Below are 115343 nucleotides of genomic sequence, written 5' to 3' on the forward strand. Positions count from 1 at the left end.
GGACATGGGCGGCTTGCCCGACCTCATCTTCGTGATCGACACCAACAAGGAAGACATCGCGATCCAGGAAGCCCAGCGTCTCGGCATTCCGGTGGCGGCGATCGTCGACACCAATTCGGATCCGAAGGGCATCACCTACGTCGTTCCGGGCAATGACGACGCCGGCCGCGCGCTGTCGCTGTATTGCGATCTCGTCGCCCGTGCTGTCATCGATGGCATTTCGCGCAACCAGGGTGAAGCGGGCTACGATGTCGGCGCCTCGGCTGCTCCGGTTGCGGAAGAGCTTCCGGCTTCGGGCTTCCAGGGCCTTGCCGGTCCGCGCGGCACCGCCGACGACCTCAAGAAGCTCACCGGCGTGTCGGGCGCCATCGAGAAGAAGCTGAACGACCTCGGCGTGTTCCACTACTGGCAGCTCGCCGAGCTCGACCATGACACCGCTCACAAGATCGGCGAAGAAGTCGGACTGCCGGCCCGCGCGGACGCTTGGGTTGCCCAGGCCAAGTCGCTGACCGCGGAAGCCGAGTAAGCGCAAGGCGCGATCCCGCGAGCTGTCCGGCTTGCGGGCATTGTGCCTGTGTTGAAGAAAAACGTGCGGCCGTCATGTCGGCCGCACGTTCCGTATCTACAATTCTCTTGATGTTAGTTCCTGTGGTGAACCCGGCACCGGCCGCGGCGTTTCACCCCGACAGGCAGAGGGCTCTACGATGGCAACGATTACCGCAGCGATGGTCAAGGACCTCCGTGAAACCACGGGTGTCGGCATGATGGATTGCAAGAACGCACTGGCCGCCACCGATGGCGACATGCAGGCTGCGATCGACTGGCTGCGCGCCAAGGGCCTCTCCAAGGCCGCCAAGAAGGCCGACCGCGTCGCCGCCGAAGGTCTGATCGGCGTGCTGACCGAAGGCGCCAAGGGCGTTGTCGTCGAGGTCAATTCGGAAACCGATTTCGTGGCCCGTAACGACCAGTTCCAGGGCCTCGTCAAGATGATCGCCCAGGTCGCTCTGAAGGTCGGCGCCGACGTGGACGCCATCAAGGCTCACAAGATCGGCGAGTCCTCGGTCGAGGCCGCGATCACCGAAGCCATTGCCACCATCGGCGAGAACATGTCGCTGCGCCGCGCGGCCAAGCTGGAAGTCTCTGCCGGCGTGGTGTCGAGCTATGTGCATAACGCCGTGATCGACGGTCTCGGCAAGATGGGCATCATCGTTGCGCTGGAATCCACCGGCAAGGCCGACGAACTCGCCGTCCTCGGCAAGCAGATCGCCATGCATGTCGCTGCCGCCAATCCGCAGGCGCTCGACTCCGCCGGTCTCGATCCCGCCGTGGTCGCCCGCGAGAAGGAAGTGATGGCGGACAAGTATCGTCAGCAGGGCAAGCCGGAAGCGATGATCGAAAAGATCGTCGAGAATGGCCTGAAGACCTATTACAAGGAAGTCTGCCTGCTCGATCAGGCCTTCATCCACGACACCGGCAAGTCGGTGGCGCAGGCGGTCAAGGAAGCCGAAGGCAAGGTCGGTGCCCCGATCGCCGTGAAGGGTTTCGTCCGCTACGCGCTGGGTGAGGGCATTGAGAAGGCGACGTCGGACTTCGCGGCGGAAGTCGCTGCGGCCTCCGGCCAGAAGTAAGAAGTTACGCTTCGAATGAAGACCTCCCGGCAGATTGCTGCCGGGAGCTGCCGCCTCGAAAGGAAGCGATCGCATCATGGCTGAGCCGCTCTATCGTCGCGTCGTCGTGAAAGTGTCGGGCGAGTCCTTCGCCGGCGGACAGCCATTCGGCATCGATCAGCCCACCATCGACCGTATTGCCGGCGATCTCATCGCGGCCCAGAAGCTTGGTGTCGAGATTGCCGTCGTCGTCGGCGGCGGCAATATCTTTCGCGGTGTCGAGGTCTCGTCCCGGGGCGTGTCGCGTCCAACCGGCGACACCATGGGCATGCTCGCCACCGTGATGAACTGCCTCGCGCTGGAGGCCGCTATCGAGCGCCAGGCCGTGCCGGCGCGTACGCTGTCCGCCATGGTGATGCCGCAGGTATGCGAACTGTTCACCCGCGCCACCGCGCATAAATATCTCTCGGAAGGCCGTATCGTGCTGCTCGCCGGCGGCACCGGCAATCCGTTCTTCACTACGGACACCACGGCCGTGCTCCGCGGCGCCGAGATCGGCGCGGCAGCGGTGCTGAAGGCCACGAATGTCGACGGCGTCTACAGCGCCGATCCGAAGAAGGACAAGACCGCGAAGCGCTTCGAGCGTCTCAGCCATTCGCAGGCGGTGGAAGGCAATTACAAGGTTATGGATGCGACGGCCTTTGCGCTGGCGCGCGAGGCTTCCCTGCCTATTATCGTCTTTTCCATCGCCGAGCCTGGTTCGATCGGCGCCATTTTGACAGGTACGGGTCGCGGCACCATCGTCGCGGGTTGATCGTCAACGAGGGCAGGGGCCTCTTCGTACCCCTGCCGACAGTTATCAAGGAGAGCTTCCATGGCCGCTCTGGCCCCATTCGACCTCGCCGATCTGAAGCGCCGCATGCAGGGTGCGATCGCGTCCCTGAAGCACGATCTCGGCGGCCTGCGCACCGGACGTGCGGCATCCTCGATGCTAGAACCGGTGCAGGTCGACGCCTATGGCAGCCTGATGCCGCTCAATCAGGTCGCCACCATCAGCGTGCCGGAGCCGCGCATGCTGTCGGTGCAGGTATGGGACAAGTCGATGGTCAAGGCTGTCGAGAAGGCCATCGTCGATTCCAATCTCGGCCTCAGCCCGGCCACCGAAGGTACCACGCTGCGTCTGCGTGTTCCTGAGCTCAACGAGGAACGCCGCAAGGAACTCGTCAAGGTCGCGCATAAATATGCGGAAGCGGCGAAGGTTGCCGTTCGCCATGTACGTCGTGATGGTCTCGACATCATCAAGAAGCTCGAAAAGGCTCACGAGATTTCCGAAGACGACCAGAAGCGCCATGATGCCGAGGTGCAGAAGGCGACCGACGCCGTGATCGCCGAAGTCGACCAGTTGCTGGCCGCCAAGGAAAAGGAAATCATGACGGTCTAGGTTGCGGCTGTTCGCGCCTGAACCAAATACAAAACGTTTGGTCCGCAAATCAGCCATAGATCTGTCGGACCAGACGCTCGGGGATTTCAATCGATGCCGAATGCCGCCGCGCCAGCCACTGACGGATCTGACCGATCCTCGCCGGCGCATGTCGCGATCATTATGGACGGCAACGGGCGCTGGGCGGCAGCGCGCGGGTTGCCGCGTGCCGAAGGCCATCGCCGCGGCGTCGAGGCGCTGCGGCGGGTCGTGCGCGCCTCCAGCGAACTCGGCATTCAGTATCTGACCATCTTCTCGTTCTCATCGGAGAACTGGTCGCGGCCGGCCTCGGAGATCAGCGATCTGTTCGGACTGCTGCGCCGTTTCATCCGCAACGATCTCGCCACGCTGCACCGCGACGGCGTGCGCGTGCGGGTCATCGGGGAGCGGCAGGGGCTCGAAGGCGATATCGCCTCGCTGCTGCGCGAAGCCGAAGATCTCACCCGAAACAACACCAAACTGACGCTGGTTGTCGCTTTCAATTACGGCTCGCGTCATGAGATCGCGATGGCCGCGCAACGCCTCGCGCGCGAAGTGGCCGAGGGCAAGCGTTCGGTGGAGAGCATCACCGCCGATACGCTCAATCAATCGCTGGACACGGTGGGGCTTCCCGATCCGGATCTGATCATCCGCACCTCCGGCGAACAGCGACTGTCGAATTTCCTGATGTGGCAGGCCGCCTATAGCGAATTCGTGTTTGTGCCGATCCATTGGCCGGACTTCGACAAGGCGGCGCTAGAAAGTGCCATTGCGGAATACGCGAGGCGTGAGCGGCGCTTCGGCGGTCTGGTCGCGAAAACCGCTTCGTGACGAACATTACTCCAGACGGTGCGCCGCAACAGGCGGAAGATCGCGGTGTGCGCAATCTCGTGCTGCGCGTGCTGGCGGCACTCGTCCTGATCCCGCTGGCGCTCGGTGCGGCCTATGCTGGCGGCTGGCTATGGGGCGGCCTCGTGACCTTGGTGTCGGCCGGTCTGTTCCTCGAATGGCGCGGCATCGTCGGCCAGCGACCGGGGTGGATTGCCATCGGCCTCGTTTACGCGCTCGCTGCGCTTGCGGCTTCCATTTTGGTGCGCCGGGATGCGGAGTGGGGATTTGCGGCGCTGATCTTCATCCTGCTGGTGGTCTGGGTGACCGATATCGGTGGTTACGCTTTCGGTCGCACGATCGGTGGGCCAAAGCTGTGGCCGCGTGTCAGCCCGAAGAAGACCTGGGCCGGTGCTGTTGGCGGTACGGTCCTCAGCATCGCCGTCGCGATCGGCTTCGCCTCGTCAGGCCTCGGCGGGACGGTGCCGCTGGCGTTGCTCGCCGTCGTTCTCACGGTGTTGTCCCAGATCGGAGACCTGTTCGAATCCGCAGTGAAGCGCCGCTTCGGCGTCAAGGATTCCGGCCAGATCATTCCGGGCCATGGTGGCCTGCTGGATCGACTCGATGGTTACGTTTTCGCGGTGGTTACTGCCGCTGTGATTGGTCTTTTACGGGGCGGCGCCGATGGCGTCGGCCGCGGTCTTATGGTTTGGTGATTGAATGAGCCCAGTTCCTCTGCGTAACGGAAAAGCTGCCGAGGCTGCGGTCCGCAGCGTCACGGTCCTTGGTGCGACCGGATCGATCGGCGACAGCACCATGGATCTCATTCGCTCCGCGCCCGAGCGCTACAAGGTCGAGGCGCTGACGGCGAATGGCAATGTCGAGGGCATCGTCAAGCTCGCCAAGGAATTCAACGCGCGCTTCGTCGCCGTAGCCGATGCGAGCAAGGGCGAGGAGTTGCGCGCGGCGCTGGCCGGCACCGGGATCGAAACCGGGGCAGGCGAGGCCGCCGTTACCGAGGCTGCGGCTCGCCCCGCCGACTGGGTAATGGCTGCGGTTTCCGGCGCCGCCGGCCTGAAGCCGGCGCTCGCCGCCGTCGACCGGGGGGCGACGGTCGCGCTGGCGAACAAGGAATGCCTCGTCTGCGCCGGCGACTTTTTCATGGACCGCGCCGCCAAGGCCGGCGCCTGCATCCTGCCGGCGGATTCCGAGCACAATGCGCTGTTCCAGGCGCTGGCCTCGGGCAGCCGCGATGAACTGACGCGGGTGATCATCACGGCCTCGGGCGGCCCGTTCCGCACCTGGAAGGCCGATGACATCGAGCAGGCGACGCTGGCGCAGGCGCTCAAGCATCCGAACTGGGCGATGGGCCAGAAGATCACCATCGATTCCGCCTCGATGATGAACAAGGGCCTCGAAGTGATCGAGGCGTCGTATCTGTTCGCGCTGTCGCCGGACGAGATCGACGTGCTGGTGCATCCGCAGTCGATCATCCATGGCATGGTGGAGTTCACCGACTACTCGGTGGTCGCCCAGCTCGGCACGCCCGATATGCGGACGCCGATCGCGCATTGTCTCGGCTGGCCGAACCGCATCAGCAAGGGCAGGGCGGCGCCGCTCGATCTTGCCAAGATCGGCTCGCTCACCTTCGAGGCCCCCGATTATGCGCGCTTCCCTGGCCTGAAGCTGGCTTATGACGCCCTGCGCACGGGCAGCGGCGCCACCACGGTCTATAACGCCGCCAACGAGATCGCGGTCGCCGCATTCATCGCCGGGAAAATCCGCTTTGGTGCCATCGCGCGGCTGGTCGAGACCACCATGAACGAGTGGGTGCGCGCCGGTAATCTGGCGCCACTGTCGTCGGCGGACGATGCGATTTCCGTTGACCATAAAGCGCGAAAACTGGCTGCAGACCTCTTGCCTGAAATTGCCGCAAAGGCTTCGTAGACGTTTAGCAGCGAGGCTGTATGGCTTCGTATAGGGGATTGGGATGATTGACTTTTTTCAGAACGGCATCGGCCAGCTGGGCCATGGCCTGATCGGCTATATCGTGCCGTTCCTGTTCGTCCTGACCATCGTCGTGTTCTTTCACGAACTCGGCCACTTCCTGGTCGCGCGCTGGAATGGCGTCAAGGTTCTGACCTTCTCCCTGGGCTTCGGTCCGGAGCTGGCCGGCTTCAACGACCGCCACGGCACCCGCTGGCGGATTTCGGCGATCCCGCTCGGCGGCTACGTCAAGTTCTTCGGCGACGAAAGCGAAGCCTCGACACCGGCTGCCGAAACGCTGCAGAACATGACCGCCGCGGAGCGCAAGGACAGCTTCCATCACAAGCGCGTCGGCCAGCGCGCCGCCATCGTGGCAGCCGGTCCTATCGCGAATTTCCTGCTCGCCATCGTCATCTTCACTGCGCTGTTCACCTTCTTCGGCAAGCCAAGCACGACCGCCAAGGTGGACAGCATTCAGGCCGGCAGCGCGGCCGAAAAGGCCGGTTTCCAGTCGGGCGACGTCATCACGTCGATTAACGGCAAAGCCATTACCAGCTTCTCGGACATGCAGCGTATCGTCGGCATCAGCGCGGGCGAGCAGCTGAGCGTCACCGTCAAGCGCGGCAATGCCAGCGTCGACCTCAAGGCGACGCCGGAGCAGCGCGAGGTGAAGGACAATTTCGGCAATGTCCACCGCCTGGGCGTGCTGGGCATCACCCGCGCGACCACTGCGGGCGAGGCGACCACTGAGCGGGTCGATCCGGCGACGGCTTTCGTTCTGGGCGTCAAGGAGACCTGGTTCGTCGTCGATCGCACCTTCTCCTATATCGGCGGCGTCTTTACCGGCCGCGAGGCGGCCGACCAGATCGGCGGTCCGATGCGAATCGCACAGATCTCGGGGCAGGTGGCCACCATTGGCCTGACCGCGCTGATCCATCTGGCGGCGGTTCTGTCGATCTCCATCGGCCTGTTGAACCTGTTCCCGGTTCCATTGCTCGACGGCGGGCATTTACTGTTCTATGCCGTGGAGGCGGTGCGCGGTCGTCCACTCTCCGAGCGCGCGCAGGAAATGGGGTTCCGGATCGGGCTGGGTTTGGTGCTGATGTTGATGGTTTTCGCGACCTATAACGATATTCTTCATCTTGCCGGGTCATGATGTCAGATCATGTCCAGGGCGGGGATAACGTGGCCGTAAGGCAACGTCTTGGAATGAAATTAGAAAACTTCGGCGAATGGTCGTTTGCCACTCGGGTAAAATTGGCTACAAGCTGGGCAACTCAAGGGATTCTGTCTGTCCGTAGGGGTGCGGGCCGGCGGTACTGGAATGATAAGGGCGCTTGGCGCATGATTTTTGGATTGCGGGGTTTCCGGGGCGGTCTTCTTGCCTCGATCATGGTTGCCATGCCGGTCGCTACTGCAGTGACAGCGACTTTTATTCCCTCGGCTGCCGTGGCGCAGACCGTGGCCTCGATCGCGGTGGAGGGGAACCGTCGCGTCGATGTGGAGACCATCCGCTCCTATTTCCGTCCTGGCCCGAGTGGTCGTCTCGACCAGGGTGTGATCGACGACGGTCTGAAGGCATTGATCGAAACCGGCCTGTTTCAGGACGTGAAGATCAATCAGGCCGGTGGGCGCCTGGTCGTCAGCGTCGTGGAAAACCCGGTGATCGGCCGCGTTGCCTTCGAGGGTAACAAGAAGGTCAAGGACGATCAGCTCAACGCTGAAGTGCAGTCGAAGGCGCGCGGCACCTTGTCGCGTCCGATGGTGCAGTCCGATGCCCAGCGCATCTCCGAAATCTACCGCCGTTCCGGCCGTTACGATGTCAGCGTGGTGCCTGAAATCATCGAGCAGCCGAACAATCGCGTCGATCTGATCTTTACGATCAACGAGGGCGCGAAGACCGGTGTGAAGTCGATCCAGTTCATCGGGAACAACTATTACTCGTCCTACCGCCTCAAGGACGTGATCAAGACACGCGAGTCGAACTTTCTTTCGTTCCTCGGTTCGGGCGACATCTACGATCCCGATCGCGTCGAGGCTGACCGTGACCTGATCCGTCGTTACTACCTGAAGAACGGCTTTGCCGACGTGCAGGTGGTGGCGGCGCTGACCGAATACGATCCGGCCCAGAAGGGCTTCCTGGTCACCTTCAAGATCGAGGAAGGCCAGCAATACCGCGTCGCCAGCGTCGATTTCTCGTCCACGATTCCGAATTTCGATCCCAACTCGCTGCGCTCGTTCTCGCGCGTCGACGTCGGCTCGCTCTACAACGCAGAGGCGCTGGAGAAGTCGGTCGAGGAAATGCAGATCGAAATGTCGCGTCGCGGCTACGCCTTTGCTGTGGTTCGTCCGCGCGGCGATCGCAATTTCGAGCAGCATACCGTTTCGATCGGTTACTCGGTCGACGAAGGTCCGCGCGTCTATATCGAGCGCATCAATGTGCGCGGCAACACCCGTACGCGTGACTATGTCATCCGCCGCGAGTTCGATCTCTCGGAAGGCGATGCCTATAACCGTGCGCTGGTCGATCGTGCCGAGCGCCGTCTGAAGAACCTCGATTTCTTCAAGACCGTGAAGATCACCACCGAGCCGGGCTCCTCCAGTGATCGCGTGATCCTGGTCGTCGATCTGGAAGAAAAGTCGACGGGCGACTTCTCGATCTCGGGCGGCTATTCGACCACCGACGGTGCTTTGGGTGAAGTCAGCGTCTCCGAGCGTAACTTCCTCGGCCGCGGCCTGTTCGCCAAGGCGTCGGTTCAGTACGGCCAGTATGCCCGCGGCTACTCGCTGTCCTTCGTCGAGCCCTATCTGCTCGACTACCGTGTGGCCCTCGGCCTCGACTTCTTCTATCGCGAGCAGTTGTCGAACCAGTACATCTCGTACAACACCAAGACGATGGGCTTCAGCCCGCGCCTCGGCTTCCAGCTGCGTGAAGATCTCGCGCTGCAGCTGCGCTACTCGATCTTCCAGCAGGAAATCTCGCTGCCGGCCCAGCTCGCGAATTGTAACAACAATCTGGGTAGCCCGCAGGCGACCAATACGCCTGGTTACCTGAACCAGCTGAACGGTCTCGGCTTCGTCACCGGCGACGCAAGCACTTGGGGTTGTTACGCCGATGGCGAGTCGTCGCTCCCGGTTCGTCGCGAACTGGCGAACGGCAAGGCGCTGACCTCGATGCTCGGCTATACGCTCAACTACAACACGCTCGATAACAACAAGAACCCGACCGATGGTCTGTTCGTCGAGTTCAAGCAGGATTATGCGGGCGTCGGCGGCGACGTCAGCTACCTCAAGACCACTGTCGATGCGAAGTACTACACCCCGCTGGTCGCAGATATCGTCGGCTTGCTGCGCGTCCAGGGCGGTATGCTGACCAATGTCGGCAAGGACATCCGCATGCTGGATCACTTCCAGATGGGGCCGAACCTGGTGCGTGGTTTCGCCCAGAACGGCATCGGTCCGCGTGACATCAGCTATGTGGCACTCGGTTCCTACGGCGACGCGCTCGGTGGCACCAAGTATTGGGGCGCTTCGGCTGAATTGCAGATGCCGTTCTGGTTCCTGCCGAAGGAAGTTGGCATCAAGGGCGCGATCTATGCCGACGCCGGCGGCCTCTCGGACTATCAGGGTCCGACGAGCTGGGCTGCGACGGGTGAAGTCAATCAGGCGGGTTGCATACCGGCCAGCAAGACCTCGGTCGGCAATTGCATGGGCATGACCTATGACAATTCGAACCCGGTCCGTTCGTCGGTGGGTGTCGGCCTGATCTGGCAGTCGCCGTTCGGTCCGCTGCGCTTTGACTACGCTGTGCCGATCACCAAGGGCGAATATGACCGCGTTCAGCAGTTCAGGTTCGGCGGCGGAACTTCGTTCTAATCTTGCCTGACGGCCGCACCGCGACGGATGGAATGGCGCTGCCGACCTTCTTCAAGCAATCCCCTTCGTTGACGTTGGCTGACATCGCCGCGTCAACGAAGGCGCGTCTGGTCGATGCCGGAAAGGCCGACCATGTGATTACGGGCGTGGCCTCCCTCGACGAGGCTGGCCCGCATCACCTGACTTTCTTTGAAAACCTTCGCTATGCCGACCAGCTCGCACGCACCCATGCCGGCGCCGTGCTGGTCAGCGAGGGCTTCAGAGGAGAGATTCCGGCTCATGTGGCCGTGCTGCGCACCAAGAGACCGTTTGCTGCCTTCGTCGAACTCGCACGGGAGCTTCAGTCCGACACCTTGCGGCCGGCCTCCGGCTTCGGTGTCTCCGGGATTTCCGAACAAGCGATCATCCATCCGACGGCGCTGATCGAGGACGACGTGACCGTTGATCCGCTGGCGGTGATCGGTCCTGACGTGGAAATCGGCTCCGGTACCATTATTGGCTCCGGCGCGGTGATCGCGGCGGGCGTGAAGATCGGCCGCGATTGCAATATCGGCGCCGGCAGCGTGCTCCAGTTCACACTGATCGGGAACAATGTGCTGGTCCATCCCGGCTGCAAATTCGGTCAGGACGGCTTCGGTTTCGTATTCGGTCGCGACAGGCATATCAAAGTACCGCAGACTGGTCGCGTCCTCATCCAGAACGATGTCGAGATCGGCGCGGGTACCACGATCGACCGGGGCAGCCTGCGCGACACGGTGATCGGTGAGGGCACCAAAATCGACAACCAGGTCCAGATCGGCCACAATGTGACGATCGGTCGGCACTGCGTCATCGCTGCCAAGTGCGGCCTTGCGGGCAGCCTGACCATCGGCGACAACGTTGCGCTGGGGGCCATGGTCGGGCTCAACAATCACATTACGATCGGCGACGGTGCGCAGGTCGCAGCCATGGCGGGCGTTAAGGACAGTATCCCGCCGCGCGCACGCTGGGGCGGAATCTTCGCCCGGCCGACCAAGCAATGGTTCCGCGAGATTCTCGCGGTGGAAAAATTGGCCCGTGAAACTGCGCCCGGCGCGGACACAGAGCCGCGGGATGCGAAGGACGAGCAGGAATGAGCGAGGAGTCGCCGATCATCATCGAGGCGGTGGATATCAACACCATCCTCAAGACCTTGCCGCATCGCTATCCGTTCCTGCTGATTGACCGCGTCGTCGGCATCCGCAAGGATTTCAGCGGTATCGGCATCAAGAACGTCACCGTCAACGAGCCGGCCTTTCTCGGTCATTTCCCGGAACGTCCGGTTTATCCCGGTGTGCTGATGATCGAAGGGATGGCGCAGACCGCAGGCGTGATCGGCATCACGTCGGTCGAAGGCACCGAAAAGCCGCGGGCGGTGTATTTCCTCACTATCGACAAGTGCAAGTTCCGCAAGCCGGTGATGCCGGGCGATACGGTCGAGTACCACATGCGTCTGATCAACCGGAAACGCGCCATGTGGTGGTTCCATGGCGATGCCAAGGTCAATGGCGTGACTGTCGCCGAGGCCGATGTCGGCGCCATGCTGACGGATTGACGAGGCGATCATGAGCAAGATCGATCCGATGGCGCGCGTCGCCGACGGCGCCGTGATCGGCGAGGGCGTCGAGATCGGGCCGTTCTGTACGATCGGCCCGCATGTCACCATCGGCGCCGGCACCAGGCTGTTGTCGCATGTGAATGTGACGTCGCAGACGACCATCGGCGAGAACTGCACCATCTATCCGTTCGCGTCGCTTGGTACGCCGCCGCAGATCGTCGGTGTCGGTCCGGAGCTGACGCAGCTCAAGATCGGCAATGGCTGCACCATTCGCGAGTCGGTGACGATGAATGCCGGCAGCGTGCGCGGCGGCGGTGTGACTTCGGTCGGCGACCGCGGCTACTTCATGAATTGCGCCCATGTCGGTCACGACTGCCACGTCGGCAATGACGTGATCTTCGCGACATCGGCGACGCTCGGCGGTCACTGCGAGATCGGCGATTTCGTCTTCATGGGTGGTCTCTCCGCGGTCCATCAGTTCACCCGCATCGGTCCGCAGGCGATGATCGGCGGGGTTTGCGGCGTGCGCGGCGACATCATTCCGTTCGGCCTGGTCAACGGTCAGTATGCGGCGCTCGAAGGTCTGAATTTGATCGGCATGAAGCGCCGCAAATTCACGAAGGAACGTCTCGCGACCGTGCGCTCGTTCTATCAGAAGCTCTTTCATGGGCCCGGCGTGTTCGCCGAGCGTCTGGACCGCGTGCAGCCTTTGGCGAGCGAGGATCCGGCCATCGCCGAGATCCTGGCTTTCATCGCCGGCGGCAAGCATCGCGCATTGTGCCTGCCGGAAACCGGCGGCCAGTCCTGACACGGGAGCGCGAGGCCTGACATGAACGGCCAGCCCCCGCCGCAGCAACTTTCCATCAGCTCGCCGCTCGGCATCATCGCCGGCGGTGGCGCCATGCCGTTTGCCGTCGCGGAGTCGCTACAGGTCCGCGGCATCAAGCCCGTGATCTTCGCGCTCAAAGGCTTTTGCGATCCCTTGCACGCGGCGCGGTTCGAGCATCACTGGATTCCGATCGGCAAGTTTGGCGCGCTGCTGCGGCTGATGCGGAGCGCGCAGTGCCGCGATCTCGTCTTCATCGGCACCCTGGTGCGGCCTGCGATCTCTGAAATCCGCCTCGATTGGGGCACGTTGCGAGTGATGCCGAAGGTGTTTCGCGCCTTTCGTGGCGGTGACGACCATCTGCTCACGAGTGTCAGTCGGCTGTTCGAGCATGAGGGATTTCGCCTGCTCGGCGTGAAGGATGTGGCGCCGGACATTCTTATGCCCGCGGGCAGCATTACGCGGGCGATGCCCGACGCCGATGCCGAAGCGGATATCGCGCGTGGGCGCCAAGTGCTGGCGGCACTCAGCCCGTTCGATATCGGGCAGGCCTGCGTCGTCATCGACGGTCATGTGGTCGGGATCGAGGACATCGGCGGCACCGATGCGCTGCTTGCACGTGTTGCGGAATTGCGTGCCAATGGCCGCATCCGTGCCAAGGCGGGCAGGGGCGTATTGGTGAAAGCACCGAAAAGCAGCCAGGACCTTCGTTTCGATCTGCCAACCACCGGACCGCGCACCGTGGACGGCGCGATCGCCGCGAAGCTCGGTGGCATCGCGATTGTCGCGGGAAACACGATTGTCGCCGAGCCGCAGGCGATGATCGAGGCTGCGGATGCCGCGGCGATATTCGTGACGGGATTGCCGACGTGACGCGAAAGATTCATCTGATCGCCACCGAGGAATCCGGTGATCGGCTGGGCTCGGCGTTGATGCGCGAGTTGAAGCAGCGCTTCGGCGATGACGTGGCCTTTTCCGGTGTCGGCGGCTCGTCGATGGCGCGGGAGGGATTACAGTCACTGTTTCCGATCGAACAACTCTCCATCATCGGTCTTGCGGCCGTGCTGAAGAAGCTGCCGTCGATCCTCAAACTGATAGCGCAGGCCACGGAACACGTGCTGCGGACCAAGCCGGATGTCCTGATCATCATCGACAGTCCCGATTTCACGCAGCGCGTCGCCAGGCGCGTCCACAAGCGCGATGCTTCGATCCCCATCGTCAACTACGTATCGCCGACGGTGTGGGCCTGGCGGCCGGGCCGCGCCAAGGCGATGCGCGCCTATGTCGACCACGTGCTGGCGCTGCTGCCTTTCGAGCCCGAGGCGCATCGCCGGCTCGGCGGTCCGCCGTGCACCTATGTGGGCCATCCCCTGATCGAGCAGATCGATACGCTCAGGCCGAATGCCGGCGAGCAGGCACGGCGCGATGGCAAGCCGCCGGTACTGTTGGTGCTGCCCGGCAGCCGGCGCAGCGAAATCCGCCATCACATGGAAACATTCGGCGCGACGCTCGACCTGTTGCGCAGGCAAGGCACGGAATTTGAGCTGGTCCTGCCGACCATGCCGCATCTCGTCGAAAGCGTGACCGCAGCGTTGAAGCCGTGGCCCGTGCAGCCGCGGGTCGTGATCGGCGAGACAGAGAAGCGCGCGGCTTTCCGTATCGCGCATACAGCATTCGCCAAGTCGGGCACTGTCACACTCGAACTCGCGCTGTCCGGCGTGCCGATGGTGACGGCCTACAAGGCGGGCAGCATCGAGGCCTGGATCATTCGGCGGCGTATCACGTCGTCTTCCGTCATCCTTGCCAATCTTGTCATCGGCGAGAACGTCATTCCCGAATTCATTCAGGAAGACTGTACACCGGACAAGCTGGCGGCCTCGCTGCAGGATGTGCTTGCCGATACGCCGATGCGTCGACGACAGGTGGAGGCGATGGCGAAGCTCGATGACATCATGGGTATTGGGCGTGCATCGCCGAGCAAGGCAGCTGCAGATGTCGTCGCGGACATGCTCGACCGTTCGCGCCGTTAACGCGCGGTTATCCCTGAGGCCATTCGCAGCAGGGAACTCGCAACCAAATCTAAAGAGGCTTTCTCTGATGATAGCCCGACCCGAACACCTCGGTGGATGTGCAACTGCGGCTGATCAGTCGCCATCAGGTGAAGCATGAGCAAAGCGAACGAACACGACTCTCTCGATGCACTCTTCTCCGCGGCGCGTTCGATCGATGGTCGCCATTCTCTGGCTGCGGGCGCAGGCGGTATCGTCGCTGCGTCTTCCAGCGTCGATGCGCCCGCCAAACCGGCGGCTCACAAGCTTACCGACGAAGATCGCAAATATATGGCGCAGGCCATCGACCTGATGCGCAAGGCCGGTGTGGTCGAACGCACCGGCGGTGCCTTCGGAGCAGTGATCGTGCGCAACGGCGAGGTGTTGTCGGCGACCGGCAATAGCGTGCTGCGGGACAATGACCCGTCGGCCCATGCCGAGGTCAATGCCATTCGTGCCGCTTGCAAGAAAGTCGGCGCTCCGAACCTGAAGGGCGCCACCATGTATACCAGCTGTGAGTGCTGCCCGATGTGTTACGCGACCGCCTACTGGGCGCGGCTGGATCGCATCGTCTATGCTGCGGCGTGGACGGACTACGCCGATCTGTTCGACGACTCCAATATTGGCGCGGATATGAAGCAGCCTTATCCGAAGCGGAAAATCAAGGTCTCGCAATTGATGCAGAAGGACGCCCAAGCCGTCTGGCAGGAATTCCGCAAGCTGCCCGATCGCGCGAAGTATTGAAACTCCGCCTCTCATGGTGAGGAGGCGCGAAGCGCCGTCTCGAACCATGAGCTAGAGAGGCTCCGGAGCTCCGCAGCCATCCTTCGAGCCGCGCGCCGTTGGCGCGCTCCTCAGGATGAGAGCGCCCCCAAAACAAAACCGGCGGATCTTGCGATCCGCCGGTTTGTCGTTCTGGCCTTTGCGCAGCTTAGCCGCGCTTGGCGATGTCCGTGTAGTCGCGGCGGGCAGCGCCGGTGAAAAGCTGGCGCGGACGGCCGATTTTCTGCTGCGGGTCGCCGATCATCTCGCTCCACTGGCTGATCCAGCCGACGGTGCGGGCGACGGCGAACAGCACGGTGAACATCGAGGTCGGGAAGCCCATCGCCTTCAGCGTGATGCCCGAATAGAAGTCGACATTCGGGTACAGCTTGCGGTCGATGAAGTACTGGTCCGACAGCGCGATCTTCTCGAGCTCCATGGCAACGGCGAGCATCTCGTCGCCGCCGTGGCCGGTTTCCTTGAGAACTTCGTGGCAGGCCTGCTGCATCAGCTTGGCGCGCGGATCGTAGTTCTTGTAGACGCGGTGACCGAAGCCCATCAGACGAACGCTGGAATTCTTGTCCTTCACCTTGGCGATGAATTCCGGAATCTTGTCCACGGTGCCGATCTCGGCGAGCATCTGCAGCGCGGCTTCGTTGGCGCCGCCATGAGCGGGGCCCCACAGGCAGGCAATGCCGGCGGCGATACAGGCGAACGGGTTGGCGCCCGACGAGCCGGCGATGCGGACGGTCGAGGTCGAAGCGTTCTGCTCGTGGTCAGCGTGAAGCGTGAAGATCTTGTCCAGCGCCTTGGCGAGCACCGGATTGACCTTGTACTCCTCGCAGGGCACGGCGAAGCACATCTTCATGAAGTTCGACGCGAAATCGAGCGTATTGGTCGGATACACGAAGGGCTGGCCGATCGTATATTTGTAGGCCATTGCCGCCAGCGTCGGGATCTTGGCTATCATGCGGATCGAGGCGATCTCGCGCTGCTTGGCGTCGTTGATGTCGGTCGAGTCGTGATAGAAGGCGGCGAGGGCGCCGACCGATGCGACCATCACGGCCATCGGGTGCGCGTCGCGGCGGAAGCCGTTGAAGAAGCGCGTCATCTGGTCGTGAACCATCGTGTGGTTGGTCACCAGGTGATCGAACTTGGCCTTCTGTGCTGCAGTCGGGAGCTCCCCGTAGAGGAGCAAATAGCAGGTCTCGAGGAAGTCACCCTTCTCGGCGAGCTGTTCGATCGGGTAGCCGCGATATTCGAGAATGCCGGCGTCGCCGTCGATATAGGTAATCTTGGACTGGCAGCTCGCGGTCGAGGTGAAGCCGGGATCGTAGGTGAACATGCCCGACTGGCCGTAGAGCTTGCCGATGTCGATCACGTCGGGGCCGACGGTCCCGCTATGGATCGGCAGGTCGAAACTCTTGCCATCGACTGTCAGCGTTGCGGTTTTGGTGTTTGTTTTCGCGTCCATCGCATAGTCCCCGATGAGATCGTTGAGGGGCCGTCAAACCACCGTCATTTAAAGAGAAAATGGCGACGTCAGACGGGAATTCCAGAGCATTCGGCAGAATGCGTAGCGTATTGCCGTGTGCGCTGCAAGGCGGGCAAAAGTAGCCTACAGCTATGCTAAACGGCAGCCTGATCGGCGAGCCGGTCAAGACATTCCTGCCGCCCGAGTACCGCGAGCACATCGAAGATACCGGGGGATGTGGTCTTGCCGGTGAGCGCGACCCGCAGAGGCTGCGCAACGCCGCCAAGTTTCAGGCCGGCTTCTTCCGCAAAGGCGCGGGCCGCAGCCTCGGTGTTGGCGGCCGTCCAGTCCGTCACGGTTTCGAGCGCGCTGCGCAATTTACCAAGCAACACCCGCGTCTCCGGCGTCAGTATGGCAACTGCCTTTGGCTCCGTGATCTCAAGCGGGCGGTCGGCAAAGATGAAATCGGCGCCCTTCACCAGTTCCAGCAGCGTTTTGGCGCGCTCCTTCAGGCCGGGCATGGCGCGCAGCAGTTGCGCGCGGGTGGCGTCGTTGAGCTTGGCCTTGATACCGGCTCCGCCCTCGGCATAGGGCAGAATATCCTCGAACATAGTCACGAGAGCTTGATCGTCGCTGTGGCGGATATAGTGACCGTTGATGCTCTCGAGCTTGGCGAAATCGAAGCGTGCGGCAGAACGTCCGATGCCGGACAGATCGAAGGCGTCGATCATCTCCTGGGTCGTGAAAATCTCCTGGTCGCCATGGCTCCAGCCGAGGCGCACGAGATAATTCCGCAAGGCGGCCGGAACATAGCCCATGGCGCGATAGGCGTCGACGCCGAGGGCGCCGTGGCGCTTCGAGAGCTTGGAGCCGTCCGGGCCGTGGATGAGTGGGATGTGCGACATACTGGGGACGTCCCAGCCGAGCGCATCATAGATCTGCTTCTGCCGTGCGGCATTGATGAGATGATCGTCGCCGCGGATAACGTGGGTGACGCCCATGTCATGGTCGTCGACCACCACCGCCAGCATATAGGTCGGCGTGCCGTCGCCGCGGAGCAAAACGAGGTCGTCGAGATTCTCGTTCTGCCAGACCACACGGCCTTGCACTTGATCCTCGATCACGGTCTCGCCGGTGAGCGGCGCCTTGAGACGAATGGTGGGTTTAATGTCGGGCTTGGGATCGGACGGATCGCGATCACGCCACAGGCCGTTGTAAAGCTTTGAGCGCCCCTCGGCCCGCGCGGCCTCGCGCATCGCCTGCAGTTCCTCGGCGGAGGCGTAGCAGTAATAGGCTTTGCCCTCGGCCAGAAGTTGCTCGGCGACCTCGCGGTGCCGGGCGGCGCGGGCGAACTGGTAGACGGTGTCGCCGTCCCACTCGATTCCGAGCCACTTCAGACCGTCGAGAATGGCGTCGATGGCTGCTTCGGTGGAGCGCTCGCGATCGGTATCCTCGATCCGCAGCAGCATCTTGCCGCCATGCTTCCTGGCATACAGCCAGTTGAACAGCGCGGTACGGCCGCCGCCGATATGGAGGAAGCCGGTCGGCGAGGGCGCGAAGCGGGTAACGACAGGTGCGGTCATCAGGCAAGGTCGATCTGTTCGGATGGGACGATCGCGGCCGTTTAACACACCCCCGTGCCGCTGCCCAATGGGCAAAAATGCCTGCCTTTCCGCCCGGAACCTTTTGGGGCCCCGATCGGCTCCCCTTGGCGGGAGCGCTCGGATTTGGCACATAGGGCGCAATCTGAAAGGCAGCTTATGACAGACGAATCGACCGCGGGCAGCGCCAGTGAGGCCGGCCGCGATTTCATCCGCGACATCGTGGCGGTGGACCTCGAAACCGGCAAGCACACAAGCGTGGTGACGCGCTTTCCGCCGGAACCGAATGGTTACCTGCATCTCGGCCACGCCAAGTCGATCTGCCTGAATTTCGGCGTCGCCGCCGAGTTCGGCGGGCACTGTAACCTGCGTTTCGACGACACCAATCCGACCAAGGAAGAGCAGGAATATATCGACGCCATCCAGCGCGATGTTCGCTGGCTCGGCTTCGACTGGGGTGAGGGCAACCTGCATTTTGCCTCGGACTATTTCGAACAACTCTATGACTGGGCCGTGCACCTCATCCGTGCGGGCAAGGCCTATGTGGATGACCAGTCGCCCGACGAGATGCGCATTGCCCGTGGCACGCTCACCGAGCCCGGCAAGAACAGCCCCTTCCGCGACCGTAGTGTGGAGGAAAATCTGGATCTGTTCGCGCGCATGCGCGCCGGCGAATTCCCGAATGGTGCGCGCGTGCTACGCGCCAAGATCGACATGGCCGCGGGCAACATCAATCTGCGCGATCCCGTGATCTACCGCATCCTGCATGCGCATCACCCGCGCACTGGCGAGGCCTGGAAGATCTATCCGAGCTACGACTTCGCCCACGGCCAGTCGGATGCCATCGAGCATGTGACGCATTCGATCTGTACGCTGGAATTCGAGGATCACCGACCGCTCTACGACTGGTGCCTGGATAATCTGCCGGTGCCATCGCGTCCGCATCAGTATGAATTCGCGCGGCTCAACATGACCTATACGTTGCTGTCGAAGCGCGTGCTCACCGAGCTCGTGCGCGGCGGCCATGTCTCCGGCTGGGACGATCCGCGCATGCCGACTTTGGCTGGCCTGCAGCGCCGCGGCATTCCCGCTGAGGCGTTGCGTGAATTCATCAAGCGCATTGGCGTCGCCAAGGCGAACTCCACCGTCGATCTGTCGATGTTCGATTTCGCCGTGCGCGAGGTGCTGAACCGCGCTGCGCCCCGCCGCATGGCGGTGTTGCGGCCGTTGAAGGTAGTGATCGAAAACTATCCGGAAGGGCAGGTCGAGCAGCTCGAGGCGGTCAATCATCCCGACGATGCCTCACTCGGCACCCGCCAGATTCCGTTCAGCCGCGAGCTCTATATCGAGCACGAGGACTTTATGGAGGATCCGCCGAAGAAGTTCTTCCGCATGGCGCCGGGCCGCGAGGTGCGTCTGCGCTACGGCTACTTTATCACCTGCAGGGATGTCGTGAAGAACGACAAGGGCGAGGTGGTGGAGCTGCGCTGCACCTACGATCCCGAAACGCGGGGCGGCAACGCCCCGGATGGCCGCAAGGTAAAGGCGACGATCCACTGGGTCAGCGCGCAGCATGCGGTGCCGGCCGAAGTGCGTGTCTACGAGCAACTGTTCGCGACGCCGACGCCGGAGGCCGCGAGCTTCGCTTCGCAGCTCAATCCGAATTCGCTCGAAGTGCTGGACAGCGCGATGCTGGAGCCGGCCCTGGCGAGCGACAATTACGACGGTGCGATGCAGTTCGAGCGGCAGGGCTATTTCTGCCGCGACCGGGACAGTGCGCCTGGCAAGCCGGTGTTCAACCGCACCGTCGGCCTGCGCGACAGTTACGCCAAGCTGGCCTGAGCGCGCGAATCCTTCGCGTATTCTGCATCCGTTCCGCTAGCCGCGTGTCGCCCTTGCGATAGCATCGGGGAGGGCGAACGGACGGTTCGATGGCGCAGAGCGGGGGACGGCAGCGCAATCAGGCGAAGGCGGTCACATGGCCGCCGCGCGGGTCTGCCGGCGCACTCGCCTCCGACAATTCCTGGACGTTGCCGTTCGACTGGCTGCGGGCATGGACGCAGGCTGAAACCGGTCCGGGGCGCTTGTTGCCATGGGTGCCGGTGGCCTTTGGAGCCGGGATCGCGCTATACTTTGCGGCCGAGCGTGAGCCGGTGGTTTGGGTGGCAGCAGGCGCCGCTTGCCTATTCGCAATCGCAGCCGTGTTGCTGCGAAGGTCTTTCATATTCTCATACGTTCTGCTGGCGGCTGCAATCGCTTCGGGCTTTGCGACGGCGACATGGAAAAGTGAGCGCGTCGGACATGAAGTGCTCGCGAAGCCATTGTTCGGCGCGGCGCTGACCGGCTTTGTCGAAACCCGTGAGGAGCGCGAGCGTAGCGATCGCTTCGTCCTGCGCGTGACGACGATGGAGACACGACGAGATGCGCCCAAGCTGACCCGTGTCCGGCTGTCGGTGAAGAAGGGCCATGCGCCGGCGGTCGGTAGTTTTATCGAACTCAAGGCGCGGCTGCAGCCACCGCTCGCGCCGCTCAGGCCGGGCGGTTACGACTTCGCACGGGACCTCTATTTCCAGGGGATCGGTGCTTCTGGCTTTGTCACAGGTGCGATCAAGAAGATTGATCCGCCGACCCCGCCGCCGCGTCACTTGCAGTATGCCGCGACCATGCAAGGCATGCGGGACGCTATCGATGCGCGTATCCGTGCATCGCTCGCGGGGGATAACCGTGCCATCGCGACGGCACTCCTGACCGGCCGGCGCGACGCGATTTCGTCTGACGTCAACGACGCGATGTTTATCTCGGGACTCGGCCATGTGTTGTCAATCTCGGGTTATCACATGGCGGTGGTCGCCGGCGTCGTATTTTTCGTGACGCGGGCGCTGCTGGCGCTGGTCCCGTTGCTGACGGTGACATTCCCGATCAAGAAAGCCGCGTCCGCTGCGGCGCTGCTTGCCGCGCTTTTCTATCTGCTGCTGTCCGGTGCCGAGGTCGCGACACAACGTTCCTTTATCATGACGGCGGTGGTGCTGATCGCAATCATGGTCGATCGCCGCGCCATCACCTTTCGCACGTTGGCGATCGCAGCGCTGATCGTGCTCGCCATCACACCGGAAGCGCTGGTACATCCGAGCTTTCAGATGTCTTTTGCTGCGACGCTCGGTCTCGTCGCCTTGGTCCAGATCGGGATGCCCGCGCTGTTTGCGACATCGGAAAGTTCGATCATGGCACGGATCGCGCTGTGGGGCGGGCGCGAACTTGCACTGCTGCTGCTGGCTTCGTTGATCGCCGGTCTCGCGACGATGCCTTACGCGGCCTACCATTTCCATCGCATCACGCCCTACGGGATCGTGGCCAATCTGCTGGCGATGCCGGTGGTGTCGGCGCTCGTGATGCCGGCGGGGCTGCTCGGTCTTCTCGCCATCCCGTTCGGCTTCGACAGCGTGTTCTGGCAGATCATGGAGCTTGGCCTTCAATGGATGATCTTTGTGTCCAAATGGGTGGCCGGATTGCCAGGCGCGATCGGCCGGGTGCCCGCCTTCGGGACAGGACCGTTGGTCCTAGCCAGCTTCGGCATTGTCCTTCTGGCATTGCTGCGGACGCCGCTACGCTATGCGGGCGCGATCGCTCTGGCGATGGCGATGTTCTGGGCCGCATCGACAAAGCAACCCGATGTCCTGATTGCCGCCGACGGTCATAGCGTGGCTGTGCGCGGGCGCGACGGGCGGCTGCATGTGATGCGGAGCGCCAAAGATGCGTTTCAGGTGAAGGAATGGCTGGGCGCGGATGCAGACGCAAGATTGCCGACAGATGCATCGCTCGGCCATGGTGTATCGTGCGACCCGTCGGGCTGCGTCACGGCCCTCGGCGACGGGAGCCTGATCGCGCTGACATTGCAGGCAGACGCATTCAGCGACGATTGCGCGCGAGCCGCGGTGATTGTCACAGCCCGTCAGCCGCCGGCCGATTGCAGGGCGATGGTGATCGATCGCGAGACTCTGCGAGTTCGGGGGGCAACGGGCCTGTATCGCTCCAGCGACGGCTTTGTTATCGAAGCTTCCCGCGCTCGCGGTCTCGATCGCCCCTGGGCACGCGCCCCGCTTGAGGCCATTGGATCAGAAGCACCGACCGACAGTTCGCGATCCCGGCCGGTCGATGCAACGCCGGCGGAGACGGATCTCCAGCCCGACGAGCAGTGAGCGCGCTCAGTAGCGGCGATAGAGGCCGGTGAGCTTACCCTGGATGCGGACACGGTTCGGCGGCAGGATGCGAACCTCATAGGCCGTGTTCGCCGGCTCCAGCGCGATGGACGCGCCGCGGCGGCGGAAGCGTTTCAGTGTGGCTTCCTCGTCGTCGATCAGGGCGACGACAATGTCGCCGGTATCGGCGCTGTCGGACTTCTGGATCAGTGCCATGTCGCCATCGAGAATACCGGCGTCCTGCATGGAATCGCCTCGTACTTCGAGGGCGTAATGTTCGCCGCTGCCGAGCATGTCCTGCGGTACGCTAATGGAGTGGCTGCGGGTCTGCAGCGCCTCGATGGGCGTTCCGGCTGCTATCCGGCCCATGACAGGCACCGAAATGGTGCGACCGCCGTCATCGTCGCTCGCAACAGGGGCGGGGGTGGACCGGTTCTTGCCGAGATTTCCCTCGATCACGCTCGGCGTGAAACCCCGTCGAGCGGCCGGTGCAGCCGTGTTCAATTCTGGCAGCTTGATCACTTCGATCGCGCGGGCGCGGTTGGGCAGGCGGCGGATGAAGCCGCGTTCTTCCAGCGCGGTGATCAGCCGATGGATTCCCGATTTGGAGCGCAGATCCAGCGCATCCTTCATTTCGTCGAAGGAAGGGGGGACGCCGGCTTCCTTTAGCCGCTGGTCGATAAAACGGAGCAGTTCGTATTGTTTGCGCGTGAGCATCTGAAGCCATCCTCAGTTGGCAAGGCCATCAAGTGACGGTGGTCGGGCCGCCGCGTGTGTTTCAGGACCTCGCGATTGGTGGCCGGTGAGGCCATCAGGCGAGGCAGTCACGAGTTTGGGCACTCTCGATTTCACTAAGCCACAGAATCTCGAAACAAATCATGAACGGACCCTATCTGTTCCGTAGATGTTCCGCAATCACTAATTTCGCTTCAAAGATGCGGTTTATCGACCGGATTTTGGCTCAGAGAATTCGTTCGGACAGCGGCATCGGCGGCGGCGGCGTGGTCGCGCCGGCAGCGAGCGAGCGCTGTACCATTACCGTGTCGGCCCAGCGACCGGAGCGATAGGCGACACCGGAAAGAACGCCCGCACGGACGAAGCCGAAGCGGTCGTGCAGACCGAGGGAGGCGACGTTATCGGCGTCGATATAGCCGATGATCTGCCTGAAGCCGGCGGCTGCGCAGACGTCGATCAGTTCGCGCAGCAACCTGGCACCCACGCCTTTGCCGGTGTGTTCGTGATGCACATAGATCGAGTGCTTCACCGCATAGCGATAGGCCGGACGCTTACGAAACTGAACCACATAGGCGTAGCCGACCACTTCGCCGCCGCGCGTCGCCACGATATGGGGGAAGCGCTTGTTCTTCAGGTTCTTGCGGCGATCGCGCAGATCGTCCGGCTGCATCGCGTCGGCATCGCTGACGCCTTCTTCCACACCCTGGCGGATGTGACGGCGATAGATCGCGAGCATGGCGTCCACATCGCTGTCACGCGACGGGCGAACGACGATCGGTGTTTCGGTCTCTGCCTGTAAAGTCACTTCCGTGGATCCCGCTCTTGGGAAACCACGTAAGTATGGAGCCGGATGCGTCCGCTGGCATCCACCTTTCGATAGACGCCCTGGATTTCGACGTCGAAGCCCGGGAAGGTGTTGAAACAGGTCTCGAACATCTTGAGATAATCAATCATCGGCTGCGCGCGCTCGGTGAGGCGCTCGCCCGGCACGATGGTGGCGATGCCGGGCGGATAGACCACGAAGGGCGTGGTGGCGATGCGGCCGGTAATCTCGTCGATAGGCAGATAGTCGACGTCGTTACGCACCAGGAGACGCGCGGCATCGTGCGGTGACATCGCGATCTCCGGCATGTGCTGATCCATGAACTGCTTCGCCTGCAGGCCGCTCACGTCGGCCGCGCGATAAAACTTGTGCATGTCGGCGCAAAGGTCGCGCAGGCGTACGCCGGCATAGCGGGCCGGACGGCGGCGCGCGAATTCCGGAATTACGTCTTCGAGCAGAGCATTGTCGTCATGGAATTTCTTGAAGGCCACGAGGCCCGACACCAGCGTGCCGGCCTTGCTGGCCTCGACGCCGGGCGTGAGCAGGAAAAGGAGCGAGTTGAGATCGTTCTTTTCCGGTACGATCTGGTTTTCGCGCAAATATTGCGCGACGACCGGTGCCGGAATGCCGTGTTCGGCATAGCCGCCGGTGGCACGATCGAAGCCCGGCGTCAGCACCGTCAGCTTGTTCGGATCGGTCATGGTGAAGCCGGCTTCCATATCCGGGAAACCGTGCCATTTCGCATCCGGCGACAGCTGCCAGAAAGCGGGATTGGTGGCGAGCTGGTCGGTGCTGATGCTTTCCCATGGTACGCTGTGGGTAGCGCCGGGCTGCGCGACGTCGGGAATGTCCACGCGCTGCGGCACGAATGGCTCGAAGAACCAGCGCCGCTCGGGTCGCGTCTCCTTTTCCTCGAATTCGCGGCGTACCGCGCGCATCTTCTTGCGCAGCTCGATGCCGAGACGGATCGTATCGTCCCACAGCACTTCGCCCGAGCGGCCCTTCATCATCTGCGCACCTACGTCGAGCGAGGCGAACAGCGGATAGAATGGAGACGTCGATGCGTGCTGCATGAAGCTCTCGTTGAAGCGGCGATGCTCGACGCGGCGCTTCTGACCGCGGATGTGGCGATCCTTCATGTGAATCTGCGAGGCCTGCGAAAAGCTGGCGAGCTGCTTGTGCGTCGACTGGGTCGCGATGATGCCCGGCGAGTCCGGACCCAACTCCTTCAGGCCCATGGCGAAACGGCCGGCATAGAGCGGGTGGAATTTCATGAAGCCCGCCCAGGCTTCGTCGAACAGGATGTAATCGCAGAGATGGCCGATGCGCTTGATGATCATCTCGGCGCTGTAGATGGTGCCGTCATAGGTGCACTGCTCGATGACGGCGACGCGGAACGGACGCTCGCGCTTCCAGGCATCTTTGTCGGTGACCAGCGGATTGGTACGGATACGCTCGCGCAGGGATTCTTCGCTGAAGGCATTCCAGTCCATCGGGCCGATCAGGCCCCAGGGATTGCGCACGGTCGGCACATAGATCGGCGTGCCACCGGAGATCATCAGCGCGCCATGCAGTGCGGCTTTGTGATTATTGCGGTCGAACAGCACGAGATCGCCATCGGTCACCAGCGCAGAGAGCGCGACCTTGTTGGAGGTCGAAGTGCCGTTGAGGACGAAGTAGGTCTTCTCCGCGCCGAAAATCTGCGCGGCTTCTTTCTGGGCCTGAAGGGCGGGACCTTCGTGGGTAAGGAGGTCGCCGAGGTCGAGTACGGAATTGTCGAGGTCGTCGCGGAACACGGCTTCGCCGAGATGCTCCATGAAGACACGGCCGATCGGGCTGCGGCTGTAGAATACGCCGCCATTGTGCCCCGGGCAGGTCCAGAGCTGGTTGCCTTCCTCGGCATAATCGACGAGAGCGCCGAAGAACGGCGTCTTCAGCGTCTCCGCATATTGCTTGAGGCGGCTGATCAGGTTCTTGGCGATGAAGGGCGGGGTTTCCTCCGACAGGAAGATATAGCCGTCGATGAAGTCGAGCACCTCGACCGGGATATCCTCGAAGCGCTGGCGGCGGATCAGGAGCATGATCGGGAAATCGAGGCCGCGACGGCGCATGAGGTTGATCAGCGCGGCGGTCTTGCCCTCGAGGCCCTTCTTGCCCCAGTCGACGACCATGCAGCCGATGGCGGCGTCAGTCTGCACCGCGATGGCGGCGTCTTCCAGCTTGCGCGCTTTCACCACCTCGAAGCCCGATTTCTCGATTTCCTCAACAATCTGATTGAGGCGAACGCCCTCGAGATCGTCGGCGTCAAACGTCGGCATGGCGAAGAGGAAGTTGAAGCGCTTGAAGTAATCCATGAACGGCACCGAATGTGTTGTCTGTGCTCTCTGTCGCCGCGTTACGTGACAACTTGGTGACTGAGGGCAAGCGAAGTTTGCGAAAGGCGATGCGTGATCAGGTCCGCCCGAGGATCGTGTCGGTTCGCGGTATTCCGCTAAGTCGGAAGACGAATGATTTCACAGGGATCGCCAGTCCTGGCAGCCTCGGCATGAGGCGGGCGGACCAGCAAGCCTTCAGCGATAGCGAGATTGCCGAGCAGCGAGGAGTCCTGTTTCGTCACCGGCGTCGCCACCAGCCGGCCATCCCGCCATGCGAGGCGTGTGCGCAGATAATCCTCGCGTTGGTCGTTGGCGGCGAGATCGCGGCCGAGCACGGCAGCCTCACGATGATGCTGGACTTCGCTGCGGCCGGACAGCGCGCGCAGCAGCGGCACCATGAACAGGAAGCCGCAGACATACGACGAAACGGGATTGCCGGGCAGGCCGATCACCCACATGGCACCGCGGCGGCCGTGCATCATTGGCTTGCCCGGCCGCATGGCGATCTTCCAGAACGACATGTCAACGCCGGCCTCGACCAGCGATTGCTGCACGAGATCGTGGTCGCCAACGGACGCGCCGCCGGTGGTGATGAGGACATCCACTTTGAGATCGATCGCACGCTGGATTGCCGCGGTCGTCGCTTCCAGCGTGTCGCGGGCGATGCCGAGATCGACCACCTCGGCGCCTTCCGCCCGTGCCAGCGCGCGCAAGGCGAAGCCATTGGAGAGCACAATCTGGCCGGGGCCAGGCGTGGCGCCCGGCATCACCAATTCGTCGCCGGTGGCGAGCATGGCAACGACGGGACGGCGATGCACGGGCACCGTTGGGTGATTCATGCCGGCAGCGAGGGCCAGATCGCGGTCGGAAAGGCGAGTCCCGGCGCGCAGCAATATATCGCCTTGGCTGAAATCCACCCCGGCGGGGCGGATATGTCTGCCGGCAGTGGCGGCTTCGTTGACGATGACGATGCCACCGTCACGCGTCGTGTCTTCCTGGATGACGATGCCATCGGCGCCGGCGGGGACCACGCCACCCGTGAAGATCCGCGCAGCTTCACCGGCGGCAAGGGCGCGATCGAAGGGCTTGCCGGCGGCAATCTCGCCGATCACTTTCAGCTTGGCGCCGAGTGTCGCATCGGTTGCGCGCACGGCATAGCCGTCCATGGCCGACATGGCCTCCGGCGGCTGCGTGCGCAGCGAGGCGACGTCACGCGCCAGCACGCGGTGAAATGCGTCCTCCAGCGCGACCATCTCCTCGGGTAGCGCGCCGGCGCCTTCCAGGACCGCAGCCATGGCGTCGGTGAAGGGCATCAGGGCCATCGGCGGATCTCCGAGATTCTTGTGGATGCCCGTCTTAGCGAAGCGGGCGGGGGAGGCAAGCGTCGGCTGTCCCGGTGGGGCTTGGGGATCGTAGCTGAAATCGTTACCAAGGGGGCATGACCGATGGATACGACTTGCCCACCGGCAGCTCATTGCGCTGGCGCAGTGACGTGGACGCGTTGTCGTTCCGTCCGGAGGGGCACGATGGCGTCTGCATGGTGCACCGCCATGCTTTCCGGACCCTGCTGAAGCGCATGCCGACGCCGGGCGATTGCGCAGCGTTTTTCCAGGACCAGGAAGCCGCGTTCCATTTGGCGGCTCACGGCAAGATTGCCCATGCGCGGCTCGCGTCCGGCACCAATCTGCATCTGACCAGCCGGGATCTCGCCCGGGCCATGGCAAAATTGGCGGTCGCATCGCCGGAACAAAGTCGTTAAACTGATCGGTAACTGACGAGGAATCCCATGCAGCAGACCCAGACCGCCCAGCTCTCCACTGCCACCACCGACGTTAATGCCGTCGTGCAGGCCGTTCTCGCCATGGCGCTCGGGCTGTTCATTGTCGGCGTGGTCGGCTTCTCGCATATCAGCGCGGTCCACAATGCGGCGCATGACGTGCGCCATGCCAACGCCTTTCCCTGCCATTAATCCCCGCGACTGACAGCGTCCGCTGAAGACCCATGTCCGTTTTTCGTTCGATCGTGTTCTCGGCAGTGCTCGCCGGAGTCGTTGCTGGTGCGGCTACCACGGCCGTGCAGATGGTTGGCACCGTGAGGCTGATCCAGCAGGCCGAGGTCTATGAGAAGAAGGCCGAGGCGCCAGCTGCGACGTCAGCGCCCGCGCCGGTCGCTACGGGACACGATCACGGCGCGCACCAGCACGCTGCCGCAGCCCATGATCACGGCGGCGAGTGGGAGCCAGAGGAAGGTTTTCAGCGCAACGCCTTCACGGCCGGCGCAAATGTCCTGACGGCGATCGGTTTCGCGCTGCTGCTTGCCGGTATTTTCGCATTGCGTGGCCGCCCCGTGGATTGGCGTGAGGGGCTGTTCTGGGGGCTCGGCGGCTTTGTCGTCTTTGTCGCGGCGCCGGGCCTCGGCCTGCCGCCGGAGGTGCCCGGTCAACCCGTGGCCGATCTGACCCTGCGCCAGACCTGGTGGATCGCCACTGCCTGTGCAACTGCAGCCGGCCTCGGCCTTCTGGTGTTTCGGAAAGCTTCCTGGACGGCTCTGCTCGGCCTCGGCCTGATCGTGCTGCCGCATCTGATCGGTGCGCCGCAGGCGCCAGCCGGTCATACCGAGGTGCCGGAGACGCTGGCACGCAGCTTCGTCGTGGCTGCCGTCATCACCGGGCTGATCTTCTGGGCAATGCTGGGTGTTCTCACCAGCATCGCATATCGGCGTCTCTCGCGCGCCTGAGCGGTCGTGCTTCGGTCTGGCGTATCTAAATTCCAAGCGCCTTGAGCGTGTCGGCCACCGTGTGCGGCGAAGTGACGTGCACGGCTTGTAGGCCACGAGCGCGCGCGCCGGCGATGTTGTCGATGAGATCGTCGAAGAACAGGATGCGCCCGGCCGGTACGCCGATTTCCGCAACGACATGATCGAAGCTTTCGGCGTCCGGCTTGCGCATGCCGATCGACGACGACAGGTAAACGTCGCGGAAATGCCCGAGAAGTTCAGCGTGACGCACCGAGAAATGCGCCACATGTGCCGGATTGGTGTTGGAGAAGGCGTAGAGCGGCCAGCGTCTGGCGGCACGAGGCAGCAGTTCCGCGATGCCCGGCATCTCGCCGACGAAGATTGCATTCCAGCCATCGAGGAATTGCGCTGGTGTCAGATCGATGTCCAACGTTTCGCGAAGATGCGTGAAGAAGGCATCGTCCGAAATTTCCCCACGTTCATGACTCATATACATATCGCCACGCGAGAAGCGGGCGACAATGTCTTCCGGCCGGCACCCGGAGTGAGCGGACCACACCTGCAGGACGCGCGTGAAGTCGATGTCGAGCACAACCCGGCCGAGGTCGAACAGCAGGGCATCGATGGCGGACGCGTCGATCACGGAGGATGAATTCATGTGTGTTCGTTTTTGAATGATGGGCGCGAGCAAGCGAAACTAGCACGGCTTCGTGACGATCCACGATGCGCGATCGAATCATTCTATGTGTGTCGCGCATGGGAGCCCATCGAAACTTGAGTTGCCATGAAACGAAATTGGTTTGATATAAAGCTTTATTGAAAATTGATTTTGCAGATGTGGACCCTATTGGCGCTCGCAATCGTCGTATTCGGTGGTCGTTTTCTGGTGAAGCTCTACGAGCGTCATCTCGATACACAGGTCGGCCCGTGGATTGCGGACGAATTGCAGTCGCATCGCACTGAGCGCCGTCGGCTCGGCTGCCGTTAAGGCTATTGCCGTCGAATTCAGCGGTATTGAGGTTATCGACAAAGTTACAATGCGCATGCGTAGTTACGTATGAAGCATTTACGCTTGGCGATACCCGGCTTGGTAGCGCTGGTATCGCCACGCTCGCCGACCCGGATGTCCCCATCCTCCCGTCCGGTCGTTTGACGTGGTGCCGGGACCGCCGCCAACACTCCCCCATGCACGCGCGCGGTCCCGGTCCATTTTCGCGAAGGCGACGAGAGGGATCCCGATGGCGACAGGCTATAATTTCAGTGCGATGTCGATCGATGCGCTCTGGCAGATTCACGAAGAGCTGCGCATCGTCCTGGCCGCCAAAATGGCGGCGCAGCGGCAGGAGATCGACGAAAGACTACGCGATCTCGATCAGTTTTCCGCGTCTTCGCAGCGCGTGGCGACCGCGCTGCGCCCGACGTCCGGGCCATTCTATCGCAATCCCGATCGCCCGACTCAGATCTGGTCGGGCCGCGGTCTGCGTCCGCGTTGGCTGGTGTTTCAGCTCGCGGCCGGGCGAAAACTCGACGAGTTTCGGATCGAGGCGGATAGCAGCGTCCTCGATGCCGACAAGGAACAGACGCAGAGGCTTGCCTGATCAGTCGATGGCGTTGTCGGTCACCAGATAATGACCCGACTTGCCGCCCTTCTTCTCGACGAGGTGAATGCCCTCGATCTGCACGCCACGTTCCACGGCCTTGATCATATCGTAGATGGTGAGACATGCGACCGATACTGCGGTCAGCGCTTCCATCTCGACGCCGGTGGGGCCGGTCACCTTCACCGTCGCGCGCACCCGGCAGCCCGGCAGCTTCTTGTCGGGTGCGACGTCCACGGTGACCTTCGACAACGCCAGCGGATGGCACAGCGGGATCAGGTCGGACGTCCGCTTCGCCGCCATGATGCCGGCGATTCGCGCCGTTCCGAGCACATCGCCTTTCTTGGCGTTGCCCGAGACGATCATGTCGAGGCTGGCCTTGCTCATGATCACCAGGCCTTCGGCAACCGCGATCCTCTCGGTAGCGGGCTTGGTTGAGATATCGACCATACGGGCTTCCCCGGCAGCGTCGATATGGGTGAGGGCTGGACTCTTGGATTTCGTCTTCTCGGCCATGGTCAGCTTGCCTGGGCGCGTTTGAGCAGGATCTTGGTTGCTGCCGTGACGTCCGCTTGCCGCATCAGACTCTCGCCGACCAGGAAGGTCGAGATGCCGACATGTTCCAGCCGCGCCAGATCGTCCGGTGTGAAGATGCCGCTTTCGCCGACCTTGAGACGATCCTTCGGCATCATCGGCGCCAGCTTCTCGCTGGTCGCGAGCGTCACCTCGAAGGTGCGCAGATTGCGGTTGTTGATGCCGATCATGGGCGAGCGCAGGTTCAGCGCGCGCTCCAGCTCGGCCTCGTCATGGACTTCGAGAAGCACGTCCATTCCATGATCGATCGCCGCGTCCTCGATGTCGCGGGCGAGAGCATCGTCGAGCGCAGCCATAATGATCAGGATGCAGTCGGCGCCATGCGCGCGGGCCTCGACCACCTGATAAGTGTCGAACAAGAAATCCTTGCGCAGCACCGGCAACTTGGTAGCGGCGCGGGCTGTCACCATGAAATCGAGATGTCCCTGAAACGACGGCGTGTCGGTGAGCACCGACAGGCACGCAGCGCCGCCATTCTCATAGGCCTTGGCAAGCGTCGGCGGATCGAAGTCGTCGCGGATCAGACCCTTGGAGGGCGATGCCTTCTTCACCTCGGCGATCAGCGCGAAGTCGCCCTTGTCGAGCTTACGGTGGATCGCGGTCATGAAGCCGCGCGGTGCGGGCGCAGACTTGGCCAGCGCCTCCAACGTGCTGAGCGGCTGCTGCTGCTTCGCCCTCGCGATTTCCTCGCGCTTGTAGGCCTCGATCTTGGTGAGGATGTCGGACATGTCGTTCGGCTCCGTCAGGCGTTGGAGACGGCCACGAGTTGCTTGAGCTTGGCGAGCGCTGCGCCGCTGTCGAGCGACTTCTGGCCCATTGCAACGCCTTCCTTGATATCCTTGGCCTTACCGGCGACGAGCAGCGCCGCAGCGGCATTGAACAACGCAACATCGCGGAACGCGCTCGGCTTGCCGTCGAGAACGGCCTGCAGCGAAACCGCATTGGCCTTTGCGTCACCACCCTTCAGCGCTTCGGCAGTCACATAGGGCAAGCCGGCGTCTTCCGGCTTGATCTCGAAATTGGAGATACGGCCGTCCTCCAGCGACGACACGAAAGTCGGGCCGGTTAGGGTGATCTCGTCAAGACCGTCGGAGCCGTGCACGACCCATGCACGGGCGGTGCCGAGATTTTTCAGCACCTGCGCCAGCGGCTGCACCCACTGCCGCGAGAATACCCCCACCATCTGGTATTTAACACCGGCCGGATTGGACAGCGGGCCCAGCAGATTGAAAATCGTGCGTGTCGCAAGTTCGACCCGGGTCGGGCCGACATTCTTCATGGCGGGGTGATGGGCGGGGGCGAACATGAAGCCGATGCCGGCTTCCATGGTGCAGCGGCTGACATCGGCAGGCGTAAGGTCGATGTTGACGCCGAGCGCGGCCAGCACATCGGCCGCGCCGGATTTCGACGACAGCGCGCGATTGCCATGCTTGGCAACCGGCACGCCGCAGCCTGCAACGATGAAGGAGGCGCAGGTCGAAACATTGACGGAACCCGAACCATCGCCGCCGGTGCCGACGATATCGACAGCATCCACCGGTGCGGTGACGCGAAGCATCTTGGCGCGCATCACTTCCACGGCGCCGGTGATCTCATCGACGGTTTCGCCGCGGACGCGCAGGCCCATCAAGAGGGCGCCCATCTGCGAGGGAGTGGCCTCGCCCGACATCATGCTGTCGAAAGCTGCCGAGGATTCCTCACGCGTCAGCGAGGCGCCGGTCGCGACCTTGGCGATAATTGCCCGAAGATTGTCCATGGGATGCTTCCGAAAGTGATGCGATGACGGCTTGTAGGATGGGTAGAGCGTGAGCGAAACCCATCACGTTCATGTTGCGATGCGATGGGTTTCGCCTTCGCTCTACCCATCCTACAGATCATCGACCGGGTTAGTTATTGCTTGTCGCGCCGGTGGCCAGCGCGAAGGCTTCCTGATTGATCTTGGTGCCGACCTGCTGCTCGAGCTTGGTGATGTACTGAGCCACCAGCTCATCGGTCAGCCCTCGCTGCAGGCTTTCCTTCAGTTTCTTGGCATCATCCGAGGCCATGTCGATGGTCGGAGCGGTGATGTCGGTGATCCGGTACACGATCCAGTCCGACGCGCCGGCACCCGGCGCCTGTCCGGTGGCATCCTTGACGCCACGGAACACGGCCTGGATCACGCCCGGCGACAGGTCCGCCACGGTCGCATCGCGCTTGAACGGTGCCGAGGTCGTCACCTTGAGGCCGGCGCTGGCGGCTTCGTCGGCGAGCTTGGTGCCGCCGTCGAGCTTCTTGACCATATCCTCGGCCTTGGCACGCAGGCGTTTGGTGATCTCGTCTTCCCGCCAGCGGGTTTCAACCTGCGCTTTCACTTCGTCGAGGGTGCGGTCACGCGACGGCGTGATGCCGAGCACGTCATACCAGATGTAACCGCCGCCGACCTGGATGGCGTCGTTGTCCACGCCGACGTCGCTGTTGAAGGCCTGCGAGACAAGATCGGTGCTGGTCGGGAGGCCCGCGACCGGCTGACCGTCCGGGCCGCGGCCCGAACGATCCACGGCTTCGATGGTCACAGCGCTGAGATTCAGCTTCTTGGCGGCATCGACGATGTTTGCGCCGCCACCGCGCTCGTCCTCGACCTTGTTATGCATGTCGCTGACGACTGCGCGGGCGCGCTCAATGGCGAGATCGCGCTTGATGGCCGCGGCTACGCTGTCATAGCTCGGCGTGCTGCCGGCCTGGATCTTGCCGACTTTGACGATGGCGGTGCCGAAGCGGCCTGTGACCGGTTGGCTGATCGTATCCGGAGCTAGCGAGAAGGCGGCATCAGCCACGTTCGGATCGAGAATGCCGGCGCGGGCGACCATGCCAAGTTCGATATCGGCGGGTTTAAGGCCACGCTCCTTGGCAAGATCCTCGAAGGAGAAGCTGTCATTCAGCTTGGCGCGAGCGGCCTGCGCGTCCTCAGCATTCGGGAATACGATCTGTGAGATCTGGCGCTGTTCCGGTGTCGAGATGCGGTCCTTGCGTTCGTCATAGATCTTCTTCGCGTCGTCGTCCGAGACGGTGGACCACTTCGCCATTTCTTCCGGGGTCAGCGCGAGGAAGGCGATCTTGCGATATTCAGGGGCACGGAACTGGGTCTTGCGCTCGTCGAAATAGGCGGCGAGGGCCTCGGGCGAGGGGGGCTCGACAGTGCCGGCCTGGGCGGCGTCGAGCTTCACGTAATCGATGGTGCGCTGTTCGTTCTGATATCGGCTGAGCGCCTCAAGCATGGGTTTTGGCGCATCGACGCCGGTGGTGACGGTGGATGCGATCTGGCGTCGCAGGGAGACCCTGCGCTGCTCGGCGATATAGCGCTGTTCGGTATAGCCGAGCGAGCGGATCACCTGCTGGAAACGGGCGCCGTCGAACTGGCCGTTCATACCCTGGAAGTTCGGGTCCGCCATAATCTGGCGCAGCACTTCCTGATCGGACACGCCAAGACCTTTGCGGCGAGCGTCTTCGTCAAGAGCGGCTTCCGCCACCGCCTGCTGCAACACCTGACGGTCGAGGCCGAAGGCGCGGGCCTGGTCCGGCGTCAATGGGCGGCCGAACTGGCGTCCGATCTGTTGCAGCTTGTCGCTGAACAGCTGGCGGAACTGCTCTGTCGATATATCGGTCGAGCCGATCGTTGCGACCTTCGATTGGGCCGAGCCCTTGAAGGCGTCGCCGATGCCCCAGATGCCGAAGCTGACGATCAGGACGCCCATCACGACGGTCATAATCGTCTTGCCAATCCAATTGGATGACGCTTTGCGCATTCCTCGAAGCATGGGGCCAATCTTGTCTGTCAGGAGGGGAACCGGCTTGCGCCAGCGGCTCGAACCGCGTGCAGCCATCGCCGAATAGGACGCGCATCATAAAGTGGCAACCTCCCCCCCGCAACCGGACGGAAAGGGACGGATTGAAGCGGTTTCAGGCGCTTGGACGGGGTCAGGTGCTCAGTGACCGAGACGTGCGCCTCGGCCGTCGGTTCGGGAACCGGACAAGCGCGGCGCCTGGCCAGCTTGAGCCATCCTGCCGGCTCTGTTAGCTCAGGGGCGTCCTCACATCCTCTCGTTACAGGAAGCACCTCATGACCGACGCCGTTCGTCCGTTGATCGCCGGCAATTGGAAGATGAACGGCCTCAAGGCATCTATGAGTGAGTTCGAAGCGATCCTTCGTAATGCGCCGGAAGTATTGGAGAAAGCTGACCTTTTGGTCTGCCCGCCGGTCACGCTGTTGGCTGCTTTTGCAGCCAAGGCGTCGAGTTTCGGGCAGGAGGGCCGCACGGCGGTCACCGTGGGGGCGCAGGATTGCCACCCGAAGGCCTCCGGCGCCCACACGGGCGATGTGGCGGCAGAGATGCTCGCCGATGCTGGCGCGACCGCCGTCATCGTCGGCCATTCCGAGCGCCGTGCCGATCATGGCGAGAGCGATGCCGTGGTCCGCGAGAAGGCCTTGGCCGCCTGGCGCGCCGGGCTGACGGCGATTGTCTGCATCGGCGAAACACAGGCGGAGCGCGACGCCGGCAAGACGTTGGATGTTTGCGGTACCCAGCTTCAGGGCTCGCTGCCGGACGACTGCACCTCTGGCAACCTGATCGTGGCCTATGAGCCGGTCTGGGCGATCGGTACCGGATTAACGCCGACTGTCGGGGATGTCGAGCAGGTTCATAAGTTTATCCGCGAATACCTCAACCAACGCTTCAAGAATGAAGGACCCTCGATCCGCATTCTCTATGGTGGCTCGGTGAAGCCTTCGAACGCCAAGGAACTGATGGCGGTGCCGAACGTGAATGGCGCGTTGGTCGGCGGCGCCAGCCTGAAGGCGGCGGACTTCCTGGCAATCGCGGCTGGCTGCCCCTAGATCCCCGGGGCAAAGTGGCGGGCGTTCCGTTCAACAAGAGAGGTCTGAGGTTCCCGCCCAAAGGGTTGGCAATTTCGGCCTCCGTCGTGTAGACACCTGCAGATTCAAACCCCGCAAGCGCTCAGACTGCAGCCGGCGATCGGCGCGGCGTGCTTGCGATGGAAGGACACGATGCAAAGCGTCATTATCATTATTCATCTCATGATCGTCGCCGCGCTGATCGGTGTCGTGCTGCTGCAGAAGTCGGAAGGCGGCGGTCTCGGCATTGGCGGCGGCGGGGGCGGTGGTTTCATGACCGGCCGCGGTACGGCCAACCTGCTCACCCGCACCACGGCGTTTTTGGCCGTCGGCTTCTTCCTGACCAGCATGTTTCTGTCCTGGCTGGCGACCTATAACCGCGGTCCGACTTCGATCCTGCCGACCGGCGCGCCGGCCGCCCAGCAGGGCGCTCCGTCGCCGCTGACGGCGCCGACCTCGGGTGGCCTGCTCGACACGTTGAAAAAGGCCGACGAACAGCAGGCTCCGAGTGCGCCGCAGGCGCCGCAATCTCGGTAATTCGCGCGCTAACGCATTGGCGCCATGCAGGATGGACGCTTCCATCCCGCACCGGCAGCCCCCATCAAGGGGCTGCAATCATTTCGGAATTCAAGTCACCCACAGCCTCACCGAATATCGGGCGATGGCTGCGATTCGCTTTGGCGAATCGGCATCAAGGCGTTAAAGGTTAGGTCCCATGGCGCGGTACATTTTCATCACCGGCGGCGTGGTCTCCTCGCTCGGTAAAGGTCTGGCATCGGCGGCGTTAGGCGCGCTGCTGCAGGCGCGTGGCTACAAGGTCCGGCTTCGCAAGCTCGACCCCTATCTCAATCTCGATCCTGGCACGATGTCGCCGTATCAGCACGGCGAAGTCTTCGTCACCGACGACGGCGCCGAGACCGATCTCGATCTGGGCCATTACGAGCGCTTCACGGGCCGTCCTGCCACCAAGAAGGACAACATCACCACTGGGCGCATCTACCAGGACATCCTCACCAAGGAGCGGCGTGGCGACTATCTTGGCGCCACCATCCAGGTGATTCCGCATGTCACCAACGCCATCAAGGAATTCGTGCTCTCGGATAACGAGGGCTACGATTTCGTGCTGGTGGAAATCGGCGGCACCGTCGGTGATATCGAGGGCCTGCCGTTCTTCGAGGCAATCCGCCAGCTGCGCAACGACCTGCCGCGCGGCGACACCATCTTCGTCCATTTGACGCTGTTGCCTTACATCCCGAGCGCGGGCGAGCTGAAGACCAAGCCGACCCAGCATTCGGTGAAGGAGCTGCGCTCCATCGGCATCCAGCCGGATATCCTGTTGTGCCGCTGCGACCGTGACATCCCGGCGGAAGAGCGCCGCAAGCTCGGTCTGTTCTGTAACGTCCGCGAGAGTGCCGTGATCGAGGCACGCGACGTCGACAACATCTATGCGGTGCCCGAGGCCTATCACAAGGCCGGCCTTGACGACGAAGTGCTGGCCGCTTTCGGCATCGCCACGAAGAAGGAGCTTGAGCTCAAGTCGTGGCACACGATCAACGAGCGCGTCCGCAATCCGGAAGGCGCCGTCACCATCGCCATCGTCGGCAAATATACCGGCATGAAGGATGCCTATAAGTCGCTGATCGAGGCGCTTTCGCATGGCGGCATTGCCAACAAGGTGAAGGTCAATCTCGATTGGATCGAGAGCGAGGTGTTCGAGAACGAGGACCCGGCACCGTTTCTCGAACACGTCAATGGCATCATGGTGCCCGGCGGCTTCGGCCCGCGCGGTGCCGAAGGCAAAATCCGCGCGGCGCAGTTCGCCCGCGAGCGCAATGTCCCGTATTTCGGCATCTGCTTCGGCATGCAGATGGCGGTCATCGAAGCCGCGCGAAATCTCGCCGGCATCAAGGACGCCAACTCCACCGAATTCGGCGAGACCTCCGAGCCGGTTGTCGGCCTGATGACCGAATGGCTGCGCGGTAACGAGCTCGAGCAGCGCTCGAAGGCAGGCGATCTCGGCGGTACCATGCGTCTCGGCGCCTATCCGGCGGCGCTGACCAAGGGCAGCAAGGTCTCTGATGTGTATGGCGGCGCCCTGGAAATCTCCGAGCGTCATCGCCACCGCTACGAGGTCAACACCGCCTACAAGGAACGGCTGGAGAAGCATGGGCTGAAGTTTTCGGGCCTGTCGCCGGACGGCGTGCTGCCGGAGATCGTCGAATATGAGAACCATCCATGGTTCATCGGCGTCCAGTATCACCCCGAGCTGAAATCCCGCCCGTTCGAACCGCACCCGCTGTTCGCGTCTTTCATCAAGGCGGCGGCGGCGCAGAGCCGACTGGTGTAATTCTCCACCCTCATCCTGAGAGTCTGACTCGTAAAGCGGTCGAGGTGGTTTTCGACCGCTTTTGCTCGGAACAATGCCCGTTCAGGTGAGGATTTCGATTCTCCGTCCCTCATCCAGAGGAGCCGCGCAGCGGCGTCTCGAAGGATGACGATGGAGCTTCGCCATCTCATGGTTCGATACGGCGCTATGCGCCCATCGCCATGAAGGCCAGGGCCTGATGAACAGTCGGGACACTCAACCGCCGATATAATCGCTCACTGCTTCCGCAAAGCGCAGCGTCAGCTCCGTGCGACCAGCGTCGAGCGGCGCGGCCTGCGACGACATCTTCGCGATCACCAGCTCCTTTGCCGGTTCGACAAAAATGTGCTGGCCGTGAATGCCGAGGCCGAGGGCCATCTGGCGATCTCGGAGCACATACCATTTGCTGCGATAGTGCATCGAGCGGTCGCCGAAATAGGGTGCGAGATCGCCGGCCGACCAGGCTGCGGGATTTCCATTCGCGAGGATGTCGTCGATCCAGGCGGACGGGATGATCGACGTGCCGTTGCGGCTGCCGCCCTGCAGGATCAATTGGCCGACGCGCGCGAGATCCAGCACGGTGGTGCAGATGCCGCCGGCGCAGCGCGGCGCACCGAAACGGTCGACGGTGACGTAGGCGGGATATTGCGCGCCCATCGGCTGCCACAGATGCGCGCTCATCAAATCCGAAAAACGGCTGCCGCTCGCGCGCTCAATAATCCAGCCGAGCAGATCGGAATTCGGCGAGACATAGTGGAAGGGGCCGTTGTCCGGACCTTCGCGATCTCTGAGGCTGGTGAGGAAGCTGCGCAGGTCACTTGGGCTCTCGCCGGGGCCGAGCGGATTCCAGCCGGTCGATTTGCGATATTCGACGATCGGGCCGGAGGTCGCGAGATAGTTCTCGTCGAACCGAAGTCCGACCCGCATATCCAGCACATGACGGACGGTGGCATCGGAATAGACGGAGTCACGCAGTTCCGGAACGATCGATACGATCGGCTGTTCCGGGGAGAGGGCACCTTTCTCGACAAGAATGCCGGCCACAAGGGCAGTCATGGACTTCGACACCGACATCAGGATGTGCGGCGTGTTCGTACTCATGCCGTTGGCATAACGCTCGAAGATCACCTTGCCGCGATGCAGGATGGCGATGCCATCGGTATCGGTCGCGTCGAGCAGCTTGTCGATGGAATAACGGACGCCCTCATGTTCGACAGACAGTGATGAGAGATCGCCCGGGCGAGAGTCCAGCTGCCAGACGTCACCGGGCGCGTTCGGAATATCGGCGGAAGGCACGATGTCGCGAACATGATGAAAGGCCCATTTGCTGTACGGACCGGTTCGCCAATTGGCGAGCGTAACCTGATTTGTCGGGACGGACGGAAAACCAGACATCAGCGCAGATGGCATCAGCAATATCTCCAGCGAACGAAGCAGGGCGCAAAGTCTGGCCGATTGCATCGGAGACGTCGAGAGACATTCATCGCGTGCAATAGGTGGCAGGACGCGGAAGCACAACAGGCATGCGCAGCGGTCGCGCGGTTCGAGCGTTGGCGATGGGGCCCCGGTCTGCTAACGCATCGATGGTCCGAAGGAGATTTCCATGCGCGCGTTCTATCACCCTGATCAGGCGATTCATTCGCCGCAGCAGTTCATGCGTTATGGCCGCTTTGTCCCGATCAAGGACTCGCCCGTTCGCACCGAGCGACTGATCGGCGCGCTGGCCAAGCACGGGATCACACCGGAACAGCCGGGCGAATATGGCACCGCGCCGGCGCTGACAGTGCATACGGCTGCCTATGTGCGCTTCCTGGAGACGGCGTGGGAAAACTGGGCAGCGCTACCGGATCACGGTCCGGAAGTGTGGCCGCAATATTTCCCGTATTGGAGCGGGCGTCCCGAAGAGGCGGCGCGTCGCGATTGCCCGGCGACAGGCTTCATCGCCCAGGTGGGATGGTATCTCGGCGATCTATCGGTGCCGATGGGGCCAGATAGCTGGCGTTCGATCCTGCGTTCGTCGGAAACGGCGGTGACGGGTGCCGATGCCATTCTCGGTGGCGACCGCGCCGCTTACGCGCTCTGCCGGCCGTCCGGTCATCACGCCCGCGCGGATCGCGGCACCGGCTTCTGCTATCTCAACAACAGCGCCATCGCCGCGCAGCGGCTGCGCAGCCGGTTCGGCAAGGTGGCGATCATCGATGTGGACGTGCATCACGGCGACGGCACGCAGCAGATTTTCTATAACCGTCCGGACGTGCTGACGATTTCGGTACATGGCGATCCCACGAACTTCGTGCCGTTCTATACGGGCTATGCGAGCGAGACCGGCCATGGCGCCGGCGAGGGCTTTGATTTCAATCTGCCGCTTCAACCCGGTGCGGGCAGTGCCGAGATGAATGCCGCGCTCGACAAGGCGATCGAACGGGTGCGGAATTTTGGCGCCGAAGCGCTGGTGGTGGCGCTCGGCTTCGATGCCCACCGCGACGATCCCATCGGCATCCTGAAACTGGACGCGAAAGACTTCGGCAGCGTCGGACAAAAGATGCAGTCGCTGGGCTTGCCGACGCTCGTCGTGCAGGAGGGCGGCTACGGCATCGACGCGATCCAGGACTGCCTCGATGCGTTTTTGACAGGATTCAAGAGCGCGTAGGGCGGATGAGGCGAAGCCGTAATCCGCCGGCCGAACTCATAACTGAAACGTCTCGGCGGACTACGTTGCGTTCATCCGCCCTACAGTCGAACTACACTTTCGCGATCTTGCGTAGCGCCTCGTCGATCCTGCTTTGCCAGCCCGGTCCGGTGTCCTTGAAGTATTTCAGGACATCGGCGCTGAGGCGCAGTGAGACGGGGACTTTCGTCGGCGCTTTCTGCGGACCGCGTGTGTTCTTGAATTGAGCCAGAATTTCTGGCGGCAAAACTTCTTCCGGCGGACGTGCCCGGGCGAAATCTTCTTTGGTCCATTCCGGGTCGTCGTCGTCGAACACAGGCTCTTTCAATTTACGGGACATAGCGCCGCATCTCCTTCGCGTGTGCACGTCGCAGGCTGATGGGACGAACAAGGCCGTCGCGGATGGTGAACACCAGATAATAGGCGATGCCGTCGACATACGTGATCTTCATGTCGATATCGATCCACCGCTCCAGCGAGATGTGGTGCTTCTCACGGTTCTTCGCTTCCTTCGCCGGATCGAAGTCGGATATTTTATTGTATATACGATCTGAGTGGCGTCATCAAGTGCGTCACTATGCACAATAAATCTAAGATTGTATATTTATCGCAGGATCCTCATAGGATGAGCGGCGCGTCCCGTAACGGTTAACTTTCGAAAAACACGAACGCCGCCCACACCGACGGATCATCCGCGGCCTTGATCTTGCCGTGCATCGCCTCGATGCGCACCTTGCGCAGCGCGCTGGCGTAGTCGAGGCCGTCGTCCGCCAGCACCTGATAGAACCGTGCCATGAAATTGGCGGTGCCTTCATCGGAGACTTCCCACAGCGTCAGCAATGACCGCCGCGCGCCGGCAATGGCAAGAGCGGTGGGGAGACCTCGGACACTGCCGACGCGACTGGGATCGCCGAGTGCGGTCTGGCAAGCGGACAGCACCACGAGATCGGCAGAGGACAGATCCCAGTTCATCAATTCTTGCGCATAGAGCACGCCGTCATTGTCGTCGCGTTGCGGCGGCCTGCTGAGATTGGGGCGCGAGACGACGAGGCCGCTGCGCCAGAGGGCGTCGGTGCGATCCGTGGCAGTCTTGTAGAAGCCGTGGGTGGCGAGATGGATCAGTGATGCGCCGTTGGCGTCGTTGCGCAGGATGGGCTCGCTGACGCCATCGCCGGAGAGCATCGTGACCTTGAGACTGCGCTTCTTCAGATCGGCTTCGACGGTATCGATTTCGGTCCTGGTCGAGGGCAGTTGATTGGCGGCGCCAGCATAATCGAGGCCGCCGACAACCAGCGCCTTTTTGCCTGCCGTGAGTTTCGTGCCGCGTTCGGCAAAGAACAGGGCGTCGGCACGTGTCATGATGCGGGTGTCATAGATTTCGTCGAGATAGCGGCCGCCGGCATCCTGCAACATCGCGAAGGGCAGGCTGTAAAGCTCGCTGTCGGGCACCAGGAACAGACGCTTGATGTCGGCGAGTTGTGGCTTTAGCGGGCCGAGCAGGGTGTCGTAGAGGCGACGGAACGTCTTGGCGCGATCTGCAGAGGTCACATCGGCACCCAGAAAATTATCGAGCGGGCCGAGATCGACCAGCGTCGGCGCTTTGCCGTGGCAATGGATCACCGCCTGCAGGCGCATCTCCGGCTTCGGATCTATGGGCGTGACGCGGTTGCGACGGCCGCTGACGAAGAAATCGACCAGGGCGTCCGTGCGTTCAAGCTTGTCCTCGATGGTCGGCAACTTGAGATCGGTTGGTGCCTTTTCGCCCATACGCGCTGCGAGCGCCCGGCGGGCCTCCTGCAACTGAACAAGCACTTGCCGCGCATCGTCATCGATCTTGCCGGATGAGAGCAGCTCCTGCTGCTGACCTGACAGGCGCAGCACGGTCTGCGCCAGCGTTCTGGTCGCATCATCGGGGAGACGATCGGCGGTGAGGCGGAGCAGTGTGCGGTCGCCATCTTCCATCGTCTTCCAGCGCGTCACCGCTTCGGCATAGGCCTGTGCAGCGGCGGGCTCCTGCAGGGCATAACGGCCGAATTCATACAGAATGTCGTCGGCGAGCTTGCGCATGGTTTCCGCCACATAGCGATTGCCGGCAGTGCCTACCTCGCGCAGCATCCAGCGGAACGATTGCTGCTCGACATCCTTGAAGGTGGCGAGCGTCTCCTTGTCGCCACGCTTCATCCGCGTCATGGCGACGCCGAGTAGCGCATCGAAGGTCATCGGATGCTGTTTGGCGATGGTCTCCTGCGAGCGCTGATAGGCGTCGATGCGCAGCGCCAAGGCGCGCTCGGTATCGCCGCGCAGCTCATACTGGTCGGCGGCGAGCTGCGCGGTCTTGATGCGCAGGATGTCCGGTGCACCGTTCCAGTCCTTGACGCGGGCCATCGCTTCGAGATCGGCGTTGCTGAGACGACGGTCGGGATGGAAATAGGCCTTTGTATAAGCGATCCAGGCATCGGCTTGCGCCACATGTTCGGAGGTCGGATCGGCCAACGCGGCGGCGGCACGTTTCTGCAGTTCGAGCGCCTTCATCGTTTCGGCCTCGTTGCCCATGGCGAGATGATTGAGCGCGAGATTGGAGGCCGATACCAAAGCCTGAATGCTGCCGAGGCCGTAATGGGCGATGCGCCGTTTCAGCAGCGGCTCGTCGATGGTCGCGGCGACATCGGGATGGCCGACCATACGAAGGGCTTCGGCATAATTGTTCTCGGTGCGCCAGGTCAGCGGCACGCGCTCGCCGAGTGCCTTCCTGGCGTTGAGATAAATCTCTTCGGACAGATTGAGGCCGGCGGCGACGGCGCCATTGTTGGTCAGCACGGTTGCAAGAATATCGCCGCCCGCGATGTCCTCTTGCGAGTTCATACCAAAGATCGCACGCATGCGCTTGTGCGCCTCGGTGGCAACCGGGATCGCGGCCTCATATTGATTGGTGCGGTTGAGGAAACGCGCGTATTCGAACCAGAACGTGGCGGCGGCGCTGTTTGGCTCCTGCGTGGCGCGGGTCTTCGACGCATCGGCAAACAATTCGGACGCGGCCGCATTGTCGCGGCGACGTTCGAACAGGGTAACGGCGTTGAGATAGGCGCGGATCGTCAGGTCGGAATAATTACTGTCTGCGAGAGAGCGCAGCGTCGTTTTCAGGCGCAGGCGCCCGCCATCGCTGTCATCCGCCTGCAATCTGCGAAAGGCGTCGTTGATACGGTCGACGAATTCACGCTCGCTCGGCGCCTTGCGGCTTTGGGCTTGCGCGATATGTGGGATGACTGGCAGGGCGGCAGCGCCCGCTGTGACGGCAAGCGCGATACGGCCGGCAAGGCTTGCGCCCGCAGTCCAGCGAGTTCGAAGGAAAGACATCTGCGATTATTTGCAGCCCGATGTGGTGTCGCCGGCACGGGCCATCGGCTTGCCGTTGACAAAGACTCCAGTGGCGCCCGATGTGGTCTTTGCGCCGCATTCGGTGCTGCCGCCGACCACGGCGACTGGCTTGCCATTGATATAGACGCCCTTCGCGCCTTCGATGATCTTGCCGTCGGTGGTGGTATCGCCGACACGTGCCGCCGGCTTGCCATTCACTGTGACACCCGTCGCACCCGACGTGATCTGGCCGGGCTGCTGGGCTGAGGCTGCGGCAATCAGGGCGGCAACGAAAATCAGGGCAAGGGCGGTATGTCGCATCGTTGTTCCGGGTGCAGTTGCGTCGGGGACGGCATGATGTAAGTCTGTACCGGCGCGGGCAAGAGACGATGCCGCAAAGAGCCATGCGCCAAGGCCCTGGAAAGCCGTCAAAAAGGCAAGGAACCAAATGCGATGATCTATGAGTTGCGGGTCTATCGATGTCTTCCCGGGCGGTTGCCGGCGCTGCTCAAGCGTTTCGAAACTGCGACATTGAAGCTTTGGGAGAAGCACGGCATCCGTCCGGCGGGCTTTTTCACCACGGTGATCGGCGAGTCCAATAACGACCTGACCTACATACTGAAGTGGGAGTCGCTCGCAGAGCGCGAGAAGCTCTGGACGGCTTTCATGACCGATCCCGACTGGATTGCGGCCCGCACCAAGTCCGAGGAAGACGGCCAGATCGTCGGCAATATTGCCAGCCAGTTTCTCGCTCCGACGGCGTTCTCGGCGCTGAAATAGATCTGCCGGCAGCGCGGTTGGGCCGGGCGGCGCGTCCGGCGCAACCCTGACATCCGAATAAGCGGGAGCGAGCCGATCGGGCTTGCATCCCGTCCGGTCCTGCGGTTGATGGTTGCGTTCCCTTCAGGAGACCAGACCGTCTTGACCGCACCAGCTGCCGCCGCGCCCGTCGTTGAACTTGGCTCCGTCCGTTTCGGCAACGACCTGCCGATTTCGGTGATTGCGGGACCATGCCAGCTGGAGAGCCGGCAGCACGCGCTGGAAACCGCGCAGGCACTGAAGGAAATCGCTGCGCGGCTGAAGATCGGGCTCGTCTACAAGACCTCCTTCGACAAGGCCAACCGCACCAGCGCGTCTGCCGCCCGTGGCATCGGCCTTGATGATGCGCTGCCTATTTTCGCGGAAATCCGTGAGACGTTCGGTCTCCCTGTTCTGACCGACGTTCACGAGAACGACCAATGTGCGCGGGCTGCGGAAGTCGTCGACGTGCTGCAAATTCCGGCCTTCCTGTGCCGGCAGACCGACTTGCTGCTGGCAGCCGCTGCCACTGGCAAGGCGGTCAATGTGAAGAAGGGCCAGTTCCTTGCCCCGTGGGACATGGCCAATGTCGTCAAGAAGCTGGTCGGCGGCGGCAACGACAAGGTGCTGGTCACCGAGCGTGGCGCATCCTTCGGCTACAACACGCTGGTCTCCGACATGCGCGCGCTGCCGATCCTGGCGCGCACTACCAAGGCGCCGGTGATCTTCGACGCCACGCATTCGGTGCAGCAGCCAGGCGGCAAGGGCGAGTCCTCGGGCGGCGAGCGTGAATTCGTGCCGGTGCTGGCGCGGGCTGCGGTGGCGGTCGGTGTCGCCGGCATTTTCATCGAGACACATCCCGATCCCGACAATGCGCCGTCGGATGGGCCGAATATGGTACCGCTGTGCGAGTTCGAAGCGCTGGTGAAGAACCTGATGGCATTCGACGCTCTTGCCAAGCAGACGGCCAGGACCTGACGATGCAGCATCGGTTCGCGGCGGCGCGTTGATGCTGCCGCCGGTCATCAAGATCATTGCGCTGGCATCTTTCGCGGCTGCGTTGTCGCAGCGTGCGCTCGATCCGGTGCTGCCGCATGTCGCGGACGATATGCTGGTTACGGTTGCGGTCGCTGCGGGTTTGTCTTCGGCGCTCGCATTCACCTTCGCCATCGTACAGCCTGTACTCGGCGCTGCCGCCGATATGTTTGGCAAGGCGCGGCTGATGATCGTCTGCCTGGTGCTGCTCGGCGTCGCCAGCATTCTCGGTGCGTTGACGACCAATTATTCGTTGCTGCTTGCGACGCGCGTGCTGGCTGGCATCGGGGCAGGCGGGGTGTTTCCGGTGACGCTCTCGCTGACCAGCGATCTGGTCGGCCCGCAACTGCGTCAGGTCGCGCTCAGCCGGGTGATGGCGGGCGCAATGACCGGCACCGTGCTCGGCTCCACGGCGGCCGGCGTGATCGGTGATGTCTTCGGCTGGCGCGGCGTGCTGGTGATTCTCGGCGGCCTCGCGATTGCCGCCTCCGTCGCCGTTGCGTTCGGCTTTAAGGGGGCGGCGATCATCGCGCCGGCGGGCAAAGCCGACTTCGGCAAGCTTGCACGTGGCTACAAGGTGATCTTCCGCAATCCCAACACGCTGATCGTCTACAGCGCTGTGTTTGTCGAGGGGTGCTTCATCCTCGGCCTATTCCCCTACGTGTCGTCGTTCCTCATGGACGGCGGTGTCACCAGCCTGTCGATTGCCGGCCTCGTGATCGCCTGCTTCGCCGTGGGCGGCCTCTTTTACACGATGACGGTCAAGCGCATGCTGGCGCGGCTCGGCATCAACGGCATGATGGTCTGGGGCGGCCTCGTGATCGCGATCCCGCTCGCCACCACCGGCTTCAGCCCGAGCTGGCAGATCCAGGCGCTGAGCATGCTGCTGATGGGCTGGGGATTCTACATGCTGCACGGCTCGCTGCAGATCTTCTCGACCGAGCTGTCCCAGGAGGCGCGCGCCAGCGCGATGTCGCTGCATGCCTGCTGCTTCTTCCTCGGCCAGTCGGTCGGGCCGATCGCCTATGGCTTCGGCCTCGCCCATACCGGCAAGATGCCGACCCTGCTGATGGCGGCGGCGGCGGTGGTGGTGCTGGGCCTTGCGAGCGCCCGGCTTTTGAAGCAACGCAAGCCGGCGGATGCGGGCTAGTCTTGCGGGGCTCTAGCGCGCCTGAGCAAGCATGCCGCCCAGGTTCTCCGGCCAGACGGTGTCCGTCGCTGAGAGCAGCTCCGCCTCAGACCACCAGCGCATATCCGCAATGACGTCGTTCTCTATCGCCGTCCATGCGGCATTGGTCAGCGCGAGTTCGTTCGCTCGCACGACAAAATACTTCTCGCAGCAGAGTACATCCTCGCCGTCTGTTCAACCGTGTTGCTATCCCCGCCCGCGATACGGCGCGACGCCTTGCTCGGGCACCCAGACGCCCTTCGGCAGTCGTCCGGTCTGCCAGAATACATCGATGGGGATGCCGCCGCGCGGATACCAGTAGCCGCCAATGCGCAGCCATTTCGGTTTGATGGTCTCGGCGATGCGCTTGCCGATGGCCACGGTGCAGTCCTCATGGAAGGCGCCATGGTTGCGGAACGAGGCGAGATAGAGCTTGAGCGCTTTCGACTCCACCAGCCAGCCGCCGGGCACGTAGTCAATCATCAGATGTGCGAAATCCGGCTGGCCGGTGATCGGGCACAGCGAGGTGAATTCCGGCGCAGTGAAGCGCACGGTGTAATCGGTGCCCTTTTGCGGATTGGGCACCCTGTCGAGCTGGGCGGCTTCGGGTGAAGCGGGCCATTCCACGGCGCGGCCGAGCTGCAGCTCGGGGGCGGCCTTGGGTGATTTGCGAGGATTTTTTGACATTTAGGTCTCCGTTGCCGCGGTTCTTAGCCAATCCGCCGGCTGCCGTCATCCCAAGCGGGGTTTTCCCGCCCGGCACCATGGGCTAGAAGCACGGCCAACCACCCATCCCCAGCACCAAGAGGGCACCCATGACCGCCATCGTCGACATCATCGGCCGCGAAATTCTCGACAGCCGCGGCAATCCTACGGTCGAGGTCGACGTGGTGCTGGAAGACGGCTCCATGGGTCGCGCCGCGGTTCCGTCGGGGGCATCCACCGGCGCCCACGAGGCCGTTGAGCTCCGCGACGGCGACAAGAGCCGTTATCTCGGCAAGGGCGTGCAGAAGGCTATCGACGCCATCAACGGCGAGATTTTCGATGCCATCGGCGGCATGGATGTGGAGAACCAGGTTCAGCTCGACGAAACGATGGTCGCCCTCGACGGCACACCGAACAAGTCGCGCCTCGGTGCCAATGCCATTCTCGGCGTTTCGCTGGCCGCCGCCAAGGCTGCGGCGGAGTCGCTCGACATGCCTCTGTATCGCTATGTCGGCGGCACCTCGGCGCGCACGCTGCCGGTGCCGATGATGAACATTGTCAATGGCGGCGCCCATGCCGACAACCCCATCGACTTCCAGGAATTCATGATCATGCCGGTGGGGGCCGCGACCTTCGCGGAGGGCCTGCGCTGTGGCGCCGAGATTTTCCACACGCTCAAGGGCGAGCTGAAGAAGGCCGGCCACAATACGAATGTGGGTGATGAGGGCGGTTTCGCACCGAATATCGCCTCGGCCGAAGCTGCGCTGGACTTCGTGATGAGCGCCATCTCCAAGGCCGGCTATAAGCCCGGCGACGACGTCATGCTCGCGCTCGACTGCGCCTCGACGGAGTTCTTCAAGGACGGCAAGTATGTCTATGAAGGCGAAGGCAAGACCCGCAGCATCTCCGAACAGGCGAAGTATCTCGCGCAGCTGGTTGCCAACTATCCGATCGTCTCGATCGAGGACGGCATGTCGGAAGACGACATGGACGGCTGGAAGGAAGTCACCGACCTGATCGGCAAGAAGTGCCAGCTGGTCGGCGACGATCTGTTCGTCACCAACGTCAAGCGCCTCGAGGAAGGCATCAAGGCCGGCCGCGCCAATTCGATCCTGGTCAAGGTCAACCAGATCGGCTCGCTCACCGAGACGCTGAGCGCGGTCGAGATGGCATTCAAGGCCGGCTACACCGCCGTCATGTCGCATCGTTCGGGCGAGACCGAGGATGCGACCATCGCTGACCTCGCGGTGGCGACCAATTGCGGGCAGATCAAGACCGGTTCGCTGGCCCGCGCGGATCGTACCGCCAAATACAATCAGCTGCTGCGCATCGAGCAGCAGCTCGGCTCGCAGGCCATCTATGCCGGCCGCAAGGCTCTCAAGGCGCTCGCGTAAGCTGCGGCCTATCGCGGTTACGATCGCCGCCGCTCGCGGGAACGCGGGCGGCGATTTTCGTTTCGCAGAAGCATTCGATCAATGCAAAACGGCCGAGGCATGGGCCTCGGCCGTTTTTATCCGAGGGAGCAATCCTCTTACTGCGGCGCAGCCGAGACCTGGGCGGGTTTCGGTGCGGCTGGCTTGCGGCGGGCGCCGCCACCGGTGACTGCCAGCACACGGGCGATGGCCTGGCGCTGCAGCGTATCGTCCTTGTCGATGGCGAAATGGTTGGTTGTGCTGCTCTCGTTCACATTGGCGAGCTTGCCCTTGAAGCGCGGGTCGGCGGACACGGCGCGGCCCCAGCCGGCGGGTACGTAATAGTTCACGATCTGCTTCACATTGTTCGGAACCGCATCGGGTGCGACCGGATCGAAATTCACGATCAGCGCCACCGGGATATTGTATTGTGCCAGCTTGCGGGCGACCGAGATGGTGGCGTCGGCGCCGGCCGAGTGGCCCATCAGAATGATCGGTTCGCGATTGCCGGCCTGGTAGCGGGCGATCATGTCGTTCGCTTCGCTGCTCCACAGCGTGTGATTGCTGACCGATGTGGCGACGCCGACGGCCTGCAGTTTATAGGCGATCTGATCCATTCCCAGGGAGAACACGTTCATCAGGCCGCGATACAGATAGACGTGGCCGGGACGGCGAGGCGCGGCCTCGGCGCTGCTGGAACCCGCCAGCGTGACCACAAGGAGGGACGACAGAATCAGCAGAATGGCCGCCGGAGACATCCGTGAAAGGCCCCGAGACGGCCGTTGCGAGCCCTGAAGAACGATCGACATCTTGCTTTCTTTCCAAGGAGAAACTCGTGACATGTTCAGACATAAGCCTGTGGCGTCAATCGCACTCCTGCATCGATTCCCGGAATTGTGATAGGCGCTGTTGCGAAACCGGCTCCGTGTGACCCTGGGGCGACAAAATGTTGCCGAAGGTACCCGTTCGGACAGTGATAGGTTTGTGACGCCGGGCTAATTTGCTATGCAGCGGCGATGGCGATGCGTGATGCAATCGGGAGCGAACAAGCGATGATCGCGCGGCGACACGTCTTTCACATTGGCGGCTACGATCCGATTGAGCCGGACACCCAGCTCGAGCGGTTCCGGAAGTCGCTGGCGACGTTTCAGAAGACCTGGGGCGTTACCGCGAGCGCATCCGGCGCTCCCGAGGTGCGTGAGGTCAGTGCGTCGTGGCCGGCGCGGGCGTCCGGCCCGAACTGGACTACGGACATCACTTACGAGATGCTTCGCTGGGATGATCTCATCAATGAGGACCATTCGCGGGGCATGCTGTCGCGGCTCGGCGCGGCCTTCGTCACGCTCGGTAACTGGCTGGTGACGGGAACCCTGTTCCGTTTCTTCTATGCGAGCTGGAAATATGCCGGCTTCTTTCTGTTCTCATATTTGTGGATCGCTGCCTTTGCTGCGGCTGGCGCTCTGGTTGGTCTTGGCCTGACCTGGCTTTTCGGCATGGCCGGAGCAGCGGCATGGATCGCGGGGGGCGTAGCCGCCGCGGCGGTGTTTACGGCGCTGTTGCAGTATTATGGCTGGCGCAAGCCGATCAATCACGTATTCGACGACTGGATCTTTTCGCGACAATACGTCTATGGCGACAGGCCGAAGATGAAGGCGCGTGTCGATGACTTCGCGAAGACGCTGGTCGCCCGCGCGCAAAAGGCCGATGTCGATGAGATCGTCATTGTTGGCCACTGCCTTGGCGCAGCGCTTGTCATGGAGACTGTGGCGCGGGCGCTGAAGCTCGATCCCGATCTGACCGAGCATGGTCCGACCATTTGCGTCCTCACCGTGAGTGCGACCATTCCGAAATTCGCGCTGCATCCGGCCGGTACCAGCGTGCGCGAGGCCTCGCGTCTGGTCGCCGATACGCCGGCGGTGCGCTGGGCCGAATACCACGCCCGCGACGACGTTATCAGTTTCTACCGCTTCGACCCCGTGACGCTGAAGCGCGTCAGCCGCGAGCGCGGCGACGGTCGGCCGAATATTCGCCGGATCCAGATGCACGACATGATGGGCATGGAGCAGTTCAAGCGCTATCGTTTCAGCTTCATGCGCATCCACTATCAGATGGTGATGGGAAACCAGCAGCGCGCGCCTTATGACTACTGCATGGTGTTGTGCGGGCCGCTGCCGTTCGACGAGATTACGGCGGTCGGCGGCGGCGTCACGCGTTTCGGACCGGATGGGACGCTGCTGGACGCGGCGCAGACAAAACCTGTATCGCATGCGGTAGCGGCTGCGTCCATCGGCGCAGCCTGAGGTCCTGAACGGAAGATCATGACGGCATCTCTTCTCGGCAAATATGTCTGGGCGATCGGGCTCGTCGCCTGGTTCATCATTCGCTATCCCTATGCCCGGAAAGCACGCAAGACCGCGACCGTGCGGGCGGTCGGCTGGAGCCGCGAGCGTGTGCTGCTGGCAGTCGCCGCCATCGGCCTGTTCGTCGTGCCGGTGATCTGGCTCGCATCCGGCTGGCCGGCCGTGCTGAACTACGAACTGAACTACGCCGCCGTCGTGGTCGGCGCGCTGGTTTACGTGTTGTCGCTGTGGCTGTTCCGGCGCTCGCACAAGGATCTCGGTCGGCAATGGTCGGCCAGCCTCGAAATTCGTGACAGTCACCAGATCGTGCGCGCCGGCGTCTACCGCCGCATACGGCATCCGATGTATTCGTCGTTCTGGCTGTGGGGACTGGCGCAGGCCTTTCTGTTGCCGAATGTCATGGCTGCGCTGAGCGGACTGATCGCGATCGCTATCCTGTTCTTCACCCGCATCGACCATGAGGAGCGGATGCTGGTCGAGGCATTCGGCGACGACTATAGGGCTTACATGCGCGAGACCAAGCGCATCATTCCGGGCATCTATTGAGGCGGCGACAGTCCGCGACAAGGGAGACGACCATGACTGCGGACATCACCAAAGGCCTTGAACTGCGTTCGTTGATCAAGAGCAGCGGCGAACTGGAAATCTCCCTGCAGCAAGTCACGATCCCGGCGCCTGGTGCCGACGAGATCGTGGTGCGCGTCGAGGCGGCGCCGATCAATCCGTCCGATCTTGGTTTGCTGCTCGGCGCTGCCGATCCGTCGACCGCGAAGGTGTCGGGTGCGGGCGCTTCTACTGTGGTCACCGCAACGGTTGCGCAGGCCAATATGAAGGCGATGGCCGGCCGTCTCGACGAGTCGATGCCCGTTGGCAATGAGGGCGCCGGGACCGTTGTGAAAGCCGGCTCGTCGCCGGAGGCCCAGGCGCTGCTCGGCAAGATGGTCGCGGTGATTGGCGGTGCCATGTATGCACAGTACCGCCTGATCAAGGCGAAGGAAGTATTGCCGCTGCCGGATGGCACGACGGCGGCCGAGGGCGCGTCCTGTTTCGTCAATCCGCTGACCTCGCTCGGCATGACCGAGACCATGAAACGGGAAGGGCACAAGGCGCTGGTTCATACCGCCGCTGCTTCCAATCTGGGACAGATGCTCAACAAGATCTGCCAGAAGGACGGCATCGATCTGGTCAATATCGTTCGCAGCGAGGCGCAGGAAAAACTGCTGCGCGATATCGGCGCCAAATATGTCGTCAACAGTACGGCGCCGACTTTCGTCGACGATCTCGTTGTGGCGCTGGAGGCGACCGGCGCCACCATTGCCTTCGACGCGACCGGCGGCGGCAAGCTGCAGGGCCAGATCCTGCATGCGATGGAAGTCGCGGCGGTGAAGGCGATGAAAGTCTATAGCCGCTACGGCTCCGACACCTTCAAACAGCTTTACATCTACGGCCGGCTCGAACCGCGGCCGGTGGAATTCATGCCGCCGGGCTTTGCCTGGAGCATGGGCGGCTGGCTGCTGTTTCCCTTCCTGCAGAAGATCGGCAGGGAGGACGCGGCGAAGCTGCGCGCGCGCGTGGTCGCCGAACTCAAGACGACTTTCGCCAGTCACTACACCAAGACCATTTCGCTTCAGGGTGTCCTCAACCTCGACAATCTGCGCGCCTATGCCAAGCGTGCGACCGGCGAGAAGTACCTGATCAATCCGAACATGCCGGGATGACACCTGCTGCCTCATCTGCCGAAGCCGTGAGCGATGGCGCGCGCCTGCTGCTGCGCCATCCGCCTTATCTCTACTACATGGTGTCGCGCAGCTTCTCGCGCTTTGCCTCGCAGATCGCGGCCGTGGCGGTCGGCTGGCAGATTTACGATCTGACCGGCAGTGCGTTTCAACTTGGTATGGTCGGTCTTGCGCAGTTCGTGCCGATGCTGGCCCTGGTGTTCGTTGCTGGCCACATCGCGGATCGCTACGACCGTCGCCGTGTCGTGCAAATCTGCCAGATGCTGCAGGGCGCGACGGCCGTGCTCCTCGCCTGGGGCACTTATGCGGGCTGGATCACGGTGCCTCAGATTTTTGTCGCACTCGTCGTGATCGGTGCGGCCACGGCCTTCGAGGCCCCCGCGGGCTCAGCGTTGCTGCCAGGCGTCGTGCCGGAAGGCCATCTGCAGAAGGCGACCGCACTTTCGACCGGCGTGTTTCAGGTGGCGATGATCTGCGGCCCGGCGCTCGGCGGCTTCGCCTATGCACTGTCGCCATCGACGCCCTATGTGCTGATGGCGGCATTCTGGCTGATCGGCGGCGCGCTCAACGGCGCAATCAAACTCGCCCGCGAAGTGGCGGTGAAGGACCCGCCGAGTTTCCGCACCGTGTTCGCTGGCGTCGGCTTCGTGCGCAGCAATCCGAATATTCTCGGCACCATTTCGCTCGACCTGTTCGCCGTGCTGCTCGGCGGTGCAACGGCGCTGCTGCCGATCTATGCGCGCGACATCCTGCAGACCGGCCCGTGGGGTCTCGGCATCATGAGGGCAGCGCCGGCTGTGGGGGCATTGCTCACCACCATTGTGCTGACGCGCTGGTCGATCAGCCGCCGCGTCGGCATGCGAATGTTCCAGGCCGTGATCATCTTCGGGTTGGCGACGGCGGTGTTCGCGGTCTCGCAATGGCTGTGGTTGTCGGTGGCGGCGCTAGCGATCCTCGGCGCGGCGGATACGGTGAGTGTCGTGATCCGCTTCTCGCTCGTGCAGCTTGCGACGCCCGATGAAATGCGCGGCCGTGTCGGCGCCGTGAATTATCTTTTCATTAACACCTCGAACCAGCTCGGTCAGTTCGAAAGCGGCGTTACCGCCGCGCTGTTAGGCACGGTACCGGCGGCTCTCATCGGCGGCCTCGGGACGGTCGTGATCGCGCTGATCTGGATGAGGCTGTTTCCGACGCTGCGCCAGATGGAACGGCTGGAGTAACGCCGACGCATCGTCGGAACCAGCCGGCGGTTCGCTGGACACATAGAAGGGTTAGCAGAGGGCAGGGCGGCTTCGGTCGCGCTGTCACGTAGTTGTGTACCGCAGGTGCTGTACCGGCTTCGTCCAATGGCGCGATGATGATTTCATGCACTTGCATGCTTTGGCCGAATGGGCCAAGGAAACGCGGCGTCCATTCGCCTTCGGGCGGCAGCCATTTCAGGAGATTTTCATGACTACTCACATCGTTGCCGTCATCGTTGGCAGCCTCCGCAAACAATCGTTCTCGCTCCGCATCGCCCAGGCGCTGGCCAAGCTGGCGCCGGCTTCGCTGAAGCTCAATGTGATTACGCTCAACGACCTGTCGTTCTTCAACCAGGACCTCGAAGCCAACCCGCCCGCCGATTGGCTGCGGTTCCGGGAAACGATCCAGGCATCGGACGCTGTGATTTTCGTCACGCCTGAGTACAACCGCTCCGTGTCGGGCGTCCTGAAGAACGCCATCGATGTCGGCTCGCGTCCCTATGGCAAGAGCTCCTTCCTTGGCAAGCCGACCGGCCTCGTGGCCTCTTCGCCGGGCCCGATCGGCGGTCTCGGCGCCGCGCTGGCCTTGCGTCAGACCCTGCCGGGCATTACCGGCCCGATCATGGGCCAGCCGGAGATCTATCTGAACGCCGTGGCCGATGCCTTCGACGACAACGGCGAGATCATCAAAGAGTCGGTCCGCCCGGTGCTGCAATCCTATATCGACGCCTTTGCCGCCTGGGTCGCGCTTCACAAGAAATAAGCGCCCCGTTACACGCACGGCCCGGTTGTTAGCCTCGCTTTAACCGGGCCGTCGCATTTTCAGGCATGGTCAAACACACTCGCCTGAAATCGGTCCTCACCGGCCTCGTGCTCTATGCGGTGGCGGCGCTGCTGATCAGCTATTTCGGCGTAAACGCCTATACCGGCAAATATGGCCTCAATGCGCGGCAGGAGCTTGACCAGGAGATCACCGCGCTGACCTCCGAGCTCGTTCAGCTCAAGAAGGAGCGAGCCAAGGCCGAGCAGCGCGTCGCGCTGCTGCGCTCCGGCAGTCTCGATCCCGATATGCTTGACGAGCGTGTTCGTTGGCAGCTCGACTATGCGCATTCGCGCGATGTCGTCCGTGTCATCAAGCCTGACTGAAGTCGCAGGGCTTACGAGTCGTTGTGGAGAACAACGCAGCTTTGCATGAACCTGATGGTTAGTACTTCGTCGCCACTTATGGCGATGAAATGACAGCGATGCTCATTTCTATTCCGGAAATTACAAGACAGCCCGCGATCTCGTTCGAATGTTTCAAGCTCTCGCTGCAGTGCGAAATGCACTGTGGCATTCCGCGCGACGCAATCCCTTTCACGGCGCAGGCACTTGGAGTAGGAAGGACGCCACTTCCTCTCTCTCGCATCCGGAATTTTCATGGCCGCAACGAAGAAAAGCGCTCCCGCAGGGCAGGCATCGAGCAATGACGGCAAAGCGTCACCGCCAGAGTTCACCCGTGATCAGGAGCTGCACGCGCTGCGCGACATGCTCTTGATCCGGCGCTTCGAGGAGAAGGCCGGCCAGCTCTACGGCATGGGTGCGATCGGCGGCTTCTGCCATCTTTATATCGGTCAGGAAGCCGTTGTCGTCGGTATGCAGATGGCGCTCAAATATGGTGACCAGATCATCACGGGGTACCGCGATCACGGTCACATGCTTGCTTGCGGCATGGACGCCAATGGCGTGATGGCCGAACTTACGGGGCGCCGCGGCGGCTACTCGAAAGGCAAGGGCGGCTCGATGCATATGTTCAGCCGCGAGAAACATTTCTACGGCGGCCACGGTATCGTCGGTGCGCAGGTCTCGCTCGGCACCGGCCTCGCATTCGCCAACCGCTATCGTGAGAACGACAACGTTTCGGTCGCTTACTTCGGCGATGGCGCATCGAACCAGGGACAGGTCTACGAGAGCTTCAACATGGCAGAGCTCTGGAAACTGCCTGTGATCTACGTCATCGAAAACAACCGCTACGCCATGGGCACCTCGGTGGTGCGCTCGTCGGCGCAGACCGATTTCTCCAAGCGCGGTGTGTCGTTCAACATTCCGGGCGAGCAGGTCGACGGCATGGATGTCCGCGCGGTGAAGGCTGCTGCCGACAAGGCCGTCGCCTGGTGCCGCGCCGGCAAGGGGCCGTACATTCTCGAAATGCAAACCTATCGCTATCGCGGCCACTCGATGTCCGATCCCGCGAAGTATCGTACGCGCGAGGAGGTCGAGAAGATCCGCCACGACCAGGATCCGATCGAGCAGGTGCGTAATCGCCTACTGGAGTTGAAGGTCAGCGAGCAGGACCTGAAGGCGATCGACGCGGAAGTGCGCGAGATCGTCAATGCGTCAGCCGACTTCGCACAGAACGATCCCGAGCCGGATGCGTCCGAACTCTACACCGACATCTACCGCTAAGAAGCGCGCAAGCAAGAAGCGATCCGGAGTTACTATGGCAATTCAAGTGCTGATGCCCGCGCTGTCCCCCACGATGGAAAAGGGCAACCTTTCGAAGTGGCTGAAGAAGGAAGGCGACACCATCAAGTCCGGCGACGTAATCGCCGAGATCGAGACCGACAAGGCGACGATGGAAGTCGAAGCGACCGATGAAGGCACGCTCGGCAAGATCTTGGTGCCGGAAGGCACCGCCGATGTTGCGGTGAATACGCCGATCGCGACGATCGTTGCGGAAGGCGAAGATGCGAATGCTGCAGCTGAGCCCGCCAAGCAGCAGAAGGCCGCGGAATCCGCGCCGCCCGCCGATCAGGCCAAGACGCCCGAAGCCAACACCGCCGCAGCGCCGCGCGAGGAACCGAAAGGCACCAAGACGCCCGAAGCGCCGAAGTTCGAGTTGTTGCCCGATCCGGATATTCCAGAGGGCACCGAGATGGTCACCATGACCATCCGCGAAGCGCTGCGTGACGCCATGGCGGAAGAAATGCGCCGCGACGGCGACGTGTTCGTGATGGGCGAGGAAGTCGCCGAATATCAGGGCGCCTACAAGGTCACCCAGGGCCTGCTGCAGGAATTCGGTGCCCGCCGCGTCATCGATACACCGATCACCGAGCACGGCTTTGCCGGCGTCGGCGTCGGTGCGGCCATGGCCGGCCTGAAGCCGATCGTCGAATTCATGACCTTCAACTTCGCGATGCAGGCAATCGACCAGATCATCAACTCCGCCGCCAAGACGCTGTATATGTCCGGCGGCCAGATGACCTGCCAGATGGTGTTCCGCGGCCCCAACGGCGCGGCTGCCCGCGTGGCCGCCCAGCACAGCCAGGACTATTCGGCCTGGTACTCGCAGATCCCCGGCCTCAAGGTGATCGCGCCGTCGAATGCTGCCGATTACAAGGGCCTGCTCAAGGCTGCGATCCGCGATCCCAATCCGGTGATCTTCCTCGAGCACGAAATGCTCTATGGCCAGACCGGCGAGGTGCCGAAGCTCGACGATTACGTGCTGCCGATCGGCAAGGCGAAGGTCGTGCGCGCCGGCAAGGATGTCACGCTGATCTCGTGGTCGCATGGCATGACCTACACGCTGAAGGCCGCCGAAGAACTCGCCAAGGAAGGCATCGAGGCGGAGGTGATCGACCTGCGCACGCTGCGTCCGCTCGACACTGAGACGATTATTGAGTCGGTGAAGAAGACTTCGCGTGCCGTCTGCATCGAGGAAGGCTGGCAGCAGAACGGCGTCGGCGCTGAAATCGCTGCGCGCATCATGGAAAACGCGTTCGACTACCTCGATGCGCCGGTCGCGCGCGTATCGGGCAAGGACGTGCCGATGCCTTACGCCGCCAACCTCGAAAAGCTCGCGCTGCCCTCGGTGGCCGAGGTCGTCGCTGCCGCCAAGGCCGTCTGCTATCGCTAACGCTTGAGGGAGCCGACATGGCCGGTCCGAAGGAACAATCGCTGCCGCCGGATGTCGAGGGACGCGAGGACGCAACCGAAGTGTTGCGTGCCTTCGTCGTCGATGGCGGCTTGTCGATCGCGTTCATGCGCGCCTTCGAGGACCCGGAAATGTGGGGCCTGCTGCTGGTCGATATTGCGCGCCACGCTGCGCGCGCCTATGGGCGCGAGAGCGAATTCACCGAGGACGAGGCGCTGCGCCGCATCGTCGATATGTTCGAAGCCGAGATTGCTCGTCCGACCGACACGGGCGCCACCACGCCGCGGTCGCAACAAGGTCACTGACAATGCCGATTAACATTCTGATGCCTGCGCTGTCGCCCACGATGGAGAAAGGCAATCTTGCCAAGTGGCTCAAGAAGGAGGGCGACGCGGTCAAGTCCGGCGACGTGATTGCGGAGATCGAGACCGACAAGGCGACGATGGAGGTCGAAGCCGTCGACGAAGGCACGATCGCAAAGATCCTGGTTCCGGAAGGAACGGCGGACGTGCCGGTGAACGATGTCATCGCAATCCTCGCTGCCGATGGCGAGGACGTGAAGGCTGCGGCGAGCGGCGGCGGTGCGTCGAAGCCGGAAGCCAAGACTGAGGCCAAGCCGGAGCCCAAGGCGGAAGCGAAATCCGAAGCGAAGCCGGAGCCAAGGGCCGAGGCGAAGCAGGAGGCGCCGAAGCCCGCTGCTGCGCCAGCTCAAACTGCTGCAGCCAGCAACGGTGTGCGCGTATTCTCGTCACCGCTGGCACGTCGCCTCGCCAAGGAGGCCGGCATCGAGCTTGGCCGCATCAACGGCACCGGTCCGCGTGGTCGTGTGGTCGCGGCGGACGTCGAGAAGGCGAAGACAGGCGGCGCGTTGAAGGCGCCGCCTGCAGGCGCCGCTGCTGCGACTGGCGCAGTCGGTGCGCCCGCAATGTCGGATCAGGCGATCCTCGGCCTGTACGAGGAAGGCTCTTACGAGAGCGTGCCGCATGACTCCATGCGCCGCACGATCGCGCAGCGTCTCACCGCTGCCACCAATTCGATGCCGACTTTCTATCTCACCGTGGATTGCGATCTCGGCAAGCTCACCGCCGCGCGCGAGGAGATCAACGCTGCGGCGGGTAAGAATGCCGACGGCAAGCCGCTCTACAAGCTCTCGGTGAACGACTTCGTCATCAAGGCGATGGCACTCGCCCTGCAGAAGATTCCGGAAGCCAATGTGTCGTGGACGGAAGCTGCGATGCTCCGTCACAAGCATTCGGACATCGGCGTCGCCGTGGCGCTGCCGTTTGGCTTGATCACGCCGATCATCCGCCAGGCCGAAATCAAGACGATCTCCCAGATCTCCAACGAGATGAAGGATCTCGCCGCGCGCGCCAAGGCGAAGAAGCTGAAGCCGAACGAATATCAGGGCGGCTCGTCCTCCGTGTCGAACCTCGGCATGTACGGCATCAAGGATTTCACCGCGGTGATCAATCCGCCGCAGTCCTCGATCCTCGCCGTTGGCACGGGCGAGGAGCGGGCGGTGGTGCGCAACGGCCAGATCGTGGCCGCGACCATGATGAGCGTGACGCTCTCCTGCGACCACCGCGCCATCGACGGCGCGCTCGGCGCCGAGCTGATCACGGCTTTCAAGAAGCTGATCGAAAATCCCGTGATGATGGTGGTGTGATCTCAGCCGTCATTGCGAGGAGTGGAGCGACGAAGCAATCCAGAGGGCTGCAAGTAAAGAACTGGATTGCTTCGCTTCGCTCGCAATGACGACCGAAGCGATCATCGAAATACAGACAGGCGAACTCCCATGTCCGACAATTCTTTCGACGTCGTCGTCATCGGCTCCGGTCCCGGCGGCTATGTGACGGCCATTCGTGCCGCGCAGCTCGGCTTCAAGACGGCCATCGTCGAGAAGGCCTATTTCGGCGGCATCTGCAACAACTGGGGCTGCATCCCCACCAAGGCGCTGCTGCGCTCGGCGGAGATGTATCACGCCTTCCAGCATGCCAAGGATTACGGCCTGTCGGCCGACAACGTCTCCTTCGACATCAAGGCCGTGATCGCACGCTCGCGTGGGGTGGTGAAGCGCCTCAATGGCGGCGTCGAGTTCCTGATGAAGAAGAACAAGGTCACCGTGATCTGGGGCGAAGCCACGCTGGACGCGCCCGGCAAATTCTCGGTGAAGAAGTCGCAGGTCGAGGCGCCGAAGGGCGCGCTGGGCGAGGGCAGCTACACCGCCAAGCACATCATCGTCGCCACCGGCGCGCGCCCGCGCGTGCTGCCGGGCCTCGAGCCCGACAAGAAGCTGGTCTGGACCTACTTTGAGGCGATGAACCCGGACAAGATGCCGAAGTCGCTGCTGGTGGTCGGCTCCGGCGCCATCGGCATCGAATTCGCGTCGTTCTATCATTCCTTCGGTGCGGAAGTGACGGTGGTCGAAGTGCTGCCGCAGATCCTGCCGGTGGAAGACGCCGAGATTGCCGCCTTCGCCCGCAAGCAGTTTGAAAAGCAGGGCATCAAGGTCCTCGCTAATACCAAGGTCACGAAACTCGACAAGAAGGCCGACAGCGTCGTCGCCACCATCGATGACGGCAAGAAGCCGGTGACCCAGGAATTCGACCGCGTGATCTCGGCGGTCGGTGTGGTCGGCAATATCGAGGGTATCGGTCTCGAAAAGCTCGGGGTGAAGACCGAGCGCGGCTGCATCGTCATCGACAAATACGGCAAGACCAATGTCCCCGGCATCTATGCCATCGGCGATGTCGCCGGTCCTCCGATGCTGGCCCACAAGGCGGAACATGAAGGCGTGATCTGCGTCGAGGCCATCAAGGGCCTGCATCCGCATCCGATGGATAAGAGCCTGATTCCAGGCTGCACCTATTGCCACCCGCAGATCGCATCCGTCGGCCTTACCGAAGCCAAGGCCAAGGAAGCAGGACGGGATATTCGCGTCGGCCGATTCCCGTTCGTGGCAAACGGCAAGGCCATCGCCCAGGGCGAGGACCAGGGCATGGTGAAGGTGATCTTCGACAAGAAGACCGGCCAGCTGCTCGGCGCCCACATGGTCGGTGCCGAGGTCGTCGAGATGATCCAGGGATTCGTGGTCGCGATGAACCTGGAGACCACGGAAGAAGAGCTCTTCCACACCATCTTCCCGCATCCGACCATCTCGGAGACGATGAAGGAAGCGGTGCTTGACGCCTATGGGCGCGTGCTGAACACCTGAGCCAGCCGCTGTCATTCCGGGGTCGCTGCAGGCACGGACCGGAATGACGCCACTGATCAGGGTTGCCGCTGTGCAACGCCTGTGTCTCCGGTGCAACAGTTCCCCAACATTTAACCCTTTCAGGCGGCGACCCTTGCAACCGCCGCTATTTGGCCACACGCCTTCGTGAGATCATTTCTCATCAGCCAGCAAGGCTGAAGCGCTCCGGATCGGCGGGATGTCAGAGGGATTGTCCCGGATCCTTGGAGCGGCCTGAGAACCAGGTTTGCGATGGACGTCGGGACGAACATCATGTCGCATGTGCCGGGTCGCCAATGGGCGACAGGTGAACAGCGGTCGTTCGTCATCGGGCGCAGTGCGATATCCCGCTCTTTCAAAATCTTCAAAAAGACTCCGTTTATCTCCGGTTTGCACTCAGTCAGCCGTGATGTCGTCAAAGACATACCGGAATTTGTCAGTACCCCGTTGCTGACAACGACAAGACTCGATCAGGACGTCCCGCATGGCCTCGCCGGCGCGGGGCGGGTGATCCCGGAGAGCTCGACGGCCGTGAAGCCATGTCCCCACCAGAGCGTCTTGCGTTCTGCCGACCAATGGGTCGTCGCCCAGGACGATGTCGTCGCAGGGAGTGGAAAGCGGATAACGGTGCTGTCGTTCGTGATGGGGATTTCTAACGAAAAGTTGACTGACGGCGGATTTGATGCGCGCCCGTCCAAACGCGTGGCTTGCGCGACCAACCACGCGTCGGGAACGCATGAGATTTTCACGAAGCGAGCGGCCTTTCCCAGTGCGGGCGCCTCGAGCCTTTCGAGCGGCGACCTTGAGAACCATAGTGATGCGGATATTTGAGCGTATTGTTTTCGTGACATTGGCTTGGAGCGCGGTCGTTGCAACGGGGCCCGCTCTGGCATTCGACGGTTCGCCGGTCGGCGGCAGTGACGCCGCGCCGTCCGCGGTTCCAGTGATGCCTGGCATGTCCGCCCCGATAGCCAGAAAGCCGGCTGCGAAAGCGGACAACTCGCTGACCGCCCTGCAATATGCCGCGGAAGGCGGCCATCCCATCGCCCAATGGAAGCTCGGCCGGATGTATGCCGACGGCAATGGGGTCGCTCAGGACGATCTGCGCGCGTTCGAATATTTTAGCCGCATCGCCAATGCTCATGCCGAGGATTCGCCATCGGCGCCGCAGGCGGCGATCGTTGCGAACGCCTTCGTGGCGCTCGGCCGTTACTATCTCGACGGCATTCCGAATTCGAAGATCAAAGCCGATGCCGAACGCGCGCGCGAGATGTTCTCTTACGCCGCGTCCTATTTCGGCAATGCCGACGCGCAGTACGATCTGGCCCGGCTCTATCTGAAAGGCATCGGAACGCCGCGCGATGCCAAATATGGCGTGCGCTGGCTCGGTCTCGCCGCGCAGAAGGGACAGCATCAGGCGCAGGCGCTGCTCGGCCAGATGCTGTTCAACGGCGATATGCTACCGCGCCAAATGGCCCGCGGCTTGATGTGGCTGACGCTGGCCCGTGACAATGCCGGTCCTGAAGACACCTGGATCCGCGAAAGCTACGCCAAGGCCATCGCCAAGGCCTCCGAAGACGACCGGGCCATGGCCCTGCAGATGCTCGAGCACTGGGTACAGGGCAAGCGGGACTAAACCTCGATTGCAGGCGGCTAAGCTGCTTCCAGATCGAGATCGACCCAGACCGGGACGTGGTCGCTCGGCTTCTCCCAGGCGCGCACATATTTGTCGATACCGACATCGATCAGGCGATCGCTGGCCTGCGGCGACAGCAGCAGGTGGTCGATACGAATGCCCCAGTTCTTCTGCCAAGCGCCAGCCTGGTAGTCCCAGAAGGTGTACTGGCCGCTCTCGTCGGTGACCGCGCGCAGTGCATCGGTCATGCCGAGGCCGAGCAGGGCCTGGAAGCTTTCGCGGGTCTCGGGTTTGAAAAGGGCGTCGTTGATCCAGGCGGCGGGATTGTGGACGTCGCGGGCGGCGGGGATCACATTGAAGTCGCCGGCGAGGATCAGCGGCTCCTCGGTCTTGAGGCGGTGCTTGGTGAATTCGCGCAGCCGCTCCATCCAACGCAGTTTGTACGGGTATTTCTCTGTGTCCACCGGATTGCCGTTCGGCAGATAAAGACAGGCGACACGCACCACCCCGGTTTTCAGCGACACCACGCCCTCGATGAAGCGCGCATGCTCATCCAGATCGTCGCCGGCGAGGCGAGGGGTAGCCTCATCGAGCGGATGTTTCGAGAGCAGGGCGACGCCGTTGAAGGTCTTCTGCCCGTGGGTGACGACGTTGTAGCCGAGGGCTTCAATGGGCTCACGCGGAAACGCGTCGTCCACGCATTTGATCTCTTGCAGGCAGACGATGTCGGGCTGACATTCCTGTAGCCAGGTCACCAGATGATCCAGCCGCTGGCGGATGGAATTCACATTCCAGGTCGCGATTCTCATCTGATGGGATTCCAGTAACAACAATGGCAAAATTGCGTCGGGGTGGCATACCATCACCTGCGGCGTCATGATACGCTTTAAGCTTAAAGTGCACAGGTGCAGAGACACAGCCAGGGACGGAAGCCGGGGAGCGACACCCGAACTTCGGCCAAAAGACTGTTACAGCTGACGAAGGCCATATGAAGAAACAAACGCTGATCGCTCTTCTCTTCATCGGAGGCGCCGCCGTCGCTGGCTATGTCACGCGATCCCAGTGGATGGGTGGCGATAAGGCGCCAACACAGGCGCGAGCACGCGTTGTGGCCGTGGAGCTCGCCAAGGCCGAGCGCAAGCCGGTGCCGGTCGATGTCGATGCCATCGGCATGGTGACACCGATCTCTTCGGTGGCGTTGAAGTCACGGCTCGAGACCACCATCACCTCGGTGCATTTCGAAGATGGCGCCAGGGTAAACGAGGGCGATCTCCTCTTTACCCTCGACTCGCGCCAGATCGACGCCCAGATCGAGCAGGCTGAAGGTACGCTGGCGCGCGATCAGGCCCAGCTCGCCGGAGCCGAGCGTGACGTTCGTCGCTTCGCCGACCTGATCGGGAAGGGCGCGACAACCCAGGTCAGCCTAGATAATGCGAAAACGCAGTCGGACATCCTGGCGGGCACCATCAAGGCCGATCAGTCCGCTCTCGACAATCTCAAGGTCCAGAAGAGCTACACGACAATCCGTGCACCGTTCTCCGGCCGGATCAGCGCTGCCAATGTGAAGATCGGCAATTTTGTGCGCCCGGCCGACACCGCGCCGCTCGCCACCATCAACCAGATGGCGCCGGTCTACGTGACCTTCACCGTGCCGCAGCGTGTGCTCGCCGATCTGCGGGATGCCATGGCCGCCGGGACCACCAGGGTGATCGCGACCATTCCGAACAGCGAGCGGTCCGAAACCGGCACGGTTGCCATGATCGAGAATACCGTGGACTCCACCACGGGCATGGTCACGGTTCGCGGCATCATGAACAACGCCAGCGAGATCCTGTGGCCCGGCATCCTGGTGCAGACCAAGCTGATCATCCGTGTCGAAGAGGGAGTTGTGGTGCCCACGGTTGCAGTGCAGCGCAGTCAGACCGGCAATTTTGTGTTCGTCGTGAGGGATGGCAAAGCCCAAATCCAGCCGGTGGAAGTGGACCGTACTTTCCAGGGACAATCGGTGATCACGACCGGCCTGTCCGGCGGCGAGGATGTGGTTGTGGATGGACAATTGCTGCTGACTCAAGGCACGCAAGTGGAAGCCCGCAACCGCAAGGCCGGGGCTTAGGCCATGACGCTGTCGGAGCTCTGCATCCGCCGGCCGGTGATGACGACGCTCATCACCGCAACCATTATCGTTTTCGGTATTTTCGGTTTCCGCCTGCTGCCGGTCTCGGCGCTGCCGAAAGTCGACTTTCCGACCATCGCGGTGACCGCGACGCTGCCTGGCGCCAGCGCCGATACGATGGCCGCCTCCGTCGCCGGCGTCATCGAACGCCAGCTCTCGACCATTGCTGGCATCTCGTCGATGTCGTCGTCGTCGTCGCAGGGGACAACCCAGATCACCATTCAGTTCGATCTCAACCGCAGCATCGACGCGGCGGCGCTGGATGTGCAGACGGCGCTGACCATCGCGCAGCGGCGATTGCCGATCGAGATGACGATCCCGCCAAGTTTCCGCAAGGTAAATCCTGGCGACTTCCCGATCCTGTTTATTTCACTGAGCTCGTCCACTCTTCCGCTGTCGTCGGTGAACGAATTCGGCGACATCACCATCGGTCAGGCGCTGTCGCAGATTCCAGGCGTCGCGCAGGTGCTGATCTATGGCACGCAGAAATTCGCAATCCGCGTTCAGGCCGATCCGGAAGCCGCCGCCGCCCGTGGCCTGTCGCTGGAGGACATCCGCACCGCCGTGGCGCGTGCCAATTCCTCGACGCCTGTGGGAACACTGAACGGTCCGAAGCAGGACATCTCCCTGCAGGCTTCGGGGCAAATGACCAAGGCGGCCGATTATAGCCAGATCGTCGTCGCCTGGCGCAACGGATCTCCGGTCAAGCTCAACGAAGTCGCCAAGATCTACGACGCGGTCGAGAACGACAAGGTCGCGACCTGGCTGAACGGGCAACGTGCCATCGTGCTCGCGATCCAGAAGCAGCCAGACGCCAACACCGTCGCTGTGGTTGATGCCGTGCGCGAGCGCCTGCCATCGCTGCGTGCGCAGATCCCGGCCTCGGTCGAAGTCAATACGATGATGGATCGCTCGGTCTCGGTCCGCGAGGCCGTTGCCGACGTCGAAGAGACGCTGATGATTGCCGTAGTGCTGGTCATCATCGTGATCTTCCTGTTCCTGCGCTCGGCATCGGCGACCTTCATCCCCGCGCTGGCGGTGCCGATTTCGATCCTCGGCACCTGCGCCGTCATGTATATGCTGGATTACTCCATCAACAACATGACGTTGCTGGCGTTGACGCTGTCGGTCGGCTTCGTGGTCGACGACGCCATCGTCATGCTGGAGAACATCGTGCGCCATATCGAACACGGCATGAAGCCGTTCGAGGCGGCGCTGAAGGGCGCGCGCGAGATCGGCTTCACGATCATCTCGATCACGTTCTCGCTGATCGCTGTGTTTATCCCGGTGCTGCTGATGGGCGGCATCGTCGGCCGCGTGTTCCGCGAATTCGCCGTCACGATCTCTGTGGCTATCATCGTCTCCGGCTTCGTGTCCCTGACCTTGACGCCGATGCTGTGCGCCCGTGTCCTCAAGGCGCACGATCCCGATCACAAGGACAATATCGTCCTGCGCCTGTTCGAGCGCATGTTTGCCGCGTGGCTGCGCGGCTATGAATGGACCCTCGATCGCGTGCTGGCCTACAAGGCGGTCATGCTGATGGTGACCTTCGCCACCCTGGGCGGCACCATCTGGCTTTACATGGTCGTGCCGAAGGGATTCTTCCCGCAGGAAGATACGGGTTTTCTGACCGGCATCACGGAAGCCGCCACCGACACGTCGTTCGAAGCCATGAAGCTGCGCCAGCAGGCACTGGTCGACGTTCTCAAATCCGATCCGGCCGTCGACTATATCAATTCGACTGTCGGTTCCGGCGGCCCCAACGCGACCGCCAATTACGGTCGCCTGTTCGTTGCACTGAAACCAAAGAAGGAGCGCGATGCGGCGCCCGTGGTGATGGCGCGGCTGCGCCAGAAGGCGACGGCGGTGCCTGGCCTGCAGGCCTTCTTCCAGAGTATCCAGAATCTCAATATCGGCGGCCGCCTGTCGAAGAGCCAGTATCAATACGTCCTGCAAAGCAGCGACACCGAGCAGCTGTACCGCCTCGCGCCGGACATGCGGGAGGCGATCTCCAGGGTGCCGGGCCTGCTGGACGTGACGACGGATCTCTATATCAAGAACCCGCAGATGACGGTCGATATCGACCGCGAAAAGGCTGCGGTCTACGGCATCACCGTCGATCAAGTGCGCAACCAACTCTACAATGCCTTTGGCGCGCGTCAGATCGGCACGATCTATACGCCGACCAACGACTATCAGATCATCCTCGAGGCGCAGCCACAGTTCCGCGTCGATCCGAGCGATCTCTCCAAGCTCTATATGAAGACCGCGGCCAACCAGACCATTCCGCTGAGCGCGGTGGCGAAACTGGTGCCCACGGTCGGCCCGTTGCAGATCAACCATCAGGGCCAGCAGCCTGCCGTGACGATCTCCTTCAACCTGCAGCCCGGCTATTCGCTCGGCTATGCGGTCGATCAGATCACGAAGATCGAAAGCGACAGCAAGCTGCCGGTGACGATCGCGACAGGTTTCTCCGGCACCGCGCAGGTGTTCCAGGATAGTTTGCGCGGGCAGGGCGTGCTGATCCTCGCTGCCGTCTTCGCGGCCTTCGTGATCCTCGGCATCCTCTATGAGAGCTTCATCCATCCGATCACCATCATCTCCGGCCTGCCGTCGGCCGGCATCGGCGCCATCCTGACGCTGATGCTGTTCAAGATGGAGATGTCGGTCATCGCCATGATCGGCATCGTCATGCTGGTCGGCATCGTCAAGAAGAACGCCATCATGATGGTTGACTTCGCGCTGGAGCGCCGCCGTGTCGGCCTCTCGGCAGAGCACGCCATCCGCGAAGCCGCGCTGTTGCGTTTCCGCCCCATCATGATGACCACCTTCGCGGCGATCTTCGGCACGCTGCCGATCGCCATCGGCGCGGGCGCCGGTGCCGAACTGCGCCAGCCGCTCGGTGTCGCCGTGGTCGGCGGCCTCTGCCTGTCGCAATTGCTGACGCTGTACATCACCCCGGTGATCTACATCTATCTCGACCGCATCGATCGCAAGCTGAAGCGGAAGCTGCAGCCGCAGATCGAGGACGACGAGGTTGACGGCCGTCCGCACGCCGTCGCGGCGGAGTGATCTCATTTCGTCGGATGGGTTGAGCGCAGCGATACCCATCGCCACTTGCGCAAGTTTCGATGGGTATCGCTTTCGCTCAACCCACCCTACGTACGTCACCCGACCGTACCGGACAGGAGCATCACCATGTCGATCAAGGTCCTCTGCGCCGCAGCCGGCTTTGTGCTGCTGCTCGCCGCTCCCGCGCGCGCCAATGAGCCGATCGAGATCTTCGACGCCCACATGCACTATAACTGGGAGCCGAAGCCGTATTATCAGCCGGACGAGGTGCTTGAAGTCTTCAAGCGCAATCGTGTCACGGGCATCCTCGCCACCAGCCGTCCGAACACCGGCACGCATGTGCTGATGGACAAGCAGACGGAGGGCAAGGCGAGCGGTCTGCAGGTGGTGCCGTTCATCCGGCCCTATCGCATCCGCGCCGATATCGGCTCGTGGTTCAACGATCCCGTGATCTTCGATCTCGTGCAGGAAGAGTACAGGCGCGGCTATTATCGCGGCGTCGGCGAATTCCATCTGACCGGCAAGGCCGCCGATACGGAGATGGTGAAGAAGACCGTCGATTTTGCCGTCGAGAAGAACCTCTATCTGCACGCTCACGCGGATGCCGAAGCCGTCGAAATCCTGATGCGCCACAATCCGAAGGCGCAGATCATCTGGGCCCATACGGGCTTCAGTCTCGGCCCCGATCGCGTCGCTGCGATGCTCGCGAAATATCCGAAGCTGTGGGGGGAACTGTCCTATCGCAGCGGCATCGTCGATGGCGGCGGCAAGCTGACGCCGGAATGGCGCCGCCTGTTCGAGACCTATCCCGATCGCTTCCTCGTCGGCTCCGACACCTGGGTGCCGGAGCGCTGGGCGAGCTATGACGACATCATGGCCGGCTATCGCGCCTGGCTGGCGCAATTGCCGCCGGCGATCGCGAAGAAGATCGCCCACGGCAATGCGCGAGCGCTGTTCGCGGAGAAATAGAGCATGATCCCGAAAAGTGGACACCGGTTTTCGGGATAAGATCATGCTTCACGAGAGAAAAAGTCTTCGCAGTTATCCTTGCACCGAGAAGCCGCCATCCACGGGAATGGCGGCGCCGGTCACGAAGTCCGACGCGCGCGATGCGAGGAAGACGGCGATGCCGGCAAAGTCGCCCGGCGCCCCCCATCGCCCCGACGGCGAGCGCGCCAGCACCTTGTCATGCAGGCCATCGACCTCGCGCCGCGCATTCTGCGTGAGTTCGGTATCGATCCAGCCCGGCAGAACAGCATTGCACTGGATGTTGTCCGGCGCCCAGGCGATGGCGCAGGAGCGGGTGAATTGCACGATGCCGCCTTTGCTGGCGCCATAGGCCGGCGAGAAGCTGGCGCCGAAGATCGACATCATCGATCCGATATTGATGATCTTGCCACCGCCGGCTTCCTTCATGGAGGGATACACCGCCTGCGAAATCACGAACGCACTGGTGAGATTGGTCTTGATGACGCTGTCCCATTCCTCCAGCGCCAGTCTGTCCGGCGTCTTGCGGACATTCATGCCGGCATTGTTGATCAGGATGTCGATGCGGCCGAACGCCTTCAGCGTGTCGGTGACCAGCGCCTTGACGGTAGCGGCATCGTTGACATCGAGCGTCAGTGCGATCGCCCGTGCGCCGCTGGCTGCGAGTTCGGCAACGGCCGCATCCGACTTTGCCTGATTGCGTCCGGCAATGACGATCGATGCGCCGGCCGAGGCGAGGCCGCGCGCCATGCCGAGCCCGATGCCGCCATTGCCACCGGTGACGATGGCCACGCGGCCGGTGAGATCGAACAGTCCTTTGGTCATGGTGTCGTCCTTCGCGAAATCAGCCTTGAATGGAGAAGCCGCCATCGACGGTCAGCGCCGCGCCGTTGACGAAATCGGATGCCGCGCTGGCGAGAAACACGGCGGCGCCGACGAGGTCGTCCGGCCGGCCCCAGCGTGCGGCGGGCACACGCGACACGATGCGGTCGTGCAGTTCAGGCACGCGCTCCTTGGCGCGGCTCGTCAGATCGGTGTCGATCCAGCCGGGCAGGATCGCATTGCTCTGGATGTTGTCCGCGGCCCACGCGGTTGCGAGCGAGCGGGTGAATTGCAGGATGCCGCCTTTGCTGGCGGCGTAGTTCGCAGCGCCGCCCGCGCCGAGCTGTGCCAGCACCGAGGCGATATTGATGATCTTGCCGCGTCCGCCTTGCTTCATCGCGGGATAGACGGCCTGCGCGCAGATGAAGGGCGCGGTCATGTTGACGTCGATCACCGTCTGCCAGTCGGCGAGCGTCATCTCCGCGAGCGGCGCAGCGATGCTGATGCCGGCATTGTTGATCAGGATATCGATCCGGCCGAAGCGTTCGCGCGTCGCTGCAACCATGTCGGCGACCGAAGCGGTGTCGGTGACGTCGGTGACGGCAGCGAGAACCCGGTGGCCGTCACGTTCCAGCGATGCCTTCGCCTGCGCCGAGTTCTCGGCATTGCGGTCGGCGATGGTGACCGCCGCACCGGCCTCAGCCAGCCCGCGCGCCATCGCGAGCCCGATGCCGGCATTGCCGCCTGTGACGATAGCCACCTGGCCTTTAAGATCGAAAAGCTGATTGGTCACGCGATCCACCCCGTTCCTTGCCGGCGCATTCTGCGGCGCGCCTGAAGGGGATCATCGCAAGTGTGGGGGCGGGAGGAAAGGGGGCGTTGCGATCAAGGTCGCGACAGCGCATAGCCGGTTAATCCGAGACCAACAGCAGCAAGTGCAGCGCCGTAATAGGCCCAAGACATCTGGTTGATCATGAAACTCGACTGTGGCCACGGCACGAGGCCCGTGCCGTGGCCGATCCAGAGCAGGCCGACCAGTATCGAAAGTATACCGAGAGTGAGTAGGGGCGCGCGCATAAGTGGGATACGCGCGTCCCCATCGCTTGGTTTCGCGAGGCGATGGCTCAAACGTCCAGCAGGTCTTCGCTTGCAAACTCCGCCTTGTCGGAGATGAACGCGAAGCGTGCCTCAGCCTTGGTGCCCATCAGGCGCTCGACGGAGTCCGCGGTGCCTTCGCGGTCGTCGGGCAGGAGCTGCACGCGCAGCAGCGTGCGGCGCGCCGGGTCCATCGTGGTTTCCTTCAGCTGCGCCGGCATCATTTCGCCGAGGCCTTTGAAGCGGCCGATATCGACCTTGGCATTGGCGTTGAACTCGCTTCGGAGCAGCGCATCGCGATGCGCCTCGTCACGTGCATAGACCGTCTTGCTGCCATGGGTGAGGCGATAGAGCGGGGGCACTGCGAGATAGAGGTGGCCCTCGTCGATCAGCTTCGGCATCTGCCGGTAGAAGAAGGTGATCAGCAGTGATGCGATATGCGCGCCGTCGACGTCGGCGTCGGTCATGATGATGATGCGAGAGTAACGGAGGTCTTCCTCGCGATAATGCGCGCCGGTGCCGCAGCCGATGGCCTGCATGAGATCGGCGAGCTGCTGATTGGCGGTCAGCTTGTCCTTGGTCGCCGAGGCGACGTTCAGGATTTTTCCGCGCAGCGGCAGGATGGCCTGCGTCTTGCGGTCGCGGGCCTGCTTGGCGCTGCCACCGGCCGAGTCGCCCTCGACGATGAACAGTTCCGAGCCCTCGGTCGCGGTGTTGGTGCAATCGGCCAGCTTGCCGGGCAGGCGCAGCTTCTTCACCGCGGTCTTGCGCGAGGTTTCCTTTTCGGCACGGCGGCGCAGGCGTTCATCGGCGCGCTCCATGACGAATTCGAGCAGCTTGTTGGCCTGCACCGGATTGCCGGACAGCCAGTGGTCGAACGGGTCCTTGATGGCCTGTTCGACGATCTTCTGCGCTTCGGCGGTGGCGAGGCGGTCCTTCGTCTGGCCCTGGAATTCGGGCTCACGCACGAACACCGACAACATGACCGCAGCGCCGACCATCACGTCTTCCGAAGTGATGTTGCCTGCGCGCTTGCCCTGGCCGACGCGTTCGGCGTGATCCTTGAGGCCGCGCAGCATGGCGCTGCGCATGCCGGCTTCATGCGTGCCGCCATCGGGCGTCGGCACGGTGTTGGTGTAGGAGGCCATGAAGCCGTCGGCGTCCGCCGTCCAGGCCACCGCCCATTCGCAGGCGCCATGCGAACCGTTGCGGCCGCTCTTACCGGAGAAAATCTCCGGATGTACCAGCGTGTCCGCATGGATCGCCGCGGCGAGATAATCTTTCAGGCCGCCGGGGAAGTGGAAGGTTGCCTCGGCCGGGCAGTCCTCGATGCCCTTCAGCAGTTCGGGATCGCATTTCCAGCGGATCTCGACGCCGCCGAACAGATAGGCTTTCGAGCGCGCCATCTTGAAGAGGCGTTGCGGCTTGAAATGTGCCTTGGCGCCGAAGATGTCGGTATCCGGCTTGAAGCGGACGCGGGTGCCGCGGCGGTTATGGACCTTGCCGAGCTCCTGCAGCTTGCCCTGCGGGATGCCGCGGACAAAGGTCATCTTGTAGAGCTGCTGGTTGCGCGCGACCTCGACCTCGAGCAGCGAGGAGAGGGCGTTCACCACCGAGACACCGACGCCGTGCAGGCCGCCCGAGGTCTCGTAGACCTTGGAGTCGAACTTGCCGCCAGCATGGAGTGTGCACATGATGACTTCGAGCGCCGACTTCTTCGGCTGCTTCGGATGTGGATCGACCGGGATGCCGCGGCCGTTGTCCGACACGGTGAGGAAGCCGTCGGCCGCAAGTTCGACCTCGATGAAGGTCGCGTGGCCCGCCAGCGCCTCGTCCATCGAGTTGTCGATCACTTCCGCGAATAAGTGGTGAAGTGCCTTTTCGTCCGTTCCCCCGATATACATCCCCGGCCGCCGTCGCACCGGCTCGAGACCTTCGAGGACCTCGATGTCGGCGGCAGTGTAGCCTGCCTCCGCATTGGCCGCCTTGGGAGCGGATTTCGCAGAGGCTGCTCCAAATAGGTCTGTTTTGTCTTTCGGTTTCAGTGCCTTGGCCATATATCTTGAAGTCTTGTATGAGGTGTCGCCGTGGCATGTCGCGGCGAATCGTTGTTGAGACTATGCCACGACTAGGCTGTCCATGGGCTAACGGACGGCAACGCCGGACTCAAGCCACGGGAGTGGCGCGCCCGGTGCGTAGCACGATCTTCACGACCAGCACCATGGCTGCGGATATGATCAGTAAGCCGGTGACGGGAACCGCGAGATAGGCGTGGTCGGTCAAAAGTGTAATGCCAACCCGGCCGGGAACCTCAGGCCCGCTGGCGGCATGTCGCCTTTAGCTTCGTTTACAATCCTGGATGGTTTGGTGTGATTTTAAATTCTTTTGGGTGTATAATGCGAGAGCTCGCCGTTCGATAGCGCTAGATGAGTCCGGCCAATTTCAGAAGTATACCGGCGACACATGATGCACCGAGTACGGGTAGCATCCCCAGCTTGAAGCGCAGGATGGCGATGGCGGCTCCAGCCGATAGCAGGACCGCCGCGGGATCGACGCTGGCCCATACAGGCGCGTCAAAATTGAAACCATAGCGCTCGATCGCAAGGCTTTGCCGGAACAACGTATGCAGGGCGAACCAGATCGATAGGTTGAGGATGACTCCGACAACGGCCGCCGTGATCGCCGCCAGCGCGCCGGCTAGCATGCGGTTGCCGCGCAGGGCCTCAATGTAGGGCGCGCCGACGAAGATCCAGAGGAAGCAAGGCGTGAAAGTTACCCAAGTCGCGAGCAATCCGCCGAGTGTTCCGGCCAGCATGGGCGACAAGCCGCCGGCATCGCGGAATGCGGCCATGAAGGCCACGAATTGCACCACCATGATCAGCGGCCCCGGCGTCGTCTCGGCCATGCCGAGGCCGTCGAGCATCTCGCGTGCTGTGACCCAGTGATATTGATCGGCTGCCTGCTGAGCTACATAGGCCAGCACCGCATAAGCGCCGCCGAAAGTCACCATGGCCAGCTTGCTGAAGAAGACAGCGATCTGGCTGAATACGCTCCCCCAGCCAAGGCTGATGACTATGACCGCGACCGGCACTAGCCAGAGCGCCAGCCACAGCGCAAGGACGCGCAAGGTGCGTCCGAGGTCTAGCCCCGCATGATCGGGGATACCGTCGCCCAGCATGCTGTCGATGACCGCCTCGGACTTGCCGCCGTGCGCAACAGTGGCGAACTCCGTCCGCTCCAGTCGTGCGCCGATCAGGCCGATGATGGCTGCCGTGAGGATGATGGCCGGGAAGGGTACGGCAAAGAAGAAGATTGCAACGAAAGCGATGCCGGCGATCGCATACATGACGGGATTGCCGAGCGCGCGCCGGCCGATCCGGATCACCGCTTCGATGACGATGGCAAGGACCGCAGATTTCAAACCGAAGAACAGCGCTGCGACAAAGCCGACATTGCCATAGGCCGCATAGACGTAGCTCAGCGTCATGATGGCGATAACGCCCGGCAGGATGAACAGCGTGCCGGCGACGATGCCGCCGACGGTCCGATGCAACAGCCACCCCATATAAGTCGCCATCTGTTGCGCCTCGGGGCCAGGCAGCAGCATGCAATAGTTCAGCGCGTGGAGAAATCGCGCCTCGGAGATCCAGTTCTTTTCCTCCACAACGATGCGATGCATTACCGCGATCTGGCCTGCGGGACCGCCGAATGAAAGCAGGGAGATGCGGAGCCAGACGCGCAGGGCTTCAGAAAATGAGATGCCATGCAAGCGGATGGGATCTAAGCGGATGGGATCTATGGCTGGATCGCCCGACACGACGTCGGGTAGCTTCTGTTCAGTGGCAGACATGTGGCGCCCTTGATGCTCAACAGGACGCGATTCTTGGGCATGTTGCCTGACGGGGAGATCGCTGGTCCCCATGCTTGAAATAAATCGGCGGATCGTGCGTCTGTCAATTCGTCAGCGCGTGCCGTCCAGCGCAATCGCCGGTTGCCGCCCGAGTTTTGCTCCGTGGCGGACCCATGATCTTTTCGCAACTGCGTTGATCTGCAAGCGGGGAGACCGGGTCCGGAACCGTTTTGTTCACGGTTCGCTGGGCGACTATGACTATTTCCTCCGCAAACCGTGATGATGATGTCGCAGGGCGGCTGCTGGCATTTGATCGGCGGCTCTGGCAAGACGTGACGCCATGGCAGACGCTTTCCACGGCCTCACCGAATTTGTGAGGGAGCATCAGGCTTGGGCTGCGCCCATCGTCCTGCTTCTTGCTTTCTGCGAGTCGCTCGCATTCATCTCTTTGCTGGTCCCGGCATGGGGAGCGCTGATCGCGATTGCCGCACTGGTTGGCGCGAGCGATCTCAGCGTTTGGCCGGTGCTGATCGCGGGCGCTATCGGCGCCGCTCTGGGCGACTGGCTGTCCTACTGGTTTGGCTATAAATACAAGGACCGCGTGGCCCAGATGTGGCCGCTGTCGAAATACCCGAACCTGCTGCCGCGTGGAGAAGCCTTCGTTGTCCGCTGGGGCGTTCCCAGCATTTTCATCGGCCGTTTCTTCGGGCCGTTGCGTGCCTCGGTCCCACTCGTTGCCGGCATTTTCGAGATGCCGTATTGGCGCTTCCAGTTCGCCAATTTCTTGTCAGCATTTGTCTGGGCAGGCGTTCTGATCATGTGTGGAGATGCGCTTTCGATCGCGGCCGAATGGGCGCTGAAATACAAATAGGCGGTCTGGAATAATCTGGTCGGCGGGGTGTTGATCCCGCGCACGGGATTTGTCGCCTCGTGCGGCTGTCAAACTGCTGATAGAGATCGCTGGGACATTTGCCCGGCATCACGCTGGTCAGCTTCACTGGAGGGATAGACCATGGACTTGTCTCGTCGTCAGGCTCTCACCGGCGCCGCCGCGCTTGCCGCGTCTCCGCTCGTTGCTGCAATGCCCGCCAAAGCCGCGGCGCCGCTTGCCGAGAAACAGGCGCCAAGTTTCTATCGCTATAAGGTCGGCGATGCGCAGGTGAACGTCATCTCCGATGGCGCAAACACGTTCCCGCTGGCCGATACCTTCGTCCTCAATGCGAAGAAGGATGAGGTCAATGCGCAATTGGAGAAGTCCTTCCTGCCGAAGGACAGGATGACCATTCATTTCGCACCGCTGGTGATCAATACGGGCGGCAAACTGGTGGTGATCGACACTGGCAATGGTCCCGGTGCGTTCGCAGCCACCAAAGGCAACGTCGGTCAGTTCGCCAGCAACATGGCGGCCGCCGGGATCGATGCCAAGAACGTCGACGTGGTGGTGATCTCTCATTTCCACGGCGATCACGTGAATGGTCTGCTCGCCGCTGATGGCACGCCGGCTTTCCCGAATGCCGAAGTGCTGGTGCCTGCGGCCGAGTGGAAATACTGGAATGACGACGGCGAGATGGCGAAAGCTTCGAGCGATCGCATGAAGGGCCTGTTCACCAGCAACCGCAAACTCTTCAATGATGGGCTGAAGAAAAAGGTCACGCCGTATGAGTGGGGTAAGGACGTTGCACCGGGCTTGCTGGCGGTAGAGGCCGCCGGTCACACGCCGGGCCATACGTCCTTTATCCTCTCCTCCGGCAGCGACAAGGTGTTCATCCAGTCGGACGTCACCAATCACCCGTCGTTGTTCGTGACCAATCCCGGTTGGCACCTGATGTTCGACCAGGACCCGGCCCAGGCCGAGACCACCCGCCGCAAGGTCTATGACATGCTGGTGGCCGAGAAGATGCGCGTGCAGGGCTTCCACTATCCGTTCCCTGCGAATGGTTTTGTCGAGAAGGACGGCAATGGTTATCGGCTCGTGCCGGCGCCGTGGAGCCCGGTGTAAGCTTGGCTGCAGGGCGGGATTAGTCGAAGGCGTAATCCGCCGTTTCTGTGCCTCGGCTGGCGGGTTACGCTTCGCTAACCTGCCCAACGGCCGATACAGCAACCTTGACGGATCATCGCAGCGGCTCTATGACGCGCCCATGATCCGTTTCGTGACCAGCGCACTCGCCCGCCGTCGCCGCATTCTCGCGGCAGCTGGCGCTCGTCTCTAAGGATCGCCTCACTGCCGCCGGATACGGTCCGCGGCAGTTTCTCCCTACAGCAGCGCGATCGATCTCCGGCTGCCTTCATCCCGAAGGAGCCTGACATGTATACCCCGCCGATATTCCAGACCGACCGCAGCAACGCACTGGCGTTTGCGGACGCGCGTGGCTTCGGCACCATCTGCGCCTTTGATGGCCGCAAGCCGATCGGCTCGGCTGTCCCGTTCTGTCTCGCCTACGGCAATGACGGCACGCCGCATCTTGCCTTCCATCTCGCCCGGCAGAATCCGCTCTTGAAACTAGCCGATGGCGCGACGCCGTGGGCCATGGCTATCACGGGCGCCGATGCCTACGTCTCGGCAGATTGGTATGTCTCTCCCGACCAGGTACCGACCTGGCTCTATCAAGCGGTGCATCTCACCGGTCCCGCGCGTCTTTTGTCCGGCCGTGAGCTGGGCTCGCATCTTGACGCGCTGAGCGCCAGATTCGAAAGCTGGCTTGCGCCGAAGAAGCCATGGACCTCGGACAAGATGGCGCCGGGCCGGCTGGATGCGATGAAGAAGGCGATCGTCGGCGTGGTGATGGCGGTGGACGAGGTAGAGGGCAGTTTCAAGCTCAACCAGCATAAGTCCGATGCCGATCATCTGGCTGTCATGAGTGCGCTGGCGATGCGGCCGGAGCCGGCAGCGATGGAAATTGCGAACGAGATGCGCAAATTACGGCCGCATTTGTTTGCGGAAGAGACGTCACATTTGGCTGCTATGGCCGAGGCGGAAGGATTTATGGGATGAGCAACAAGAAGAGAATCGGCATTCTGGGCGCCTCCGGTTACACCGGCGCCGAACTCGTGCGGCTCCTGCTGCGCCATCCGAAGGTCGAACTGACAATCCTCACCGCCGACCGGCGGGCAGGGGCGCAGATGGGCGACGTATTTCCGCAATTCGCGCCTTACGACCTGCCGACGCTGGTCTCCATCGACAGTGTCGATTGGGCGACCGCGGGACTCGATCTGGTCTTCTGCGCGCTCCCGCATGCGACCACGCAGAAGGTGTTGCAGGATCTGCTCGCCAAGGCGCCGGAGACCAAGGTCGTCGATCTCTCCGCCGACTTCCGTCTCAGCGATCCCGCAGCCTATGCCAAGTGGTATGGGCACGAGCATCATGCGCTCGAGCTGCAGAAGGAGGCCGTCTACGGTCTGGTCGAGGTCTATCGGCGCGACATCAAGAAGGCGCGTCTCGTCGCCAATCCCGGCTGCTACACGTCCTGCGCCCAGCTTCCGCTCGTGCCGCTGATCAAGGCCAAGGCCATCGAGACCGACGAGATCATCATCGACGCGAAATCTGGTATGACCGGTGCCGGCCGCTCGGCCAAGGAAGAAATGCTGTTCTCCGAAGTGTCGGACGGCTTCAACGCGTACGGCGTCGGCAAGCACCGGCACATGGCCGAGCTCGACGAGCAATTCTCCAAGGCGGCCGGTAAGGAAGTCATTGTTACTTTCACGCCGCATCTGCTGCCGCAGAACCGCGGCATTCTCTCGACGATCTATGTCCGCGGCCGGCGCGGCAAGACCGCCGAGGAGCTGCACGAGATTCTCGTCAAGCAATATGAGAAGGAGCCGTTCGTCTACGTGCTGCCGTTCGGCAAGACGCCGCATACCCGGCATGTGCGCGGCTCCAACATGACCTTCATCGGCGTTGCCGCCGATCGTATCCCGGGCCGCGCGATCATTGTCTCGACGCTCGACAACCTCACCAAGGGGGCGTCCGGGCAGGCGGTGCAGAACATGAATCTGGTACTCGGCTTTGCCGAGACGCTGGGCATCGATCAGCCGGCGATGTTCCCGTAAGGGACCCAACGCAAACTCCGTCCCTCATGGTGAGGAGGCCTAGCGGCGCAATCGCGCCGCTGGCAGTGCCGTCTCGAACCATGAGCCGGCTTGGCGCGAGTTCGCGGTCATCCTTCGAGACGCAGCCGAAGACGGCCGCTGCTCAGGATCAGGGACCGAGTGAACGTGACAAGAAAACAAAACGGCCCGGATTTTCATCCGGGCCGTTTCTCATTTCAATTCAGCCTGTAGCTTACGCAACCGCCTTCTTCTCGGTCGGGACTTCCGAGATCGTCTTCAGGATCTGTGAAGCGATCTGGTAGGGGCAGCCTTGGGAGTTCGGGCGGCGATCTTCGAGATAGCCCTTGTAGTCGTTCTTGATGAACGAATGCGGGACGCGGATCGAAGCGCCGCGATCCGCAACACCATAGGAGAACTTGTTCCACGGCGCGGTCTCATGCTTGCCGGTCAGGCGCATGTGATTGTCCGGACCATAAACGTTGATGTGGTCCATCATGTTCTTGTCGAACTGGGCCATCAGGGCTTCGAAATAAGCCTTGCCGCCGACCGTGCGCATATACTCGGTCGAGAAGTTGGCGTGCATGCCCGAGCCGTTCCAGTCGGTATCGCCGAGCGGCTTGCAGTGGAATTCGATGTCGATGCCGTACTTTTCCGTCAGGCGGAGCAGCAGGTAGCGCGCGATCCACATTTCGTCAGCGGCGCGCTTGGAGCCCTTGCCGAAGATCTGGAATTCCCACTGGCCCTTGGCCACTTCGGCGTTGATACCTTCGTGGTTGATGCCGGCGGCGAGGCAGAGGTCGAGATGTTCCTCGACGATTTCGCGGGCGACCGAGCCGACATTCTTGAAGCCGACGCCGGTGTAGTAGGGGCCCTGCGGAGCGGGATAGCCGTCAGTCGGGAAGCCGAGCGGGCGGCCGTTCTCGTAGAAGAAGTATTCCTGCTCGAAACCGAACCAGGCGCCGGGATCATCGAGAATGGTGGCGCGGTGGTTAGACGGATGCGGGGTAACACCATCGGGCATCATGACTTCGCACATCACCAGCGCGCCATTGACGCGGGCGGCATCCGGGAACACGGCGACCGGCTTCAGCACGCAATCCGACGAGCGGCCTTCGGCCTGCTCGGTGGACGAGCCATCGAAGCCCCACAGCGGCAGCTGTTCGAGGGTCGGGAAGCTGTCGAAGTCCTTCAGCTGGGTCTTGCCACGCAGGTTCTGCGTCGGCTTGTAACCGTCGAGCCAGATATACTCGAGCTTATACTTGGTCATTCAGGTCTCTCACGAGTTGGCGAAAGGAGTGAACCCCGGCAGGAGTAAACTCTGGACGATGCCGAGATCGGAAATTCCGTTCCCAGCGGCGCATCTTCATAAGCACGTAGTATGCCAACTTGCCGCGGCGCAACGTTTTTATGACGAGAAAGTCGACGGCGTCCCCAGGAGGCAAGCCGAGTGACATCGAGCATCATCGAGGCCCGGAAGAATCATCGGGAAGCTATTCAAATTCCGTAGGTTTTGGACCGGATACCCAAATACCGTCTGCTTAATTCCGTTGCAGGGGTCCTTTTGTAGGAATTTTTCTGCCCTTCAGACGCTCATTCGTCGTCGGGCAGGTCAGTCTGCCGCAGCCGAAAGCTGCGCCGCTAAAGCGCATGCCGCGCGGATGCGCATATTGTCGGCAATTGCCTGCTTTTTATGAGGCATCCGGCACAAAGTGCGAGCGAGCCTGTTACATTTCAAAGACCTGACGGCCGAACAGACAAAACAACGCGTCAGGCAGGAGATCCAGGAGATGAGAACAACCAATCATTCCGATCAAAATCGGACGACTGCAACCATCTATCAGTTCCCGGCTGGCGGCCGCGCGGCGCTCGCCCGACGTTCCGGCGAGTTCAAGTCCGCGGATGTGAGCAGCTATCCTGCGGTGGATTTCGGCTCGGGCTGGTACCACGACGATGCCATCGAAGAAGACAAGCGGAAGGTGGAGCATTGAGTGCGCCAGGCAAGATTAGGGACGGCGGCCAAGGGTCGAGACAGAAATGTTTCGGCCCTTTTTGTTGACGTCTCACGTCCCGAAGATCGACCAGCCGAGCCGCCGCGTCAGCTCTTCCAGCGCAATGCGGCCGAGATGCGAATTGCCGTGGTGATCGAGGCCCGGCGCCCATACTGCGATCGAGGCCTTGCCTGGCGCGACCGCAATGATGCCGCCGCCGACACCGCTCTTGCCGGGCAAACCAACGCGATAGGCGAATTCACCGGAGCCGTCGTAATGCCCACAGGTCAGCATCAGCGCATTGATGCGGCGTGCGCGTTCGCTCGAAACCACCGAAAGGCCGGTGCTCGGATTGCGCCCGGAATAAGCGAGAAACCGCGTCGCCATCGCCAGTTGCCGACACGACATCGCTATCGCGCAGTGATGGAAATAGACGCCCAGCGTGAAATCGACCGGATTGGTGATCACGCCGAACGACTTCATGTAATTCGCCAGCGCGGTGTTGCGAAAACCCGTGCGCTTCTCGGAGGTCGCCACTGTCTCGTCGATGACGATGCTGCTGTCGCCCGAGAGGAACTGCATGAAGCGCAGGATTTCACCGATCGCTTCGCGTGGCTGATGGCCCGAGAGGATCACGTCGGTAACCGCGATCGCTCCTGCATTGATGAAGGGGTTGCGCGGTACGCCGCGTTCGCGCTCGAGCTGAACGATGGAGTTGAACGGATTGCCCGATGGCTCGCGTCCGACATGTTTCCACAGCCGGTCGCCGACCATGCCGAGAGCCAGCGTCAGGGTGAAGACCTTCGAAATGCTCTGGATCGAGAACCGCACATCGGCATCGCCGCCGGCTGCAATATTTCCGTCCGCATCCACCACCACCAGGGCGAACTGATTGGGGTCGACATTGGCGAGTTCGGGAATATAGCTCGCGACCTCGCCGCGGTCGGGCCGCTGCGCCATCTCCTCGGCGATTTCTGTGACGATGGTTTGAAGATCGGGCGCAGCGTGACTCATGCGGGTAGGACTGGCGTATCCCGCCTCAGACCGGAATACGCAGGATTGCGAGGGCGAGGACCGCCTGGGCAGCGAAGCCGATGAGGAAGGCGATGGTACGGAGCACCGGCAGGCCCAGCGTGTAGACCACCAGATGCGCAATGCGCGACCAGAAATAGACGATGCAAGCCATCACCGTGGCCGGAGTTGAGACGTCAGCGAGATTGAGGATGATGACCAGCGGCGCGAAGATAATAAGATTCTCGACCGCATTGTCATGGGCGAACATCAGCCGGTTGGCCCATTCGGCCTGCGGCTTGTCGTTGCGCGAGGGATTGGCCATGGCGCCGCCGACGCCACGCACCATGACGCGGTTGATGCTGTAGGGTAACCAGAGCAGACCGGTCAAAATCACGGTCAGCGTCAGCCAGAATAATTCGCGCGTCATCGGCGTTATCCTTTCAGTGTTGCGTTTCCCAACGGCGACTACATGAAAGTCTGTCCTTCAGACTCATCCGTTGCGACGCGCGTCTGCAACAGCTTTATGCCTGCTTGAAGGGGCAATTGTCGATAGGTCGTCGCGCTTTTGCTCCGATGCCGTATGGCCAGCCGGGTGAACGCTCGCGGATGCCGACGCCTCAGATGGCTTGATATTGCCACGGGCGCGGTCCGCAGATGATAGGACTGCGGCACTCACCAGGTAACGCGGATGCCGGCATTGCCCTGAATGGTTTTCCGGTCATTGCTGTCGAGGTTGGTGGTGTAACTTGCGCCCGCGAAGACACCGACCGTGCTCGAGACCTTTGCGACGATGCCGCCACCGAATTCAAGCGCGGTGGCCATGCGCCGGGTATCGAGAATATCGGTCCCGGCGAATGTGACGGTGTCACGACCACCGAAATCCTGCCAGAGATTTGCCTTGAGATAGGGCTGAAGCAATGCCGCCGCGTTCTGGTAATTGCCTTGCAGCCGCAGGCCGATCCGTCCGCTCAAGGCATCGGCGCCGCCAAAGGACACGCTGGACACCTGATCCTGCGTCGCTGCGAGCGACAGGTGCTGATAGATCAGTTGCGCTTGTGGCTCGATGCTGAGGTTGGGTGTCAGCCTGAACGGATAGCCGCTTTCGAGCGAGGCCAAAAAGCCGGTGCCATCGGTTGCCGCCGAGAGGCGGCCGATGGAGCTGGGAGAACCCGTGTACCAGCTGTGCATCACGACGCCATCGATATACCAGTCGCCTGGGCCGATATGGGTCCAGTAGCCGCCGAGGCTGGTGGCATCCAGCGACAGCGTGCCAACTGCGACGTTCTGAAAGCCACCGCTGAAGCCATGGACATCGCCATAAGCGCGCCCGTAAGCGGCAAACAGGCCGACGCGATCACGGTGGCCGTTGTCGCTCTCCCAGCCGAACAGGTCGAGGCCAGATTGCAGGCCATTGACCATGCCGCGGAACGACGGATTGGTCATGCCGGACCATTGCTGGCTGGTGTGTTCACCGAAGACGCGTCCCCATGCGGCGGAAACAGTGCCGTTACCACCCGTTAGAAGACTTTGATCGCCCTGGCGATCGTGGAAATTACCAAGCGTGGTAATACCAAGCTGCCGTGCGACAGCGGGGACAGCCGAGTATAGCGCGGCCTCCGGACGATAGAGCGGGATGGGGGCCGCTCCTGCAACAGGCGCGGGCGGCAGAATGGGCGTATTCGGCGCGGGGATGGGGGCCGGTGTCGGATCGGATGGCGTCCCAGTCGGCGTGACGGGGACCGGTGGCACGCTTGAGCGCAAATACCAGTTGTTGCTCGTGCCCGCCGAGACGCCGCCATGGAAGAGATAATATTGAGCCCGCCATCACCGAGCCGCCGCGGAGCGAGAACGCGTTGGCTGCCGTGGTCGCGCCGTTGGTGGCCTGAACCACAAGGATGCCGTCGCTGACTGTCAGGCCGCCCGAACCGCCGGCATTGGTCACGCCAATGCTCGTCGATCCCGATGCTGCGCCACCGGAAATCACCAGTCTGTCGGATGGTGAGTTGTCTGCGCCAAGAACCGATCGGACGTTTAGTTGTCCGCCGTTGCCGACGTAGTTGCCGACGATGGTGAGACTGTTCGCAGCGGGAGATGAGCCATTGGTAAGATCGATCAGGCCGGCATTGGTGACCGTGATGGCGGGGCCGCCGGGATAGGGCGTAATCGACGGATTGGCGCCATTGCCGGCGAGCAGGCTGGTGCCGGCTGCGATATTGACGTTGCCGGTCAGGGAGCTTTGCAGTTGTAGCGCACCGCTGCTGATGAAGGTGTCATGGAAATCGCCGCTGCCGCTCCAGGTCCAGGCAGAGCCTTCCATGTAGAGTGTCTGGAAATTCGTGAAGGGGTTGCTGGCCGTGCCGGTGCCTTGCAGGTGGACCGTATTGGCGCCGCCGCCGCCGTTGGCAAGTCCGATAATTTGGGAGCCAGTCTGCAGGGTCAGGGTGACGTTGCCGTTGCCGCCGAGCAAAGCGGTGCCACCGCCGCCACTGATCAGGCCGGCATTGGTAATCGAGCTGGGGCCGTTCAAGGTCCGGATTGCAGTTCCCTGATCGCTGATGATCTGGCCACCCGACAGATTCTGGATGGTCGCCGCGAAACCTGGCGCAGTATTGGAATCGACAGCGAACGATCCCGCACCCGTGGCGTGGATCGTTCCGCTGTTCGTCAACCGGTCATTGGTTCCTTGCATATAGGCGGCGGTGCTGTTGCTACCGTTCGTCGAGAGCGTGCCGGTATTGATGATGACGCCGTTCTGTCCGAGAATCGAAGCGGCGCGCGCACTGCTTCCATTTGTCGTGACGGTGCCGGTGTTGATCAATGTGTTGTTGGGTTGTCCGCCGCCACTTTGCCCCCAGCTGGCGGTCATTCCATAAGCGTTTGGCCCGGTTGTCGTGATCGTGCCGTTATTGGTCAGGGTGTTGCCGCTGCCGTCGGCGGCAATGCCGTCGTTGTAGGCGCCAGTCGTGCTGATGACGCCCGATACGCCGTTGGTGATGAGATTGTTGTTGCCGGAGCCAAGCAGGCCGGCGCCTCGATTGAGGCCGCCGCCTCCACCCCCTGACAGGGCAATACTGCCGTCGTTGTTGATCGTGCTGCCATCGACGACGCGCACACCGGTGACGCTGGTCGCGCGCGTAATCGTCAGCGCACTTCCATTCTGAATATTGACGGTGACATTCGAGCTGCCGGGCACGGCTGTGACGGCGGCAGTCGTCGGATTGGGCGCAGAGCTGTCGCAAGTAACGGTTTGTCCCGATGTGGGGGCGCTGTTGTTGCACGCGGCGAGCGCTGGGGCGGGAGAAAATAGCAGCGATCCGGTTGCCAAGGCGCTGGTGGAGAGCAGCACGACAGCGTGCGAAAACTGACAGGCGTTCTTGCTGGAACTGCGCGGCATACGACTAGCGGCTAGGCGCTGACGTACTGACCACACTGTGCTGTCGAGAGAGCAAGCCGCGACGCGTGCGAACATACTCGAATTCCATCTTATTCGAATCGAATGTTCTGGCGGCCTCTGAGAAACAAGCTGACGGAGCTGTCTTTCCGTCAATCTGCACTGCATCAAAGTCGTGCGCAGATCATGGAACCCATTTGCGAATACGGATTCGCAAATCGTTGTTCTGCAAGTCTTTGCAAGGCTCTGCGCGCAGCCGATCTGTGTTGTGATAATAAGGTGACGTTGCAACTATAAAAACAACAGCTGCTAACAACAGCCGGCAACGATGCAGTCGTTGAGCTCGCTCAGGCGCGAACGCGTACGTAACTACCGGGCGCGTCCTCCAGTGCCGGAAACGTCTCGGTCCCGACAGCGCGTGCCGGTACTTGCTCGGCGTCGATACCGTCGATCCATTCGCGCCAGTTCGGCCACCAGGAGCCTGCATGCTCCGTTGCGGTCTTCATCCAGTCCGCAACATTCGCCGCGTGATTGCTGTCGTTGGTCCAGTATTGATATTTCCCGGACGAAGGCGGGTTGACGACGCCAGCAATGTGACCGGAGCCGGACAGCACGTATTTCACGGGGCCACCGAAGAATTGCGAGCCGTACAGCACCGACTCCGCCGGTGCGATATGGTCCTCGCGCGTGGCGAGATTGTAGACGGGTACCTTGACCTTGGAGAGATCGAGGCGGGTATTGTCGAGCACCATATTGCCGGTCGAGAGCTTGTTCTCGAGATAGCAGTTGCGGAGATAGAACGAATGATTGGCGGCCGGCATCCGCGTCGCGTCGGAATTCCAGTGCAGCAAGTCGAACGCTCGGGGCATGTTACCCTTGAGATAGTTGTTCACGACATAGGACCAGATTAGGTCGTTCGAGCGCAGCATGTTGAAGGCCATCGCCATCTTGCTGCCTTCAAGAACGCCAGCTGCCTGCATGTCCTTTTCCAGCGCTGAAATCTGGTCCTCATCGACGAACACCATGAGATCGCCGGCATGGGTGAAATCCACCTGTGCCGCCATGAAGGTCGCCGAGGCCGCACGCACGCGGCGGCGTTCGGCAAGCCAGGCCAGCGTCGAGGCGAGCAGAGTGCCGCCGACGCAATAGCCGATGGTGTGGACCGTAAGCTCGCCGGTGACCTTCTCGATGACGTCCATGGCCGCAAGCGGGCCCTGCTTCATGTAGTCTTCGAAGGTCTTGGTCCCCAGTGTCTTGTCTGGATTGACCCAGGAGATCACGAATACCGTCAGCCCCTGATCGACGCACCATTTGATGAATGATTTTTCGGGCTTGAGGTCGAGAATGTAGAATTTGTTGATCCAGGGCGGCACAATCAGGAGCGGCGTCCGCAGCACGCTCGAGGTCGTCGGCGTGTATTGGATCAGCTGCATGATCTCGTTCTGGTAGATCACCTTGCCCGGCGTCGTCGCCATATTGACGCCGACTTCGAGATCCTTGGGATCGGACTGGCGGATGCGCAGCGCGCCGCGGCCGGCTTCCATGTCCTCGGCGAGCATGGACATGCCGCGCATCAGGTTGCTGCCATTGGAGGCGACGGTTTCGCGCAGCACTTCCGGATTGGTCAGCACGAAGTTCGACGGCGAAATCGCGTTGGTAATCTGGGTGACGTAGAACTCGGCCTTCTTTCGCGTATGCGCGTCCAGTCCCTCGGCGTTCCGGACGAGGTCGAATGCCCATTGCGTGCCGAGCAGATAGGCCTGCAACACGAAGTCGAAGAACTGGTTCGACTTCCATTCGGGATCGCTGAAGCGCTTGTCCTTGAGCGGCGCCTGCGATGATGGCTCCGCGCTCTCGCCGGTCATCCGGCGCATCGCCGAGCCCCAAAGATCGAGGTAAGCCTTTCCGAGTTTCATCTGCAGCTCGGTGGAGCGCTTTTCGTCGGACAGCCAGTAATTGGCCACCGTGCTGAATGTCTTGATGATCTCGGTCAGCTCGTTCGGCGGCTTGTCCTGAATCTCGCCGGTCTGGCGCGGCTGCAGATAGGCGGCCAGTGCCTTGCCGCTGCTTTCCATGGCCTTGGCCATGTTGAGCGCGAAGGCTTCGGGATTGAACGGTTTCGCCGCCCCGTCGTCGGTTTTGCCGTTGGCTTGACTGCTGGCGGGGCCGGGGGAGGTTTTGGTATCGGCGACGTCGGTCATGGCACGGCTGCGGTTTCATTCCAATGCGGTGACGCTACGTCACCACGCCGGAGCATGATGACACAGTTCGCGGATCGCCGCAGGATTCGATGTGCTGCAGCGCGTCATGCGTCTTGCTTCCGTCATATTGAGAGCCCAAGCCCTTGCCCGGAAGTTGTGCCATTCTGACGGCGTTAAAGATTTGTCATCTAGAATGGTGCTGTGCGGTAGTAGGCCGCCGAAAGGGATGGCAGGTTGTAGCGTGACTGGTTCCGGCGCAGGTAACGAGACGAGGGCAGGCGGTCGGGCGAGTGTCCTGGCGGCTTTGCTGGCGCTCGGCCTCGTTCTTGGGGGCTGTGCCTCGACTGTGGCTGATCTTCCGGTCGTGGGAGCGCCGTCGAACCTGCCGGCGCGGTCGGCTCAGCCTGGTGAATATCTGCCGGTGCACGACATCCCGACCGCCCGCAGCAAGGATTCCACGCTGGCCCCGGCCGACCAGGCCAAGCTTGAGGCCGACCTGATCAAGGCCCGCGACCGGCAGGCCGTGGCCGCTCCGGCCGACGCCGCGGCAAAAACCTCGGCCCGCTGAGCGATTCCACCCGGTCGTGACTGGTGTCACCCGGCCCCCATGCTAGAAAGAGACGATTCAACCGCACCTTGAAGGCGGTTCCTCCGGAGCCCGAGACCCATGGAAGATTTTTACCGAATTCGCCGTCTGCCGCCCTATGTGTTCGAACAGATCAACCGGGCCAAGGCCGCCGCGCGCAATTCGGGCGCCGACATTATCGACATGGGCATGGGCAATCCGGATCTGCCAACCCCGCCGCATGTCCTCGAGAAGCTTAAGGAAACCCTCGGCAAGCCGCGTACCGACGGCTATTCGTCGTCGAAGGGCATTCCGGGTCTCCGCAAGGCCCAGGCGGCTTATTACGCCCGCCGCTTCGGCGTGAAGCTGAACCCGGATACCCAGATCGTCGCCACGCTGGGGTCGAAGGAGGGCTTTGCCAACGTCGCCCAGGCGATCACCGCGCCGGGCGATGTCGTGCTGGTGCCCAATCCGAGCTATCCGATCCATGCGTTCGGCTTCCTGATGGCCGGCGGCGTGATCCGCTCGGTGCCGTCGGACCCGACGCCGGATTTCTTCTCTGCGGTGGAGCGTGCCATCCAGCACTCGATCCCCAAGCCGATCGCGCTGGTGGTCTGCTATCCGTCGAACCCGACTGCCAAAGTTGCGAGCCTCGATTTCTACAAGGACCTCGTCGCCTTTGCGAAGAAGCACGAGATCTACATCCTGTCCGATCTCGCTTACGCCGAGGTCTATTTCGACGACAAGAATCCGCCGCCGTCGGTGCTGCAGGTGCCCGGCGCGATGGATGTCACCGTCGAGTTCACCTCGATGTCCAAGACCTTCTCCATGGCCGGCTGGCGTATGGGCTTCGCGGTCGGTAACGAGCGCATCGTCGCCGCTTTGACGCGGGTGAAATCCTATCTCGACTACGGTGCTTTCACGCCGGTGCAGGTGGCTGCCACCGCCGCGCTGAACGGGCCTGACGATTGTATCCGCGAAATGCGCGACACCTATCGCAAGCGCCGCGACACGCTGGTGGAAAGCTTCGGCCGCGCCGGCTGGAATATCCCGTCGCCGGAAGCCTCGATGTTCGCCTGGACGCCGCTGCCCGAGAAGTTCCGCGAGCTCGGCTCCATGCAATTCGCCACGCTTCTCGTTGAAAAATCCGGCGTGGTGGTGTCCCCCGGTGTCGGATTCGGCGAACATGGCGAGGGCTATGTCCGCATCGCCATCGTCGAGAACGAACAACGCATTCGCCAGGCTGCCCGCGGCGTGCGCCGCTTCCTTGAAAGCGGGCTGGAAACGTTGCACAACGTGGTTCCGCTCGCCAACCGGCGATAAGGCCGGCGCGGAAGTCCCAAGCTTCCGCGCAATCCCCGGCTCACCAAGAAAATCCGACAGGTTACAATTCTATGGTCGCACCCCTCAAAGTGGGTATCGCGGGTCTCGGCACCGTTGGCGCCGAAGTCGTCCGTCTCATCGAACAGCAGCAGTCCATCCTCGCCGCGCGCTGCGGCCGCGGCATCAAGGTCGTGGCGGTCACCGCGCGTAACAAGGCCAAGAAGCGTGGTATCGACCTGCGCGGCATCGACTGGATGAAGGACCCGCTCGCGGTTGCGACCCATCCTGAGGTCGACTGCTTCGTCGAACTGATGGGAGGGGCGGGCGATCCCGCACTCGGCTCGATCTCCGCCGCACTTGCCGCCGGCAAGTCCGTCGTCACCGCGAACAAGGCGCTGGTCGCCAAGCACGGCCTCAAGCTTGCGACGTCGGCCGAGAAGCATGGCGGCGCGCTGAACTACGAAGCCGCCGTCGCCGGTGCCATCCCGGTCATCAAGACCATTCGCGAGGGCCTGTCGGGCACCTCCATCAACCGCGTCTATGGCATCCTCAACGGCACCTGCAACTATATCCTGACCCGGATGGAGCAGGAGGGGCTGTCTTTCGAGGAATGCCTGAAGGACGCGCAGCGCCTCGGCTATGCCGAAGCCGAACCGTCCTTCGACGTGGACGGATATGACACCGCGCAAAAACTCGCGATCCTTGCCAGCCTCGCTTTCGGCACCAAGGTCGCCGAGAGTGCTGTTTCTGTGGAAGGCATTTCCACCATTGCCGCTGAAGATCTCCGCGCGGCGGCCGAACTCGGTTATCGTATCAAGCTGCTTGGCGTGGCCATGCGCACCAAGACGGGTATCGAGCAGCGCGTGCATCCGACCATGGTGCCGCTGACCTCGTCCATCGCGCAGGTGATGGGCGTGACCAATGCCGTGACCATCGATGGTGCCGGTATCGCGCCGATCACGCTGGTCGGACCGGGGGCGGGCGGTGCCGCCACGGCGTCTGCCGTACTGGCCGATATCGCCGATGTCGCGCGCAACGTCCGTGCGCTGCCGTTCGCGCAGCCGGTTGCGAAGCTGAAGACCACCACCAAGGCGCCGATGGAGCGTCACGAAGGCGGCTATTACATCCGCCTGATGGCGCGCGATCTCGCCGGCACCGCTGCGCGCATCGCCACGCGTCTCGCCGAGCAGAAGATCTCGCTCGAGTCGATCGTGCAAAAGCATCCGAACGGCAAGCTCGAGCCGATCGATGGCACAAGAAAATCGTCACCCGTGCCGGTTATCCTGATCACCTATGCCACGGCTGAGGATGCCATGCGCCGCGCGCTGCAGGCCGTGCAGAAGGACAAGGTGATCTCGGGCAAGCCGCAGGTCATCCGCATCGAAAAGAACTGATCGCCCGCGAAAGAGTTATAGGGTCTCATCCAGGACCCGCTGCCAAAGGAGCCAATCGATGTCCACCCATATTTCCGTCCCGCCGCAGCAACTCCTCGAGCGAATTCTGACACTGGAAATCGTGCGCGTCACCGAACGTGCGGCCGTGTCGGCGGCTCGCCTGCGCGGTCACGGCAAGGAAAAGGCGGCCGATCAGGCCGCCGTGGACGCGATGCGCCGTGAGCTCAACAAGCTGCCCATCGAAGGCACCATCGTGATTGGCGAAGGCGAGCGCGACGAAGCTCCGATGCTTTATATCGGTGAGAAGGTCGGTATCAATGCCGGCCCTAAGGTGGACATCGCCGTCGATCCACTCGAAGGCACCACGCTGTGCGCCAAGGATATGCCGGGCTCGATCGCAACCCTCGCGATGGCCGATGGTGGCACGCTGCTGCACGCCCCTGACGTCTATATGGAAAAGATCGCCATCGGTCCCGGCTACGACAAGAACGTCATCAATATCGATGCCCCGCCGGAAGAGAACATCAAGCGTCTCGCCAAAGCCAAGGGCGTGCCGGTCTCCGAGATCACCGCATTGGTGCTCGAGCGCCCGCGCCATGAAGCGCTGATCAACGCGATCCGTGCCACCGGCGCTTCGCTGCGGTTGATTCCGGATGGCGATGTCGCTGGCGTTATCCACACCACGGATCCGGACAAGTCGGGCATCGACATTTATATGGGCACGGGCGGTGCGCCGGAAGGTGTGTTGGCGGCCGTGGCGCTGCGCTGCATGGGCGGCCAGATGCAGACCCGCCTGATCCTCGACACCGAGGAAAAGCGCGAACGCGCTGCGAAGATGGGCGTGACCGACCCGAAGCTGATCTATGGCATCGAGGACATGGCCAAGGGCGACTGCCTGTTTGCGGCCACCGGCGTGACCGACGGCGCGCTGCTGTCGGGCGTCAAGTTCCGTGGCGACGTGATCGAGACCGAGACCATCGTGATGCGCTCGGTGACTGGTACCGTCCGTGTCATCAAGGGCGAGCATCGCCAGCTCGAAAAATTCCACCTCGACTGAGCACGCGCAAATGCCGAAAGTCGAGAATATCGAGATCCGTCCGGTTGGTCCCGATGAACGGGCCGCCTGGGAGCCGTTGTGGCAGGGCTATCTGACCTTCTACAAGGCCACGCTGCCGCAAGTCGCAACCGACACGGCCTGGAAGCGCTTTCACGATGCGAACGAGCAGATGTTCCTGCTTGGCGCTTACGTGGACGGCAAGCTCACGGGCATCGTCCAGTTCCTGTATCACCGCTCGTCCTGGACACCGGGGGATTACTGCTATCTGCAGGACCTGTTCGTCGACAGCAGCGCCCGCGGGCTCGGCCTCGGTCGCGCGTTGATCGAGGCGGTCTATGCGAAGGCGAAAGCGGATGGCTGCAGCCGCGTCCACTGGCTGACGCAAAACGAGAATGCGCAGGCGCGCATTCTCTACGATCAGGTCGCGGATAATTCCGGCTTCATGCAGTATCGCAAAGTGTTTTAGCTCGTCGCCCCGGAGCGCGCCGCCAGGCGCGAACGCGGGACCTCGATCTGGTTGAAACACCGTCAGGCCAAACACTGCGGGATTCCGGGTTCGCATCTGCGGTGCGCCCCGGAATGACCACCAAGAACAAAAAACAAAACATGGGAGCGAAATCATGAGCGATATCACCACTGTCAAGGCGCTGATCTTCGATGTGTTCGGTACCGTCGTCGACTGGCGCACCAGCCTCATCAACGATTTCACCACATGGAGCGCGGCCCGCGGCGTCAAGGCCGACTGGCCGGCGCTGGTCGATGCCTGGCGGCAGGCTTACGTGCCCTCCATGGACACCGTGCGTCATCATCCCGAACGCGGCTTCCTCAAGCTCGACAAGCTGCATCGGCTGTCGCTTGAAACGCTGGTCGAAAAGTTTGGCATCAAGGGCCTGACGGATGATGATCTGCAGCATCTCACCCTTGGCTGGCACCGCCTGCATCCTTGGAAGGACTCAGTCGCGGGCCTCACGCGCCTGAAAACGAAATATATCATCAGCCCGCTGTCGAACGGCAATGTCGTGCTGCTCACCAACATGGCGAAATTCGGCGGCCTGCCATGGGACCTGATCATGAGCGCCGAACTGTTCAAGCACTACAAGCCGGACCCCGAAAGCTATCTCGGCGCCTGCGAGCTGCTCAGCCTGAAGCCGCATGAAGTGATGATGGTCGCGGCCCATAACAACGATCTCGATGCTGCCCAAAAATGCGGCCTCAAGACCGGCTTCGTTCCCCGCATTACCGAATACGGCCCGCTGCAGAACCGCGACTTCACGGCGGATGGCGACTGGGACGTGGTGGCGGATGATTTTGAGGATCTGGCGAAGCGGCTGGGGTGCTGAGCAACCCGCACTCCGCCCTCATCCTGAGGAGCCGCGCAGCGGCGTCTCGAAGGATGGCCGCGGAGCTCCACATCTCATGGTTCGAGACGGCGCTCCGCGCCTCCTCACCATGATGGATGGTGCGGGCTTCAACACCCGCCATTTCCCTTGCGCGCCTATCATGCTTATCTGCGCGCATGGCCGCGACCACCGACATCCCCGACCTGATCCATCCTGCCTTTCTCGGCGTGACCCGATCCGCCACCGGCCGGATTTGGCGCGACCGCGTCGATCAGCGCGGCGCCGCGCGGGCGCTGGCGATGGTGCAGCGGTTCAGGCTGCCGGAGATGCTGGCGCGTGTCATCGCGGGGCGAAACATCGACCTCGATGCCGTCGAGGATTTCCTCGATCCCACCATCCGCAAGCTGATGCCGGATCCGTTCACCATTACTCAGATGGAAGCCGCCGCCAAGCGTATCGCTGACGCCGCCGAGCGCGGCGAGCAGGTCGCGATCTTCGGCGACTATGACGTGGACGGCGCGACGTCCTCCGCGCTGCTCGCCTGGCATCTGCGCCATTGCGGCCTCGATCCTGACATCCACATTCCCGACCGCATCTTCGAAGGCTACGGTCCCAATGTCGATGCGATCCGCGCGCTGGCCGGGAAGGGCAATACGCTGCTCGTCACCGTCGATTGCGGCACCACGAGTTTCGAGCCGCTGGCGGAAGCCAAGAAGCTCGGCATGTCCGTGGTGGTCATCGATCACCATCAGGCCAATGAGGAACTGCCCGACGTCGATGCCGTCGTGAATCCCAATCGCCTCGACGATATTTCCGGCCTCGGCCATCTCGCGGCCGTCGGGCTCGTGCTGATCACGCTGGTGGCCGTCAATCGCGAACTGCGCCAGCGCGGTTTCTGGACCCCGCAAAAGCCCGAGCCGAACCTGCTCGACATGCTGCATCACGTGGCGCTCGGCACCGTCGCCGACGTGGCGCCGCTGATCGGCCTCAACCGCGCCTTCGTCGCCAAAGGCCTCATTGCGCTGCGTCGCCGGGATCATATCGGTCACACCGCGCTGATGGATGTGGCGCGGCTCAACGGGCCGCCGGAAGCGTGGCACCTCGGCTTCATGTTGGGACCGCGCATCAATGCCGGCGGCCGCATCGGCCGCGCCGATCTCGGGGTGCGGCTTTTGCTTGAAGGCGATGTGTCGGAAGCCGCAAGGATCGCCGCCGAACTCGACCGTCTCAACACCGAACGCCGTATCATCGAACAGGCCGCCGAAGCGCAGGCGGAAGCAGAGGCGCTCGCCGCTCTCGGTCTCGAGGACAAAGGCTCCGTCATCGTCACCGCCCGCGAGGGGTGGCATCCCGGCGTCGTCGGTCTTGTCGCCTCGCGGCTGAAGGAGAAGTTTGCGCGGCCGTCCTTTGCAATTGCGCTGGAGCCCGGTGGTCTCGGCACCGGCTCGGGCCGCTCGATTTCCGGCGTCGATCTCGGCAAGGCGGTGCGGCAGGCGGTGGCCGATGGCCTGCTCATCAAGGGAGGCGGTCACGCGATGGCGGCGGGTGTGACCTTGCGCAAGGAAAAGCTCGGTGAATTCCGCGCCTATATCGAGGAAAAGCTGGCCGCCGATGTCGCAAAGTCTCGCAACGAGAAGGAGCTGTTCATCGATGGCGCCGTCACGGCGCGTGGTGTCACCGTCGAACTCGTCAACACGCTCAACCGTGCCGGGCCCTTCGGCCAGGCCAATCCCGAACCGGTGATTGCGCTGCCGTCGCATCAGCTCGCTTATGTCGATGAGGTCGGGCAGGCGCATCTGCGGCTGCGTCTGAAGTCGTCGGATGGCGCCATGGTGAATGGCATCGCCTTCCGCAGTGTCGGACAGAAGCTCGGCAACGCGCTGCAGGAATATCGCGGCCAGGAGGTGCATGTAGCCGGTTCGCTCACCGTCGATCGCTGGCAGGGGCAGGAGCGGGTGCAGATGCGTGTCATCGACGTGGCGCTGCCGTCGAGTGAGCCGAGGATGATCAGGTAAGCGCATCCCGCTTGTCGTCACCCGGCTTGACCGGGTGACCCGGTAAACGGCGTCGGGCGTGCTCGATCATCGACCGCAGTGTCTACTGGATCGCCCGGTCGAGCCGGGCGATGACAGTGAGAACCGCGCTAGCTCCGTCGCAACCTTGTCGAATACCGATACCGATCGGCCGGGTGAATACTGAGCGAGACTTCCGCCAGTTCGTTCGAGGCGAACAGATACTGCCGGCGGATCGACAACGCATGTGCGCCGGCTTTTGCCTTCAGCGGCTCGGCCATCGCCTGCGAGACGCCGACTGCCGAGATATCCTGCCGGATCTCCACGAAGCGCCGTCCTGAAATCTTCTCCACCAGCGTGCCGAAGATCTCGTGATGCCCCGCCATCTTCGCGCGCACCTCATCGGCAAAGGCGCCATCGATATATACATCGGTCCAGCAGATCGGCGTCCGCGTCGCATCGCCCGGGATCATGCGCAGGCTCGAAATGCACAGCCAGCGCCGGCCCGGCCGGCAGCCGAGCTGCCCCGCCAGCTCGCTATCCGCGACCACATCCGCCACGCGCTGCACGTGCCGCTCGGTCTCGGTGCCGAACTGCTGCACGGCTTCGATCGTGTTCAGCGCCTGCGTGAAGCCGTCGCCACCGTGCGTCGGCGCCGCAGCCTCCACGCGGGTGCCGGCATTGCGCTTGCGGCTCACCAGTCCCGATGCCTGCAGCTCCTGCATCGCCGCGCGCACCGTTGAACGGCTGACCGCAAACTGCTCCGCCAGCTCGAACTCCGTCGGCAGGACCGACCCCACCGGATGACGGCCATCGGCAATCGCCTCGGTCAGCGCCCGGGCCACGAACGCGTATCGCTTTTCCATCGTTGCCACGCGAGCCCCTGAGTCTCTGTTCCCATCCATGGAAGCCCGATCCGCCACCGCCCCGTCAAGGAAGCAGGTTGACATAGGATTTATGTTCGTACAATTTAATATGTACGAACATAAAGGGAGGGCTCGATGGGGAGCACGGTTTTCGACTCGGTGCTGTTTCGCGATATGTTTGGCACCGCGGAGATGCGTGAGGTCTTCACCGACGAGGCTCTGGTCGGCCGCTATATCGAGGCCGAGGTGGCACTCGCGCGCGCCCAGGCCCGGATGGGTGTGGTCCCCAAGGACGCTGCCGCAGCCATCGAGGCCGCCGCAAAATCCATCCAGATCGATTTCGACAAGCTCCGCCATGAGACCGAGATCGTCGGCTATCCCATCCTGCCGCTCGTCCACCAGCTCTCCGCCGCCGCGGGCGAGGCCGGCCGCTACGTCCATTGGGGCGCGACGACCCAGGACATCATGGACACCGCCAATGTTCTGCAGGTCCGTGCCGCGCTGAAGATCGTTGCCCGCGATCTCCGCGCTGTCAGCGACATCCTGAAAGCCATGGCGAAGAAGCATCGCGACACGCCGATGGCCGGGCGAACCCATCTGCAGCAGGCGCTGCCGGTGACCTTCGGCTATAAGGCTGCCGTCTGGCTGTCGTCGATCGATCGTCATATCCAGCGCGTCGATCAGGCATTGCCGCGCATCCTGCTTGGCGAATTCTCCGGTGCTGCCGGTACGCTCGCTTCGGTAGGCGAGGGCGGCCTCGAAATGCAGAAGCTGTTCTGCGAAGAACTCGGCCTGCATCAGCCGTCGATCACCTGGCATGTCGCCCGCGACGGTATTGCAGAGGCCGTGACACTGCTCGGCTTGATCACCGGCACCCTCGGCAAGATTGCCACCGACGTGATGCTGTTGTCCTCGTCCGAATTCGGCGAGGTATCCGAGCCCTTCGTGCCCGGTCGCGGTGCCTCATCCACGATGCCGCAAAAGCGTAACGCGATCTCGAGCGAGCTGATGCTTGCCGCCGCAAAGGCGGTGCGCCAGCACGTCGCCACCATGCTCGACGGCATGATCCATGATCTCGAACGTGCCACTGGACCGTGGCATGTCGAATGGGCCTCGCTGCCGGAAAGTTTCCTGCTCACCGCCTCGTCGCTGGCCAACGCGAAGTTCATGCTCGGCGGTCTCGTCGTGCACGAGCAGCGCATGCTGGACAATCTCGGTCTCACTCACGGTCTCATCGTCGCCGAGGCGGTCATGATGGCCGCTGCACCAAAGCTCGGCCGCCAGCATGCGCATGACGTCGTCTATGACGCCTGCCGCAAGGCCATCGAAGGTGGCGGCCAACTCGCCGACATTCTTGCAGAGGTGCCCGAGATCGTCGAAGCGCTCGGCGGCAAGGACAACATCCGCAAGCATTGCGATCCCGCCAACTATCTCGGCCTGTGCGGGCCGATGGTCGATCGCGTGCTGAGCCTGAGCAAGTAAGGGGACTTTGTAGGATGGGTAGAGCGAAGGCTCGACGCGCCGGAGTGAAACCCATCGGCCGAGCTCGCCGCAACGACAGACAGCATGGGTTTCGCTGGGCTCTAGCCATCCTACGAGCCGGGACAATAGCAACAGGGAGGATTCAATGAAGACGATACTGGCGACTGCATTTGCACTAGGCACCGCGTTCAGCGTGGCATCTGCCGTTGCGCAGGAATTTCCGACCCGCACCATCACCATGAACATGCCGTATTCGGCCGGCGGCCCCGGCGACACCATTGCGCGCCTTCTCGCGCAGGCCATGAGCGGCCCCCTGAAGCAGCAGGTCATCGTCGAGAATACCACGGGCGCCGGCGGCTCCATCGGCAGTGCCAAGGTCGCGGGTTCTCCGCCCGATGGCTATAATCTGCTGCTGATCCATATCAGCCACGCCACCAATCCCGCGCTGTATCCGAAACTCAAATACGATCCGATCAAGGACTATGAGCCGATCGGTCTCGCGGTCGATCTGCCGTCGGTCTTCGTCGCGCGAAAGGATCTGCCGGCGAAGAATCTGGAAGAGCTGATCGCCTGGATGAAGACCACGAAGGAGAAGGTGAACTACGCCCATGCCGGCATCGGCTCGGCCTCGCACCTCTGCGGCCTTCTGCTCAACGCCGCCACCGGTACGCAGCCGACCCAGATCGCCTATCGCGGCGCGGGTCCTGCGATGAACGACATGATGAGCGGGCAGGTCGATGTGATGTGTGACCAGATCGTCAATGTCGTCGGCAATGTCGATGGCGGCACCATCAAGGGTTATGCGGTCACCAGCACCGAGCGCGCACCGGCGCTTCCGAACCTGCCGACCACCACCGAGGCCGGCTTGAAGGATTTCACCTACACCGTCTGGTACGGCCTGTTCGCGCCCAAGGGCACGCCGAAGCCGGTGCTCGACAAGCTCAATGCCGCCTTGAATGTGGCGCTGAAGGACGAAACCGTGAAGACGCGTCTCGCGGCGCTGGGGGCGCAGCCCGTTGCGCCGGAGTGCGCCACGCCGGATGCCCTCGCAAAACATCTCAAGGCCGAGATCGACAAGTGGACGCCGATCATCAAGAACGCCGGCGTTGTCGGTGCGCAGTGAGCATGACGTGACCGACACGCGCATCGAGCAGGATTCCTTTGGCGGCATCAACGTGCCGAAGGATCGTTATTGGGGCGCGCAGACCCAGCGCGCCCTCGAGGTGTTTCAAGTCAGCGACGAGCGCTTTCCGGTCGCGCTCATCCGCGCCTTCGCCTTGCAGAAGATCGCAGCGGTGCAGGCCAATCGGCAGCTCGGTGCGATCGCATCGGAGATCGCCGCGCCTATCGAGGCCGCCGCACGCGAATTGCAGCAGGGTCGTTTCGACGATCATTTCCCGTTGCCGATCTGGCAGACCGGCTCCGGCACCCAGACCAACATGAACGCCAATGAGGTGATCGCGAACCGCGCCAACGAGCTGCTGGGCCGGCCGCTCGGTACTAAGTCGCCGGTGCATCCCAACGATCACGTCAACTGCTCGCAATCCTCCAACGACAGTTTCCCGACCGTGATGCACATCGCGACGGCGCTGCAATTGCGCAGCGCCTTGCTGCCGGCTTTGCAGATGCTGCGGGATGAACTTCGCGCCAAGGCGGACACTTTCGCCGATGTCGTGAAGATTGGCCGCACGCATCTGATGGACGCGGTGCCGATGACCATGGGGCAGGCCTTCGACGCCTTCGCGCGCCAGACCGGCCACGCCATCGACCGTATCGAGGCCGTTCTTCCGCGCCTGCTGATGCTGCCGCAAGGCGGCACGGCGGTCGGTTCGGGGCTCAATGCGCCCGATGGCTTCGACGTCGCATTCTGCGACCACCTGAATGCATTGACTGGTGAAATCTTCGTCCCGAACCCCAGCAAGTTCGAAGGCATGGGCGCTCATGACGCGCTGGTGGAGGTCTCGGCCGCGTTGAACGGCCTTGCCGTCACGCTGCTGAAGATCGCCAACGATGTTCGCCTCCTCGGCTCCGGTCCGCGCTGCGGGCTCGGTGAGCTCGTCATCCCGCATGACGGGCTGACAAGTTCGATCATGCCGGGCAAGCGCAACCCGACCATCGCCGAGATGCTGGCGCAGGTGTGCTTTCAGGTCATGGGCAACAACGCTGTCGTCACAGCCGCGGGTGCCTCCGGGAATTTCGAACTGAACGTCGCCAAGCCGGTGATCATCTACAACGTCTTGCAATCGATCCGCGTCCTGTCTGATGGGATCGGCGTGTTTGCATCGCGGCTGGTCCGTGATCTCGATGTCGACCGCCGCCAGCTTGCAGTCAATGTCGCGAATGCGCCGCTGCTCGCCACGGCACTCAATCCGGTGATCGGCTACGACAAGGTGGCGATGATCACCGCGAAGGCGCTGGACGAAGCGATCACGCCGCGCGAAGCCGCGATTGCGCTGGGGCTGCTCTCAGGCGAGGAATACGATCGTTATGTCGATCCCAAGCGGATGGCGGGACTCTTATAGCGTATAGCGATACGCAGTCCCTCATCCTGAGAGTCTGACTGGAAATGCGGTCCGTAGTTTGGCGCTGCTGGTCGCCGACGCGGAACGCAACACACTCTGTCCCTCCCGCCTGAACGCAGTTGCGTTCAGGCTGAGGTGAGGAGGCGCGCAGCGCCGTCTCGAACCATGAGCTCGCCTGGCTCAGAGTGTGCGGCCATCCTTCGAGACGCCGCTGCGCGGCTCCTCAGGATGAGGGACGGAGAATCGAGATCCTGACCTGAACGGACATTGTTCCAAGCAAAAGCAGTCGAAAACCACCTCGACCGCTTTACGAGTCAGGCTCTGAGGAGCCGCGCAACGCGCGGCGTCTCGAAGGATGGCCACAGGCTCAGAGCCAAGTCACGCATGGTTCGAGACGCACGCCCGCGGCGCGCTCCTCACCATGAGGGCGGAGTTGGACTCACCCGCCTTGCCGCAACCGCGCCAGTACTTTCAGTCCGCCATAACCATCGGCCGGCAGCAGGCCCATCTTGGTCTGATAATCACGTACTGCCTGCATCGTGTCATTGCCGACCCGCCCATCGGTGCCGCCGGTGTCGAAGCCGGCGCGCGTCAGCCGCGTCTGCAGCTCCTGCACTTCCGCCAGCGTCAGGATGCGCTCGGAGCCGGGGAAGGGCTGGATGAACGGCGGGGCGCCCAGGATGCGATCACCGAGATGGCAGATCGCCAGCGCGTAGTTCATCGACGGATTGTAGCTGCGTACGGCGTAGAAGCCTTGCCCAAGCAGGAAGCTCGGTCCGCCCGTCACCGGCGTCCAAAGCTTCGCCGTTGCATTCGGTTGCGGGAATGCCCGTCCATCGGCGCGCGTCACGCCGGCTGCGGCCCATAATGCATATGAGCGCTTCGCATCGGACGCTGCTGCGCCATTGGCGCGCACCTCGTAACCCCAATGCTCGCCGCGAGGATACTTGCCGCGATTGACGAGGAAGCGCGCGCTGGAGCCGAGGGCATCGTCCGGCTTGCCGAAGGGCGAGACGCGGCCGTCCTTGTCATAGTCGATGCCGACATTGAGCCAGACTTCCGGCATCCATTGCGTGTGCCCCATGGCGCCGGCCCAGGAGCCGCGCATCTCGTCCGGCGTGCCCCAGCCGTTCTGCACGATGCGCAGCGCATTGATGAGTTCGGTCTCCCAATAGCTGCGGCGGCGGGGCTCGTTCCAGGCAAGCGCGGCGAGTGAGGGGAAGACCGGGCGCATGTGGTTCTGCTGCACCAGGGGATCGCCATAAGCGGACTCGACGCCCCACAGCGCCAGCAGAGTGCCGCGCTCGACGCCGAAATCGCGCTCGATGCGATCGAATAATCCGGCGTTCTTGCGTAGCGCCTCCTTGCCCGCGGTGATGCGCCAGTCGGAGGCGCGGCGATTCACATATTGCCAGACCTGCTCGTGAAACTCCGGCTGCTTCCTCATTTTCTGGAACACGGACATGTCCGGCTCCAGTCGGCCCATCACGCGATCATAGGTCGTGGCCGAGATGCCTTTGGCAGTTGCCTTTGTGCGGAAGCTGTCACGCCAGGCGTCGAAGCCGGCGGGGGCGGCAAGGGAAACTCTCGGCGTGGCCAGACAGACGCCTGCGGCGAGGCCGGAGCGGAGCAGGTGGCGTCGGTCGATCAGGGAATCGCGCGCGGTCATGCCTCAGTGTAGCCGCAAGAAATCGGCCATGTCAGGGACAATGCGCCGCGGTTTCCCGTTGGCGCAAGGTATTGGAATTACGAACGAAAAGACCGCCGTAGGCCACTTTCGGGCTTGCGGCGGTCTTGCGTTATTCCAGTGCCGTTCCTGCGTCATCCTTGCGACGCATTGCGGCTATCAGTCCTTGGCGCGCTCGACGTAAGAACCGTCTTCGGTCAGCACCACGATGCGGGTGCCGGTGCCGACATGCGGGGGGACCGCCGAACGGATGCCATTCGACAGGATCGCAGGCTTGTAGGACGACGAGGCGGTCTGACCCTTGGTCACCGGTTCGGTCTCGACGACCTCGAGCGTGACGCGCTGCGGCAGCACGATGGCGACCGGTACCATGTCGTGCAGCGACAACTTCACGACCATGTTTTCCTGGAGGTAAGGTGCTGAATTGCCGATGACATCCGGCGGAACCTGGACCTGATCATAGGTCTCCTGGTTCATGAAATGAAAGCCGTCGCCGTCCTGATAGAGATAGGTGAAGTTGTGGTCCTCGATGGTCGCCTTTTCCACCTGGTCGGTGGTCTTGTAGCGCTCCGAGATCTTCACACCGTCGCTGATTCGGCGCATTTCGATCTGGCTGACCGGGGTGCCCTTGCCGGGATGGATGTTCTCGGCGGACAGAACCACATAGAGCTTGCCATCTTGCTCGATGACGTTGCCCTTGCGAATAGAACTGGCGATGACTCTCACAGTGAATTTTCCTGAATTTGTCGGCCGAGGCCGGACTGGGCACGATTGCCGCGCGGCCTGCGAAGCGATTTCGGGGGGCAACATACTGATTTACGGTCGGAATGCCAGCACCTTGCAACCGAAAAAGGGGCTGTTTTGACCTCCGGAACCGACCCGATTTCCCCCTGGTGGAGCCCAAACCGCCATGCCGACCGGCGCGGTTTCCTGCTGGCGCGCGGCCAGATCACGCGCGCTGTGCGGGCCTGGTTCGAGGCGGAGGGCTTCACCGAGGTGGAAACCGGCGCGCTGGTGGTCTCGCCGGGCAACGAGACCCATCTGCATGCGCCGCGGGCGGATCTGGCCGGGCATGACGGCGCGAAGCGCGCACGATATCTGCGCACTTCACCTGAATTCGCCTGCAAAAAGCTGCTCGCGGCGGGCGAAACGCGCATTTTCGAACTGGCGCGGGTATTTCGGGATCGCGAGCGCGGCGATCGACATCTGCCGGAATTCACCATGCTCGAATGGTACCGCGCCAACGAGGCTTATGAGGCGGTGATCCGCGACACTGTCGCGATCATCCGATTGGCGGCGGAGACGGCGGGGACGCGCGAATTCAGCTTCCGCGGCGGCAACGCCGACGCAAGTTTGCCGCCGGAATTCCTCACGGTGTTCGATGCCTTTGAGCGCTTTGCAGGCGTGAATCTTGCGGCAACGGTGTGGCAGAGCAAAGGTGACCGCGATGCGCTCGCCGATGCGGCACGGAGCTGTGTCCGGATCGCTGAAGACGACACCTGGTCGGACATTTTCAGCAAGATCCTCGTCGAACATGTCGAGCCGCATCTCGGTGAGGGTCGGATGACCGTGCTCTATGAGTATCCGGCACCTGAAGCGGCGCTGGCGCGGACCAAGGCTTCCGATCCGCGTGTCGCCGAACGCTTCGAGGTCTATGCCTGCGGCGTCGAGCTCGCGAACGGGTTCGGCGAACTCACCGATGCGGATGAACAGCGTCGTCGTTTCACCGAGGCGATGGATGAGAAGGCGCGGCGCTATGGCGAGCGCTATCCGATCGACGAGGAGTTTCTTGCCGCCGTCGCTGCGATGCCGCTGGCATCGGGCGTTGCGCTTGGTTTCGATCGCCTGGTGATGCTGGCCGCCGGCGCGACGAAGATCGATCAGGTCGTGTGGACGCCGCCGGCATGAACAGGCCCTTAAAAATTCCGGTCACGCTGCGGCAGGCGAGCGAGCTTGTCGCCGAAGGCCTCGCGCCGGAACGGGCGCTGGCCGAGCTCGAACAAGTCGCCGCTCGCTATGCGGTGGCGGTGACGCCGGCTGTGGCGGAACTGATCGACACGAACGATCCCGACGATCCGATCGCGCGACAATACATCCCGGATGCGCGCGAACTCGATGCGCGGTCCAACGAGCGCGATGATCCGATCGGCGATCACGCCCATGCGCCGGTCGATGGCATCGTGCATCGCTATCCCGACCGCGTGCTGTTGAAGCTCGTTCACGTCTGCGCGGTCTATTGCCGGTTCTGCTTCCGCCGCGAGATGGTGGGCCCGGGCAAGGAGACCGCGCTGTCGCGCGAGGCCTATGACAAGGCGCTGGGCTACATCCGCTCCCATGACGAGATCTGGGAAGTGATCCTCACTGGCGGTGATCCCTTGATGCTGTCGCCGCGGCGGCTCAAGGACGTCGTGGCCGATCTCGCGGCCATCGATCATGTCAAAATCATTCGCCTGCATACGCGTGTGCCGGTCGCCGATCCCGCGCGCGTCAACGACGAGATGGTTGCTGCGTTGCGTGCGAAAGGGGCATCGACCTGGGTCGCGCTGCACGCCAATCACCCGCGCGAGTTCACGCAGGCCGCGCGCGAGGCCTGCGCGCGCATGATCGATGGCGGAATCCCGATGGTCAGCCAGTCCGTGCTGCTGCGCGGCGTCAATGACGATGCGGCGACGCTGACGGCGCTGATGCGCGGTTTCGTCGAGAACCGCATCAAGCCCTATTACCTGCACCACGGCGATCTCGCCCCCGGCACCGCGCATCTGCGCACCACCATCGCCGAAGGACAGGCGCTGATGCAGGCGCTCCGCGGTCATGTTTCAGGACTTTGCCAGCCCGACTATGTGCTCGATATTCCCGGCGGCTACGGCAAGGCGCCGATCGGACCGGGGTACTTGTCACAAGACGATGCGCCAAATCGGCAGGAGACCGATGCTACGTCACCGGAATCAAGCTATCGTGTGGTGGACTATTGCGGTGACGTGCATATCTATCCGCCGAAGTCGTGAGAAGTGGCTTCCGCGAGATCGGTGTCGGAGACATCAAATGAAAACACTGTTCGTGATGTTGGCGAGCCTGTTCGTATTCGGACATTCACTGGCGCTGGCGCAGGACTCGCAGCGCAATCTGCCGCCGAAACATCTGCGGTCGCAGCCGACGACAGAGTCGGGTTCGGCTGGCAGCGTGCCACCGGCGCCGGTCGGTCATCGCCAGCCGCGCCCGTCCGATCTGCCGCCGGAGGCCGGCAAGGACGATCCCAGCCGGATCGATCCGCAAGACCGCGAGCTCGACCGCATGATCAAGAATATCTGCAAGGGGTGCTGAACCCCGGGCTCACCCCTCATCCGGAGGAGTCCGCGAAGCGGGCGTCTCGAAGGATGCTGCCAAGCTCGGAGCCAAGCCAATTCATGGTTTGAGACGCGCGTAATAAGGGCGTGTGCCCTACCGTGAGGGGTAGGGTTTTTAACTACGCTTTCTTCCGCGCCGCCAGCGCCATTGCGATCAGCGACGATCCGCCGATCAAGAGATTGATCCCCACCAGAATTCCGATTGCCCAGGCTGCCGAACCCGGCAGACCCGAGATGATGAAGAAGGCGATCAGGATATCCAACAGGCCGGAAATGGCGAGCCAGCTCCAGCGCTCGGACAGTTCCTTGCGGTGTTGGAGCGCATACATAATGGTCGCGACACCTTCGGCGAGGAAGTAGATTCCGACCACCGCCGTGAGCGTCAGCGTGCCTTCGGCCGGTCGTGTCAGCAGAATGATGCCGGCGGCGATACCGAGCACCGCAGAGATCAATGACCAGACGAAGCCGGGGGCCTGACGTGCCCAGAAGGTCACGAGTAAAGTGGCAATGCCGGCGATCAAAAACATCCAGCCGAGCATCACCGTCACGGCGATGCTGGCGACCGGCGGCACGATCATCGCCGCAAGGCCGAGGATGACCAGCACGATGCCTTCGATCAGGAAGGCTTTCCAGTGACTGCGGACCGTCTCACTCATCTTCGATTGCAGGTCGTCGAAATCGGGGGGCAAGGTCATCGGTAAATTCCTGGCCGCGCCGGAGGGCGCATCGCCGTGACTATAGCTGCAACGACGCGGCGAAGCGAACGGTCCACGATTTCGGCCGGTCGTCGTCGACGATTTTATCGAATTCTACCGCTGAACGGGTATCGCCGGGGCGGCCGTGCGCATGCGGTTGCGGCCGAGGAAATAAGCGGCCCCGGTCAGCATCAGCAGCGCCGCACCGATGACGATGGACGTGAAGCCGATCGGCACCAGCACCATGGTCACGGTCCGCTCGGGATTGCTGTACCAGTGCCGCAGCGACGTGATCACGAAGGCGGTGCCGGCAAAGCCCGCGGCGCCGCCGGCGAAGGTCAGCGCCCACATGCTGCGCAGATGCGCCAGCCGCTCGCGCGAGACATCCGTATGCGGCGCATGATGGGCGCCGATGCGGCGTACCAGCCGGATAGCCAGCGCGATGGTGCCAAAGCCGAACAGCATGCCGGCGCCCTCCAGCGCGCGGCGGGCGGGGCCGACGATGTCCGGATATTGCTGCAGGGTCAGCAATGGCAGGTCGTAACAGGCGTGCAGCGTCACCGGTGCCAGCACGATCAGCAGCGGTGTACGGATGAAAGCGAGGCGGTCGCGGCGATGGGCGCCCAATGCACGGCCGGAACGGGCAATGGCGATATAAGCGCCGGCAATGACGCCGAGGGCGCCGTGGAACGGCACCGTGAGCACGCTGCGCAGCACCGCCAGCGTGCGCCACATCTCCGGATAGCTCAGAAGATAAACGAGGTTTTCGTAGGCGGCGAAGCCGAGGCCGGCGGCGGCACCGTAGACCACGGTGTCCATGGGATCTGCGGTCCGCGCGCGCTGGGTCGAGACTGCGACGATCACCAGGATCTTCACGATCTCCTCGGGCGCAGCGATGCCGAATACCGCATGCAGCACCATCGTCCAGGTCGGATCGTCGGTGAGGCCGGGAATCGCCGCGAACAGCGCCCGTGAGAAACCGAGCAGCGAAATGCTGGCGGCGCCAAGCAGGAATGCCGCCCAGACCATCCCAGGCGGTCCCGGCCGCTCGTCGGCGGCGATGACCAGCCACAGCACCAGCAGGGCAGGCGCAATGGCGGCGATGCCGATCACGGTGGGGAGCGATTCGAGGGCGTCCATGCAGGACTAAGTATAGGGCGCCCGTGCGGCGCGAAAGGGTTGTGCGGTCGCAGCTGCATTTTGGGAACCAAATGCCGCCCGGCCGATTGGATTTGCAAACCATCGCCACGACGGGGACTGACCATGTCCGATGATGTACCGACCCCGCCCTTCATCTATGAAGGCGTCGATCTCGTACCCGAGGAAAAATCGACCCTGTCCGAAGTGGTCGATACCGTGAAGGATGCTGCTCATCGTGTCAGTGACACGATCGAGGCCGGCAAGAAACCGGGGATGCCGCTCAGCATCCTCGCCAATGTGGCGCGCGAGGCCCCACTGGGATCGCTGCTGGTGGCCTTCCTGCTCGGCGTCGCCGTGGCGCGACGGCGCTAGGCGGGATCTTCGGTTGCTCGGTCGAACTGATTGTCGTTCCCGCGGGCATTCCGCGGCGGTGATAACGTCGGGATACGGGGTAACTGTGCCGGCGGCCGCAAGTTGATCCCCACGCATTGCACACGCCTTGATTTATCTAGCAGATGTCGTGAACCGCTCGCCGAGCGACAGGTCGTACCAGGGCGCGATAGGACGGTGGAGACCGCTATTCGTGTTGCGCCCGTTAGCGGCTGCGCTTGCGCTGGACGGCTGCGGCTTTGGAGCGGTTGCGGTTGTTGGTGGTGGCGCGGGACCGTGACCGCCGCGGCGTCTCGCGTGCCGCGGGTTTGTCATCGCCGGCGGTGGTGCTGGCGAAAGACTGGCGCAGATTGTCGAGGGTGGAGGTCAAGGTGCCGACCTGTTCGGTCAGTTTCCGCGTTTCGGTCTGCTGCGCGGTGAGGAGGCGCTGCATGGTCAGCAACTGATCCTGCACAACCTGAAGCTGGTCGACGGACTGTTGCTGTGTGGCCTCGATACCCTTGGTCTTCTCGATCAGCTGTTCTGAGGCCTGGGCGACGCGGGCCTGTTGTAGCCGCGATGCCGTGAGGCGCTCTGGCTCCGGGGTGCTGCCGCTATAGGCACGCCAGACAAAGATGCCGCCGATGCCGAGAATGACCAGCGCCAGCGCGACCGCGGTGATCAGGATCGGCTGCTGGCCAATCTCGTGCAGGGGCGAACGGTTGCTACGCGGGCGGGCACGCACCGGCTCATCTCCGTCCATCGGCGGCAGAGGATGGCTGTGCGAATGGCTCGTCGTCATCTCGACCATCAAACTCAAAGTCCTCCGGCCGGCGATCGTTCCACCCGGATGAGGGAATTCCCAGGACGTGCATGAGACCGCAGGCTCGCGGTAAAGTTCAGCCAAATTAAGACGGGTTTCGGCGACGTGTCGGTCTCCGTGCGGGGATACTGGCACACCGCCACGCCGCGCATGAGATGCGCGGACAATGGTCCGTACAGAGCGTAGCGCTTCTTCGATAGGATCTACCGATGTGACCGCATCGGACGGACGGGTCTCCGTAACCGCGGCCCGTCCATCGATGCCGGCTTGGTTGAGCAGTCGCTTCGCGTTGCCCGCGAACAGTTGCAGCAACGCGAATCTCTTCGGCCATAGCCGGATCGTGCTCCCATCTTCGGTACGAAGTTTACCTCGGCCGAGATCGTAGCCAGCGAGGCTGGGTACGATGACGCCTTGATGTCACACATGTTTTACGCGCTCTGACGGCAAATATCAGAAAATTTTCAGAATGTCATGACTGAACCATCGAGACTTCAATTGCAGCGCTCTGCCATTGTGCTCTGCCATCCGTCGCACAGGCGGGTTGCAGTTCTGCGGCACTGTTGGACGCGTCATGCTTTTGAAGTGGAAATCTCCTGCTTGCGTGGTGGCCTTGTCCTGGGCATCGACGGCTTGGGTATTGATCGGCATCGCCCTCGTGGCATCGCCGCAGTCAGCCGTCGCCCAGACCGCCTCGCAGATCACGCCGCGTTCATTCGAGCCGTCACTGCAGGGGCGGGGCGGGGGCCTTGTGATTCCGCAAGGCGCCGGGCCAGAGGCGCCGATTGGTGCGGACAGGCTGTCGGTTCGGATCAAGGCGGTGCGCATTGACGGTGGCTTGCCGGCGCTGGCCGAGAAGGAGCGTGAGATCCGCGCGTCGCTGGTCGGACGCAAGGTCAGCGCGGCAGAGCTGTTCAATGCCGCGAAGCAACTGGAACTGGCCTATGTTGCCGCCGGCTATGGCCTGGTGCGGGTGGTGCTGCCGGCGCAGCGCCTCCTCGATGGCGCCACGTTGCGGCTACAGGTGATCGACGGCTTCGTCGAACGGCTTGATACGTCGCGGTTGCCACCAGCCATTCGCGAGCGCATCACCACGCTGCTGACGCCATTGGTCGGTCACCGCGGTATCCTGCTTCGCGACATCGAACGCAAGCTGCTGTTGGCCGGCGACCTGCCGGGCACCGTGCTGCGCTCGACGCTGGCGCCCGGCAGCGCACCGGGAGGGGGCGTGCTGGTGATCGAGGCGCGCTTCAAGCCGGTCACCGGCTTCGTTTCTCTCGACAATACGTTGTCGCAGTCGCTTGGGCGGTACAGCGTCAATGCCGGCCTCGACATCAATTCGCCGACCGGCCATGGCGAACTGATCTATCTGCGCACCGGCGGGCTGCCCTGGGCGCGCGGCGACGCCGCCTTCACCGAGGCCCAGCCGCGCAACCGGTTGCTGGCGGCGGGCGTGACGCTACCGCTGGGCGATAACGGGCTGACGCTGAATCTGGAAGCCACCGACGCCCGCGCCACGCCGATCGCGGCGGCGGGCAGTCTCGGCATCACCTCTGATTTCAAACGCTATTCGACGCGACTGCGCTATCCGGTGCTGCGCGGACGCGAGCTGACGCTCAATCTCGAGGCAGGCTTCGACGCGCAGGACGATCAGGTCACCGTGATTACCCCGCTGGTGCAGGGCCTGTCACTCGACCGGCTGCGCATCGTGCGCGCCGGCGGCGACCTGAGCTGGTTCGCGCCCAATAACGCGCTGGTGACGGCGCGGTTGGCCGGCTCGTTTGGTATCGATGGCCTCGGCGCGCGCAATGCGCCGCCGGTCGGCTCCCTCGACGTGCCTCTGTCGCGCGACGGCACCAGGCCCGACTTCCAGAAGCTGGAGGCGCAGTTCGGCTATAACCAGCCGCTGATTGATCATCTGACGCTGGATCTGCGCGCGCGGGCGCAGACCTCGTTCGGACAGCCGCTGGCCCGCTCGGAGCAGATCGGCCTGGCCAGCAGTACCGCGCTGTCCACTTTCGATGCCGGCCTGATCCAGGGCGACGCCGGTTATGTCATCCGCGGCGAAACCCAATTTCCGTTCGCCACCTCGTTGACGCTACCCTTCGCTGTGCCGAGCCTGCCGCCACAACAGGGCTCCGGCCTGCCGGCCGGCGACACCACGCCCGGCGCCATGGTGCTGACACCCTATGCGTTCGGCGCTTTCGGTCAGGTCACTTTGGAAAAGCCGTCGGCGCTGGAAATCCCCACGATACGCGGCTCGTCCTATGGCGTCGGCCTGCGCCTCGGGGCCGCGCCGCAATCCAGCTTCAGCGCCATCAATATTGGCATCGAATACGGCCGCTATGAGCGCTCCACCGGCCTCGGCAGCGGCGATCGCCTGACCTTTAGCACCGCCTTCCAGTTCTGAGGACCGATCAATGACGGCTTCCCGTACCCGTAACAATGGCCCGCGACTGGCTCATTTTGCGGCAGCGCTGCTGACCTCCACGATGCTGTCGGGCGTGCCGCTGGCCTTCGCGCAGACGCTGCCGACCGGCGGCAGCGTTGCGGCGGGCAGTGCCACGATAACCACGCCGAGCAATGGCGCGCTGACGGTGACGCAGTCGTCGTCCTCCGCGGTGGTGAACTGGCAGAGCTTTTCGGTGGCGCAGGGTAATGCCGTCAACTTCGTGCAGCCGTCGAGCACATCGGCGATCCTGAACCGCGTGACGGGATCGGCGACCTCCACCATCGCCGGCCAGATCAACGCCAACGGACAGGTCTATCTGGTCAACCCCAACGGTATCGCCATCACTTCCACTGGCACGGTGAACGCTGCGGGCTTCGTCGCCTCGACGCTCGGAATCTCCGACAGCGACTTCATGAGCGGCAAGCGGACGTTCACCGGCAACGGCGCCTCAGCGAGTGTGAGCAATGCCGGCAGCATCACCATCGGGCGCGGTGGCTATGCCGCGCTGCTCGGCGGCAGCGTCGATAATGCCGGCACTATCACCGTGCCGCTCGGCAAGGTTGGTCTCGGCTCTGGTGAGCAGGCGACACTCGATTTGTCCGGCGACGGTTTTATGCAGGTCGCGATGCCGACCAATGCGACCGGCAGCAGCGCGCTTGTCAGTAACAGCGGCAGGATTTCCGCCAATGGCGGCAGTGTGCAGCTCTCAGCCGCCGCCGCGCGCGACATGGCGCGGCAGGCGATCAATATGTCCGGCACCATCGAGGCCAGGAGCGTCGGCGGGCGCAACGGCGCAATTATCCTCGGCGGTTCGGACGGCGCAGTCGCCGTCTCCGGCAAGCTCAATGTCTCCTCGCGCAAAGCGAAGGGTGGTAGCATCGCCGTCACCGGCCGCGACATCAAGCTGGCCGGGGCGACGCTTGAGGCATCCGGCAAGATCGGCGGCGGCACGGTCAGGATCGGCGGCAACCGGCAGGGGCAGGGCACGCTGCAGCGCGCGGAGACCACGACGGTCGATGCTGCGACGACGATCAAAGCGGATGCGACCTCCATGGGCAATGGGGGCGACGTGGTGGTGTGGTCGGACGGCACGACCGCTGTCTATGGCACGATCTCGGCGCGCGGCGGCAAAAACGGCGGCGACGGCGGACAGATCGAAACCTCGGGCCATACCCTCGACTTCGCCGGCATCCGCGTGGATGCGTCGGCCTTCAAGGGCGCGGCGGGAACATGGCTGCTCGATCCGATCGACCTGATCGTCGATGCGACCGCCGCCGCGACCATCAACAGCGCGCTGGGTGGTGGCACCGGCGTCACCTTACAGACCTTCGCCAGTAGCGCGCCGAGCGGTTCCGGCTCCACCGCAGCCGGCAACGGCGACATCATCATCAATTCCAGCCTCGGCTGGTCCACCAGCGCGGTGCTAACGCTGAACGCCCACAATGCCATCTCCATCAACGCTGCGATCAATGTCCGCGGCGCGGGTGGCGTTTCGCTGGTCTACAACACAGCGTCACCGACCAACCTGACGTTCAACAACGGCGCATCGATCGATTACGGCGCGACCGACAACGGCGGTGCGCTCAGCGTCAACGGCAACGCTTACACGCTGCTGTACTCGATGACTGATATCGCCGGCATGAGCACCAGCGGCCACTCGGCGCTTGCGACCGACCTGATATCGATGACCAGCTACACGGCGGCGGTGGTCGGAGGAACATTTGATGGAACCTTCGAAGGCCTCGGCCACACGATCTCGAACCTCACGATCAACAGCACGGCAAGCGGCGAGTTAGTTGGCCTGTTTCGCTATGCGACCGGCACCATCCGCGATATCGGCCTGGTAGGCGGATCGATTTCCGCCGGTACCTCGTCATATGTCGGTGCGCTCGTGGGGGGGCTCGGGGCGGGCAGCTCGCCCTCATACGTCGTGAATTCCTACGCGACTGCCAACGTTACGGGCGGCGATCAATCCAACGTCGGTGGATTAATCGGCGAAACCTATGCTTACCAAGACGCCCCCACGGTGGTGGCGAATTCCTACAGCACCGGAAACGTCACGACCGGGGTCTCGGGATACGCCGGTGGTCTCGTCGGCCAGCAGGTTGCGTACTTCAATAGCGCCAGTGCAACGATCAGCGGATCTCACGCGACCGGCACCGTTACGGGCGGCAGCAACGCTGTGCTGGGCGGCCTTGTCGGCAGCAACAGTAGCAATCCCACCGGGATTGCGACGATCACCGGCTCTTACGCGACCGGCGCGGTTATCGGAACGACCGCAAGTTCGGTCGGAGGGCTGGTCGGCAGCAACACCACCAACGCCGGCATCAGCTCGATCTCAGGGTCTTTCGCGACCGGCGCGGTCAACGGCGGCGCGGTCGCAAACGGCGGTCTGGTCGGCTCCAACACCGGCGGAGGTGCAGCGGGCATCGGGTCGATTACTGATTCCTACGCGACCGGCGCGGTGACGGGGGGGGGGAGCAGGTTACAACGGCGGACTGGTGGGATGGAATCTCGGCAACGGCAGCGGCGCCGTCGCGTCCATCACCACCTCCTATGCGACGGGCAGTGTTAGCACCACAGGCTATGGCGGCACGGGTGGGCTGGTCGGCCGAAATCAAAACCTCAGCGGCGGCACCACGTCGATTATCAGTAGCTACTGGGATGTATCGACGAGCGGCATTCCTGCCTTGGGGATCGGCAACGACACAAACGGCCAGAGCGGCAATGTCATCGGCGTGACCACCGCGCAGTTCCAGAGCGGCTCGTTGCCGACGGGCTTTTCATCCTCGGTCTGGGGCACCGGTGCGGGACTCTATCCTTATCTGACCAGCATCTTCGCACACGGTGTGCAGGCGGTGTCGGGCACCGTCTACAGCGATCTGGGCACGACCCCGCTTGCTTCGGGTACGAACGGAGCAGTGGGCGTGACCGTGATCGGCGCAAACGCAACACTCGGCACCGTGACGGCGGGTGCCAATGGCTATTATTATGCGTTCGGCGCGGCCGGCACCATCGCCAACGGCGCTGGCCTGGTCGCTTATACGACGCAGAACGGCTCGACCGGCGCGACAAATGCGGCGCGGATCGCAACCTCGACATATTCGTCCGGCACGCCGTCGCAGACTGGCGTCGACATCTACGAGCCTGTCACGCTTCTCACGGCGAGCACGAGTGCGACGACGCTCTCGGCGTCGGGCTACAATCCGAATTCGACACCGGCCGTGCCCACAGGTTCGACGCTGCCGTCCTTCCTCAATGGTGCGATCCCAACACTGGCTGCAACGAACAGCGGCGGCTTTACAATCGATCAGACGCTGGACCTCACCAGCAGCTTCGGCGTGCAGACGACAGCCGGCGCGCCATTGACGGTCGCCAACGCGATGACGGTGGAGAGTGGCGCCAGTCTCGGCCTCATGACCTCCGGCCAGCTTTTCATCAGTGCGCCGGTCACGGTGAAGGGCGCCGGCGCGGTCACGCTCACCTATAACAGCGCCTTCGCCGGCAATCTTTCCTTCGGCCTGACCGGTGCCGGATTCACCGGCCGGCTCAGCTATGTGAGCAGCGACGGCACCCCCGCGACCTCAAACCAGGGCGGTGCGCTCACCATCAATGGCACGGGCTACACGCTGCTCTATTCGATGGCGGACGTGACCAACATCAACACGCTGGATCTCTTCGGAAAATATGCGCTTGCCAACAGTCTCGATGCATCGGGCACGACCTATACCGGCGCCCTGATTGGCACCGGCGTCGACGGCAATTCCATCTTCCGCGGCAGATTCGACGGCCTTGGCCATACCATCAGCAACCTGACCATCGCCACGAGCGGGGACTACGCAGGACTGTTCGGATTTGCCTACGGAACCATTCAGAACGTCGGATTGGTCGGAGGATCGGTCACTGGCACTCAACACGTCGGTAGCCTCATCGGCTCGCTCAGCTACGGCACGATCACCAACGTTTATGCGACGGGATCGGTCCGCGGGACCACCTACGTTGGCGGTCTTATCGGCTTGGCCGA

At 62.7% G+C, this 115343-nt stretch carries 104 protein-coding genes and 1 pseudogene (2 of these 105 cut by a window edge); 68 read left to right on the forward strand and 37 right to left on the reverse strand.

The window, feature by feature from the left end; genetic code table 11:
• The 15 genes from E0H22_RS12960 to E0H22_RS13030 all read left to right on the forward strand — a co-directional run.
• A protein-coding gene (locus E0H22_RS12960; protein ID WP_233026030.1) for a 30S ribosomal protein S2 crosses the window boundary here: on the forward strand, positions 1–526 show its 3' portion. It extends 461 nt beyond the left edge of the window; the window shows 526 of its 987 coding nt (coding positions 462–987); its start codon lies off the left edge, out of view; it ends in the stop codon at positions 524–526.
• 178 nt (positions 527–704) lie between these two features.
• On the forward strand, positions 705–1628 hold the full coding sequence (gene tsf / locus E0H22_RS12965) for a translation elongation factor Ts (RefSeq protein WP_233026031.1): 924 nt from the start codon (positions 705–707) through the stop codon (positions 1626–1628).
• A gap of 76 nt (positions 1629–1704) precedes the next feature.
• Positions 1705–2421 (forward strand): UMP kinase, encoded by a 717-nt coding sequence (gene pyrH / locus E0H22_RS12970; RefSeq protein WP_233026032.1) that lies wholly within the window; start codon positions 1705–1707, stop codon positions 2419–2421.
• A gap of 60 nt (positions 2422–2481) precedes the next feature.
• Positions 2482–3048 (forward strand): ribosome recycling factor, encoded by a 567-nt coding sequence (frr, locus tag E0H22_RS12975; RefSeq protein ID WP_233026033.1) that lies wholly within the window; start codon positions 2482–2484, stop codon positions 3046–3048.
• A 93-nt stretch (positions 3049–3141) separates the two neighbouring features.
• A complete protein-coding gene (locus tag E0H22_RS12980; protein ID WP_233026035.1) occupies positions 3142–3897 on the forward strand; it encodes an isoprenyl transferase in 756 nt (251 codons plus the stop codon).
• Positions 3894–4610 carry a phosphatidate cytidylyltransferase gene (locus E0H22_RS12985; RefSeq protein WP_430715253.1) on the forward strand — a complete coding sequence of 239 codons (717 nt, stop codon included), beginning with the start codon at positions 3894–3896 and terminating at the stop codon, positions 4608–4610. The genes E0H22_RS12980 and E0H22_RS12985 overlap by 4 nt, the downstream gene beginning before the upstream one ends.
• A 4-nt stretch (positions 4611–4614) precedes the next feature.
• Complete coding sequence (gene dxr, locus E0H22_RS12990; RefSeq protein ID WP_233026039.1) at positions 4615–5841, forward strand: 1-deoxy-D-xylulose-5-phosphate reductoisomerase; 1227 nt, start codon at positions 4615–4617, stop codon at positions 5839–5841.
• 43 nt (positions 5842–5884) lie between these two features.
• The gene (gene rseP, locus E0H22_RS12995; RefSeq protein WP_233026041.1) at positions 5885–7036 is read left to right on the forward strand and encodes an RIP metalloprotease RseP; all 1152 of its coding nucleotides are present in this window, start codon (positions 5885–5887) and stop codon (positions 7034–7036) included.
• 188 nt (positions 7037–7224) lie between these two features.
• A complete protein-coding gene (gene bamA, locus E0H22_RS13000) occupies positions 7225–9756 on the forward strand; it encodes an outer membrane protein assembly factor BamA (RefSeq protein WP_233026043.1) in 2532 nt (843 codons plus the stop codon).
• Positions 9757–9788: 32 nt separating this feature from the next.
• Positions 9789–10871 carry a UDP-3-O-(3-hydroxymyristoyl)glucosamine N-acyltransferase gene (gene lpxD, locus E0H22_RS13005; protein ID WP_233026045.1) on the forward strand — a complete coding sequence of 361 codons (1083 nt, stop codon included), beginning with the start codon at positions 9789–9791 and terminating at the stop codon, positions 10869–10871.
• Entirely contained in the window at positions 10868–11329 is a 462-nt protein-coding gene (fabZ, locus tag E0H22_RS13010) for a 3-hydroxyacyl-ACP dehydratase FabZ (RefSeq protein WP_233026051.1), read from the forward strand. The genes lpxD and fabZ overlap by 4 nt, the downstream gene beginning before the upstream one ends.
• Positions 11330–11339: 10 nt before the next feature.
• On the forward strand, positions 11340–12140 hold the full coding sequence (lpxA, locus tag E0H22_RS13015; RefSeq protein WP_233026056.1) for an acyl-ACP--UDP-N-acetylglucosamine O-acyltransferase: 801 nt from the start codon (positions 11340–11342) through the stop codon (positions 12138–12140).
• A 21-nt stretch (positions 12141–12161) separates the two neighbouring features.
• Entirely contained in the window at positions 12162–13031 is an 870-nt protein-coding gene (locus E0H22_RS13020) for an LpxI family protein (protein WP_233026057.1), read from the forward strand.
• A complete protein-coding gene (gene lpxB / locus E0H22_RS13025; protein WP_430715275.1) occupies positions 13019–14188 on the forward strand; it encodes a lipid-A-disaccharide synthase in 1170 nt (389 codons plus the stop codon). The genes E0H22_RS13020 and lpxB overlap by 13 nt, the downstream gene beginning before the upstream one ends.
• A gap of 135 nt (positions 14189–14323) precedes the next feature.
• Positions 14324–14950: a nucleoside deaminase gene (locus E0H22_RS13030; RefSeq protein ID WP_233026059.1), complete on the forward strand. Its 627-nt coding sequence runs from the start codon at positions 14324–14326 to the stop codon at positions 14948–14950.
• A 187-nt stretch (positions 14951–15137) separates the two neighbouring features.
• On the opposite strand, the gene gltA is transcribed toward E0H22_RS13030, so the two are convergent.
• Together gltA and gltX are read right to left on the reverse strand one after the other, a co-directional pair.
• Entirely contained in the window at positions 15138–16442 is a 1305-nt protein-coding gene (gene gltA, locus E0H22_RS13035; protein WP_233026061.1) for a citrate synthase, read from the reverse strand.
• Between the two features lie 155 nt (positions 16443–16597).
• The gene (gene gltX, locus E0H22_RS13040; protein WP_233026064.1) at positions 16598–18025 is read right to left on the reverse strand and encodes a glutamate--tRNA ligase; all 1428 of its coding nucleotides are present in this window, start codon (positions 18023–18025) and stop codon (positions 16598–16600) included.
• 177 nt (positions 18026–18202) lie between these two features.
• On the opposite strand from gltX, the gene E0H22_RS13045 reads away from it, so the two are divergent.
• On the forward strand, positions 18203–19885 hold the full coding sequence (locus E0H22_RS13045) for a glutamine--tRNA ligase/YqeY domain fusion protein (protein WP_233026065.1): 1683 nt from the start codon (positions 18203–18205) through the stop codon (positions 19883–19885).
• 89 nt (positions 19886–19974) lie between these two features.
• Positions 19975–22239, forward strand: coding sequence for a ComEC/Rec2 family competence protein (locus tag E0H22_RS13050; protein ID WP_233026066.1), 2265 nt, complete (start codon positions 19975–19977; stop codon positions 22237–22239).
• Positions 22240–22245: 6 nt separating this feature from the next.
• On the opposite strand, the gene lexA is transcribed toward E0H22_RS13050, so the two are convergent.
• From lexA to E0H22_RS13070, 4 genes are all read right to left on the reverse strand, one after another.
• On the reverse strand, positions 22246–22956 hold the full coding sequence (lexA, locus tag E0H22_RS13055; RefSeq protein WP_233021454.1) for a transcriptional repressor LexA: 711 nt from the start codon (positions 22954–22956) through the stop codon (positions 22246–22248).
• A 244-nt stretch (positions 22957–23200) separates the two neighbouring features.
• Positions 23201–23710 carry a GNAT family N-acetyltransferase gene (locus E0H22_RS13060; RefSeq protein WP_233026345.1) on the reverse strand — a complete coding sequence of 170 codons (510 nt, stop codon included), beginning with the start codon at positions 23708–23710 and terminating at the stop codon, positions 23201–23203.
• A 65-nt stretch (positions 23711–23775) separates the two neighbouring features.
• Positions 23776–26151, reverse strand: coding sequence for an Orn/Lys/Arg family decarboxylase (locus E0H22_RS13065; protein WP_233021455.1), 2376 nt, complete (start codon positions 26149–26151; stop codon positions 23776–23778).
• Between the two features lie 137 nt (positions 26152–26288).
• Positions 26289–27494 (reverse strand): molybdopterin molybdotransferase MoeA, encoded by a 1206-nt coding sequence (locus E0H22_RS13070; RefSeq protein ID WP_233021456.1) that lies wholly within the window; start codon positions 27492–27494, stop codon positions 26289–26291.
• 116 nt (positions 27495–27610) lie between these two features.
• Between E0H22_RS13070 and E0H22_RS13075 the strand changes: the two genes are divergently transcribed.
• From E0H22_RS13075 to E0H22_RS13085, 3 genes are read left to right on the forward strand one after another with little or no spacing between them, the layout of a single operon-like run.
• Entirely contained in the window at positions 27611–27931 is a 321-nt protein-coding gene (locus E0H22_RS13075; RefSeq protein ID WP_233021457.1) for a hypothetical protein, read from the forward strand.
• A 27-nt stretch (positions 27932–27958) separates the two neighbouring features.
• Complete coding sequence (locus E0H22_RS13080) at positions 27959–28141, forward strand: CbtB domain-containing protein (RefSeq protein WP_233021458.1); 183 nt, start codon at positions 27959–27961, stop codon at positions 28139–28141.
• Between the two features lie 32 nt (positions 28142–28173).
• Positions 28174–28908, forward strand: coding sequence for a CbtA family protein (locus E0H22_RS13085; protein WP_233021459.1), 735 nt, complete (start codon positions 28174–28176; stop codon positions 28906–28908).
• Between the two features lie 25 nt (positions 28909–28933).
• Here the strand turns inward: E0H22_RS13085 and E0H22_RS13090 are convergent, their stop codons facing one another.
• A complete protein-coding gene (locus E0H22_RS13090; RefSeq protein WP_233021460.1) occupies positions 28934–29566 on the reverse strand; it encodes an HAD-IA family hydrolase in 633 nt (210 codons plus the stop codon).
• Between the two features lie 177 nt (positions 29567–29743).
• On the opposite strand from E0H22_RS13090, the gene E0H22_RS13095 reads away from it, so the two are divergent.
• Together E0H22_RS13095 and E0H22_RS13100 are read left to right on the forward strand one after the other, a co-directional pair.
• A complete protein-coding gene (locus tag E0H22_RS13095) occupies positions 29744–29896 on the forward strand; it encodes a hypothetical protein (protein WP_233021461.1) in 153 nt (50 codons plus the stop codon).
• Between the two features lie 250 nt (positions 29897–30146).
• Entirely contained in the window at positions 30147–30506 is a 360-nt protein-coding gene (locus E0H22_RS13100; protein WP_233021462.1) for an H-NS histone family protein, read from the forward strand.
• On the opposite strand, the gene moaC is transcribed toward E0H22_RS13100, so the two are convergent.
• From moaC to E0H22_RS13120, 4 genes are all read right to left on the reverse strand, one after another.
• Positions 30507–31022, reverse strand: a complete 516-nt coding sequence (gene moaC / locus E0H22_RS13105; RefSeq protein WP_233021463.1) for a cyclic pyranopterin monophosphate synthase MoaC — start codon at positions 31020–31022, stop codon at positions 30507–30509. It abuts the gene before it with no gap.
• Positions 31023–31024: 2 nt separating this feature from the next.
• The gene (trpC, locus tag E0H22_RS13110) at positions 31025–31828 is read right to left on the reverse strand and encodes an indole-3-glycerol phosphate synthase TrpC (protein WP_233021464.1); all 804 of its coding nucleotides are present in this window, start codon (positions 31826–31828) and stop codon (positions 31025–31027) included.
• 14 nt (positions 31829–31842) lie between these two features.
• A complete protein-coding gene (gene trpD / locus E0H22_RS13115; RefSeq protein WP_233021465.1) occupies positions 31843–32856 on the reverse strand; it encodes an anthranilate phosphoribosyltransferase in 1014 nt (337 codons plus the stop codon).
• Positions 32857–32986: 130 nt separating this feature from the next.
• On the reverse strand, positions 32987–34894 hold the full coding sequence (locus E0H22_RS13120; RefSeq protein ID WP_233021466.1) for a peptidylprolyl isomerase: 1908 nt from the start codon (positions 34892–34894) through the stop codon (positions 32987–32989).
• A gap of 302 nt (positions 34895–35196) precedes the next feature.
• On the opposite strand from E0H22_RS13120, the gene tpiA reads away from it, so the two are divergent.
• From tpiA to pyrG, 3 genes are all read left to right on the forward strand, one after another.
• A complete protein-coding gene (gene tpiA / locus E0H22_RS13125) occupies positions 35197–35970 on the forward strand; it encodes a triose-phosphate isomerase (protein WP_233021467.1) in 774 nt (257 codons plus the stop codon).
• Positions 35971–36141: 171 nt separating this feature from the next.
• Positions 36142–36525: a preprotein translocase subunit SecG gene (secG, locus tag E0H22_RS13130; protein ID WP_233021468.1), complete on the forward strand. Its 384-nt coding sequence runs from the start codon at positions 36142–36144 to the stop codon at positions 36523–36525.
• Positions 36526–36703: 178 nt separating this feature from the next.
• Positions 36704–38335 (forward strand): CTP synthase, encoded by a 1632-nt coding sequence (pyrG, locus tag E0H22_RS13135; protein WP_233021469.1) that lies wholly within the window; start codon positions 36704–36706, stop codon positions 38333–38335.
• Between the two features lie 234 nt (positions 38336–38569).
• Here the strand turns inward: pyrG and E0H22_RS13140 are convergent, their stop codons facing one another.
• Positions 38570–39763: a serine hydrolase domain-containing protein gene (locus E0H22_RS13140; protein WP_233021470.1), complete on the reverse strand. Its 1194-nt coding sequence runs from the start codon at positions 39761–39763 to the stop codon at positions 38570–38572.
• A gap of 193 nt (positions 39764–39956) precedes the next feature.
• On the opposite strand from E0H22_RS13140, the gene E0H22_RS13145 reads away from it, so the two are divergent.
• On the forward strand, positions 39957–41003 hold the full coding sequence (locus E0H22_RS13145) for a histone deacetylase family protein (protein ID WP_233021471.1): 1047 nt from the start codon (positions 39957–39959) through the stop codon (positions 41001–41003).
• 91 nt (positions 41004–41094) lie between these two features.
• Here E0H22_RS13145 and E0H22_RS13150 read toward each other — a convergent pair whose 3' ends face one another.
• From E0H22_RS13150 to E0H22_RS13165, 4 genes are all read right to left on the reverse strand, one after another.
• Positions 41095–41361, reverse strand: a complete 267-nt coding sequence (locus tag E0H22_RS13150) for a BrnA antitoxin family protein (RefSeq protein ID WP_233021472.1) — start codon at positions 41359–41361, stop codon at positions 41095–41097.
• A complete protein-coding gene (locus E0H22_RS13155; protein WP_233021473.1) occupies positions 41351–41473 on the reverse strand; it encodes a BrnT family toxin in 123 nt (40 codons plus the stop codon). The genes E0H22_RS13150 and E0H22_RS13155 overlap by 11 nt, the downstream gene beginning before the upstream one ends.
• Before the next feature lie 196 nt (positions 41474–41669).
• Complete coding sequence (locus E0H22_RS13160; protein WP_233021474.1) at positions 41670–44375, reverse strand: CHAT domain-containing protein; 2706 nt, start codon at positions 44373–44375, stop codon at positions 41670–41672.
• Positions 44376–44381: 6 nt separating this feature from the next.
• On the reverse strand, positions 44382–44696 hold the full coding sequence (locus tag E0H22_RS13165) for a PAAR domain-containing protein (RefSeq protein WP_233021475.1): 315 nt from the start codon (positions 44694–44696) through the stop codon (positions 44382–44384).
• Between the two features lie 132 nt (positions 44697–44828).
• Here E0H22_RS13165 and E0H22_RS13170 point away from each other — a divergent pair, with 132 nt between their 5' ends.
• The 3 genes from E0H22_RS13170 (at position 44829) to E0H22_RS13180 (ending at position 47358) form a co-directional block, all read left to right on the forward strand.
• Positions 44829–45155, forward strand: a complete 327-nt coding sequence (locus E0H22_RS13170) for an NIPSNAP family protein (RefSeq protein ID WP_233021476.1) — start codon at positions 44829–44831, stop codon at positions 45153–45155.
• Between the two features lie 108 nt (positions 45156–45263).
• Positions 45264–46151, forward strand: coding sequence for a 3-deoxy-8-phosphooctulonate synthase (kdsA, locus tag E0H22_RS13175; protein ID WP_430715147.1), 888 nt, complete (start codon positions 45264–45266; stop codon positions 46149–46151).
• Between the two features lie 31 nt (positions 46152–46182).
• Entirely contained in the window at positions 46183–47358 is a 1176-nt protein-coding gene (locus E0H22_RS13180) for an MFS transporter (protein WP_233021478.1), read from the forward strand.
• A gap of 12 nt (positions 47359–47370) precedes the next feature.
• Here E0H22_RS13180 and E0H22_RS13185 read toward each other — a convergent pair whose 3' ends face one another.
• The gene (locus E0H22_RS13185; RefSeq protein WP_233021479.1) at positions 47371–47529 is read right to left on the reverse strand and encodes an NUDIX hydrolase; all 159 of its coding nucleotides are present in this window, start codon (positions 47527–47529) and stop codon (positions 47371–47373) included.
• Positions 47530–47583: 54 nt separating this feature from the next.
• Positions 47584–48063, reverse strand: a complete 480-nt coding sequence (gene queF, locus E0H22_RS13190) for a preQ(1) synthase (RefSeq protein ID WP_233021480.1) — start codon at positions 48061–48063, stop codon at positions 47584–47586.
• Between the two features lie 128 nt (positions 48064–48191).
• Between queF and eno the strand changes: the two genes are divergently transcribed.
• Positions 48192–49475, forward strand: coding sequence for a phosphopyruvate hydratase (eno, locus tag E0H22_RS13195; RefSeq protein WP_233021481.1), 1284 nt, complete (start codon positions 48192–48194; stop codon positions 49473–49475).
• Positions 49476–49612: 137 nt separating this feature from the next.
• On the opposite strand, the gene E0H22_RS13200 is transcribed toward eno, so the two are convergent.
• Positions 49613–50302, reverse strand: a complete 690-nt coding sequence (locus tag E0H22_RS13200; RefSeq protein ID WP_233021482.1) for a hypothetical protein — start codon at positions 50300–50302, stop codon at positions 49613–49615.
• 213 nt (positions 50303–50515) lie between these two features.
• On the opposite strand from E0H22_RS13200, the gene E0H22_RS13205 reads away from it, so the two are divergent.
• The 13 genes from E0H22_RS13205 (at position 50516) to E0H22_RS13265 (ending at position 63611) form a co-directional block, all read left to right on the forward strand.
• Positions 50516–51793, forward strand: coding sequence for a hypothetical protein (locus E0H22_RS13205; RefSeq protein ID WP_233021483.1), 1278 nt, complete (start codon positions 50516–50518; stop codon positions 51791–51793).
• A gap of 18 nt (positions 51794–51811) precedes the next feature.
• On the forward strand, positions 51812–52399 hold the full coding sequence (locus E0H22_RS13210; protein WP_233021484.1) for a protein-S-isoprenylcysteine O-methyltransferase: 588 nt from the start codon (positions 51812–51814) through the stop codon (positions 52397–52399).
• A gap of 32 nt (positions 52400–52431) precedes the next feature.
• Entirely contained in the window at positions 52432–53571 is a 1140-nt protein-coding gene (locus E0H22_RS13215; RefSeq protein ID WP_233021485.1) for a zinc-binding dehydrogenase, read from the forward strand.
• Positions 53568–54809, forward strand: coding sequence for an MFS transporter (locus tag E0H22_RS13220; protein ID WP_233021486.1), 1242 nt, complete (start codon positions 53568–53570; stop codon positions 54807–54809). The genes E0H22_RS13215 and E0H22_RS13220 overlap by 4 nt, the downstream gene beginning before the upstream one ends.
• Positions 54810–55038: 229 nt before the next feature.
• A complete protein-coding gene (locus tag E0H22_RS13225) occupies positions 55039–55593 on the forward strand; it encodes an NADPH-dependent FMN reductase (protein ID WP_233021487.1) in 555 nt (184 codons plus the stop codon).
• 65 nt (positions 55594–55658) lie between these two features.
• Positions 55659–55976: an FtsB family cell division protein gene (locus E0H22_RS13230; RefSeq protein WP_233021488.1), complete on the forward strand. Its 318-nt coding sequence runs from the start codon at positions 55659–55661 to the stop codon at positions 55974–55976.
• Between the two features lie 273 nt (positions 55977–56249).
• Positions 56250–57275: a pyruvate dehydrogenase (acetyl-transferring) E1 component subunit alpha gene (pdhA, locus tag E0H22_RS13235; RefSeq protein ID WP_233021489.1), complete on the forward strand. Its 1026-nt coding sequence runs from the start codon at positions 56250–56252 to the stop codon at positions 57273–57275.
• A 34-nt stretch (positions 57276–57309) separates the two neighbouring features.
• Entirely contained in the window at positions 57310–58725 is a 1416-nt protein-coding gene (locus E0H22_RS13240) for a pyruvate dehydrogenase complex E1 component subunit beta (RefSeq protein WP_233021490.1), read from the forward strand.
• 17 nt (positions 58726–58742) lie between these two features.
• Complete coding sequence (locus E0H22_RS13245; protein WP_233021491.1) at positions 58743–59048, forward strand: DUF5076 domain-containing protein; 306 nt, start codon at positions 58743–58745, stop codon at positions 59046–59048.
• Between the two features lie 2 nt (positions 59049–59050).
• Positions 59051–60409, forward strand: coding sequence for a pyruvate dehydrogenase complex dihydrolipoamide acetyltransferase (locus E0H22_RS13250; protein WP_233021492.1), 1359 nt, complete (start codon positions 59051–59053; stop codon positions 60407–60409).
• Between the two features lie 129 nt (positions 60410–60538).
• Positions 60539–61957: a dihydrolipoyl dehydrogenase gene (gene lpdA / locus E0H22_RS13255; RefSeq protein ID WP_233021493.1), complete on the forward strand. Its 1419-nt coding sequence runs from the start codon at positions 60539–60541 to the stop codon at positions 61955–61957.
• A gap of 291 nt (positions 61958–62248) precedes the next feature.
• Entirely contained in the window at positions 62249–62806 is a 558-nt protein-coding gene (locus E0H22_RS13260; RefSeq protein ID WP_233021494.1) for a hypothetical protein, read from the forward strand.
• A complete protein-coding gene (locus tag E0H22_RS13265) occupies positions 62793–63611 on the forward strand; it encodes a tetratricopeptide repeat protein (protein ID WP_233026346.1) in 819 nt (272 codons plus the stop codon). Before E0H22_RS13260 ends, E0H22_RS13265 begins: the two co-directional genes overlap by 14 nt.
• A gap of 17 nt (positions 63612–63628) precedes the next feature.
• On the opposite strand, the gene xth is transcribed toward E0H22_RS13265, so the two are convergent.
• Complete coding sequence (xth, locus tag E0H22_RS13270; RefSeq protein WP_233026348.1) at positions 63629–64420, reverse strand: exodeoxyribonuclease III; 792 nt, start codon at positions 64418–64420, stop codon at positions 63629–63631.
• 179 nt (positions 64421–64599) lie between these two features.
• Between xth and E0H22_RS13275 the strand changes: the two genes are divergently transcribed.
• The 3 genes from E0H22_RS13275 to E0H22_RS13285 all read left to right on the forward strand — a co-directional run bounded on the left by E0H22_RS13275 (position 64600) and on the right by E0H22_RS13285 (position 69825).
• The gene (locus E0H22_RS13275; protein ID WP_233021495.1) at positions 64600–65724 is read left to right on the forward strand and encodes an efflux RND transporter periplasmic adaptor subunit; all 1125 of its coding nucleotides are present in this window, start codon (positions 64600–64602) and stop codon (positions 65722–65724) included.
• 3 nt (positions 65725–65727) lie between these two features.
• Positions 65728–68856: an efflux RND transporter permease subunit gene (locus E0H22_RS13280; RefSeq protein ID WP_233021496.1), complete on the forward strand. Its 3129-nt coding sequence runs from the start codon at positions 65728–65730 to the stop codon at positions 68854–68856.
• A gap of 126 nt (positions 68857–68982) precedes the next feature.
• Complete coding sequence (locus E0H22_RS13285) at positions 68983–69825, forward strand: amidohydrolase family protein (protein WP_233021497.1); 843 nt, start codon at positions 68983–68985, stop codon at positions 69823–69825.
• 72 nt (positions 69826–69897) lie between these two features.
• On the opposite strand, the gene E0H22_RS13290 is transcribed toward E0H22_RS13285, so the two are convergent.
• The 5 genes from E0H22_RS13290 to chrA all read right to left on the reverse strand — a co-directional run bounded on the left by E0H22_RS13290 (position 69898) and on the right by chrA (position 75610).
• Positions 69898–70668: an SDR family NAD(P)-dependent oxidoreductase gene (locus E0H22_RS13290; RefSeq protein WP_233021498.1), complete on the reverse strand. Its 771-nt coding sequence runs from the start codon at positions 70666–70668 to the stop codon at positions 69898–69900.
• Positions 70669–70687: 19 nt separating this feature from the next.
• The gene (locus E0H22_RS13295; RefSeq protein ID WP_233021499.1) at positions 70688–71458 is read right to left on the reverse strand and encodes an SDR family NAD(P)-dependent oxidoreductase; all 771 of its coding nucleotides are present in this window, start codon (positions 71456–71458) and stop codon (positions 70688–70690) included.
• A 92-nt stretch (positions 71459–71550) separates the two neighbouring features.
• Entirely contained in the window at positions 71551–71742 is a 192-nt protein-coding gene (locus E0H22_RS13300) for a hypothetical protein (protein WP_233021500.1), read from the reverse strand.
• 47 nt (positions 71743–71789) lie between these two features.
• Positions 71790–73817 (reverse strand): DNA topoisomerase IV subunit B, encoded by a 2028-nt coding sequence (gene parE, locus E0H22_RS13305; protein ID WP_233021501.1) that lies wholly within the window; start codon positions 73815–73817, stop codon positions 71790–71792.
• 365 nt (positions 73818–74182) lie between these two features.
• Positions 74183–75610 carry a chromate efflux transporter gene (gene chrA / locus E0H22_RS13310; RefSeq protein ID WP_233021502.1) on the reverse strand — a complete coding sequence of 476 codons (1428 nt, stop codon included), beginning with the start codon at positions 75608–75610 and terminating at the stop codon, positions 74183–74185.
• Positions 75611–75950: 340 nt separating this feature from the next.
• Between chrA and E0H22_RS13315 the strand changes: the two genes are divergently transcribed.
• The 4 genes from E0H22_RS13315 (at position 75951) to argC (ending at position 79657) form a co-directional block, all read left to right on the forward strand.
• Entirely contained in the window at positions 75951–76481 is a 531-nt protein-coding gene (locus tag E0H22_RS13315; RefSeq protein ID WP_233021503.1) for a DedA family protein, read from the forward strand.
• A 141-nt stretch (positions 76482–76622) separates the two neighbouring features.
• Positions 76623–77609: an MBL fold metallo-hydrolase gene (locus E0H22_RS13320; RefSeq protein ID WP_233021504.1), complete on the forward strand. Its 987-nt coding sequence runs from the start codon at positions 76623–76625 to the stop codon at positions 77607–77609.
• Between the two features lie 306 nt (positions 77610–77915).
• Positions 77916–78602, forward strand: coding sequence for an FMN-binding negative transcriptional regulator (locus tag E0H22_RS13325; protein ID WP_233021505.1), 687 nt, complete (start codon positions 77916–77918; stop codon positions 78600–78602).
• Positions 78599–79657, forward strand: a complete 1059-nt coding sequence (gene argC, locus E0H22_RS13330; RefSeq protein WP_233021506.1) for an N-acetyl-gamma-glutamyl-phosphate reductase — start codon at positions 78599–78601, stop codon at positions 79655–79657. The genes E0H22_RS13325 and argC overlap by 4 nt, the downstream gene beginning before the upstream one ends.
• 232 nt (positions 79658–79889) lie before the next feature.
• On the opposite strand, the gene E0H22_RS13335 is transcribed toward argC, so the two are convergent.
• Complete coding sequence (locus E0H22_RS13335) at positions 79890–80924, reverse strand: glutamine synthetase beta-grasp domain-containing protein (protein WP_233021507.1); 1035 nt, start codon at positions 80922–80924, stop codon at positions 79890–79892.
• Positions 80925–81444: 520 nt separating this feature from the next.
• On the opposite strand from E0H22_RS13335, the gene E0H22_RS13340 reads away from it, so the two are divergent.
• Positions 81445–81645: a DUF2735 domain-containing protein gene (locus E0H22_RS13340; RefSeq protein ID WP_233021508.1), complete on the forward strand. Its 201-nt coding sequence runs from the start codon at positions 81445–81447 to the stop codon at positions 81643–81645.
• Positions 81646–81717: 72 nt separating this feature from the next.
• On the opposite strand, the gene E0H22_RS13345 is transcribed toward E0H22_RS13340, so the two are convergent.
• The 5 genes and pseudogenes from E0H22_RS13345 to E0H22_RS13365 form a co-directional block, all read right to left on the reverse strand.
• Positions 81718–82659 carry a glutaminase gene (locus E0H22_RS13345; protein WP_233021509.1) on the reverse strand — a complete coding sequence of 314 codons (942 nt, stop codon included), beginning with the start codon at positions 82657–82659 and terminating at the stop codon, positions 81718–81720.
• A gap of 25 nt (positions 82660–82684) precedes the next feature.
• Complete coding sequence (locus tag E0H22_RS13350; protein ID WP_233021510.1) at positions 82685–83086, reverse strand: MAPEG family protein; 402 nt, start codon at positions 83084–83086, stop codon at positions 82685–82687.
• Between the two features lie 245 nt (positions 83087–83331).
• Positions 83332–84408, reverse strand: a complete 1077-nt coding sequence (locus E0H22_RS13355) for an autotransporter family protein (RefSeq protein WP_233021511.1) — start codon at positions 84406–84408, stop codon at positions 83332–83334.
• A gap of 124 nt (positions 84409–84532) precedes the next feature.
• Positions 84533–86218, reverse strand: a pseudogene (locus E0H22_RS26000) (hypothetical protein); the annotation flags it as partial.
• A gap of 179 nt (positions 86219–86397) precedes the next feature.
• Positions 86398–88137, reverse strand: a complete 1740-nt coding sequence (locus tag E0H22_RS13365; RefSeq protein ID WP_233026354.1) for a PHA/PHB synthase family protein — start codon at positions 88135–88137, stop codon at positions 86398–86400.
• A gap of 355 nt (positions 88138–88492) precedes the next feature.
• On the opposite strand from E0H22_RS13365, the gene E0H22_RS13370 reads away from it, so the two are divergent.
• The 7 genes from E0H22_RS13370 (at position 88493) to recJ (ending at position 95945) form a co-directional block, all read left to right on the forward strand.
• The gene (locus E0H22_RS13370) at positions 88493–88819 is read left to right on the forward strand and encodes a hypothetical protein (RefSeq protein ID WP_233021512.1); all 327 of its coding nucleotides are present in this window, start codon (positions 88493–88495) and stop codon (positions 88817–88819) included.
• A 99-nt stretch (positions 88820–88918) separates the two neighbouring features.
• On the forward strand, positions 88919–90139 hold the full coding sequence (locus E0H22_RS13375) for an LL-diaminopimelate aminotransferase (protein ID WP_233021513.1): 1221 nt from the start codon (positions 88919–88921) through the stop codon (positions 90137–90139).
• Between the two features lie 71 nt (positions 90140–90210).
• Positions 90211–91533, forward strand: a complete 1323-nt coding sequence (locus tag E0H22_RS13380) for a homoserine dehydrogenase (protein WP_233021514.1) — start codon at positions 90211–90213, stop codon at positions 91531–91533.
• Between the two features lie 58 nt (positions 91534–91591).
• Entirely contained in the window at positions 91592–92590 is a 999-nt protein-coding gene (gene glpX, locus E0H22_RS13385; protein ID WP_233021515.1) for a class II fructose-bisphosphatase, read from the forward strand.
• A gap of 10 nt (positions 92591–92600) precedes the next feature.
• Entirely contained in the window at positions 92601–93056 is a 456-nt protein-coding gene (locus tag E0H22_RS13390) for a GNAT family N-acetyltransferase (protein WP_233021516.1), read from the forward strand.
• 154 nt (positions 93057–93210) lie between these two features.
• Positions 93211–93930, forward strand: a complete 720-nt coding sequence (locus tag E0H22_RS13395) for a haloacid dehalogenase type II (RefSeq protein ID WP_233021517.1) — start codon at positions 93211–93213, stop codon at positions 93928–93930.
• Positions 93931–94106: 176 nt separating this feature from the next.
• Positions 94107–95945, forward strand: a complete 1839-nt coding sequence (gene recJ, locus E0H22_RS13400; protein WP_233021518.1) for a single-stranded-DNA-specific exonuclease RecJ — start codon at positions 94107–94109, stop codon at positions 95943–95945.
• 128 nt (positions 95946–96073) lie between these two features.
• On the opposite strand, the gene E0H22_RS13405 is transcribed toward recJ, so the two are convergent.
• Positions 96074–96808 (reverse strand): GntR family transcriptional regulator, encoded by a 735-nt coding sequence (locus E0H22_RS13405; protein ID WP_233026355.1) that lies wholly within the window; start codon positions 96806–96808, stop codon positions 96074–96076.
• A 135-nt stretch (positions 96809–96943) separates the two neighbouring features.
• Here E0H22_RS13405 and E0H22_RS13410 point away from each other — a divergent pair, with 135 nt between their 5' ends.
• The 3 genes from E0H22_RS13410 to E0H22_RS13420 all read left to right on the forward strand — a co-directional run bounded on the left by E0H22_RS13410 (position 96944) and on the right by E0H22_RS13420 (position 100812).
• Positions 96944–98290: a class-II fumarase/aspartase family protein gene (locus E0H22_RS13410; RefSeq protein WP_233021519.1), complete on the forward strand. Its 1347-nt coding sequence runs from the start codon at positions 96944–96946 to the stop codon at positions 98288–98290.
• A gap of 145 nt (positions 98291–98435) precedes the next feature.
• A complete protein-coding gene (locus E0H22_RS13415) occupies positions 98436–99413 on the forward strand; it encodes a tripartite tricarboxylate transporter substrate-binding protein (protein ID WP_233021520.1) in 978 nt (325 codons plus the stop codon).
• Between the two features lie 7 nt (positions 99414–99420).
• Positions 99421–100812, forward strand: coding sequence for a class II fumarate hydratase (locus tag E0H22_RS13420; RefSeq protein ID WP_233021521.1), 1392 nt, complete (start codon positions 99421–99423; stop codon positions 100810–100812).
• A 439-nt stretch (positions 100813–101251) separates the two neighbouring features.
• Here E0H22_RS13420 and E0H22_RS13425 read toward each other — a convergent pair whose 3' ends face one another.
• Positions 101252–102481 carry a lytic murein transglycosylase gene (locus E0H22_RS13425; protein WP_233021522.1) on the reverse strand — a complete coding sequence of 410 codons (1230 nt, stop codon included), beginning with the start codon at positions 102479–102481 and terminating at the stop codon, positions 101252–101254.
• A 177-nt stretch (positions 102482–102658) separates the two neighbouring features.
• Positions 102659–103225, reverse strand: a complete 567-nt coding sequence (efp, locus tag E0H22_RS13430; RefSeq protein WP_233021523.1) for an elongation factor P — start codon at positions 103223–103225, stop codon at positions 102659–102661.
• 135 nt (positions 103226–103360) lie between these two features.
• On the opposite strand from efp, the gene epmA reads away from it, so the two are divergent.
• From epmA to E0H22_RS13445, 3 genes are read left to right on the forward strand one after another with little or no spacing between them, the layout of a single operon-like run.
• Entirely contained in the window at positions 103361–104407 is a 1047-nt protein-coding gene (gene epmA, locus E0H22_RS13435; RefSeq protein ID WP_233021524.1) for an EF-P lysine aminoacylase EpmA, read from the forward strand.
• The gene (locus E0H22_RS13440) at positions 104404–105504 is read left to right on the forward strand and encodes a lysine-2,3-aminomutase-like protein (RefSeq protein ID WP_233021525.1); all 1101 of its coding nucleotides are present in this window, start codon (positions 104404–104406) and stop codon (positions 105502–105504) included. The genes epmA and E0H22_RS13440 overlap by 4 nt, the downstream gene beginning before the upstream one ends.
• 37 nt (positions 105505–105541) lie before the next feature.
• On the forward strand, positions 105542–105820 hold the full coding sequence (locus E0H22_RS13445) for a hypothetical protein (protein ID WP_233021526.1): 279 nt from the start codon (positions 105542–105544) through the stop codon (positions 105818–105820).
• Positions 105821–105962: 142 nt separating this feature from the next.
• Here the strand turns inward: E0H22_RS13445 and E0H22_RS13450 are convergent, their stop codons facing one another.
• A complete protein-coding gene (locus tag E0H22_RS13450) occupies positions 105963–106538 on the reverse strand; it encodes an HdeD family acid-resistance protein (RefSeq protein WP_233021527.1) in 576 nt (191 codons plus the stop codon).
• A gap of 114 nt (positions 106539–106652) precedes the next feature.
• Positions 106653–107678 carry a PrsW family glutamic-type intramembrane protease gene (locus E0H22_RS13455; RefSeq protein ID WP_233021528.1) on the reverse strand — a complete coding sequence of 342 codons (1026 nt, stop codon included), beginning with the start codon at positions 107676–107678 and terminating at the stop codon, positions 106653–106655.
• Between the two features lie 123 nt (positions 107679–107801).
• On the opposite strand from E0H22_RS13455, the gene E0H22_RS13460 reads away from it, so the two are divergent.
• Positions 107802–108050, forward strand: coding sequence for a hypothetical protein (locus E0H22_RS13460; RefSeq protein ID WP_233021529.1), 249 nt, complete (start codon positions 107802–107804; stop codon positions 108048–108050).
• A 223-nt stretch (positions 108051–108273) separates the two neighbouring features.
• Here the strand turns inward: E0H22_RS13460 and E0H22_RS13465 are convergent, their stop codons facing one another.
• Positions 108274–108810, reverse strand: coding sequence for a hypothetical protein (locus tag E0H22_RS13465; protein WP_233026356.1), 537 nt, complete (start codon positions 108808–108810; stop codon positions 108274–108276).
• Between the two features lie 631 nt (positions 108811–109441).
• Here E0H22_RS13465 and E0H22_RS13470 point away from each other — a divergent pair.
• The 3 genes in view from E0H22_RS13470 to E0H22_RS13480 are tightly spaced (at most 10 nt apart) and all read left to right on the forward strand, a layout consistent with a single transcriptional unit that may run on beyond the window.
• Positions 109442–111277 (forward strand): ShlB/FhaC/HecB family hemolysin secretion/activation protein, encoded by a 1836-nt coding sequence (locus E0H22_RS13470; protein WP_233021530.1) that lies wholly within the window; start codon positions 109442–109444, stop codon positions 111275–111277.
• A gap of 10 nt (positions 111278–111287) precedes the next feature.
• Positions 111288–113894, forward strand: a complete 2607-nt coding sequence (locus E0H22_RS13475; RefSeq protein WP_233021531.1) for a two-partner secretion domain-containing protein — start codon at positions 111288–111290, stop codon at positions 113892–113894.
• A protein-coding gene (locus E0H22_RS13480; protein ID WP_233021532.1) for a beta strand repeat-containing protein crosses the window boundary here: on the forward strand, positions 113821–115343 show its 5' end (the start). 4207 nt of this gene lie beyond the right edge of the window; 1523 of the gene's 5730 nt are visible here — the first part of the coding sequence; the start codon lies at positions 113821–113823; the stop codon falls past the right edge of the window. Before E0H22_RS13475 ends, E0H22_RS13480 begins: the two co-directional genes overlap by 74 nt.

Origin of the sequence: Rhodopseudomonas boonkerdii (genome assembly GCF_021184025.1) — a bacterium.
GTDB classification, from domain to species: domain Bacteria; phylum Pseudomonadota; class Alphaproteobacteria; order Rhizobiales; family Xanthobacteraceae; genus Tardiphaga; species Tardiphaga boonkerdii.

Excerpts from the sequence above, each read along its gene's own strand:
- E0H22_RS13320 (WP_233021504.1), top strand. The coding sequence starts at position 76,623 with ATGGACTTGTCTCGTCGTCAGGCTCTCACCGGCGCCGCCGCGCTTGCC.
- tpiA (WP_233021467.1), top strand. The coding sequence starts at position 35,197 with ATGACCGACGCCGTTCGTCCGTTGATCGCCGGCAATTGGAAGATGAAC.
- E0H22_RS13465 (WP_233026356.1), bottom strand. The coding sequence starts at position 108,810 with ATGGACGGAGATGAGCCGGTGCGTGCCCGCCCGCGTAGCAACCGTTCG.
- E0H22_RS13100 (WP_233021462.1), top strand. The coding sequence starts at position 30,147 with ATGGCGACAGGCTATAATTTCAGTGCGATGTCGATCGATGCGCTCTGG.
- E0H22_RS13075 (WP_233021457.1), top strand. The coding sequence starts at position 27,611 with ATGACCGATGGATACGACTTGCCCACCGGCAGCTCATTGCGCTGGCGC.
- chrA (WP_233021502.1), bottom strand. The coding sequence starts at position 75,610 with ATGTCTGCCACTGAACAGAAGCTACCCGACGTCGTGTCGGGCGATCCA.
- E0H22_RS13095 (WP_233021461.1), top strand. The coding sequence starts at position 29,744 with ATGTGGACCCTATTGGCGCTCGCAATCGTCGTATTCGGTGGTCGTTTT.
- parE (WP_233021501.1), bottom strand. The coding sequence starts at position 73,817 with ATGGCCAAGGCACTGAAACCGAAAGACAAAACAGACCTATTTGGAGCA.
- E0H22_RS13230 (WP_233021488.1), top strand. The coding sequence starts at position 55,659 with ATGGTCAAACACACTCGCCTGAAATCGGTCCTCACCGGCCTCGTGCTC.
- E0H22_RS13250 (WP_233021492.1), top strand. The coding sequence starts at position 59,051 with ATGCCGATTAACATTCTGATGCCTGCGCTGTCGCCCACGATGGAGAAA.
- E0H22_RS13285 (WP_233021497.1), top strand. The coding sequence starts at position 68,983 with ATGTCGATCAAGGTCCTCTGCGCCGCAGCCGGCTTTGTGCTGCTGCTC.
- lexA (WP_233021454.1), bottom strand. The coding sequence starts at position 22,956 with ATGCTCACGCGCAAACAATACGAACTGCTCCGTTTTATCGACCAGCGG.
- gltX (WP_233026064.1), bottom strand. The coding sequence starts at position 18,025 with ATGACCGCACCTGTCGTTACCCGCTTCGCGCCCTCGCCGACCGGCTTC.
- gltA (WP_233026061.1), bottom strand. The coding sequence starts at position 16,442 with ATGGACGCGAAAACAAACACCAAAACCGCAACGCTGACAGTCGATGGC.
- E0H22_RS13445 (WP_233021526.1), top strand. The coding sequence starts at position 105,542 with ATGAAAACACTGTTCGTGATGTTGGCGAGCCTGTTCGTATTCGGACAT.
- E0H22_RS13240 (WP_233021490.1), top strand. The coding sequence starts at position 57,310 with ATGGCAATTCAAGTGCTGATGCCCGCGCTGTCCCCCACGATGGAAAAG.
- E0H22_RS13120 (WP_233021466.1), bottom strand. The coding sequence starts at position 34,894 with ATGCTTCGAGGAATGCGCAAAGCGTCATCCAATTGGATTGGCAAGACG.
- E0H22_RS13260 (WP_233021494.1), top strand. The coding sequence starts at position 62,249 with ATGTCGCATGTGCCGGGTCGCCAATGGGCGACAGGTGAACAGCGGTCG.
- E0H22_RS13060 (WP_233026345.1), bottom strand. The coding sequence starts at position 23,710 with ATGCTCGCGATCTATCGCCGTCACATCCGCCAGGGTGTGGAAGAAGGC.
- argC (WP_233021506.1), top strand. The coding sequence starts at position 78,599 with ATGAGCAACAAGAAGAGAATCGGCATTCTGGGCGCCTCCGGTTACACC.
- recJ (WP_233021518.1), top strand. The coding sequence starts at position 94,107 with ATGGCCGCGACCACCGACATCCCCGACCTGATCCATCCTGCCTTTCTC.
- moaC (WP_233021463.1), bottom strand. The coding sequence starts at position 31,022 with ATGGCCGAGAAGACGAAATCCAAGAGTCCAGCCCTCACCCATATCGAC.
- E0H22_RS13440 (WP_233021525.1), top strand. The coding sequence starts at position 104,404 with ATGAACAGGCCCTTAAAAATTCCGGTCACGCTGCGGCAGGCGAGCGAG.
- E0H22_RS13405 (WP_233026355.1), bottom strand. The coding sequence starts at position 96,808 with ATGGAAAAGCGATACGCGTTCGTGGCCCGGGCGCTGACCGAGGCGATT.
- E0H22_RS13020 (WP_233026057.1), top strand. The coding sequence starts at position 12,162 with ATGAACGGCCAGCCCCCGCCGCAGCAACTTTCCATCAGCTCGCCGCTC.
- E0H22_RS13245 (WP_233021491.1), top strand. The coding sequence starts at position 58,743 with ATGGCCGGTCCGAAGGAACAATCGCTGCCGCCGGATGTCGAGGGACGC.
- E0H22_RS13425 (WP_233021522.1), bottom strand. The coding sequence starts at position 102,481 with ATGACCGCGCGCGATTCCCTGATCGACCGACGCCACCTGCTCCGCTCC.
- E0H22_RS13450 (WP_233021527.1), bottom strand. The coding sequence starts at position 106,538 with ATGACCTTGCCCCCCGATTTCGACGACCTGCAATCGAAGATGAGTGAG.
- E0H22_RS13455 (WP_233021528.1), bottom strand. The coding sequence starts at position 107,678 with ATGGACGCCCTCGAATCGCTCCCCACCGTGATCGGCATCGCCGCCATT.
- fabZ (WP_233026051.1), top strand. The coding sequence starts at position 10,868 with ATGAGCGAGGAGTCGCCGATCATCATCGAGGCGGTGGATATCAACACC.
- E0H22_RS13030 (WP_233026059.1), top strand. The coding sequence starts at position 14,324 with ATGAGCAAAGCGAACGAACACGACTCTCTCGATGCACTCTTCTCCGCG.
- lpxD (WP_233026045.1), top strand. The coding sequence starts at position 9,789 with ATGGCGCTGCCGACCTTCTTCAAGCAATCCCCTTCGTTGACGTTGGCT.
- tsf (WP_233026031.1), top strand. The coding sequence starts at position 705 with ATGGCAACGATTACCGCAGCGATGGTCAAGGACCTCCGTGAAACCACG.
- E0H22_RS13085 (WP_233021459.1), top strand. The coding sequence starts at position 28,174 with ATGTCCGTTTTTCGTTCGATCGTGTTCTCGGCAGTGCTCGCCGGAGTC.
- E0H22_RS13170 (WP_233021476.1), top strand. The coding sequence starts at position 44,829 with ATGATCTATGAGTTGCGGGTCTATCGATGTCTTCCCGGGCGGTTGCCG.
- E0H22_RS13415 (WP_233021520.1), top strand. The coding sequence starts at position 98,436 with ATGAAGACGATACTGGCGACTGCATTTGCACTAGGCACCGCGTTCAGC.
- E0H22_RS13325 (WP_233021505.1), top strand. The coding sequence starts at position 77,916 with ATGTATACCCCGCCGATATTCCAGACCGACCGCAGCAACGCACTGGCG.
- pyrG (WP_233021469.1), top strand. The coding sequence starts at position 36,704 with ATGGCGCGGTACATTTTCATCACCGGCGGCGTGGTCTCCTCGCTCGGT.
- kdsA (WP_430715147.1), top strand. The coding sequence starts at position 45,264 with ATGGTTGCGTTCCCTTCAGGAGACCAGACCGTCTTGACCGCACCAGCT.
- E0H22_RS13265 (WP_233026346.1), top strand. The coding sequence starts at position 62,793 with ATGCGGATATTTGAGCGTATTGTTTTCGTGACATTGGCTTGGAGCGCG.
- E0H22_RS13050 (WP_233026066.1), top strand. The coding sequence starts at position 19,975 with ATGGCGCAGAGCGGGGGACGGCAGCGCAATCAGGCGAAGGCGGTCACA.
- E0H22_RS13090 (WP_233021460.1), bottom strand. The coding sequence starts at position 29,566 with ATGAATTCATCCTCCGTGATCGACGCGTCCGCCATCGATGCCCTGCTG.
- E0H22_RS13200 (WP_233021482.1), bottom strand. The coding sequence starts at position 50,302 with ATGTCGATCGTTCTTCAGGGCTCGCAACGGCCGTCTCGGGGCCTTTCA.
- glpX (WP_233021515.1), top strand. The coding sequence starts at position 91,592 with ATGTCCACCCATATTTCCGTCCCGCCGCAGCAACTCCTCGAGCGAATT.
- pdhA (WP_233021489.1), top strand. The coding sequence starts at position 56,250 with ATGGCCGCAACGAAGAAAAGCGCTCCCGCAGGGCAGGCATCGAGCAAT.
- E0H22_RS13080 (WP_233021458.1), top strand. The coding sequence starts at position 27,959 with ATGCAGCAGACCCAGACCGCCCAGCTCTCCACTGCCACCACCGACGTT.
- E0H22_RS13225 (WP_233021487.1), top strand. The coding sequence starts at position 55,039 with ATGACTACTCACATCGTTGCCGTCATCGTTGGCAGCCTCCGCAAACAA.
- E0H22_RS13140 (WP_233021470.1), bottom strand. The coding sequence starts at position 39,763 with ATGCCATCTGCGCTGATGTCTGGTTTTCCGTCCGTCCCGACAAATCAG.
- dxr (WP_233026039.1), top strand. The coding sequence starts at position 4,615 with ATGAGCCCAGTTCCTCTGCGTAACGGAAAAGCTGCCGAGGCTGCGGTC.
- E0H22_RS13390 (WP_233021516.1), top strand. The coding sequence starts at position 92,601 with ATGCCGAAAGTCGAGAATATCGAGATCCGTCCGGTTGGTCCCGATGAA.
- E0H22_RS13475 (WP_233021531.1), top strand. The coding sequence starts at position 111,288 with ATGACGGCTTCCCGTACCCGTAACAATGGCCCGCGACTGGCTCATTTT.
- frr (WP_233026033.1), top strand. The coding sequence starts at position 2,482 with ATGGCCGCTCTGGCCCCATTCGACCTCGCCGATCTGAAGCGCCGCATG.
- lpdA (WP_233021493.1), top strand. The coding sequence starts at position 60,539 with ATGTCCGACAATTCTTTCGACGTCGTCGTCATCGGCTCCGGTCCCGGC.
- E0H22_RS13070 (WP_233021456.1), bottom strand. The coding sequence starts at position 27,494 with ATGGCCCTGATGCCCTTCACCGACGCCATGGCTGCGGTCCTGGAAGGC.
- E0H22_RS13375 (WP_233021513.1), top strand. The coding sequence starts at position 88,919 with ATGGAAGATTTTTACCGAATTCGCCGTCTGCCGCCCTATGTGTTCGAA.
- E0H22_RS13210 (WP_233021484.1), top strand. The coding sequence starts at position 51,812 with ATGACGGCATCTCTTCTCGGCAAATATGTCTGGGCGATCGGGCTCGTC.
- E0H22_RS13410 (WP_233021519.1), top strand. The coding sequence starts at position 96,944 with ATGGGGAGCACGGTTTTCGACTCGGTGCTGTTTCGCGATATGTTTGGC.
- queF (WP_233021480.1), bottom strand. The coding sequence starts at position 48,063 with ATGTCAAAAAATCCTCGCAAATCACCCAAGGCCGCCCCCGAGCTGCAG.
- lpxA (WP_233026056.1), top strand. The coding sequence starts at position 11,340 with ATGAGCAAGATCGATCCGATGGCGCGCGTCGCCGACGGCGCCGTGATC.
- E0H22_RS13460 (WP_233021529.1), top strand. The coding sequence starts at position 107,802 with ATGTCCGATGATGTACCGACCCCGCCCTTCATCTATGAAGGCGTCGAT.
- E0H22_RS13045 (WP_233026065.1), top strand. The coding sequence starts at position 18,203 with ATGACAGACGAATCGACCGCGGGCAGCGCCAGTGAGGCCGGCCGCGAT.
- trpD (WP_233021465.1), bottom strand. The coding sequence starts at position 32,856 with ATGGACAATCTTCGGGCAATTATCGCCAAGGTCGCGACCGGCGCCTCG.
- E0H22_RS13215 (WP_233021485.1), top strand. The coding sequence starts at position 52,432 with ATGACTGCGGACATCACCAAAGGCCTTGAACTGCGTTCGTTGATCAAG.
- xth (WP_233026348.1), bottom strand. The coding sequence starts at position 64,420 with ATGAGAATCGCGACCTGGAATGTGAATTCCATCCGCCAGCGGCTGGAT.
- eno (WP_233021481.1), top strand. The coding sequence starts at position 48,192 with ATGACCGCCATCGTCGACATCATCGGCCGCGAAATTCTCGACAGCCGC.
- E0H22_RS13340 (WP_233021508.1), top strand. The coding sequence starts at position 81,445 with ATGAGAACAACCAATCATTCCGATCAAAATCGGACGACTGCAACCATC.
- E0H22_RS13290 (WP_233021498.1), bottom strand. The coding sequence starts at position 70,668 with ATGACCAAAGGACTGTTCGATCTCACCGGCCGCGTGGCCATCGTCACC.
- E0H22_RS13065 (WP_233021455.1), bottom strand. The coding sequence starts at position 26,151 with ATGGATTACTTCAAGCGCTTCAACTTCCTCTTCGCCATGCCGACGTTT.
- E0H22_RS13470 (WP_233021530.1), top strand. The coding sequence starts at position 109,442 with ATGCTTTTGAAGTGGAAATCTCCTGCTTGCGTGGTGGCCTTGTCCTGG.
- E0H22_RS13335 (WP_233021507.1), bottom strand. The coding sequence starts at position 80,924 with ATGACCAAGTATAAGCTCGAGTATATCTGGCTCGACGGTTACAAGCCG.
- E0H22_RS13300 (WP_233021500.1), bottom strand. The coding sequence starts at position 71,742 with ATGCGCGCGCCCCTACTCACTCTCGGTATACTTTCGATACTGGTCGGC.
- E0H22_RS13165 (WP_233021475.1), bottom strand. The coding sequence starts at position 44,696 with ATGCGACATACCGCCCTTGCCCTGATTTTCGTTGCCGCCCTGATTGCC.
- E0H22_RS13280 (WP_233021496.1), top strand. The coding sequence starts at position 65,728 with ATGACGCTGTCGGAGCTCTGCATCCGCCGGCCGGTGATGACGACGCTC.
- pyrH (WP_233026032.1), top strand. The coding sequence starts at position 1,705 with ATGGCTGAGCCGCTCTATCGTCGCGTCGTCGTGAAAGTGTCGGGCGAG.
- E0H22_RS13205 (WP_233021483.1), top strand. The coding sequence starts at position 50,516 with ATGCGTGATGCAATCGGGAGCGAACAAGCGATGATCGCGCGGCGACAC.
- E0H22_RS13150 (WP_233021472.1), bottom strand. The coding sequence starts at position 41,361 with ATGTCCCGTAAATTGAAAGAGCCTGTGTTCGACGACGACGACCCGGAA.
- E0H22_RS13380 (WP_233021514.1), top strand. The coding sequence starts at position 90,211 with ATGGTCGCACCCCTCAAAGTGGGTATCGCGGGTCTCGGCACCGTTGGC.
- E0H22_RS12980 (WP_233026035.1), top strand. The coding sequence starts at position 3,142 with ATGCCGAATGCCGCCGCGCCAGCCACTGACGGATCTGACCGATCCTCG.
- E0H22_RS13220 (WP_233021486.1), top strand. The coding sequence starts at position 53,568 with ATGACACCTGCTGCCTCATCTGCCGAAGCCGTGAGCGATGGCGCGCGC.
- E0H22_RS13180 (WP_233021478.1), top strand. The coding sequence starts at position 46,183 with ATGCTGCCGCCGGTCATCAAGATCATTGCGCTGGCATCTTTCGCGGCT.
- secG (WP_233021468.1), top strand. The coding sequence starts at position 36,142 with ATGCAAAGCGTCATTATCATTATTCATCTCATGATCGTCGCCGCGCTG.
- E0H22_RS13160 (WP_233021474.1), bottom strand. The coding sequence starts at position 44,375 with ATGTCTTTCCTTCGAACTCGCTGGACTGCGGGCGCAAGCCTTGCCGGC.
- rseP (WP_233026041.1), top strand. The coding sequence starts at position 5,885 with ATGATTGACTTTTTTCAGAACGGCATCGGCCAGCTGGGCCATGGCCTG.
- E0H22_RS13155 (WP_233021473.1), bottom strand. The coding sequence starts at position 41,473 with ATGAAGATCACGTATGTCGACGGCATCGCCTATTATCTGGTGTTCACC.
- E0H22_RS13395 (WP_233021517.1), top strand. The coding sequence starts at position 93,211 with ATGAGCGATATCACCACTGTCAAGGCGCTGATCTTCGATGTGTTCGGT.
- E0H22_RS13275 (WP_233021495.1), top strand. The coding sequence starts at position 64,600 with ATGAAGAAACAAACGCTGATCGCTCTTCTCTTCATCGGAGGCGCCGCC.
- E0H22_RS13345 (WP_233021509.1), bottom strand. The coding sequence starts at position 82,659 with ATGAGTCACGCTGCGCCCGATCTTCAAACCATCGTCACAGAAATCGCC.
- bamA (WP_233026043.1), top strand. The coding sequence starts at position 7,225 with ATGATTTTTGGATTGCGGGGTTTCCGGGGCGGTCTTCTTGCCTCGATC.
- E0H22_RS13315 (WP_233021503.1), top strand. The coding sequence starts at position 75,951 with ATGGCAGACGCTTTCCACGGCCTCACCGAATTTGTGAGGGAGCATCAG.
- trpC (WP_233021464.1), bottom strand. The coding sequence starts at position 31,828 with ATGTCCGACATCCTCACCAAGATCGAGGCCTACAAGCGCGAGGAAATC.
- E0H22_RS13145 (WP_233021471.1), top strand. The coding sequence starts at position 39,957 with ATGCGCGCGTTCTATCACCCTGATCAGGCGATTCATTCGCCGCAGCAG.
- E0H22_RS13365 (WP_233026354.1), bottom strand. The coding sequence starts at position 88,137 with ATGGCCAAGGCCATGGAAAGCAGCGGCAAGGCACTGGCCGCCTATCTG.
- E0H22_RS13350 (WP_233021510.1), bottom strand. The coding sequence starts at position 83,086 with ATGACGCGCGAATTATTCTGGCTGACGCTGACCGTGATTTTGACCGGT.